The following is a 107,685-nucleotide window of genomic DNA, read 5'->3' on the forward strand; positions in this document are numbered from 1 at the left end:
CCCCACGAGGTTCCTGTGAAGCGCCCTCGCCTGCGCAACAGGCGCCGGAACCCGTCGAGCGCTCTCGACCGGTCTGGAAAAAACTGGAGCCCCTCGAAGCACGTCACGAGATCGAACATCGCGTCGCGGTAGGGGAGTCGGCAGGCATCGGCGCATAGCCATTCGATCGGTGAGGCGCCGGGCTCCGAAGGCGCACGCCGTGCCACTTCCAGCATGGCTTCGTTGTTGTCGACGCCGACGACGGACCCGCTGGCACCGACATGCCGAGCGGCGGTTCGCGCGGCAATGCCGGTACCACACGCGACGTCGAGGACATGCTGCCCGGCCCTGAGACCGAGCGGTTCGATGACGGCCTCGGCCCAGGGGCGGAACACATTGGGCACCAGATCCCGTTCATATGCCTCTGCCATCGCAGTGTCCGACATGCCTGGCCTCCCCGCCTGTCGCTCGCCTTGGATCGGTCGCGAGCCGCCTGCTTCACCTCACGATCGCGTCCAGCATCGCCTCGAACAGCGGAGTCACCTCCTTGGCTGCCTTCTCGAGATTCGGGTCGGGATAGAGCGCGTGCATGAAGTTGGGATGCAACATGGAGATGCGCGTCGCATCGCCCTCCCGGTAGATCGCGATATGTCCGCACGGCATCATCGCGGCGACATGCAGGCCGGCCGCGAAGATGTCCTTGCCGATCGGCGGGTAGCAGATCTTCACGGCATCGATCTCGCCGCCCTTGAGCTTGAACGCCGCGAGATAGAGCCACTTGCGTTCCAGCACGTAGGACCGAACCGCGGCAACGATCTGGTCAGGTGCCTTGGTGCTGGTGCGCATGAGGAACATCTCGTTCGGCTCCCGGGCCGCGGCGGTGCCGGCGAGCAACCCCAGGAATCCGGCCAGGATGAGCGCGTGCATTTTCATCGGTGCCTCCCTTGCACTTTGTCCTCACGTCCTGCGCGCCAGGAACGGATATCCGTAGACCTCGAAGCGCCTGGCGTTTCGCTCCCCCGACGCACCGGCGAAAGTGTCGACCGGCGAGCCGATCACGATCTGCTCGAAGCCCGCTTCCTCCAACATCCGCTGCCAGCCTGCGCACGGCAGGCCTCCGGCGATTCAAGCCGTCCAGAGATCGATGTTCAGGGTCGCCGCTTCGGGCACTGGCTGACCGTTCGCGATGTCGGCGAACTGCAGATGGCCGCCCGGCCGCAGCACGCGCCGGATCTCGGCCAAGACCTGCCGCTTGTCGGCGCAAAGGTTGATCACGCCGTTGCTGACGACGACATCGGCCCAGCCATCCTCGACCGGCAGGCGTTCTGCCAGCCCCTCGCGGAACTCGAGATGCGCCATGTCCATTTGCGCCGCGGTGCGCCGCGACTTCTCCAGCATCTCCTCGGTCATGTCGACGCCGATGACGCGGCCCGAGGGCCCCACCTGTCCCGCGGCGATGAAGCAATCGAAGCCGGCACCCGCGCCGACATCGACCACCTTCTCGCCCGCAGCGAGGGGACGCAGCGAGAAGGGGTTGGCGACACCGGCGAACGACTCGACCGCGGCCTCCGGCAGCGAGTCGACCACGGCAGGGTTGTAGCCCAGCCGGTGGGCGAGAAATCGGCCGGTGTGGAAATGGTAGGTGTCGTGCGGCCGCAACGCGACGTCGCGATACTTGCTGCTCACTTCGGCGCGCAGCCTTACCGCGTCGACGAATGTCTGCGAACTCATTCGTGGTCCTCCTGGCTATTGCGGTCGCGCCGTGCGCGCGCCGCTTGTTCGCCGCGTGTCTTCCCTGACTGCCGGCGACGTCACGGCACACCGGCCTTCCTCAAGCCGTCCAGATAGGTTTCGAGCTGCTCTGTGCGCTTGAGGTAGAACAGGTGCTCCTTGGCGAAGGCGACCGAAAAGCCGGGCTTGATCCGTCGCAGGTCGGCGACAGCGCGTTCGATCTGCGAGCGGTCGCCAAGATGGCCGAGCGCGGCGACCAGGTGCGCCGTCGCCCAGTACTGGGCGTTCGGCACCTGCACCGCCCGGCGCGCCCAGTTCACCGCCGCCTCGTGCTCGCCGCGGAATATGTGGGCAAGCGAGCGGTATGAATAGAAGGCCCAGCGGAACGGGTCGTGCGGGCTCAGCCGGATCGCGACCTCGAAATTGGTGATCGCCTCGTCGAGTCGTCCCTCGTAGGTCAGCGAATCCGCCAGGGCGCAGTACGAGACCGCGAGGCAGGGGTTGAGCCGTAGCGCGTGCTCCAGAGCGGCCAGCGCCTGATCGTATTCCTGTCGCGCCAGGTGAACCCGGCCGAGGAAGCAGAAACCCTGTGCGTCCTGGTCGTCGAGCTCGACGGCCCGCCTGGCCGCGGCCAGGGCCTCGTCCATCGCCGCCGCCTCCGACGGCGCGTCGAAATACACCATGCTGAGGATGATGGCGTAGGCCAGCCGCGCATGCGCCCCGGGGAAGGCGGGGTCGAGCCGGATCGACTCCCGCAACAGCTCCTGGCTGCGGCGATTGGCTTCCGGCGTGAACTTGTAGAACTCGGCGCAGCCGAGCTGGTACAGATCCCACGCGCCGAGATTCTTGCGCGGCTTGCGCTCGGCCTTGCGCTGCTCGCTCAGGCCGAGCTCGGCCTCGAGGCGCGAGGCGACCAGCTCCGAGATCTCGTCCTGCAGGTCGAAGATGTCGGCGGCGCTGCTGTCGAAGCGCTCCGACCAGATGCTGTGCTCCGTCTCCGCATCAACCACCTGGATAGTCGCGCGGTACCGGTCGCCCGCCTTGCGCATGCTGCCGGTCACCACGTAATCGGCCTCGAGCTTCTTGCCGATGGTGCGGATGCTGTCGCCCGAGTTGCGGAAGGCGAACGCCGGGTTGCGGGCGACGACGGTCAGCCATCGGTTCTTGGCGAGCGCCGTAATGATGTCCTCGGTGATGCCATCGGCGAGATAGTCCTCGGACGCGTCGCTGTTGAGATTCGTAAATGGCAGCACGACGACCGAGGGGCGCTGTCGGATCGCGTCCAGCGTCTCTTCAACGCGGCTCTCGGGCTGCGCCGACACCTCGCCGACCGGTGCGCTGCGCACCTCCGGGATGAAGCGGAAGCCGCGGCCGTGAACGGTGGCGATCATGCGCTGCGAGGCGCCGTCGTCGCCCAGCGCGCGCCGCGCCGCCTTGATCTGGCTGCTGAGCGCCGCATCGGAGACGATGCGGTCGCCCCAGATCGCCGCGAATACCTCGTCCTTGGCCACGATCCGGTCGCGATTGCGCGCGAGGAACACGAGCAGGTCGAAAACCTGCGGCTCGACGGCGACCCGCGCTCCAGCCTTGCGCAGCTGGAAGAGCGAAACGTCGAGCTCGAACTCGTCGAAGCGCAGGATGCTCGCCCCGCGCGCGTCGGGCTCGAAGTCGACGCGATAGGCCTCGATGGGGCGGCTGATGTTCTTGACCGCCTGCTCGCCGATCGACACCAGCCGCACGGCCACGTTGGGGCCGATATGGTCGTGCACCTGGCGCGACAGCACGATGCCGCCGGCCGGCGCGATGCGCTCGAGCCTTGCCGCCACGTTGACGCCGTCACCATAGATATCGTCGCCTTCGATGATCACGTCGCCCAGATGCAGGCCCATGCGCAGCTGCAGGCGGTGGTTCTCCGGCACGCCGGCATTGCGCTCGGCGAGCTCTTTCTGGATGTCGACGGCGCATTGCAGGCCGCCGACGACACTGGCGAAGGCGGCCAGCGTGCCGTCGCCCATCAGCTTGATGATGCGCCCGGAGTGCCGCGCGACCGCGGGGTCGACATGACGCGCGCGGATGTCCTTGAGCCGCTCGAGCGTGCCGGTTTCATCGCGCTCCATCAGGCGGCTGTAGCCGACGACATCCATCGCCAGGATGGTTGTGAGCTTCCTCTCCATCGCGCGCCCCTCCCCCGACCAGTGCCGGGGTCCGGCACTGCCATGGTCGCTCCGCTCGAAAAGGCTAGAAGATGCCATTCTACATGTCACTGAACATGAAGGATTGCGCGCGCGAATGGGCGGGCCGCCGGCGCCTATCCGTCGTCGAGATGCGCGAAGAGCGCCGTGGAGATGTAGCGTTCGGCGCTGTCGGGCAGCAGCGTGACGACCGTGCGGCCCTTCAGCTCGGGCCGCGCGGCGACGCGCAGCGCGCAGGCCAGTGCGGCACCCGAGGAGATGCCCGCCGGGATGCCCTCCAGCACGGACAGTCGACGCGCCGTCTCGATCGCTTCTTCGTTGCTGACCTGCAGAACCTCGTCGATGAGACTGGTGTCGAGCACATCGGGGACAAAGCCCGCGCCGATGCCCTGGATCATGTGCGGCGAGTGCGTGCCGCCGGACAGGACCGGGCTCTTGTCCGGCTCGACCGCGATCACGCGCAGCTCGGGATTGCGCGCCTTCAGCACTTCGCCGACGCCTGTCAGAGTGCCACCGGTGCCGACGCCGAGGACCACCGCATCGACCACGCCGTTGGTATCGACCCATATCTCTTCGGCGGTGGTGCGACGGTGGATGTCGGGATTGGCCGGATGGCCGAACTGCCAGGGCATCACCGCCTTCTCGGTGCCGGCGATGATCTCCTTCGCCTTGTCGATGGCCCCGCCGATGCCCTTCTCGCGCGGTGTCAGCGCCAGCTCGGCCCCGAGGAAGCGCATCAGCTTGCGCCGCTCGATGGAGAAGCTGTCGGGCATGGTCAGGATGCAGCGATAGCCCTTGGCCGCGCAGGCGAAAGCGAGCCCGATGCCGGTGTTGCCCGACGTCGGCTCGACGATGACGCTGCCCGGGCCGATGGTGCCGTCGGCCTCCATCGCCTCGAGCATCGAAATGGCGATGCGGTCCTTGACGCTGGCGAGCGGATTGAAGAATTCCAGCTTGGCAAGCACCTCGGCCTGGCAGCCGGCTTCCCGCGCCAGACGACCGATGCGCACCATGGGCGTGTTGCCGATGGTCTCCAGGACGTTGCCGTAGACGCGGCGGCGGCCCGGCTTGTCGAAGGTCAGCCGATTGATGTGCTGGACGTTCAAGAGTGCCTCCTTGGCCGCCCTGTACCGATGCGCGGCGACCCTTGGCCCCGACAATGGGCCCGGTGGCGGATCTCCGCTTGGCGGAGTACTGGAGAAGTTCGGGGGATTTCCTGAGGAGAAGCCGGAAAATCCTGAAGCGGGACAGGGCGGGCTTGCCTGGCGCTGGCGGAACAAGCCGAGGACCGGATTGAACCGTGAGCGGCGCTACCGACTCCGTCTATACTCCCGGCCATGGCGGACGATCCGACCTTCGATGCGCTGGCCAGGCGCTATCTCGATCTCTGGCAGGGCCAGCTTTCGGCGCTGTCGGGCGATCGGCAATTGACCGAGACGCTGGCGCGGCTGCTGGCCTCGGCCAATGCCGGCGTGGCGACCGCTTTCGATTCCGCGCGGAGGGCGCATGAGCAAGCCCGATCAGGCGCCCGTTCCCCGGGTGGGGCCGCGGCCGCTGCCGCTGCATCTGCTGACGGCGCTGCAGAGCTGGAGCGGCTCAGAGCTCGGCTTGACGCTCTGGAGCAGCGCGTCGCCGAGCTCGAGCGGCGTGCCGTTCCCAAGCCCCGCAAGCGCAAGCCCCGATCTGCCGCCGACTGAGGGGCCGCCGACTGACGCGCAGGCGCGCGCCGAGGCCTTCCGCGCCGTCTTCGCGCCGCTGCTGGCCGAGATCGACGCGGCGCGCGCGCAGGCCGGCGTCGCCAATGTCGGGCCGCTCGACGATCCGTTCCGCCAGGCCCTGCGCCGCGAGGTGGCGCGCCGGCTCGACCGGCTGGCGGCCGGCGTGCAGGCCTATCGCGGGCATCCTTCCGGCCGCACGCTCGACGATCCGCCGGTGGTGTGGCGCGAAGGCTCGACGGTGCTGCGCGATGTCGGCGCGGCCGACGGCGTGCGCTGCGCCGCCGACGCGACGCCGGTGCTGGTGGTGCCCTCGCTGGTCAATCGCTGGCAGGTGCTCGACCTCGCGCCCGGCCGCAGCTTCGTGCGCGCGCTGGCGAGCGAGGGCTTGCGCCCCTACGTCGTCGACTGGGGCACGCCGGGCGAGGCGGAGCGCGATCTCGACACCGCGGGCTGCGTCGTGCGGCTGGGCCGGGCGCTCGCCTGGCTCAGGGCGCGCGCCGGCGGGCCGTTGCCGGTGATCGGCTACTGCATGGGTGGCACCCTGGCCGCCGGGCTGGCGGCGCATCGGCCGCGCGATGTCTCGGCGCTGGTGGCGCTGGCCGCACCGTGGGATTTCCACGCCGATCGCGCCGGGCAGGGGCTGCTGGTGGCGACCGGGCCGTGGCTCGCCGAGCTGGCGATGCGCGTGGGCGAGCTGCCCACCGACGCGATCCAGGCGCTGTTCTGGTCGCTCGATCCCTGGCTGGTGGTCAGCAAGTTCCAGCGCTTCGCCGCCATGGACATGAATTCCGACGCGGCGCGTGACTTCGTGCTGCTTGAGGACTGGCTCAACGACGGCGCGCCGCTGCCGGCCCTGGTGGCGCGCGACTGCCTGATCGGCTGGTACGGCGAGAACCAGCCCGGCCGCGGCACGTGGAAGGTGGCGCGCCGGCGGGTGCGGCCGCGCGAGATCGCGACGCGCGCGCTGGTGGTGATCCCGGCCAACGACCGCATCGTGCCGCCGGCCTCCGCCGCCGGGCTGGTCGGGCCCGACGGGCTGGCCAACGCCACGCGGCTCGACCTGCCGCTGGGCCATATCGGCATGATGGTCGGCTCGCGCGCCGTCGAGCGCTGCTGGCGCCCGGTGATCGACTGGCTCAAGGCCGGTGCATGATGCGGGATCGCAGCCCTCCCTTCATTTCCCTCCCTCTCCCCGCCTGCGGGGAGAGGGTCGGGGTGAGGGGCCGGTCGTCACGTGACCGCGGCCGCAGTTCGTCGCACAAACCCCTCACCCTCCCATCGCGCTGCGCGCGACGGGCCCCTCCCTCTCCCCGCAAGCGGGGCGAGGGGGAAATATGGTCCAGGTCGATCGAGCCATGATCCCGCGTCGGCCGGATTGGCGGCTGGTGGCGCTGTGGGCCGCCGCGCTGGGGCTGTCCTTCGTCACCCGGACCTGGACGCTGGTGACGGATGCGGCGCGCGCGCGATTCCCCATGGGCTGGGCCGAGGCGCTGACGCTCGAGGGCACCAGCCACGCCGCGATCTTCGCGCTGCTGCCGGCGATCTACTGGGCGCATCGGCGCTGGCCGCTGATGGCGGGCTGGCGCAATCTCGCGGTGCATGCGCTGGGCAGCGTGGTGTTCTGCGTCGTGCATGTCGCGGCCATGCTGGCGCTCAGGCTGGCGCTCTATCCGCTGATCGTCGGCCGCGCCTATCAGTACGGCGCGCTGCCCGAGCAGCTGCTCTACGAGTACGGCAAGGATGTCGTGACCTACGCCATCCTCAGCGCCGGCACCATCGCCTTCGCCCAGTTCCTGGTGCGGCGCGAGGAGGCCAGGCCGCCCGAGCCGCCGCCACCACCGCCGATCGAGCCGCTCGAGCGCTTCGCGGTGCGCAAGCGCGGCAGGGAGATCCTGCTCGACGCCGGCGACATCGCCTGGATCGAGGCGGCCGGCAACTACGCCGTGCTGCATGTCGGCGGCCAGACCTACGAGGTGCGGTCGTCCCTGACGAAGCTCGAAGGCGAGCTCGATCCGCGCCGCTTCGTGCGTGTGCACAAGAGCTACATGGTCAACATCGCGCGCGTGCGCGAGGTCGAGCCGTGGATGAGCGGCGACTGGCGCATCCGGATGGACGATGGCGCCGAGGTCAGCCTCAGCCGGCGGTATCGCGATCGGTTCGAGGCGGTGGCGCCGGTGAAGGCGTAGCGAGCACTTGCGGCTGTGGTCGGTCGGGTTGCTCATCGTCCTGCGGCGAGGAAGGAATCGACAAGATCGTGCCGCTGTCCGCCGCCGGCGACTGTTCGATGCGAGATATTCGCGCATCGCTACGCCCAGCCCTTCTCGTTCATGCGCCGCAGCATCTCCGCGAAGAAGCTCTCGGCGTTGAAGCGGCCATCGTCGCACAACGGCTGCGTCGCGGCGATGCGCAGCGCGGCGCTGCTGAGCGTCGCGTTGCCGGCCACGTCGCGCCAGGCGTCCATCATCGGATGGCGCCACACCTCGGCGAGCGCGTTGAGCCGCAGCAGGATGCGTCGCGGCAGCGCCGGGTGGGACGGGAAGGCGTTGCCGAGCGCGTTGAGCTTCATCAGGCGCAGGCGCTCGGGATCGGCGTGCGTCATGCCGTATACGGTCGCGTACCCGTCGACGAAATCGCGTTCGGGCACGGCGGCGTGCGGATCGAACGGACGTGGGTGATGGCGGCTCAACGCGCGGCTCCTCTGATAGCCCTCACCACCCCCTTATGGGGGTGGTGAGGGCTGGGGGGATGGAAAGGGGATGGCAGGGAGATCGCCGGGGATGGCAGGTGGGGATGGCAGCGGGATGGAAGGGGATCGCCGGGGATGCCAAGGGATGGCAGAGGGGGATGGCAGAGAGGGATGGCAGGTGGGGACGGCATCGGCGCTCACGCTCCGGCATTTCCGATGCCGCCTTCACCTGCCGAGGTCATGTGCCGACTTCACCCGGCAGGGTCATGTCGTGCGGTCGCACGTAGAGGCGGCGTTTGCTGGGCGAGCCCAGCTCGACCTTCACGATCTTGCCCAGCGCGACCAGGCGCTCCTGCGCGGCGGTCATCGCCTGCCAGCTCCAGCGCCGGCATGACGGGAACGTGCGCAGCCTGATCGCCAGGCCGTTCTTGGCCTGGCTGTCGGCCGGCACCAGCACGCCGTTGCCGACCAGCCTGCGCAGGCCGGCGAGCACGGTGTTGTCGAGCTCGAGGCGGTCGACGAAGGTGCCGCCCGTGCCGCGGGCGCGCTCCTCCAGCACGAAGACATGGTCGCGCCAGACCAGCCTGAGCTTCTCGCCGGCGCGGCCGTAGTTGCTCTTCATCAGCTTCAGCAGGCGTTGGTCGGTCTCCTCGTCGTCCTCGCCCTCCATGGTCTGCGGCTTGGTGAGATAGAGGCGGCCGCGCACGGTGTTGTGCCAGGCCGTGCTGCCGCTCAGCCCCGAGCCGCTGTTGAGCCCGGTGAGCGAGGGATGGGCGTTGAGGATCACGCCGCCGTCGTTGATCTTCGCCAGCCGGCGCAGCGCGCCGACGAACTGGCGCACCTGGGTGCGGATGTTCTCGTTGCCGATGAAGGTGTCGGCCGCGGTGTCGATGATGGTCAGCTCGGCGCCGCTCTCGCGGATCGCGTGCTCGAGCTGGTGATAGAACACCATTTCCTTGCCCTCGTCGGTGCGGCGATCGAAGGCCATCAGCCCGTTCTCCAGCCCGACGCGGCTGAGCATGGTCATCGCCCCCAGGTCGCGCATGTCGCAGCCGTAATGGGCGTTGATCTGTGCCTGGCGGAAATGCAGCTCCTCGGCGTCGTCCTCGCAGAAGATCGACAGCGAGCGCACCGGGTGCGGCTGCGGCTCGATGCCGAGGAATGGCCGCGCCGTCGCCATCGCCGTGGCCAGCTGCTGGACCAGCAGCGACTTGCCGACGCCGCCGTCGCCGTTGAGCATCGTCACCGAGCCGCGGATCAGCAGGCCGGGGATCAGCCAGCGGCGTTGCGGGATCGGCTTGCCCTGCCAGTCCGCCGCGCAGATCGCGTTGAATCTCTGAAGTGGGCCCATATCATCCTCCTGTTGCACATCTCTCTTGTTTATCTAATTTCCGAAATTATCAAGTCCTAATTCTCGTTTTGTTCCCATTAGGGCGCGCGCCGCTCGTCCCGCGCGCCGCGCCGGTCGTCCCACGGGATGCGCCGGTCGTCACAAAATCCAGCCGGATCAAGGGCCTGGCTGGCATCAGGGGGGCATGACCCCGATGACCTCCCCGACCGACCGCCGCGCCGACCTCGACTGGCTGCGCGTGAGCGCCTTCGCGCTCTTGATCCTCTACCACTCCGGCATGGCCTGGTCGGGCTGGAGCTGGCACGTCACCGACCAGCAGAGCGCCGACTGGCTGCGCTGGGCGATGCGCTTCACCAACCGCTGGCGCATGCCGCTGATCTTCCTGGTCTCGGGCGCCGCGGTGATGCTGGCGCTGGGCCGCCGCGCCGGCGGCGAGTTCGTGCTCGACCGGCTGCGGCGCCTGGCCCTGCCGCTGGCCTTCGGCATGCTGGTGATCGTGCCGCCCCAGGTCTACGCCGAGCGGCTGCATCGCGGGCAGTTCGCCGGCTCCTATCTCGACTGGCTGCCGCATGCCTTCGACGGCGGCGCCTATCCCGCCGGCAACATCTCCTGGCACCACCTCTGGTTCGTCGCCTACGTGCTGATCCTGACGCTGGTGCTGCTGCCCTTACTGCTGTGGCTGCGCGGCGCACGGATCGAGGCGGCGTATCGCGTCGTGGCGCGCCGGCACCTGTACTGGCTGGCGATCCTGCCGCTGGTCGCCGCGCATCTGTTCCTGGCGCCGATATCCCGCAATCCCGGCGGCGTGGTCGGTGACTGGTTCGGCCTCTGCTACTACGGCACGCTGCTGCTCTACGGCGCGCTGCTGTACCGCCGCGGCGAGCTGCTCGACGCCGTGATGCGCGCGCGCTGGGTCGCGTTGGCGATCGGCGTCGCAGCCTTCGCGCTGCTCGATCATCTGTTCTTCACCGGTGTGCGCGCGAGCATCGCGACCGACGAGCGGCCGCTCTATGCCCTGCTCTCGGGCGTCAACACCACGGCCTGGCTATTGGCGATCGTCGGCTTCGCGCGGCGTCACCTGACGCGGCGCCCGGCCTTCCTCGCCTATGCCACCGAGGCGGTCTACCCGTTCTACATCCTGCACCAGACGATCACGGTGATCGCCGTCTACTGGCTGGTGCGCACCGGCTTGCCGGTGGGCACGAAGTTCGCGCTCGCCGCCCTCGTCACCTTCGCCGGCTCCTGGCTGCTCTACGAGTTCGTCGTGCGGCGCGTCGGCATGCTGCGGCCGCTGTTCGGCCTGAAGGTTGCGCGCCACCGGCCGCTTGCGCAGACTGTCGCCCATCGATGACGGGAGGGACAGCGATGGCGATGATCGAGTTCGCGCGGCCGGACGGCAGCAAGGCGGGCGGCTGGCTGGCGATGGCCGGGCAGGGCAGGCCGGGCGTGGTGGTGATCCAGGAATGGTGGGGGCTCAACGACCAGATCAAGGGCGTCGCCGACCGCTTCGCGCGCGAGGGCTACAACGCGCTGGCGCCCGACCTCTACAAGGGCCGCGTGACGCAGAAGCCGGACGAGGCCAACCACCTGATGACCGGCCTCGACTTCCCCGGCGCCACGCACCAGGACATCGCCGGCGCGGTCAACCACCTGCGTGGTGTGTCCGGCAAGGTCGCGGTGATGGGCTACTGCATGGGCGGCGCGCTCACCGTGGCTTCCGCGGTGCACGTGCCCAACCTCTCAGCCGCGGTGTGCTTCTACGGCATCCCGCCGGCGGAGTTCGCCGATCCGAAGAACATCAAGATTCCGTTCCAGGCCCACTTCGCCAACAACGACGACTGGTGCACGCCGGCGGCCGCCGACGCGCTGGAGAAGGCGATGCAGGCGGCAGGGCAGAAGCCGCAGATCCACCGCTACGACGCCAACCACGGCTTCTGCAACGAACGCAGCGAGCAGAACTACCACGTCGCCTCCGCCAACACGGCGTGGGAGCGCATGATGGCGTTCCTCGGGAAGATGTAGCTCTTCCTCCCTCTCCCCGCAGGCGGGGAGAGGGAGCTACTCCAGCGTGAACGCCTCGTGCACGGCGCTCTGCACGGCGCCGCCGACGATCGGGCCGCCGCCGGCGACGTAGATCGTGTCGCCGATCGACACCGCGCCCAGGCCGTGGCGCGGCGTCATCATCGGCGCGTAGGACCACCACTTGTCGTTGGCGACGTCGTAGGCCTCGTTCTGGGCGAAGACCTTGCTGGTGCCTTCGCCGCCCATGCAGAAGATCTGGCCGCGCACCACCACCGAGCCGTGGCCCGAGCGCGCGGTGGGCAGCGGGTTGCGGAAGCGCCAGCGGTTCTCCTTCGACTCCCAGGTGTGGTGCAGGTTGGAGTTGGTGTGGAAGGAATCGACGCGCCCGCCGATGACGTGGATGCGATCGCCGACGGCGACGATGCCGGTGTGGTCGCGCGCCGTCGGCAGCTTCGCGGCCTCGCTCCAGGCGTTGGCGGCGGGGTCGTAGACCAGGTGCCAGTCGACCGAGCGGCGGTCCTGGAAGGAATTGCCGACGGCGCCGCCGATGCAATGGATCCTGCCCTCGAAGCCGATGCACGCCATCGCCCCGCAGGCGCGCGGCAGCCTGGCGATCGGCATCCAGCCGATGCCCTCGCCGGGATAGACGAAGCACTGGTCGTGCGGCGTGTGGTTCTGGCCGAGGAAGCCGCCCATGGCGTAGAGCCGGTTGCCGAGCGTGGCGACGCCGACATGGTTGGCGCCCAGCGGCAGCGGCGAGGCTTCGCGCCACTTGTCGTCCGTGGGGTCGTAGACGTGGTGATAGGGCCGGTCGACCTTCTGCTCGCCGTAGCCGCCGACCAGATGCATCCGGCCATTGAGCGCCGTGGCCCAGGCCATCTCGCTGCGCGGCAGCGGCAGCGGCGCGCGCGCCATCCAACTGCCCTGCTTGTCCGCCTTCGGCGCCGGGCTGTCGAAGACGCGCTGCGTGCGGGCGATCTCCGGTTCGCCGACACGGCCGGGCTGGTTGAGCCGCTCGTACAACGGCCCGTGCTGCGCGTGCTGCGCGTGCGCCGCGGTGGCGCCCATGCCTGCCGCCGCGACGCCGGCCAGCACGGTCCGCCGTGACATATCACTCATCGCGACCCTCCACTTCGCCCTTCCTTCCCCCGGAGGGGGAAGGTGCCCGAAGGGCGGATGGGGGATGTCGAAGACGAACTGAGGAGTCCGTCTTCGACATCCCCCATCCGGCGCTCCGCGCCACCTTCCCCCTCCGGGGGAAGGTAGAGCAAGTATAGCGCAGTGCTATGCTCGCCGCCGTCCACATCGTGCGGGAGGATTCGTCATGGCTCAGCCCCGTCCCAAGAGCGCGCGCGAGCGGCTGGGTGCGTTCTCGCCCAAGCTGATCGACCTCACCGAAGGGGTGCTGTTCGGCGACGTCTGGGAACGCCCCGGCCTCAGCAAGCGCGACCGCAGCCTGATCACGGTGGCGACGCTGGTGGCGCTGAACCGCACCGAGCAGCTGCGCGGTCACCTGATCCGCGCCGTCGACAACGGCGTGAAGAAGGACGAGATCGTCGAGCTGATCACCCATCTGGCGTTCTACTCTGGCTGGCCCACCGCGATGTCGGCGGCGACCCTGGCGCAGGACGTGCTGGCGGAGGCCTGACCCCGATGCGGCACGGCACGCTGCTCGCGGCGATCGCGTTCGCCGCCCTGCTCGATCCGGCGATGGCTCGCGCCGACGGCGCGCTGGCTGTCGGATTGCCGGCCAACGTGGAGCGCGACGGCGTCGCCTTCGGCTGGGCGGTGCGCCTGCCGCGCGCCGACGCCGAGCGCGTGGCGCTCGAGCAATGCCGCTCGGCGCCGGGCACGCCCGACGGCGCGCGCTCGCTCTGCCGCGTCTTCGAATCGTTCAGCGAGGCCTGTGTCGCCATCGCGCTCGATCCCGAGGACGGCACGCCGGGCTTCGGCTGGGCGGTCGCGCCGACCAAGTCGGGCGCGGAGGCACAGGCGCTGGGCGACTGCCAGCGCTCGGCGGGCGCGGCGCGCCAGGCGTTCTGCGCGATCTCGGTCAGCGACTGCGACGTCGGGCGTTAGCCATTGGCCTTCCTGTCATCCCGAGCATCGCGAGGGATCCAGGCGACTTTCCTGGATCCCTCGCGATGCTCGGGATGACAGTGGCGTCCAGCCTGTCCGGCTAGGCGTTGGCCGGTGCGGTCCTCGTCCACAGGTGCCCGCGCCAGCGCAGCGCGATCAGCAGGGTGAAAAGCAGGCCGACGCCGCAGAAGATCGCCGCGGTGATCGCGTAGTCGAAGCGCGCCACCAGCGGGCCGGCGACGAGGATGCCCAGCGGCATGCCGTAGACCGCCAGCATGCGCACGCCCATGACGCGGCCGCGAAAGGCCGGTTCGGTGGCGCGCAGCAGCATCACCGCCATCGGCACCATGCAGAAGCTCTGGGCAAAGCCCGCCGCCATCAGCAGGACGCAGCCGGCCACCGGCGAGGTCATGAAGGCGAAGACCGCCAGCAGCGCAAACCACGCCGCGCCGCTCAGCAGCATCATGCGCGCCGGCCGGATGCCGGCGCCGTGCGTGGTGAGCGCGATCGAGCCCACCAGCGCGCCGAAGGCGAAGCTCGCGGCCAGCCAGCCCAGGCCGGTCTGGCCGATGCCGTAGACGTTCTTGGCGACATAGGCCAGCAGCGTGCCGGTGAGCGGGAAGGCGGTGAGGTTGACCAGGAAGGCGAGGTACATCGCCGAGCGCAGATGCGGCTGGTTCCACACATAGGCCAGGCCCTCGCGCATGTCGCGCCACGGCGAGATCGGCAAGGCGCCGGCGATCGTCGGCCGCACGGCGGTATTCGAGACGCCGAAGGTCAGCAGCAGGCTCAGCAGATAGAGCGCCACGACCGCGACATAGGCGTGGCCCATGCCGAGCGCCGCCACCAGCCCGGCGCCGGCCAGCGAGCCCGCGACGCGCGCCGAGTCGGCCGTCGTGCGCGAGATGCCCATGGCGCCCATGAGATGCGGCGGCGGCATGGTCTGGCCCACCAGCAGGTTGCGCATCACCAGGTCGGAGGGCCGCACCAGGCCGCTGACGATGGCGACGGCGAAGGCGAGGATGGGCGTGACCGTGCCGGTGAAGATCAGCAGCACCAGCACGCCGGCCAGCAGGGCGTAGGTGAGCCGCATCAGGCAGAGCAGGTTGCGGTAGCCGACGCGGTCGCCGGCGATGCCGAACATCGGCGCCAGCAACGTGCCGAGGAAGGTGAGCGCGCCGAAGGCGGTGAGCCACAGCACCGAGCCGGTCTCGACCAGCACGTACCAGCCGAGGATGATGGTTTCCATCTCGAACGCCCAGGCGGTCGCGAGATCGGCCGGCCACTGGAACCGGAAGCTGCGCACGCGAAACGGCGCCAGCGCCGTCACGCTCGAAGTCAAACTCACCGCGACTGATCGACGGCGCGTAGTCCCGCCCGTCCCTCTGCGTTCCCTCTTGGCGGCGACTATAGACGGTGGCCCTGGTCGGCCAACCCTCTATCAACGCAGCGCTGGGTTGATGTTACCTTCCCCCGGAGGGGGAAGGTGGCGCGCAGCGCCGGAAGGGGGATGTCGAAGACGAACGCGGGAGTCCGTCTTCGACATCCCCCTTCCGCCCTCCCGCCTTCGCGAAGCCCGCTTCGGCGGGCGAAGCAAGGTCGGGCACCTTCCCCCTCCGGGGGAAGGCAAGGGAGGAGTCATGTCCGCAGATCAACAATTCGACGTCATCGTGGTCGGTCTCGGCAACGCCGCCATCTGCGCGGCGCTGTCGGCGCGCGAGCAGGGGGCGCGGGTGCTGATGCTGGAGAAGGCGTCGGTCGAGGAGCGCGGCGGCAACTCGCTGTTCACCGCCGGCGGCTTCCGCTTCGTGCATGACGGGCTGGACGATCTGCGCCAGGACATCCTCGACGACCTGTCGCCGGCCGAGGCCGAGCAGATCGTGCTGCCGATGCTGAAGGCGGAGACGTACATGCACGACCTGATGCATGTCACCGAGCACAACAGCGAGGAGGCGCTGGCGGAGATCCTGATCGGCCGCTCGCGCGACACCATGCGCTGGATGCGCCGCAACGGCGTGCGCTTCATCCCGATGTTCGGCCGGCAATCCTACAAGCTCAACGGCAAGCACCATTTCTACGGCGGCGTGAACATCGAGGCGGTGGGCGGCGGCTACGGCCTGGTCGACCAGCTCCTGAAGGCGGCCGATCGCCAGGGCATCGAGATCCGCTACGCCACGCGCATGACGCGCCTGCTGCAGGACAAGTCCGGCACGGTCATCGGCGTGACGGTGAAGGGCCCCGAGGGCTTCGCCGAGATCAACGCGAAGTCCGTCGTGCTGGCCTGCGGCGGCTTCGAGGCCAATCCGGAGATGCGCGTGCGCTATCTCGGGCCGGGCTGGGAGCTGTGTCGCGTGCGCGGCACGCGCCACAACACCGGCGACGGCATCAAGGCGGCGCTCGACATCGGCGCGCAGCCCTTCGGCGGCTGGTCGACCTGCCACGCCGTGGCCTGGGACATCAGCGCGCCGCCCTTCGGCGATCGCGTCGTGCTCGACAATTTCCAGAAGCACTCCTATCCGATCGGCATCGTCGTCAACCTCGATGGCGAGCGCTTCGTCGACGAGGGCGCCGATTTCCGCAACCACACCTACGCCAAGTACGGCCGCGAGATCATGAAGCAGCCGCAGCGCACCGCGGTGCAGATCTTCGACCAGCGCACCATCGACATGGTGCGCGACGAGTACCGCATCCGGCAGGTGACCAAGGCCGAGGCCGATACGCTCGAGGAGCTGGCGCAGAAGCTCGACATCGACGCCGAAGGGCTGGTGCGTACGGTGAAGGCGTTCAACGCCGCCTGCCAGCCGGGCGACTACAACCCGGCGATCCTCGACGGCGTGAAGACCAGGGGCATCACGCCGCCGAAATCGAACTGGGCGCTGCCGATCGACAAGCCGCCCTTCACCGGCTTCGTCGTCACCTGCGGCATTACCTTCACCTTCGGGGGCCTGCGCATCAACGAGCAGGGCGAGGTGCAGGACGTCACCGACCAGACCATCCCCGGCCTCTACGCCGCCGGCGAGCTGGTCGGCGGCATCTTCTACGGCAACTACCTCGGCGGCGCCGGCCTGATGTCGGGCGCGGTGTTCGGCCGGCTGTCGGGCCGCAGCGCGGGGCTGCGGGCAAAGTCGCAGTAGCCCTACCTTCCCCCGGAGGGGGAAGGTGGCGCGCAGCGCCGGATGGGGGATGTGGAAGACGGACTCCGGCGTTCGCCTTCGACATCCCCCTTCCGCCCTTCGGGCACCTTCCCCCTCCGGGGGGAAGGGATTCAGACGGCGCCGCGCTTCGCCCACTCCTGGTACATCTGCAGCAGCGCCACGATATCGCGGCCGCGGTAGCCTTCGGACAGCGCCAGCGCGAACAGCTCGCGCACCATCGACGCGCCGGGTGTCGGCATCTTCAGCGCGCGACCGAGATCGATGCTGAGCGCCAGGTCCTTCTCGCCCAGCTCCATCTTGAAGCCGGGATCGAAGTTGTTCTTGAGCGCGTTGGGGAAGCGCTTGGTGAAATGGTGCGAGCGGCCGCCGCTCACCGACAGCACGTCGTACAGCGTATCGGGCTCGACGCCGGCGACGGTGCCCAGCGCGAAGGCCTCGCAGGCGATCAGCACGTTGCCCATCGACATCATGTTGTTCACCAGCTTCACCACCTTCGCGGTGCCGACGCCGCCGGTGTATTTCCAGGTCTCGCCCAGCGCCAGCAGGATCGGCTCGGCGCGGTTGACGGTCTGCCGCTCGCCGCCGGCGATCAGCACCAGCCTGCCCTGGCGCGCCTCGGCCGGGCTGCCGCTCACCGGGCAGTCGACGACATCGAGCCCGCGCAACGCCGCCGCCGCGCCGACCTCGCGCATGGTCTCGGGATCGATGGTGCTGAGCTCGATGCACAGGCTGCCGGGCTCGGCCATGGCCACGAGGCCGTCCTCGCTGAGCCACGCCGTCCGCACCGCCCTGGGATCGGGCAGGCTGGTGAGGATGATCTCGCGGCCGGCGAGCGCCGCCCTGATCGAATCGGCCATCGCCATGCCTGATGCCGCGAGCGCCGCGCGGGTCGCCGGGTTGATGTCGTAGCCGATGACGTCGTGGCCGGAATCGGCCAGCCGCCCGGCCATGCCCGATCCCATCTGCCCCATGCCCAGCACCGCGACCCGCCGTTTCATCATGCGCTCCATGCTCATTCGCGCGCAGGATAGCACTTGATCCGCGCACCGGCGGGGCCATGTCGTGGCCATGACCGAGACCCTGCAGATCGCCTGTCCGCATTGCCACACGCTCAACCGCGCGCCGGCGCAGAAGCTGGTGCCCGGCGCGCGCGGCAAGTGCGGTCAGTGCGGCCAGGCGCTGTTCGAGGGCAAGCCGGTGGCGCTTGATTCAGATCAGTTCGCGCAGCACGCGGAGAAGAGCGACCTGCCGCTGCTGGTCGATTTCTGGGCCGCCTGGTGCGGACCCTGCCGGCAGATGGCGCCGCAATTCGAGGCCGCGGCGGCGAAGCTCGAGCCGAAGGTGCGGTTGGCGAAGGTCGACACCGACGCCGAGCCGTCGCTGGCGCAGCGCTTCGGCATCCAGGGCATCCCGACCATGGTGCTGATCCATCGCGGCCGCGAGGTCGGCCGCAAGTCCGGCGCGATGCCCGCCGCCGCGATCGAGCAGTGGGTTGCGAGCGTCACGCGTTAGCGCGACTTACCTTCCCCCGGAGGGGGAAGGTGGCGCGCAGCGACGGAAGGGGGATGCCGAAGACGAACGCAGGAGTCCGTCTTCGATATCCCCCATCCGCCCTTCGGGCACCTTCCCCCTCCGGGGGAAGGGAATGCTCTAATCGAAGATCGACGGATCGATCAGCGGCTTGCCGCGCGGGCGCGCCGGCTCGGGGCGGTCGCAGCGCTGGAACAGGCCGCGTCCGGCCGAGCCGTTCATGCGACCTTCCTCCATCACCACCTCGCCGCGCGACAGGGTCAGCACCGGATAGCCCGTGAGTTCCTGCCCCTCGTAGGGCGTGTAATCGCAATTGTGGTGGAGGATCGCATTGGTGAGGCTGACCCGCCGCCTGGGATCCCACAGCACGATGTCGGCGTCCGCACCCACGGCAATGGTGCCCTTGCGCGGATGCAGGCCGTAGAGCTTTGCCGCGTTGGTCGACGACAGCGCCACGAATTGCTGCAGGGTGATGCGGCCCTTGTTGACGCCTTCCGAGAACAGGAGCGGCAGGCGCGTCTCGACGCCGGGCACGCCGTTGGGAATCTTGCGGAAGCTCTGCGCCGCGCCGGGCAGCTTCTTGCCGCGCGCATCGTCGTAGCGGAAGGCCGCGTGGTCGGACGACAGCACCTGGAAGGTGTTGGCCGAGAGCCCGGTCCAGATGTGCTCCTGGTTGTCCTTGCCGCGCGGTGGCGGCGAGCAGACGCACTTGCTGCCCTCGTCGCCTGGCTTGTCGAAATCCTCCTCGCTGAGAAAGAGGTACTGCGGGCAGGTCTCGCCGTAGACCCGCAGGCCACGCGCCTGGGCACGCTGGATCTCCTGCATCGCCTCCCTGGCCGAGACGTGGACCAGCAGCATCGGCACATCGAGCAGCTCGGCCAGCGAGATCGCCCGATGCGTCGCCTCGCGCTCGACCACGAAGGGCCGCGAGGTGGCGTGGAACTTCGCCTCGGTCATGCCCTTGAGCTCGAGCCGCTCGGTGAGCCAGCCTATGCAGTCCGAGTTCTCGGCATGGATCATCAGCATGGCCTGCTCGCGGCGCGCCGCCGACAGCGCGTCGAGGATCTGACGATCGGTGAGCTTCACGTCGTCGTAGGTCATGTAGACCTTGAACGAGGTGTAGCCGTCGGCCACGAGCGCCGGGAAGTCCTGGCCCATGGTCTTCTCCGCCGGATCGGAGAGGATGACGTGGAAGGCGTAGTCGATCAGCGACTTGCCGTTGGCGCGGCGGTGATACGTCTCGACGGCGTCGCGCAGCGATTGGCCTCTGTTCTGGTAGGCGAAGGGAATGATGGTGGTCGTGCCGCCCGCCGCGGCGGCGCGGCTGCCGCTTTCGAAATCGTCGCAGAACACCGAGCCGTCGGCGGTGTCCTGGTCGAAATGCACGTGGGCATCGATGCCGCCGGGCACGGCGACCAGGCCCGTCGCGTCGATCTCGCGCCCGCCCCTGTCAAGACGCTCGCCCAGCGCCACGATACGGCCGCCGACGATGCCGATATCGCCCTTCACCACGTCCGCGGCGGTGGCGATGGTGGTGTCGCGGACGACCAGATCGTACTCGGCCATGGCTTCCTCCGTTCACAGGTGGTACCGCAAGGACCGGGCCAAAGCCATCGTCGAGGGAGGAACGGAGCATGGCGACGCTGCAGGACAAGGTGGTGCTGGTGACCGGCGCCGGCGCGGGCATCGGCGAGGCCACCGCGCTGGGCATGGCGGCGGAAGGCGCGACCATGGCGGTCTGCGACATCGACGAGCAGGCGGCGCAACGCACGGCGCGCAAGGCCGAGGAGAAGGGCGCGAGAAGCATCGCCATCCAGGCCGATTGCGGCGATGTGCCCAGCATCGAGGCGATGGTGGCGCGCACGGTGAAGGAACTCGGCCGCATCGACGTCATCGTCAACAATGCCGGCGTGACGCGCTCGGCCTACATCATGGACCTCACCGAGGAAGACTGGGACCGCATCCATCGCGTCAATGCCAAGGGCGTGTTCTTCTGCCTGCAGGCGGCGGCGCGCGAGATGATCAAAGGCGGCAAGGGCGGGCGCATCATCAACATCGCCTCGATCGCCGGCCGCGGCTTCGCCGGCACGTCGAACGCGATCTATGCCGCCAGCAAGGGCGCGGTGATCTCGCTGACCAAGACGGCGGCGCAGCAGCTGGCGCGCCACGACATCAACGTCAACTCGATCTGCCCCGGCGTGACCTTGACCGAGCTGGTCAACCGCATCGTCAAGGAACGCGCCGAGCAGCGCGACAAGGACTTCGAGCAGATGCTGGCGGAATTCCAGAAGCCGATCCCGATCGGCCGCGCCAACGCGCCCGAGGACATCGCGGCGATGGCGGTGTTCCTCGCCTCGCCCGGTGCGCGCAACATCACCGGCCAGTGCTACAACGTCGACGGCGGCCTGGTGACGAGCTGACCCGCTTCTGTCATCCCGAGCGCAGCGAGGGATCCAGGGCAGCCTGGATCCCTCGCTGCGCTCGGGATGACAATCGTGGGGCGGCCTACGCCTTCACGTTCTCCGCCAGATAGTCGATCGCCGCCTGGGCGCCGCCCCTGCCGTGCGGGATGTCGAGCGCGTTGAGCGCCATCTCGACCACGCTCAGGGTGCCCAAGGTCATCGGCGCGTTGACGTGGCCCATATGGGCGATGCGGATCGCCTTGCCGGAGAGCTCGCCGATGCCGTGGCCGAGGATCACGCCGCACTGCTTGTTGCAGTAGGCGCGCAGCGCTTCGGGGTCGTAGCCGTTGTGGAACAGCACGGCGGTGACGGTGTCGCAGCGCTCGTCGGGCTCGATGATGTTGAAGCCGACCGCCTGGCCTTCGCTCCAGGTGCCGACGGCGCGGCGCACCGCCTCGGCCAGCAGCCGGTGCCGGCGGAAGACGTTGTCCAGGCCTTCCTCGAACAGCAGGTCGAGCGCCTGGCGCAGGCCGAACAGCAGATGCTCGGGCGGCGTGCCGGCGTATTTCTGGTAGTGCGCCTCGCCCTCGCGATCGGTCCAGTCCCAGTAGGGCGTGCGCAGCCCGGCCTTCTTGTGCGCCTCGCGCGCGCGCTCGTTGGCGGCGACGAAGCCCAGGCCCGGCGGCGTCATCATGCCCTTCTGCGAGCCCGACATGGCGACGTCGACGCCCCATTTGTCCATCTCGAAGGGCATGCAGCCCAGCGAGGCCACGGCGTCGACCATCAGGAGAGCATCGTGGCCGGCGGCACGCACCGCCTGGCCGATCGCCTCGATGTCGTTGACCACGCCCGAGGCGGTGTCGATCTGCGCCACCAGGATGGCCTTGATGGTGTTGCCCTTGTCGGCCTTCAGGCGCGCTTCGAGCTCGGCCGGCCGCACGGCGCGGCGCATGTCGCCCTTGAGGATCTCGACCTCGACGCCCATGCGCCGGGCACTCTCGCCCCAGCCGATGGCGAAGCGGCCGCTTTCGAGCACCAGGATCTTGTCGCCCTTCGACAGCACGTTGGTCAGCGAGGCTTCCCAGGCGCCATGGCCGTTGGAGATGTAGATATAGGCGCGACCCTTGGTGTGGAAGACGCGCGCGACGTCCTTCAAGAGGCCGTCGGTCAGCGCCAGCAGCGGGCCGGAATAGATGTCGACCGCCGGCCGATGCATCGCCCGCAGCACCTCGTCGGGCACCGTCGTCGGCCCGGGAATCGCCAGGAACTCACGACCCGCACGCACGCTCATCTGCTACCTCTGGGGCTGCGAAAATCCGGGGTGATCTAACAGGATTTGCCCGGACCGGGCTACCCGCCGCATACCAGCAATTGTATCCCTACATACCGGCGGGCCGTGGTGGCGCTATGATGGGGTGGCCCGTTGATCGCGAGGACGACATGGCGAAGCGACCGATGTACCTGCAGCACGTCAACGTCTACGTCCGCAACGTCGAGCGCTCGAAGAAGTGGTACGAGGAGCTGCTCGGCCTGCACGTCTACGAATACCGGCCGGGCTGGGCCGCGTTCCTGTCGGCCGACGAGGAACAGTCGCACGAGGTGGCGCTGATGCAGTTGGGCGACGACGCGCCGCTGCAGCAGAAGGGCCAGGTCGGCCTGAACCACATGGCCTGGCGCCTCGAAAGCCTCGACGACCTCAAGGCGTTCTACCGCAGGATCAAGGCCGAGGGCCAACCGATCGATCGCGTCATCGATCACGGCATCTCGCTCGGCATCTACCTGCGCGACCCCGACGGCAACGGCGTCGAGGTATTCTACGAGATGCCGCGCGCCGAGTGGCCGGTCGACTACAACGTATTCACCCGGGAGAAGACCGGGACCGGCCGCTTCCCCGGCCCATGGGACGCCGAGATCGGGGCCGCCCGCCCGCCGGTCCAGGCGAGCTGAGCCATGCCCCGCGTCGCGCCCGTCGCCGGCAAGGCCGACGTCGCCCCGCAGCATCAGGCCGTCGTCGACGACGTGCTGAAGGTGTTCGGCGCGATCCGTGGCCCGTTCAGCATGATGCTGCACAGCCCGGAGATGACGAAGCGCCTGCTGCCGCTCGTGCCCTTCTTCCGCGACGAAAGCATCGTCGAAGGCAAGCTGCGCTCCGTCGGCATTCTCGCCGCCGTGCGCGAGCGAGAAGCCGCCTATGTGTGGGCGGCGCAGGTGACCGTCGCGCGCCGCAACGGCCTGCGTGAGGAGGCGATCGATCTGCTGCGCGCCGGGGCCGATGCGTCGAGATTCCCGCCCGAGGAAGCCGCGATCGTGGCCTACGTCCGTCAGCTCATCCGCACCAATCGCGCGGACCAGGCGGCGTTCGATGCCCTCCACAGGAAGCACGGCACGCAGTGGCTCGTCGAACTGACCGCTGGCGTGCACTTCTACGCGATGCTGTGCGGCGTCGTGAACGCGTTCGAGGTGGCGGCGCCGCCGGACGGAGACAAGCTGCCGGCGTAGGGCGTCACGGCGAATATGGCGTCCCCGAGAGGAGTCGCACAGCTCACATAGGGCACTGATGTAGCAAGCATCAGGAGTTTGAGCCACTCCCGCCATACCCCCAGTGCTACCCCCAGAGCGCGACGCTCGACGATGACGGCTGGAGCCAGATTCGCCTGTCGGAACTATCCACTGCCGCGTGTTGACGTCTAGACGTCTTTCACGCTACGCCCTCTTTCTGAGGGAGAGGTTCATGCGTGCACCGGGCGTAATTAGAGACGCGATCGTCGAGTTTCTAACTGCACATGGCAAGGCCGCATCCGTGGCCGAGATTGAAAATGCTGTGCAGAGAAAGCTGGGTGCTGTCAGTCCTTCGTCGGTTCGCTCGTATCTTCGTTTGAACGCAACGACGCTCTTCGAGAAGAAGGGTCGCGGACAGTATGCGGTGAAGGATGCCCGTGCGAGCTACGCGCAGCGGACGCAGCCGAAAGTCGTCGCCATAAACGACAGTGCCGAACTGGTACGGGCTGACTGCTTCGACTGGCTCGCTGACCGAGCAGAAAATTCGGTGCATGCGGTTGTCACCGATCCTCCATACGGACTAATCGAGTACACCGAAAAAGAACAAGGCAAGCTCAGAAACGGTAAGGGCGGGGTCTGGCGTATTCCACCGTCGTTTGACGGTCACCAACGAGCCCCGTTGCCTCGGTTCACGGTGCTCGATGAGCACGACCGAAGAGAGCTGTATGCCTTCTTCAAGCGCTTTGCCATGCATATCGCGCGCGTGCTCGTACCGGGCGGGAATGTCGTTATTGCCAGCAACCCATTGCTCTCACACATAGTCGCGACCTCGATGGCGGAAAGCGGTCTCGAACTGCGGGGCTACATCGCGCGACTGACAATGACGATGCGCGGAGGCGATCGGCCAAAGAACGCGCATAACGAATTCTGGGGCGTAAGCGTGATGCCGCGGTCGATGTGGGAGCCGTGGGTCATCCTGCGCAAGCCACCGGAAGGTAGGGTGCAGGACAATCTTCGAAGGTGGAAAACAGGGGGCTTCCGGCGGCCTTCGGATGAACGCCCATTTGGAGACGTACTGCGCTCTGGCCCGACCTCCAAGACGGAACGCGACATCGCTGCCCATCCGTCGCTCAAGCCCCAGGCCTTCATGCGCGAGATCGTGCGGGCCGCACTTCCTCTCGGACAGGGGGTAGTTCTCGATCCGTTCATGGGGGCGGGATCAACGATCGCCGCAGCAATGTCCCTTGGCTACAGCAGCATTGGCGTGGAGTTGGACCCGAGATACTTCGATATCGCAGTGCGGGCTGTCCCAAGGCTTGCGATTCTGCCGGTGAATCGTGCAACCTCCGAGAAAGATCTCGGCGGGGGAGCGGGTGGCGTTACCAAAGGACTTGACCGCGTTTCATATCAAAAAGGCCGTAGACCTCATCGAGAAGGAAGCGGCCGAGTTGGTGGACCTCTACTTTGAGCAGGCCAACGTCTTCAGCGCGATTGTAGGCATTGTGGGTGTGAAGGCGCTCCATGCCGTTAGCCCATACAAGAAGCACAAGCATCCGGACGTAGCGCAACAACGCTTTCCTGACTTGTCGTTGGCTGGGAAGCTAAACCCGCCACCTTCACAGGCTCTTGAATCGAAGGGCAGCACGCGCGCGTGGTCTATCCAATCCCACTACAACCATCCCGGCTGGTACGTCGTGTGGCGGTACTTGGTCGATCCCACGGGCAGCATCAAGAAAGATAAGCCCGTGGTGATCTGGCGAGTCGATGTCGTCTACCTGAAAGAATCTGACTGGAAGTACGAGGGAAGCAAGGCCGGAGAAAGCGGTGGAGGCCGGACTCACACGTTCGGGGTGAAGACGCCCGCCTCTCTGCTGAAGGATTCTGCCGCATATACGTTGGCAGGAATCAAGCTGAAGGGCGGGCGGCCCGTTCTCATGGAGGAGCTTGAACGGGACTCCGCGCCCCCCAACGACATGACCTGAGCGCGGTGTTAGTCCGCGTCAAACGCCTCTACAGCCTCCCGTGCGATACGACGATGGTCTGCGTCCACCAGCGCTGATTTCTCCGGCGGCACGCCGTTGATGTGGACGAGCTTGTATGTGCAGTCGCGGCCGGTGTCGTCTTTCAGGAAGACATAGCCGTGCTTGTCCTCCAAGTCTTGGATGCGAGCTGCGAGCCGCGTGATCGCGGGGAACTGGCGAAGGCACTCGTTGCGCGTCACGTAGCCGTCGCGAGCAAGCTTCGCCTTGATGCGCTCGATCTGGGTGCCTTTGGTCGGGTCGGTGCTCATACGATGTTGCGCGCCTCATCCGCCATAACGCGGAGCTTGGTCGCGATGGCGGCGCTCAGCTTGTCGATCCGGCGTAGCTCCCACTTGAGCTGCGTCTCCCGTTGGCCGTCCGCAGTTGCCTGCCACTCTCGATCCGTCGCCTTGTCGCTGTTCTTCTCCCCTCGGATGTTGAGCCAGATGCCCGGCTTTATCGCGAGGATGCGTTGCATCTCGCCGGCGCGGAGCGAGTAGAGCGCGGCCAGGAAGACGCGGAAGTCGGCGAGGGAGCGAGGGGAGAGGCCTTCTCCCCCCAACTGCTCCTCGATATGCTCGATGGTGAGCTTCATATCCTAGCGGATGACGAGGTAGTCCTCGTAGCTCGTACTTCGGACAGCGGTGTTCACTTCGCGGGGGTGCAGCTTCTTGGTGAGCGCGTACTGCGCACTCTGAAACTCCCTATCGTCCATTGCCGTACGAAGCTCGCCATACTCCTCGGGTGTAAGCGGCTGCGTAGGAGCCTTCGACGCGTGGAAGCCGGCAATGTCTCGATCGAGGTCTTTGCCTACGGAGCAATCCTTCTTGTGCCGCGCGCCAACCGACCCGCAGCAAGGCTTCTCTATGAAGCGGGGCTTGGCACGCTTGCCCTGCCGGGGAGCTGCATCCGCTTTCTTGCGCCGACCGCGCTTGGTGGGCTGGGGCGCATCATCGTCCCCGGCACGCGAGGCGGCCGCCTCTGCGGCACGTCTTGCCTCGGCGAGCTTTGGCCCGATGATCTCCATAGCCTCGTCCGGGGTGAGGTCGAGTTCGACGACGCTCTCGCCGTCGTCGGTGAGGACGGTCAATGTGTAGCTGTACGCCATAAGCTAGAAGGGAATGTCGTCGGGGTTAATGTCGTCCTTCGGGAGATCGGGGTCAGTCGTATCCTGCGCGGCCTCCGGCACAACGTCGGCATTGGCCGCACGCTTGTTGCGCGCCTCGTCGATCTCGACGCACTTCTCGTGCACCTCGCGGAGCTTCTCGATGGCGTACGCCTGGGCCTTCTCCTCCAAGCGCTCGCCGCGCTCGAAGTGAATAGCGAAGTAGGATTTTGCACCCTGTTCGAGCACCGGGCGCAGCACGGTCTTGAACTGGTAGAAGTGCTCCTTCTCGCCGTCAGCACCTTTCCCAAAGGAGCCAAGGTACCTGTAGAAGTCGGTCGTGCTTTCGGCCTTGGCCTCGCTGCCGAGCGATGAGCCGCGCACAATGAGCTTCACCAGCTCGGGCTCGTTCGGCCCCTCACAAAGGAGGGCGTAGACGATCTGCACCGTGCGAAGCTGCGGGTACTGGTCGCGAAGGTCATCCGCGATGCCGGTGATCGGCTTCTCGTTGTCCTGGTAGAGCGTTACCACGTCCTTCTTGTGATTGTACTCGGAAGTTGAGCGGACGATCTTCCCCTTCTCGCCGCGCTCCACGAGCTTGCGGCGCACCTTGAGGAATACGACGGTGGCCGTGGTCCCGATGCGCTCTTCTTCGGGCTTCTCATCCCTCGGCTTGCCGACCAGGATGCGCTTGCGGAAGTAGCCGCCCTTGCGCTCCAGCTTGCCGTTTACTTCGACAGCATCGCCGTCGCCGTTGATCGTTACCTCGTTCAATTCGAGCGCGCGGGTGGCGCCGTAGTGGGCCTCGCCGCTTGCTGCTGCTGGGTCGAATGTTGATGTGTCCATAGTTTTGAGTGATTATCGCTTCTTAGATGCGCGCTTTCGCGGCGCTGGCTCGTCATTGGTGGCGACGCCAATTGCTTCGTTTGCTGCCGCCACGTCCTTCTCGGCCGATGCCGATTCCTTGCTCTTGCCGGGTGAGAGCACGATCGGAAAATCGCGCTTGGTGAAGCCGGGCGTGTTGTCGCCGATCTCGGCCTTCCATATCTGCTGCGCGACCGTGAAGAGCGGGAACGCGTCCTCGATCTCCGTGAACTTGTAGCCTGCCTTGTTGCGCTCGTAGCCGACCTGGAGGATGGCGGTCTTGAGGCCGGAGAGATCGACCAGCTTGCTGGTCTCGGTGCCGTTCTCATTCCGCTCATAGATCGGGTTCTCGCCGTTCTCGAGCGCCTGGCGGTACGCGCTGACCTGTAGCTCATACTCCTTCCAGACGTTCTTCGATGTCTTGAAGTCGATGACGTAGGGCACGCCGTCGATACGGCAGATGAGATCGACCGTCCCGGCGTAGCCGTGGATCTCGGAGAACACGGTGATCTCGTTGGCGATGATCTCCGGCTTCACTTCGTTGCGCCAGTCGATGAACGACTTCACGCACAGAAGCTCCTCGTAGGAAAGCTCGGTGAGCGCGGCAATCTCCTCGGTGCTGCGGCTCTTGTCCTCGACCTTCGTGTCGATGCGGAACTCCTCGCCGCGCAAGATGCGCTCGATGGCGAGGTGGACGCGCGAGCCCTTGTCGCCGGCCGCTTGCTTTGCGGCCTCGGCTTCGTCCCAGCCTTTGTCGGCTAGCCACTTGTAGAAGCCGACGCCTTTGGGCCAGAAGCCCGCGATCCAGGTGACGGATGGGACGGGGGTGTAGACCGGGATGCCGGATGCCGGGTCTTTGCCTGGCTTGGTGTACCACCGCTCGTCCGCGACGGTGATCTGAACAATGCCTCTCTTTTCGTCTGTTTCTCTGATTACCTTTTTCATAGTTGGTTGATGATGATGTCCGCTACTGAAGAGCGGCGCACAGTAAGATGATGACCGCGAAGAACAGCATGAGCAGCACGGCCTCGATTGCCGTCGTTGCCCAGCAGCGCCACGTGTGACGGTGGGAGTAGTCCGCTGCGAGCATCGCGGTGCCTAGGTTGTCGATTTCGTTTCCAATTTTTGGATAGTTCATAGCTGGTTTTGCTAATCCCTCTGTGTCGCTCGCCACCTCTTTCGAGGTCGCATCCCCTTACGAGTGATGCGTTCGCAAGAAACGAGCGACACAAAGGGCGTAAGGGTAATTCGACACGCCCGAGTGCTTGGCTGCGCCATGGCTCGCGTGTCGGTATGGGTTGTGAGCTGGGAGGGGACAAGCCGTGCGCCTCATCCATCGTAGCTCTCGCGTTTCGCGCGATGGGTGCGACCCATTGCAACGCGAGCATTCAGAGTCGGTGTGAAGCCCAACGCACGGGCACTTCACAGCTCCCCCTCCAAACTCACAACGTATGTCAAGGAACCAGAAGAAGCGGGCGACACTGCTTTTATGCGGTTACGGTCGCGAGCGATTATCTGACCGGTGGCTTTCCGAGCCGACGCCGCCGCATTACTCTGACCGCTTCTTCCCTATGATCATTCAAGCATGTGGTGATGATAACGCAACGGCCTGGTGTGGATAACGAAGGGCGCTAAGGAAGGCGGGCGCGGTATAGTCTACTCGATGGCTTTGAGCGCATATCAACGCGTGAAGAGATGGCGACAGAAAAAGGCAAATCAGTCGTACAGTGCGAAGTTCATGCAGCAACGCCGACGACATTTCTTCAAGCTCTACCTCGCCAAGAAGATTGCATACGCCGAAATTCCAAAGTCGTATCGGGTCTTCAAAGAGTTTGATCGGTGATGGCTCCTAAACCTCCACCTTCCACTCGCTGACCACCGTATCGGGGTAGAGCGTAACGGTGCGTCGCACCTGCACGGCGATGTCGATGAGGATGAGGGCGATCAGGATGCCGTAGAACGCGAGGACGATGCGGATGGTTGATTTCATGGCCGCCTACTCCTTGCTCGCCGAGCTGACCAGGGTGTCGGCCACGAAGCACGGCGCGGGGTGGCGGGCGATGCCGTCATAGAGGATGGCGAAGAAGGCGACGCCGTAGAGCACGATAGCGAGATTGCGAACCTGCATGTGAGCCTCCGTTGCGGTGGCCTCACGGTACGCGAGCGGAAAATCTGGTCTACGGCGCGACCTCCTCACACCTCCTCAGATGATAAAATTGTTGCGGCCCGCTCTTTTTTGCGGCGGGCACCCGCGAGCAGTCCAAACAGCGCACGTGGCTCTACTCGCGTTTGTCGCCCGCCCATGCAAACCAGACTGAGCTTTGGTTGGCGTTCCGCCACCAGATGCCAACTATCAATGAACAAGCTCTATATCGGCTTCACCAAGGATGTCCGGCCGCCCAGGAAGCGCGGCTACCTTTTCATAAATGACGAGGTGCGCGAGCTGCACCATCAGACGCGCGTCTTCGACCCGCTCGTCCACTGCTTCAACCCCCTCAAAGGCATCGACTACAAGCGCGCACGCGAGCTGGCGGAGGTGCTCTACACGATCGCCCCACAGGGCGAGAACACGCTCACGGTCCGCAACGGTAAGCGAACGCTGCTTAGGGCTCTCCTGGCGGCCGAGTCCCTCGACCGTGTGGATGGTGATGAGGAGGTAGCCGCTATGATCGGGGATCTTCTCGTGTCGCCCGTCCTCAAGCGCGTGCTCTGTACGCCCGGCGAGCCGTTCTCATTCAAGCCGAGCTCGGCCGTGATCGCCCGGCTCAACCGCGCGGAGCTGGGCGAGTTTGATGCGCTCGTGCTCGGGCTCCTCCTGCTCAATCAATACCGCGGCCAGGTCGTCGTGCCCGACCTGGGCTTCTACGGTCGAAATCAGCACGCGAACCTCGTCCGCGAAAGGCGGCTCATCGGGGGGTGCAATTTCCTCGAGGAGCTGCCCGACAAGCTCCGGCAGGCGTGTCTGTCGATCGAGGACAAGGAGCTGCGGCACGCCAGCTCGGCCGATGCGGAGCTGGTCGCCAAGCTGTCGGGCCTGGTGCGAGGCACAAACGATTTCAACGGGCATGTGAAGCAGTGGACCGAGTGAACGCAAAAGCCGCCTATGCGCGGGCGGCTTTGCGGAGAGCGTCGCTGAGGACGAAATGCCAGGTGAACAACCCCGGCTCCGCCATCCTATCACACCACGTTTGGGGGCATTGGGGGGGAATTGACTCTCCGTGTGCGCCGGGCTGAAATGCACGCAAAAGGGGAGGACTCATGCGGGGACTTATGCTCGCGGCCTTGGTCGCGTTTCCGTCTGTGGCTTTGGCGCAAAACTACGAAGGCTCCTACGTCTGCTCGCAGGGCATGACCAAGCTCACGCTCACGGTGCAGCAGAAGCACGGCAGCACCAGTTTCGTGCTGTTCGCCTTTGGCCCTTCACCGCTGAACCCCAACGTGCCGGAGGGGTCGTTCATGATGCAGGGCACGTTGAGCGATTCCATGATGCAGCTCACTCCGATGAACTGGGTCAAGGAGCCGTACGGCTTCTCGATGATCGGCCTGGTGGGCACGTCCACAGATGGGAAGAGCTATCAGGGGAATGTGGTCGCTTCGATACCGGGGTGCTCGACATTCAGCGTGGTCAAGAAGTGACGCCGTAACGGAAGCCGACTTCGGACGCGTCTCGCCTGTTGGCGAGCGTGTCCGAAAAGGTGTCCGTTACGGCGTCCGATTACCGTCTCTTACGCAGTCGTCCAATGAGGGGATTCGCAGGTCGCTGCTCGTTGCTGTTGGGCCGGTAGCCAGTGCAGTCGCAGCCGGAAACAGTGCAACGCCCACGGATGCGCTTGGGATGCTCTCGATGGCAGGAATGGCCGATCTGGCCTTTCAAGGAACAAAGGGGAGTGCGCCAGTCGTGCATCGCTCCAGAGTGGTCGCAGTACCTGCAAGCGGGCATTCATGCATTGTACCGGCGGCCCTCCGTATTTTTTCGTGTGCGTGTGTGGATTGCGGTTGAGGGCCGGATGAGTGTGATTCGATGAGCGCGATTTGGAGATTGAGAAGTGTCCCCGCACTTGTGAGCGGCGAGCAGGGGCGACGGCCGCGACTTCCTTTCTTTCTTGGAAGTGTCCGTTTGTCTCGGACATCTCTCGGACGCATCCGGCTTCGCCGGTCGTCGAGGACTATCGGACGAGCCGAAGGCTTGTTCGATAGCCCGCAAGGCGACGGCGAAGCCGGTAGCCAGGTGGGCGCAGCGAGCCCCCGGGGGCGAGCTGGAGGTGGTGGGGGTTGGGTACGGGTGCTCCCGGAAGTGAGGCATAACCAAGAAAGAAAGGAAGTCGCGGCCGGAGGCCGTCGCGAACAAGTGCGGGAAATGCGGGGTTTATTGGCCGTTCGTGAAGCAGAGCGGCCTAACAGAACAGCCTAACAGGGAGGCGGAGCGATAGGCGGAGGCACAGGCCCGGTCGAGAGGCCGGGAAAAGGGTACTGGGTGGCGTCTTGTAAGATGGCAGAGCCGCCGCCGTTGATCGGGACTGGTCGGCGCGCAAGCGGCCGTTTATCCACCCAGCTATCCTACCGGAGTAGCCTTCACGCCTTTCCCAAGAAGCGGTGTGATGAATTGGAGCGGTGACTCGTCTCGCGAATAAACGAGCTGGTGAGACTGCTCCGCAACCTGCTTGTTGACGTGGCGGATGAGTGTTGGTGGCGACAGCGATCGCACGTACTTGAACGCACGATCAGTGTTATCGGCCACAAAGAGCGCAGTGGGGGAGAGTGGAACGATTATGTGGCCCTCCGGCTTTGTCAGACCATTCGTCATTATGATCGGTCGGTCCGAGGTAAGGAATGATCGCTTCACTGAGCTTGGAAGCTGGAAGACGCGGTAATGCATGGCAGAGATGTGAAGCGGGCCATCGCCACCCAAGATCAACGCACGGAGTACGTTGAGCGGGGTTAGGTTGCGCGGATTCGCGAGGAAACCTGCTCTAAACTCTTCGAACGTCGCAGGATCAGTCGGCGCTCGGAGAGAATCGTAGAGGTCGCTGTATGAGTCGACCAATCGGGCAGCGTCCTCCGCGTAGCTCGCCCGGATGCGATCCAAGTAATGGGGGCTCCGAAAAATGAGAGCATAGATAAAGCGCGCCCACGCGAAGCGGAGTTCAGCGCTCATGTACGGCTCGGCTGTGTTGGCACTTAGCAAGATCCGATGCGCCTGCGCAGCGGAGCCGTCGGTCATTCCCATCAGGCGTTTCTCAATCTCTTGGGCGTGCTCCGGCGGGACGCCTGGCATCGTGTAGAGGCCCACTTTGTAGCCGGTGGCTTTCGGATGCCGCCACTTCCCGACGACCCTCTTGTAGGGCTTGCTGAACTCATACAGTTCGCCACGCCGCTGAGCCCAAGGCGTGAGATAGAAAACTGGGATGTAGTGATGCCTTTTGGGCTCGGACACTGCCGTTATCCCCACCGGTTCATTCCGGCTTCACAGAGGATGGTACAGTATGGCTATGAGGAAGATTAAGGATAAGGCGCAGAGCGTTTCAGCCTTTGGAACCTTCAGCGCCTTAATCGGCACCTCATCACACTAGCCGCCTTCGGGCGGCTTTTGTGTTGCCGAGATTGCTCTTCGACAGAGGAAAAAGCGCCCTGCACAGGATCAGCGCTATAGAAAAAGGAGCCTGATTAAACGAGATGGTTGGTTGCTGGCGCGCGGGTCACGCACTGCAATAAAGCGCCGTCGATCGAGCGACACGCGGTCGCCGCGCAACAATAGCCAATCATCACAGGCAGCCAGGGGTACAGATGCGAAAGCCCGGAAAAAGACAACGGCCGTCTCCGGGCCTCTGAATCTGTGTCTCTGCCTGTTCCAAGAAGCACTCACGGCCCTTTGGGGAAAGGCTCGGCTTCACCAACCCTCTGTCCACATAAGCTTTCCTGTGCGCCCCGAATCTCTCATTCAGGGGTGGGGCTGTCATTCCTAAGTTCTGGCTTGAATGAGTTCTCTGATCATCTCCGCGATCTTTTGCGCAAGAGATGGGCATGCCGCGAGAACGACTGACCCAGCAATTGCGATCCCTCCTCCGATGAAGAGCATTCTCGCGCTACCTTTTAGTACGACGACAACGGCGAGAACGTGGGTGCAGAACATCGTGCGAGCATCCATTTCGCGGAAGATTAGTTCTCTGAGTATCTGGTACTTTTCCGTTGTGATTTGGCGGTCCGCTTCGCTGCCTAAGCTCAGCACTACACCAACGCGAAGGAACATCCAGAAACTGATCACGATACCCGCGATGCAGACCAAGTCACTAATGTGTTCGTGGGGTGGCATGGGAACCCGGCTAGCCTATCCGCCTAGCGATTCGCCGGAAGAGAAATGCCTCAACACGGCCAAGGGTAAGAACGAGAATATCGAGGAAGCTGAATGCAAGAAGCAAAAGGCTTAGCGTGAAGTAGGCCGGATACCACAGGTACAGGAATACCGCGGCTGCGGGCAAGAAGCCGGTAAACAAGGAGACGACAAAAAGCCAAAGGTCGAGGTGGACGCCACCATTGAGCGAACTGGAAAGCTTATATAGTCGTGAGGGAAGTTTGTCCTGGTCGGTCTCTTGCTGGGGTGGGTAAACAACTGTTGCTGTATAGACGAACTTGGTCTCAAAGTTTTCTGACGGTTCTTCGGGGATTTGCGACACCATTAAGCTCCTTATCGTGCAGGAGAGTGTATTTCGGCTACGCACAACCGCCAAGAGCCTCTTTCGAGGCTCCCGGAGTTGTATAGAGCGACTGGTGGGGAGCTAGGCGCCCACCACAGCGCGCGTGCCGGAGTACAAGCCGCTCGCCATGAGGCCGATAGCTATGCCGCCCAGGACGATCTCGCTGGTAGACGAGGCGACGAAGCACGCCATCCCCACGCCAAACACAATGGACGCGACAGGAGCGAACTGGCTGGGGATGCCAAGGCCTTTCACCACCGCGACCAAGCCGACGGTGAGGGGGACGATTGCCAATAATGCGGGATTGAGGAAATCCATACGTGTGTTGCTAGTTACTAAGGCAGGCTTCTGCCCACCGCCCTCGCTCGTGCCGAACCCCCAAGGTCGAAGGGGCGCGAGGGAAGGCGCTAGGCGGATGGCGTCTTAATCATGCGCATCTTGTCGGTGAGAAGGTCCAAATAGCGAGCGAGCACTTCGACGAGCTGGCGCATGAAGGAAGCCTGGACGGCCGGTTCGTCGAACATGTACGGCGTCGGGTCTGTCGCTCCGAAGAATCCGTTCGCCTGGTACATATTGGAGCCGTCCGGGTTGAGGGGCTTCACTTCGAAATGGAGGTGGTCGCCGGTCGAATAGCCGGTGCTGTCGGCGTAGCCGATGAGCTGGCCGGTCGAGACGGTTTCGCCGAGATGCACGTCGATGGCGGCGAAGTGCCAGTAGCGGGTCTTAAAGCGTCCCTCGGGGCCGAAATCGTGCGTTATGGCGACGCCAAGGCCTCGGCTGGCTTCAGTCTCCACTTCGCTCACCACGCCCTCCCTGGCTGCGTATACGGGCTGCCAGCGGGTTGCCATGAGGTCGAGGGCGTTGTGGCCCTTCATCATCGAGTAGACCGATTTGAAGCCCGGTGGAGGATTGAGGCCGTCGCAGGCAATGATTTTCGTGCCGGTAGCGACATCAATACAGACTTGGTTGGCGCCGAAGCGCTGGGTGACGATCCACGGGTGTACTGGCCGATAGAAAAGTTGCGCCATACCTCACAATTTTATCACGAGGACGATGAGCGCGCCGACGACGGCTGTGAGTATCAGGCCGGTGCAGCCGTACACCAACATGCGCACCGGCCAGAACTCGGCCTGGGTAACGTAGTTGGCCTTGGCGTCCTTGAAGTCTGCACGGAGACCGCGCATCTCGGTGCGCAGCTCAATGAGCAGGTCATGGTCGGTCTGAAACTGATCGACGAGGTCTGTGGAGTTTCCGGCCATATCATTGCGCGATTGCTAATCGGGTGTAAGCTGATTGGATGTTGTGGGCTGCACTGCTTGCGATAGGATTTTTCATATATCTGGTCTGGTCGCGCTAGCGTTTGCCTTGCATCTTCCGGCCGGTCCTGGAAAGCATCTCACCGACCTTTCCGCTTCGAGCGGCCTTTGACGCCCCGACGAGCAATAGCGCTTTCGGATCAAACAGCGCGCTCATAAACCCGATGGTGTCCGTAAGGCTGATGGCGTTGTTTCGCTCCTCGACGGGCAATCGGCGCAGCGCTGCATTTTGGATGGGGATCAGCTCCGAAATCTGACGGTTGATGGCCCGAATTCTGCCATCCGGCGTCGCCACCTCGATCTGCTCCTTCAGGACGTTGTAGAACTCGGTATACACGCGCTCGATTGCGGACGCGTCCGGATCGGGTCGATTGTACGCCCAGGAGCCTTTCTGACCCGCACCACGCTTGATGTTCGTCGCAGTGACAAGGTCCGCATCGGAAACGCCAACGCGCTCGATTTCATCGGCGATCTGATCCAGGACGCGATCGAGCGCAGCGTTATCGCCGAACGTAGCGGCCTTCTCGGCGCCGAGGCGGCGCGTCGTCTCCGACAGGGTTTCCTTGAGGTTGATCTTTACCGGCGAACTCTTCAGCTCCGCCTTCAGCTCTTGGCTGAGCTGGTTCAGTTTCACGTGAGACTTGGCGATGGTCTCCGGAAGAGACCCGCCCACATCGTACTTCGCGACGTTCTCGATATTGAAGCCGTCCTTCACGTCACGGATCGATGGGCGGATCACTGAGCTTTGGATCTTCTGTCCGGTGCTTTCAACCCCTTTCCCAGCAGCGCTGATGAGGCCCTTGCCCGCGTTTGCGGCTGCTGCCTTTGTCGTCGCTGCACCTGTCGTTAGGCCCTTGGCAGGGGTGGGTGCGATCGCACCGGCAATGGTGGTGGCATTCTGCACGCTTTCGAGCACCCGCGCCGTTCTCTCGCCGGCTCGAGACCGAGCGAACTGCTGGACGGCCGGAACGTCGCTGATCTTATCCGCGGCGGCTTCGATCACCGGGCTGATCACCGGAGATACGGCGGCCGACACCGGCGCGAAAGCCGCTTCTATGATGCCGGCACCCGCCTTAAGGCTCCCCTCGATCACCTCCAAAGGGTTCTTTGCAGTCTGGGGAGCTGCAAGCCCTTCCTTGACCTTTTCGATGCCTGCTCGCTGAGCCTGGGCGGTCCGCTCCATATAGGTGGGCGGCCGCTTAGTTTCGGCCGGCACGATTCGGGGCTTCGCTAGCGTCGGCTTGCTTCCAAAAAATTCTGTTGCGCTGACGATTGCCATATCATTGTTGGATTACGGCTATGGACCCGTCCGCGAGCACGCGGCCCTGCACGCCGTCTGCATTGGTAACGATCTGGCCCACGGTGAAGTCCTGACCGCCGATATTGATCTTGCTGTAGCCCACAATCGCCGCCTGGTTCGCCCGTAGCTTGGTGTCGAGTGTGTCGTTGATCTTCGATGCGAAGTTGTCGATGCGGTCCTGGGTATTCACCCCGAGGAAGAAGGCGTTGGACACGCGACCGGGAAGCTGATCGGCATAGAATTTCTCCTCACTGGCGGTGAGCGCGGCACCAGTGCGGGCGCGGGATAGAAGGTCCACAATTTCCGTGCGTAGATCGATGTAGCGCTGCTGATCAGCCGCGCCGAAAACCTTGCCCAAGCCACCCAAAATGAGGCCCTTTGAACGCTCGGTATCGAGCTGCTTCAGGTCCGCCACCTTCTTCGAGATGTCGTACAGCGCGGCCAGGCCGTCGATCCTGGCATCCGAGATGGCCGGTTTGGTCCCGGTGTTGGTGTCGATGATCGAGCCGTCCGGCTTCGGCAGCTCCTTGGCGAGTTGCGCCACAACCCCAAACGTGCCTTTCGGCAGGCCAGTTGGGATAGTGCCCGTCGATGCGTACTGCTGGGCGTAGGCAAGCGCCTGAAGCGGATCAGTTGTGACGCCGCCGCCGCTCGCGTTCCGCTGATCAATGGCGAGTTGAGCCAGGCGGATGCTGTTCTCAAATTCCTGCTGCTGTTTCGCATCCTGGAACTTCGCTCCCAGCACTGCGCCGGCAAGTCTCGTAGCCTCTTCCGGGGAGGACGCTGCCTGGATCTTCGCGAGCGTTGCGTTGTCCGCACCGGCGCCGGCGGCCGCCAGCATGATGTCGAGCGTTTTGGCGCGCTGGTCCCGGTACTCCGTGAGAGCGCTCCTCTGCTGGTCGAGCATCTCGATACGCGCTTCCGCTCGGCGCTTCTCCTCCACATTGAAATTGTCCATGTTGATTTGAAGCAGGAACTTCTTGTGCGCAATCTCAGCCTCGACCGGATCGAACTCGGCTGCGAGCGATTGCGTCACGTAGTCCTGGGCGAGGGCGAGCTTGCCCTGCTTCGCCGTTGCGATAGCAGCGATGCCGGCCTTTTTGGCGGCGGCCTGACGATCGATCGAAGCCTGCTCGCCGACAATGGCGAAGGTGGGCGCAAGTCGGTCTTCCGAAGTCGCCTTCATCTGGACAGACGCGGCGTCGATCTGGTTCGCCTGGTCGTACAGTTCGAGGATGTCTTTGTTGAGCTGAGGGATGCCCTGCGCCGTTTCGAGCTCTAGCTTGCGCGCAGATTTGGTGCCGAGCTTTGTGGTGCCGGAATCGATATCCGTTATGAGGTCGTCCTGCTTCGCCCTAAGCGCATCCTGCTCCGGCGTGTTCTGGATTGGCGGAAGTACGATCGTGGAAGGATTGAAGACCGGCGGGGTGTACGCGGGCGTCTGAATCGGCGGGGTAGCCGTGAGGGTCGAGGCGTCTATGGGCGTGGTGGCGAGCTTCTGGCCGGCAACCTCAGAAATGCGCTTGGCGCCTTCGATGGAGAACGGATTGGGTAGTGGTGTTGCCATAGATCAGGTGAGCGTGGCGTAGCGCCATGCATTGTTAGCGGTGTCGTAGATGTACAGGCGAAGCGTCGCGCCGTTTCGGTAGACGACGATCTGCTCGTAGAGGTTTCTCGGCACGTGAGTCGGCGCGCTGCTTGTTGTCGGAAAAAGCCCCCAGAGCGTCTCCAAGCGCTGCGGCGGCGTGTTTCTGACTGCTTCCGGTTCTGTGTATTTCAGTTCCATAGCTACTGTGTTGCCGGGGTGCCCCAGAGCGCGATGTCGGCAAACGAAGGCGTGCCTGCGGACATTGTAACGCTTAACTTCGCGTGCGTTGTGGTGATCTGCTTGGGGAGGGGGATGCTCAGGAAGTATTGGTTGCCGTAGTAGGCCTGGGTGATGGTGGACAGTGTCGCGGAAGTGCCATCGATCCCCGCAATGGAGATTGCAATGCTGTCGGACGCCCCGATCCCGTTCGGGAGCGTAATCGAAAGGCGCTCGACATGGTATCTGCCGTCGAGGTTCAGAAAGCGCGTGGTGAGCGGCGTAGACGAGGCGCCGGCCGTAGTGAGGTCGTATGAGTAGAGCTTCGATGAGCGTGTACCGACGTACACTTTGTTTTCGAGGAAGTCGGGGATGATGAGCGAGATTTCCCCGGTGAAGCCCTGGAGCGGGTTAAAGACTATGCGCGGATCGCCCGGCAGCATCTTGGAAATTGCTGTGCCCAGCTTGCCAAAAATGATCCCATCGCCCCATGACGCAAGGGAGCCGACGTGACCGTAGTTAAGGGCGTCGAAAGCAATGGCCTCGTCCGAATCAAACAGATAGAGCGGCTTGACGCCGGTGCCGAACGAAACGGTGTACGCGCCTCTCTTACCGAAGACATGAACGATGTCACCGGATCGGCGGATGCCGCGAATGGATGTCTCATTCGGGATCTCCGTTTCCCAATCCCAAGATGATTTGTTGCCGTCCCAGAAGATGAGGCGGACGCGATTGAGTCCATTGTAGGACTCGGTGATTGCGCGCGAGACGCCAGCGATTAGGTAGCGGCCGTCGTCGCCCAATGCAGTAACGGTCTCCTGGCCTTCGAGGTTGAGCGCCTGTGCGGTGTGGACGATGGTGGCGGTACCGTCGTCAGAGAACATGCCGATGTAGTTTTTGTTGCCGTAGTAGACGCGATCGAAGAGCCGGTGCATCGGGCGATGCGGCGTGGATGTGCCGGGATCGTATGCGGTGTCATTCCAACCGGTCGGATAGGTGCCGCTTAAGTCCCACGTGCCGATGCGAGCTTGGCGCGCGAAGAGCATGGTGGCGGCCGACGCCGCGCGCGGCCTGAATATTGCCATACCATTCGCCGGAACGTTGATCGGCGTGCCGGAGCGAAGGTCAGTGACGGCTTCGTTTACGTTGACGCTGTAAAAATGACCAGAGAGGCCAAGGATATAGAGAGTGTATGTGGAGCCTGACTCGATCTTTGCGTATGCCACAGGGATGTCTACGACGACTGATCCCGTCTTGTCCGTCGGAGTCGATCCTAGTGCGACGAGACCACGGTACGTGTCACTTTCGAGGTATGGGTTGAGACCCTGGGCGGCGTCCCAGATGCCGCCCGTGTCATCAAACTGGCTGCGCGTGCGGCCGGTGCGAAGAAGTTTTGAATCGAGCTGGAGAATTTTCTGCATAAATCATTGGCCAACTCCCGTGAGAGCAAGCTGGCGGGCGCTACCTCCAATCGTCGGTGTCCAGGTTCCTGAAGAAGTGAAAGTCCAAATGTCGTTGCCGCCACCTTGCGTGAAGGTGCCACCCGTTGCTGAGGTTATCGTACCCGTGGGGGCGTAGATGATGACGATACCCGAGCCTCCCGCTCCCCCGTCGCCTCCGCGAGCGCCGCCACCGCCACCGCCCGTGTTAGCCGTGCCCGCCGTACCGGCTCCCGCGTTGTTTCCCGCGCCGCCGCCGCCCGAGCCGCCCGAGGATGCCGCAGACGTTCCGCTCGCGCCGCCACCACCTGCCCGAGTGACTGAGCCGGTGCCGGGATCGAAAGCTAAGCCATTGCCTCCGGCACCAGTTCCGCTGTCGCTTCCTGCGCCACCTACTGCACCCGCGCCACCCCCGCCTCCGCCGTTGTAGTTGCTTCCCGTGCCGCCACCCGCGCCACCGTTGCTGCCTTGCCCGGCTGTTCCCGTGCCACCCCCTACGCCGTTTGATCCGCCGCCGCCTGAGCCGCCGTTCGAACCGGCGTAGTTGTTGCCGACGTTATCGTGGCCGCCACCACCGGCACCGCCTATCGCGGTGATCGTATCAAAAACCGAATCTTGGCCGTTGCTGCCGTTTGAGCCCGTTCCTCCAGAAACGACACCACCGGCACCGCCCGCGCCGACGGTGACGGTATACGGCGTACCTGAGGTGACTGTGTAGCCTGAGGCAGTTCGGTAGCCTCCCGCACCACCGCCACCCGCTGCACGGGTGCTTGACCAGTTATCGCGACCACCGCCCCCACCTGCCGCGACAACAAGATAGGTTACTGTCGCCATATGGTGTGGACGGTTACAGAGCCTTGATCAGTTGAGTTGAGGTCGCCGATTGTGGTCCAAGTCATAGCAAGGAATTTAGACTTCGATATACGTCAGGCCTCCGGAGACGGCGCTCGCCGCCGACAGGTTTGCGCGCAACGCTTCGTTGTTCGTGCCAGTCTGGAACCACCCGTGAGGATTGTGCGGTAGGACGAAGCCGCCGTTGGCCGCGAGCTGGATCTTGTTAGTAGAGCCACCGAAGACAGCGCCATCAGTCGCATTGTTGAAGTAGATGTTGTTGGCCGCGGCGGAGATCACCGCGATTGAAAGAACGCGGATCTTCTTCGACGCAACGGCGGCAACAAGCGTGTTTTCGCCTGAGGAGGCAGCGACAATGGCCGCGCGCTTGACCGTGTACGCGGTACCGGCAACGCGGATGGTGTCGGTTTCCTGCTCCGCAACCACGTGCTGCTTGCGGTCGAGCGTCATGCGCGCGGCGCCTACATCGCCCTCATCGACGCTGTCGGTCGCGGTCTCATCAGCCTGAAAGCCCGCGACCATTACGCTCGATGTGCCAGGGGTGAACGCGGCGTCGTCAACGAGCACCGGGTCGTCGATCTTCTGGAGCGCGGTGAGCGCGGAGCCGTCTACCTGGACCGCGAAGGTGCCCGCATTGGTGACTGCGTGAGAGTTCACGGTGAGGGTAGGGGCAGAGACGATGTCCACCTGCATTTCGGAACCGGCGATGGCATTGTCCAAGTTCTCCACAGCGGTCTTGATGCTGTCGAGTTGGGACGTGGCGAGCCGGAGCTTGGCGGAGATGGAGCCGGTCGAGCCCGCGGTCGCGGCGGCATCCGCATTGGCGCCCAACGGATCGGCGGGGAGGGTGGCAACGTCCACGTTGCCGATGTTGTTGTCGCCGGCAGCGATTGACGCGATATCGACGTTCCCGATGTTGTTATCACCTGCCGCGATGCTCGCGATGTCCACGTCGCCAATGTTGTTGGTACCCGCTGGAAGCGCGCCCACCACGTCCACCTGAACTTCGGTGTCGATCGCCGCTGCAAGCTCGGTGAGTGCGGTGTGCGAAACCGGCTGCGTCACCGCGGAACCGTCTACCTTGACAGCCGTAGCGTTCGCGCCGTGGTTCGCGAGCGAGACCTGGAGCGGCGCTGCGGAAGACACGTCCGTTGCCGATCCGTCCGCGCCCTGCGCGATCTTCACGCGCGGATACAGCACACCCCCGATATCGTCTGCTGCCCCAGTCTTGCCGCTGCCTTCCGTGAATGAAAAATTGTCTGCCATACCTATGATTTAGCTACGTTTGTAAGCGATGCGCTCGTTTTGGCCGCATTCGTTAGCGTCGGTCCGGTCGCCGCCGATGTGTGCGTGAAGAGAAAGAGGAAGCCGTAGAAGACTTCGCCTCCGGCGCCGGCCACGTAGCGGTTCTTGGCTATGTTGGTGAGGGTTGCCATGTCAGCGCGTTGAGTGAGACGAGCCTCGGATAATGGACTTGGTTGGATTCTTCTGCCGCACGTAGGCGTCGAGCTTCTCGTCCAAGATCGCGATCTCCCCCTTCACCTCGCCGAGGAGCGTCGCGTTCTCGGGCTTGTTGACCCGAAGCCAATCGAGAGACGATTTCAGCGAAAGCCGGCGGTGGAAGCCCTCCACAAAGCCAGGCTCCTTGGTCGTGTCGCTTGTCGTAAAGTAGGACGGCACCAGGCGATAGAAGAGCTTGCCGGCTGCCGCTTTGGTGTAGTCCGGCAGCACATCGAAGAAAATCATGTTGTTCTTCTCCAGATAGGCGCTCGGGGTGCCGGTGTTGTCAGTATTCGGCGACATGACGAGCATGGCGCGCGGGTCGTCGAGCGTGAGCCTGGTGAGCGGCCGGTATTCACTCGAGGTTTCTGGTTGGATCATGACCCCGGTGATATCCGTGATCGTGTTGCCATCCTCATCGGTCAGAAACTGGTAGTTGTTCACGTTCTCTGTGATCGTGAAGGTCGAGAACTGATGATCGGTGTAGTTCGTGTCCTCGACGCCGTCTCGGCCGGTCGCGAGCTGCAACGTCAGAAGGGTCTCGCCGTAGTGGATGTTCAGGAGGCGCGTGAACACGGCTTTCAGCGTCGCGTCGCCGGTGATCGTGCCGTCACCCAGGTTCGTCCAAAACTCGCAGTCTTGCAGCAAGCCTGTCTTTCCTGATGTGTCGTTGTACGGCATGGCGGCGGGTAGATAGTGCTTATTGGCTTGCGATCATCCACGCGCTGTGGGTGCCGTCTGTAGTCTCGGTGACCTTAACGCGGACGGCCTTGAGCACGACCAGGTCTTCAAGGAATGCGAGGGCAGTCGTATCAGACGACAAGGTCACAGTCGCGACACGGGTGCGCGTCTGCGCGTTCGTGTTGGTAGCGTTGCTCACAATGAGATTGAGTGCGGTCCAGTCTGCTCCGTTAATGGTGCCCTCGACGGTGAAAGCGGAAGATCCGGCGCTGTGATTGGCGCGCTTGAACTGGAAGCCAATGCGACGGAGGCCTTCGACGTTGACCGCTTCAGAGGTGGTTGTTGCCGTGACCGCATTGAGTAGCGCTTTCTCGACTGGCGTTACAGGATTTGACATAGAAGGTGATGGTAAGTGCTAATTTCCGCTCTCATCCCTGTCCCGACGGAGGGGACAGAGTGAGAGCAGAGGTAACTATGCTGCGACCACCTGGGCGCCTGCTTCGACCGGTGCCCACACGCAGTACCAGTCGATCTGGCCTGAGTTGAAGTTGTTGGTCGCGAGCGTTTCGATGATGTCGGCACCATTGGCGATGTAGTGCTTTGCGCCGGAGTGCGCATTCACGTCTACACCAGCCTCAGAGCCCGCATCGGTGATCACGTCGCCGGCGGCGATGGTGCCGGAGCCTGCCGTTGTCTGGGCGATGATCTTCGCCGTGTTGCCGGCAACGCCCACTTCGAGAGTGCCGGTATCGGACGCCGAAACGACAGCCGTATTACACACGCCGAAGAAGTCGGAGATCATAACATCCCCGGTGACCGTGAAGAGCGTGTAGGGGTCAGCGGTACCGTCGTGGTCGCCGTGGCTGTTCGCCGTAGCGCCCGTATAGGCTGAGGCCGCTTTCTTCGCGACGCGCCACGTGACGGCGTTGTCCACATTCGGGACGTGGTTCAGCATGCGGCCGACGACTGCTTCTGCGATTTCGTCTGCAAATTTGCTCATGATGCTTGTGCGAGGGGCTTTAGAAGTGCCGCGGCGCGCACTAACCCCGCAGAGTTGCCGCTGATTCTCTAATTAGCCGAACGCGATCCAGCGAAGCTGCTCGCTGGTAACCACGAGGTCGGTATCGAGACCGATGGTGAAGCCGTCCGCGAGCGGAGTAATGCCGTTGCTGGCGACAAGGGCTATGTCTCCGGCCGTAGCCGTCTTCATACCCTCACCGTCTGCCATGCCGGTGCACCACTCCATCATGCAGTCGCCGTCTTCGTTGATGACCTTGACGTAGCGCGGACGGAAGCCGCACGTAATGTCGAAGGCCGCCACGGTGCCCGTGTCGATGTAGGAGCCGGACGCAAAGCGTGCGATCCCATCGCCATTGTCTTGTGTGCTTGTGATAGCCATGTAAGTGACTTAGCTGTTAAGCGCCGAACGAAACGAGGTTGACCTTGCCGTCCGCCTTGATGCGGTCGGGGTGGTTCTCAATGCTCATCTTGTGCTTGAGCTTGATCTCCAGGACCTCAGCCACAGACTGCGGAACGTTCACGTATTCACCCTTTCGGATGTACATGGGGTACCCGTTCAGAACGACGGATTGCGTCACTCCCTGCTTTTCGCCTGGGGCGAGCGGGATGTAGACGCGGACTTTGGGCTGAGAAGCGAGCTTGTCGCGCATAGCGCGGGCCTTGCTGCCCATCGGAGCGGCTTTGCCCAGAGCGGGACTGAGCGGTGTGACCGTCTCAGGCGCTTGCTCGGCGGGTGCTACTTCCACCGCCACGTCGGCGGTATTGGTGTCGAGCTCGGCCGTCTCAGGCGCTTGCTCGGCGGGTGCTACTTGCTTTCTAGCCATGTTGAATGAACGTTAATGCTAATTAGGACGATACCGCGTGACGGAGCGAGAGACCGAACGCGTCGTTGAGGATCGTCGCCACGAACGTCGCCTTCCAAGCGGAAGTCTGACGCTGGTGGAGCGGATCGGAGTTGCCGCCCGGGCCTTCGACGATGTTCTTCATCGCCTCACCCGAGATGCGGGAGACCGCGTAGAAGTCGGCCGCCATGATGATGGTGCCGTACACGTCGATCGAGCCGGAGCCAGCCGCCGAGTAAACCTTGGCGTTGGTCGTCTCGATGAAGCGAACTTCATCGAGTGCGCCCACTTCGCCCGGCATAGCCGTGCGCTGACCGTACTCCTCTACACGGATGAAGCCCGGAATGTTCTTGAGGTCGTAGGTCGTATTCGGATGCACGATACCGATGAAGCAGGCATCGAGCGGAGACGTGTTGAAGCCGTCCGAGGCCGAAACCATGGACGTGACCTTCTTCGCGTTGTTGACCTTGAGCGTGCGCACGGCCTCCTGAACCTCAGCCTTCGTGATCTTCATCGCGGAGGTGACTTCGTTGTTGGCGGTCGCCGTCGAGGCGTACTGAATCGTGGTCGTCGTCGCCAGCTCGTCGCGCGTGAGCTGGTCGAGCGTGTTGGCGGCGTTCTCACCGAGAATGTCCGCAACTTCCGTCAGGAGCGGGTCCTGGGTCGTGAAGTTGAGCTTGTCAGTGATAAGGACGCCATTGCCGTACTGCTGCACAGTCGCGTCAACGTTGGTCACGCTGAGCGACGCGAGAGACGGGGTAACACCCTCTACGAGAGGGTCGGTTGCTGCCGAAAGCAGCGAGTACCGGCGGAAACGGATGTTATCCGTGTTGTTGCGCGGGATGTCGCGCACTTGCCCCCATTTGGTGTGGACGAGCAACGGCTTCGCCTTGGTGAGCAAGGTTCGGTCGTAGAACGTCGAGACAGCATCGGGGACGGTAGAAGTGGTGTTTATAAGCCATTTCTTACGTTGCTAAGATGGCTATGCCCTTCCCGACATGACGCGCGATCGTTCGCGCTGGAATTCCTCGTCGGTCATGTCCCAAGCGTTCTTCTGCGGTTTGGCGTTGCGGCCTCCCTTGTTCGGGGGCGGCGTGGCTTCCTTCGTTGCCTTCGCTTCGCGCATCTTCTCCAGCTTCGCTGCCACGATCTCATCGGTGGCTGCAGCGCTGGGCTCGATGCCGAGACGCGTGGCGGCAGCGATCACGAAATCCTGTTCGGCCTGGTCTTTGATGCCGAGGCCGGCAAGTTCCGCGCGCACTACGCGCTTGGTGAGGTTAGACAGAGCTTCGCCGCCCTTTTCCGGGTCGGCAGGCTTGGGCTTGCCTTCGAGTTCTCGAACACGCGCCTCAGCCTTTTCGGCCCGTCGCTTCTGATCCTGAAAGGCCTTGGCATCCTTGCGGATCTGCACCAGGTCTTCTTGCGGTTCATCGGCTTCAGGCTCAGGAGCTTCAGGCTCCTCCGGAGTTTCGATCTCAGGGGCTTCCGGCGCCTCTGGTGCCTCTGCGGCGGGCACTACCACGTCTTCATTTGCCATAAGGGGTGTTGTTACGCCGGTCCGATAACCGGCAGGCTTCTAATATGATAACCCACTCACCGCGCCGGATTGGAAGGCACGGGTTGTGGATTACGGAAAGCTATCCGCTCAAGCTCGGAGACGCGCTCTCTCATGAGATCGCGCGCGCCACGCCAGACCTTCACCGCGCGGCCGTACTCCGCGTCGTCCGCAAGTGGCACGCCTGCGCCAAGCTCCTCATCGTCAGGCATCAGGACCGCCAACACCGCCGCGGCCATCGGCTTATTCTCGATGAACGCTCTGATCTGTCGTTGCTGGTCGTCGTTGATCTCCATACGCGTTAAGAGGCAACCGTCTCCGGCAGCGCTTCAGGCGCGGCCGGGGCAACGGGTGTGGGCATGGCCGGCTTGTGGCCCTGGAGGAGCACGGGCGAGATGCCGGCGATTTCGACGATCTGATTGAAGAGGCGGGCCATCACAGGGTCCTGGAGGAGCTGCGGCGCGGTCGCGACGGTCTTGAACACATTGAAGAGGGTTTCAAGCACCACGGCCTTGTTCTTCTGCTCGCCAGTGGTGATCACATCGACGGTACCCGCCCAGTCGCTGAACAGGTCTTGGAAGCCGACAAAAGCCCGGCGCGATTGCCGCATGCTGGATTCGCGTGCGGCGGCGTCGATGCCCTGCAGATCGATCGGATCGGGAATGGCGCCAGATAGAATCTGTTCTTTCGCAAAGTCGTTGACTTCCTTCTTGGCCAAGGCGTCCGAGACCAGCTCCAGCTCATCGGGTTCGAGCGTGGCAACCAGCTCCTTGTCCTTCTTGATCTGCTGAACGAGATACGGGAGCAGCCAGTCGAAGTAGATCTCATGCACAAACAGGCCGGCCTCCTCCCTGCGGTACTCGAACAGCGAACCGGCTTCTTGGTTGAGGATGGCGACCTGCCGAAAGGGCGTGCCGGACGGCATGCTCTCCCCGGTGATCGCGTTGAAGGTCGAGGAGACGCGCTCGGCCTGCGTGTTCCAGTCGTCGATGAGCTTGTCAAACGCCGGTAGCGAGGCGGGGAAGTTGTTGAGCTGGGTGACCGGCTTGTCTGGCGCGTGCTCGAGAATGGAGCCAGTCTCAACGTCCGTGAGCACATTCCTGGCAGCAATGTTCTTGTCGGCCGTTTGGAAGATGATCTTGCCGGCCAGTTCCAGCATGTCCTTCTTGTGCTTCACGCCGTCGTTGGTCCACACCTGCGCTTCGAAGAGGTCTTCGATCACACCCACTCCGAGGCCGCGGCCGTCCACTTCCTCGTAGGGAAGGTATTTGTAGGGGTCATCGTCCTCAAGGCCGGCGAACAACGTGACGCCTTTCACGTTGCTCTTGTCCTTGACAGTCGTCTCGTCGAGCACGACCACGTGCATCTGTCGCTGGTACTCATTCTCGGAGCCATACTCCTCGCCGTACTTGTCGCTAGTGCCTCGGAGGTAGCACGTTGGCAGAACGCCGTGGACCTCGTACACCTCGATGTAGTCTCCCGGTGTCTTGTTCTCCATGCCCGTGGGGTCGGCCGCGTGCGCCGCGCGCGACGTCTTGGCCGTCTCGATGGCCTTTTCGATGTTGGTCCAGTTCTTCGGGGCAAGCGTTTGCAGATCAGCGGGCGAGTGGTAGTGGCGCTCGATCTTCACGCCGTTGCGGATGTCCACCTGATCGGTGATGACATTGAGCCACGGCACGACGTGCAGCTCCAGCTTGTCGTCGTGCTCGGTCTTTTTGATCAGCACACCGCCGTACTTCGCGCGGGTTGCGCCCATCCTGTTGAGAAAGCGCGCGAAGCCTGATGACTTCATCCAGTTGCGATTCTTGAGGTTGAGCAGGAAGGTCTCGACGTAGGATTTATCCGTGATGCGCTCGGACTGGATCTGCACATCCTTCGTGTCGAGGTCCGTAGCACGCGTTGCGACGTTCACCCGGAACTTGCAGATGTTGAAGAACGGCTTTTCGCGGTCGAGAGTGTCCTTGTTGCCGCTGAGAAAGCGGCTGTTGTGGTAGAGCTCGATCGTGCGGAGCGTCTCGTACTGGGAGAACTCGTAGCCTTCCGCGATTTGAACGGTCCGGGTGCGGTAGTCGTCGCGTTGCTCTTTGACGAAGTCAAAGACGGTTTCCATCGCTTCAGTATACCACTAGCATAGAGTACGCCGAGGTGCCGGGGGATAGCCATGAAGCACTTAGTCGTCGTTGGTTGCATTCTCGGGACGGCAATTGGAGCCGCCGAGGTTGGTGCGCAAGGTGGCATGTTTGAGTATCAAGTGTGCATGAACGACAAGTCCCTAGACTGGAACGCTCAGTTGTTTGCCTGTGCAAGGCTGTTAGGTGATGCAAGCTTGCCGGTGGACGTGAAAGCGAAAGCGCACTGGGGATCGTACTTCGCTCTCTGGAAGAAGCGGATGGAACAGGTTACACAGCAGCTTCAGGGCCGGGCTCCCCACTCACCAATAAGACCTACGGACCAAGAGCTCGAACATCTCAATTCGGCGATTAGGTTTGACCCAAACAACATCAGGTACCTCGTGGCGCGTGCTGGTGTTCTTGATGGACGTGGCGACTACAACGGCGCGATTCGAGACCACAGCGAGGTTCTGCGCCTAGGTTCTAGAAGCCCGGCAGCAACTCTGAGCTTGCGCGCGGGCGCATACCTGAAGAAGGGCGATACCTCGCGCGCGATGTCCGATTGCGACGAGATGCTGAGGCTCCAACCCGAAACCCCAGACCCATACACTTGCAGAGGGATCGTCTTGGAACATACGGGCAAACGGGATGAAGCACTTAAAGAGTACAGAAAGGCCTTGGATCAAAAGCCCACTGACAACTATGGACGTAACAGGATAGATTATGCACGTGGTAGGGTCGATCAGCTGACCAAGTAGCTACGGGACGATGCATGAGTGAGATTACCTCGACTGATTCTTCGCCAACCGCCGCCTCGTCACCGACACCTCAATCCGCTCTCGGTCTTTCCGTTGCGGGTCGTACACCGACCCCGCCGGCACAAGCGTCGTAAGGCCGTAGCGTGCCGCCGACATGAGGTGGTTCGGGCACTTCGGATCTTCGATGCCCCGGTTCTCCCCAGTCTTCTTATCGATGAGCCAAGCATAGTTCTCGTACTCCGCTTTGAGGTTCTTCGACCGCTTCGTGTAGCTGATCTTGAAGCTCTGCACGTGCTTGATGCCGTGATCGACGCTGTCCGCTCCCTTCTCACAGGGGATTACATTCAAGCCGTAGGTTTGCATCTCAGCGATCGACTTCGGCTCGGCGCTGTCGGCCGCGATGGGAGCGTTGGGCGTGGGCTTGGTCTTGACGCTATTCGCCAGGTGCTCGTTGAGGAGCTGGGTCTGATACAGCTCTTCATCAAGGATGATGCCGCCGTTGTACCAGTACATGGCGAGCACAGCCGCAGGGTCAGGGTCGAAGCCAAAGTCCAAGCCGCGCCCGATGAGGCGTGCCTCGTGCGGCACCTCATCGATCTCGCGCCAACCGGAGTAGATGCGGCCCAGCACCACTTCGGGCGATAGGCCCTCAATCATCTGCCAGTAGTAGGCAGGCTTGGTCTGCCGGTAGCGCTCGTATCGCTCGGCCGTGGCCGGGTCGATGTTCGGGAGGTTGTCGCGGAAGGTGCCGGGGATGTAGAGCGCTTGGTCCGCATACTCGGGCTTGAGACGTGGTACGAAGAAGCCGGGCACGTTCGGTGGTTCGTCCAAGTCGAAGAAGCGCTTGATGATCCAGTGCGTCTTCGCCGGCGTGTTGAGCGTGAGGACGATTCGAATGGAGCCCTTAGTCGTGCGCAGGGTGTCGTCGAGCGTCATGAACTCCTGCTCGCCGATCTCCTCCGCTTCCTCGGCCCACACGAGATTGTAGTTCGCGAGCGATTTGAGGCGGGCAGTGAGTGAGCCGGCAGACGCTTTGAACCCGTGAGTGCGCAGGCTATTGGAACCGTACTCGACCTCCATGTCCCGGATGCGTAGGCCTTCGGCCTCGGTGACGTTCTGCTCCTCGAGCCGGTCGTTTACCTCGGCCCAGGATGAGGTCTTGATGTCTGAATGGACGGCGCGCATGAGAGCGCCGCGCGTGTACTCCCTACCGAAGAGGCGAGAGACACAGTAGCGAGAGGCGGTGCCGGAGCGACCGTTGCCGCGCCCGCCCATGAGGAAAGCGTAACGCCAATCGGATCGCTCCCAGAGCGGCAAGTGAGATTCGTGAACCTCGAAGCCGACGTGCATACGCTACTTTTTGCGGCGGACCACGATCTCCACTCCCTCCACCTGGATAGGTCCGTCGTTCGGGCCGACGTGAGCGATCTTGTCGCCAAACTTCTTCGGCAGCACTTTGGACAGATACCACTTGCGCGTATCGACGCGGAGGCGAGAGCGCTGCATGTACTCGGTGTTGGGTACGGTGTAGGTGTCGCCGTCGCTCGTGGTTCGCTCAAGCTCGTCGTGCTCGCCGTTATCCGCGATCTCAAGCAACTCCTCGAACATGAGTTCCGCCTGGACGTTCCGGGCCGTTTCGTACTGCTCTAGAAAGTCCTTCTTCGCAGGATCGAGCAGCCAAGTGAACACAGTGGCCGCGCACGGCATGTCATCGTCCTTGACGATGGTGCGGAGGCTCTCGCCTTGGGCGATACGCTTACAGATTGTCTCGGCTAGCTTCTGCGTGAACTTGGTGGGGCGGCCAGTGGCCATACGGCTTCATACTACCACAGCAAGGTAGGGCTCTCAGTGCGCGCAACGATGTTGCGAGTGCTGGAAATGCAGCATTAAACAACGCAAGAACGTGTGCCTTTTTCTCCTTTACACGCGCAAAACGCTGTGGCCCTATAACCCTCAAGGCATAACGCCATCCGGGAGGAAACGATCATCGAATGATGATTCCCGAGGTGTGCCTATGTCTTCTTCTGATCCTTCTCCGCCACACGCCCTCATCATCCAATGGGGCAAGTTCAAAGCTGGTGCCTTTGGGGTGCCGGCTGTGCTGAGCTTGGCGGTCATCATGGCCGTGCTTGCTGTATGGCGTTTGTGGTAACTTTCAGCTTGGCTTGCGCCGCCCGATCAACCGAGGCACGATTCCGCAATACAGGGGGCGATTGTGCTGAACTGCCTTTTGAAGAGCGCCGCCGCGATGCTCGCGGGTGCAGCCATTGTTGGCGCGAGCCTTCCGGCCAACGCCCAATCAGAGGCTCAGATACTCGCAACCATGAGGGCCTCGGCTCCTATGGAAGCAAACTGCCAGCGGGCAGTGAGTTCCAAGATTAGAGCTCGGTGTCAAACTGCCGAGTTCGTGATTGAATGGACAGACCAAGGTTTGACGGGGCGCGTAATTCCAGCAATCCAGTCTCAGGAAGCGGTTATTGCTCTTGCCCAAAAATATTCAGACGCGTTAGCAGAATTCTACACGCTCGAAGGTTTTTCAAAAGATGGGACCCGCAGGTGTATCGCGTGGGCTTTGACGAAGTTCGGGCTCGGCTCCGGTTTGGTGCTAGCCCCTCGCGAACTATTTTGTAAGGCGACTAAAGAAGGATTGGAAACGCTGACTCGTGAAGCCAAAAGCTTTTAGCAAAAGTCTGAGGACATTCCTTCCTTGTAACCACTTGTCTCGTCACCCCCAGCCCGCGCAAGGCGAGGGTATGGAGGCTGCTGCATCGTTGCGAGTTTAATACGTAAATAGGCTTCCTCTTTAAGCCAGTCGCTCTTGGTATAGCGCGTGGGCTTCCAGCTATCGCGCTCCGCTGCCTCCCATAAGGCGACACGCTCCGGCTCGATGAGTTGCTTCACGATGGCGTCGTACTGCGCCTTGCGCATGTTGCTGCCGACTGACTTCCAGCCGTGATGGCCTTTGCAGACACAGACCACCAAGCGGTGATCGGCAAAGGTGGCGCCGTTGGCTCTTGTGATGAGGTGGTCGGCCTGGAGGATCAGCTCGCCCGCTTTGGTATGGCCGTTGCAAGGTGGCTGCCCATGAAGGTAGTCGGGGATGTGGCGCAGGATACAGCCACCATCCCTCTGTATGACGATGGCGCGGAGTAGGGCCTGGATGCTCTCTTTGACGAGCGCGGTTTCAGACTGGCTCTTGGCTTTGAGTGGTGCGCGGCGTTTTAGTGGCTGTCGTCGGAGCATTCCGCCCAGGACAACGGGGTCGATTCGTTGCCAGGCGGTGCAGAACGTCCCCGGTCTATGAGCGTCGCGTGCGCATGACGTAAAAAATGCGACCGGGCGGAATGATTCGACAGCCCTCATTGTATCAAAAGAAACGGCCCGCGCGCGGCGAGCCGTCAGTGTGGATAGCGAGGAGTGTCCTTCGCCCTCTGGCCTGGGCGCGTTACTGCGGGAGCTGGTGAGGCTCGTCCCGCTTGGTGATCTCCCTGCCGAGCTGCCGGGCGATCATGAGGGCGACGGATGTGGCGCTGCTGTAGGGGCCGCGCCATTCGTCGTCCGGGGTGTAGGTCCTTCGGTAGAAGTACCCGCGCGGGCGCACCTCAACGGTGAAGCCCGCGAGCGCGTAGACGCGCTTGGCGTTGCCGATCATGCCGCGCACTCCGCGTCGAGCACGTCATGCAGGGTGCGGGTGAGCTGGGGTTGTTCGGCGACCCGACCCGTCAGGCCGAAGGTGACGCAGTTGAACATGCGCCAAGCGGTCTTCGATCCCCAATCGTGGCTCGGCGTGTCCCATTCGCGCGCGATGTCGGCGATCTTCTGCACGCCGTACACGCCCTGGCGATAGAGGCTCATCATGATGTGATCGGCCTTCTCGTCGGTCACATCCGTTGCCCGGTAGCGATCGATCTTGATGCGTTGGGCTTCACGTTGCGCGGCGAGCGGCTCCACGATGCCAGCGACCAGGCCTGGCAGATCGCGCTTCGATCCAGCCGTATGCTTCCGACGCACGACGTGCGTGCCGTGGAAGCTGAGATTGTCGCACACCATGACGGCCGCGCCGAAGGCGATGCCGATGGGGAAGCGCTTCGAGTTCGAGTTGCGCAGGCCGCACGTATCGACGTAATCGCCGTGGGGCGAGCGCAGCTTCATCAGACCGAAGTACTCCAGCCCGTCCGGCGTCGTGGCGTGCGCCTCCTCGATGATCTCGTGCTTGAAGTACCCGAGGGCATACCGAACCATGTCCACCAGGTGATGGTGTGGGAGCGGGATGTGCGACGCGGTCGCTTCGGGGACGGGGACAGAACACAGATGCTCGTAGGGCACCAGCTCGGCACCCCTGTGAAGGATCAAGGCCATTGCGGACTCCTCTGCTAGTGTCCGCAATAAATCGTACCATGCTAGATATGTGCCCAGTTGCGGCGGTGAACAACCCGCATGATGGTCGTGCGAGAAACACCGTACTCTACGGCCAGAGTTTGCGCCAAACCGTACTGGTAGCGCTCTCGAATGCGATGCACCTGTTGTTCATCGAGTGCAGCATTCCAATGCTTCTCACCAAGGAAACGCGGAGGGAGTCGCATTCGTCCCTGCGCACGAGCATGCTGTAGATTCTCGGCTTGCGTCACCCATTCAAGATTCTCGACACGATTGTTGTGCTTGTCATTGTCTCGGTGGTTGACATACGGCTTGCCAGCGGGATTCGGGATGAACGCATTGGCGACAAGACGATGTACCGTGAGGTTGCGGTGCTTCCTCTTTCGCGAGAGATCAACGATGCAGACTTGGTAGTAGCCCACATTCGTGAGCGTCGTTTTCATCACTACCGTTGTCGGCCCGCAATGCGAACGGACGCGACCCTGATTGCTTACCTCATATCGACCCTCGCACCCCTCAACCCACCTCCACTCCTCTTGATCCATACATATTCGCTGTACTCCGCCCGCCGCTGACGACGAACGGGCAGAACACAGCGCGTCAGCTAGTAAGCCTTCATTCTACCATGCCAAAGGGAAGCCCCGCACGAAGCGGGGCGAGTCCTAGAGCTTGAACAGCGGCGGCTCTTCGTACCGCTGATCTGCATTGGCTTGCATCGGCGGTCGCACGTCGTGCTTGAGCTCGAAGAGTGTCGGGTGCGGCTGCCGTTCGGCCTTCCGCTGCTCGCGCCGGAGCCGGAGCACCTCGCTCCACCTCCACACCTTGCCATCGAGCATGATCGTTTTAGCCATGTGCCGCCTCCTTGCAGACCTGCAACTCCCAATCGCCGTAGAAGGCCATCTCGCCGTCGCAAGCGACCGGAAGCGTCATGAGCATGTCGTCGTGGAACTGAAGCTCGAGCGCGTCGTCGTCGAAGTGCGGCCAGCCCGTTTGTGCGTGGGCCTTCTGGGCCGCGCTCTTGTCCACGAAGTGCAGGACGAATGTGGACTGGTACGTGACGTGCAGAGCCTCGACGCCTTCGATGTCCGGCCCGTTGAAGCCCCAGTCGGACATCTCCTCGTTGGGATCGTGCCGCCCGTGGATGAGCATGAGGCGAAGCATCGCTACATCCCCAGCTTGGGCGGACGGAAGCAGTAGACGTGCCCGTACTGCTCGCTGAAGCAGAGATGGGCTTCGATGTCGTCGGTCTTGTAGGTGACGATCTTCTCGTCGGGAATCTGCACCCACATACGCTGCTTGGCGACGAAGGCCCACCAGCTCCCCCGCTCGAACTTGGCGCGGGTCGTGGCGCAGTCGCCCGTCCACACGCCGTCCACCATCTTGTGGCCGTTGCAGCAAGACGAGTTGGGCTTGCCGGGCTGCCGCCACTTCTCGTAGATGTCTTCCTGGGCGAGCACGCGGTCGCTGACCGCCATCGTGAGCAGCGTGGCGATGGCCGCGAGCACGATGTACCAGGGCGAGCGCACCGTGATCGGATTCACGATCGCGTCCGCCTTCGCGAGGCGATCAATGCCCAGCTCGCGACACGGCTTGCTGCAGTAGAGGATGCCGTTGTGCGGCATCCCCGTACCATGAACTTCGTGACGGCAGTATGCGCAGCGCGTGATGCGCTTCTTGATACGCATCGCAAGTCTCCATGTGAAAGGACGGAATTGTCCTTTCACATTGTCCCATGCGAGCACGGCTACCCTTCTGCGGCGCACCTGTTGATGGGGATTAGTCACGGTTGTGATCGAGGCCGTCGCCGATGCCGTCGCGCTCGCCGGTCTCAAGGACGTACTCCCACTCGCGATCACAGGTGGGGCACTCGATGATGACGGTGTCGGGCCAGCTCCCGAAGAGGCCGGGCGCTTGCAGACCAACGGATGCGAGGCCGCACTGAAAGCCGCTGCCGCAGCACGCGCAGAAGCCCAGCACGCTGTCGTCGTCCTCGGAGATGATGACGCTCGGTTCGTAGCTCATGAGTCCTCCATGAGAATGTCGCGGACGATGTAGAGGGTGAGGGCGCCGGCGGGCTTCTCTTGAAAAACGAATTGGTAGCCCGCAAAGGTGAAGGTGCCGTAGGTCTGCCCCGGCGTGATGCGGCGGGCGAGAAAGTAGAGCGCACGGCCGCGCACGCTCGGCTCCAGTGGCTCCAGGGACACGTCGAAGTAGACGGTGGTGCCGTTGAACCAGTGGAGCTTGCTCTGCGACATGGCGACCATTTTGCTGGCGTCAACAAAATGGTCGAGGCTGTTACTTCCTCACGCCTCCTCGCCTCCAAAAGAATCGCCGCCATGAAGGCGGCGAGTTCACCCCACACTCAGCCTTACAGGGCTGTGGCATCGCGGGTGGCGCGAAGTAGCTATCCACGGTGGTCGAGGATCGCGAGCTGCGTGGCTCGGTCTCTTAATTCAAGCGCGTTGGATTTAGCGCTGTGCCAATTCAAACGCACCGGCGCTAGCTGCTCAGGCTGCGTCAGCCGTTGTTGACGGCCAGCCGGAGAAACTGGCGCACCGCATCGTCGGCCTTCTTGGGCGAGATGCGCTCGTCCAGATTCGGCGGAAACTTGAGCAGCGGGGCCATGTCAGCGTCGGTCGCGATACCGAGGTAGCCGCAGAGCGTGCCGTCCGGGAGCCGCAGGGGGATCGCGAGCCGGCCCCGCATCATGCCCTTCACCGCCACGCCCATGCCGATCGCCTGGCACGCCGTCTCCGAGAGCTGCAACGCCTCGATCACGGGATGCGCGGTCGTCAGATGGTCGAGCGGCTGCAAACCGTCGGTTGGTGGCGCGTCGGACTCGGACGTGATACGGGAAGAGCCCTTCCGCGCCGCGGTAGAGACCCTTCCTTCTAGGAAGTGTTCCGAGAGCTGCTCTGCCGCCTGGCGCTGGCCGCACTCTTGGACATGCGCGACGAAGCTGATTACGTCGCCGCCCTTGCGAGCTGCGTGGCAGTAGAAGCCCTTCGATGGTGTGACGACGAGCGCCCTGTCTCCGCCTTTGCGACACACCGGGCATGGGGATCTGTACTGCTCCCCTTCGCGCTTCATGATGAGCTTGAGGAAGCTGATCGCCTCCTCGAACGAGACACCGGCCTTCACGGCCGCGAAGTCGATAGCCATGGCAGGCCTCCGTGTGAAAGTGCCTGCCCCTCATTGTACCGCGTGCTGCATGGTATCCTGTGCGTAGGCATCGAGTGTGGATGGGGGAGTGCGATTGGAAGCACACGCGGTAAGGCGCCCATGAACCCGCGAAGTGGAGGTTCGAGTCCTCCCCCACCCGCACTCGATCAACGCTGCGGGAGGAGGATATGAATGGCGAAATCCAACCAGCCCGCCGCGAAGTTCCGCGTCGGCTACGTGACGGCAACCGTGTGGCTCAATGATCGCCACTACAACACGGTGCTGACCAAGGCGTACCGCGACGGCGACGAGTGGAAGGACACCGACCAGCTCGGGCACGGCGACATCTGCAACGCCATCAAGTGCCTGGAGAGGGCCGAGGAGTTCATCGCTTCGCAGTAGGCGTAGTGGCGTAGAGTAAAGGGCGGTCGCTTGACCGCCCTCGCGTTTTCACTCTTGGGGTTTTGTCGGGCAAGAGCGCGTCGCATGATCCGCGCTGCCGCAGCGACTACACACACGCGGCTTGCTCTCCTTCTTGCCGCCGCCCACTACCTCACGAATCTCGTCGTCAATCTCCTCCCGCTTGGCGATGAGCGCTTTCAGTTTCTCGATGTCCATTCGCTGCCTCCTTTGCTCCACCTAGATAAAACGGCGCCATTCCGGCACGCTGAAATGGCTCGGTGAATACGTGCCCGGTAGCTGGTGCCTGGCCGCCGTACGTCGTCAGCGTGGGGAAGACTTTGAACAGAAAGAAGCGGCGGAGTGCAGGCTTGTCTTTCGTCTCCTCGGTCAGCAACCGCATCGCTGATTCCATGCGTGAGATCGTCGGGAAGAAGAACGGCACATAGAGCGTGGGAAGACCCCACCGCGCCTGATACACGCTGTTCTCGATCACGTAGCGATAGCCCATGATCTTCTTGCGGATCGAGGAGCGCCTATAGTCCTCGGGATTGAGCGGCTCGGTCGCGCAGTCAGCCTCGTACCCGGGCGCGAAGAAATACCCTTCGGGGGTCTTCAATCCGAACGGCTCGCCATCCGCGGAGAGCATGAGGTCCTGTGTTTTCAGATCCTTCCCGTCGCGTACGGTGAGCCTGTACGGGAGCTGCATCGGCACCGGGCTCTCAAGCGTGCTCTGGGGAAACGGACCGGACGCCATGATCTCGGGCCAGGTGATCAGCTTCACATCTGGGCGCTCCCGCACGCCCAGTTCGATCGAGTGCATGATGCGGTTGACCAGCACCTCGTGCTCGAAATTGGCATGGTGGGTCTTCTCGTACTTCGGCAGGCCTTTGACGCGGAGAAGATCGGCGCCGGCGCGGTCGAGCTCATAGATCATGTGGGTGTAGTTGGCGTCGGCGTTTTGGCGCTGCTGCATCGGCCGGTTGATCAGGCAGTTCGGCTCATCCCACATGTCGTCGAGCAGCTTGCGCACGCTGTCCTTATGCCCGCCCACCCACGCATGGATGTCATTTGAGGGGGCGTAGCGGCGCCGATGGAGGAGCTTCAAAATCTCGAGAAGCCGCGGCGTCTCTCTGAGCTTATGGGCATTGCGCTTTGGGGTGCGCGACCAGCGGGAGTTTTTCTTGGTGGGAGCATCCATGCTCGCAGAGTGCTAATGGCTAATCGCGCCGCAAGGGCTACACCTCCTCATGAGTAGCGCTGCGGCAATACCGTCCAATCATATCACCCCCATTCCTTTGGTAGCTCGCCATCCTCTGGCTGGGGAGTAGCCGCCGGCTTCGGGGCAACGGGCGGAGGTGCAGGCTCCGTGGCCTCTGGCGGTGCGCCGGCTTGGGGAGGCGGAGCGCTCTCACGTTCGGGGGAAATGTCGGGAACGGGCGCTGCCGGCTCCGGCTCCTTCGCTGGCGCAACGGGCGCAGGTATGGCGGGCGCTACCGTGTGCGTGACGCGCGCATGGTTGCGCTGCAAGAGCTGCTGATGTTCCTCGAAAGACATCTGCGGCTCTCGACCGAGCGCGCCAAAGGGGATCGTGAGGCTGATCGCGGTAGGCGTGTGGTTGCGCACGAAAGCCGCAAACTGCCCCCACGCCGGACGATCGCCCGGTGCTTGGGTCTGCGCCTGGATGAACTCTGGTGTCGTTTCCATCTCTCGACCGAGCCAGCGCCGATCTGCGAAGCCGAGACGCGCGGCAAACTTCACCGACGTGCTCGACGCGATAGCTGACTTGAGCTTCTCCGGCGCTTGCTCAAGGTGCTGGAAGGCGATCACCACGCCCAAACGAAATTGGCGAACGCGGGTGAGGAGCGATTCAAAAGTCTGGTCGAAGTAGGGAGCCGCCTCGTCCACAATCAGGTACGACTCGCGGCGCAGATTCGGGGAGATGGTGGAGCGCTCGAACGCCGCGGCGAGAGCGCGGGCGATGATGTAGCGGCCGAAGAGCACGTAGCTGTCCTGGAGCAAGTGCTCGTTCGTGTTTACCAACACGATTGCGCCGCGCTGCATGTCCTCAAACAGGTCAAGGGCGTTGCTGCTCGCGGTGAACATCCGGCGAAAGGCAGGCACGCCCACGACGTTGTGAATACGCCGGGCGATGGAGAGGCGCGTACCGACAAGGTTCTGAGCGAAGAAGTGGTGTGCGAAGAAGTCGATGGTGTCCTCGCCCATCGCCTCGATAGCTGGCTTGAAAGTCGAGTCTTTGTACCCGCCTCGCGGGTTCTCTTCGAGCAAGCGGCGGAGGTCGTTTACCGTCGAACCGGGGATAGAGAGTATCACTCGTACCGCATAGGCAAAGGCCGTGCCCATCTGCGCGGTCAGGTCGTACTCGCTGGAAGCGAAGACGTAGCGGAAGAGAGACACGATCTCGCTTTGAAGGTTCTCACGCTCATCGGCCGTGTAGCGTTCAAAGCGCGGCGTGAACACGTCGAACATGTTGAGCGACGGTGCGTGCGCGGGGTCGATGATGACAATGCGATCACGTAGCCGCTCATTGAAGAGCGCGAGCTTCTGGAGGCGGCCGGTCATCTGTCCCGTCGAATCGAGGATGATCATGCCGGGCGGGTCGTCGCGCTTGAGATCATTCAAGATCATCGCTTCAAGGAGCTGCGTCTTGCCGGCTCCCGAGCCTGCGACGATTGCGGTGTGCTCTAAGCGGCGGTGTACGGGGATCTCGAAAGGCACTTGGGTTTGGTAGAACGAAGCCCAGGGCGTGCCCCCGAGATAGTGTTTGACTAGCTCCATGCCGAATAGCCGCGAGTCGAATGGCTGCTTGAGGCGGCGGATGTCTCTCACGCTGTCGTCTGCGTGAAGTCCGTTGGCGGTTTTGAGATTGCGTTCAAGGTTTTTGTAGGTGTACGGGAAAAGGGGTGTCTCGATGTTGTCATTCACGAGCGTCGTGAAGGTCTCACTGTAGGAAATCTGCGCGAGCGCTCTGCCCGTTGGTAGAGCTTCGATGAGCGGGATGGTGCCGACGCCGGACTCGGGAAGGTTGGCGGCACGAAGAGACTGGAAGAAATCGAGGACGGTCTTAACCGAGAAGCGGATGAAAGCATCGATGCGAGCTTGAGAAAGCTCTTGGTGCATATTGATCTCAGGGTCGTCCACATAGTGCTCGGGGAATATCGGGAGGTGGATGAGGTTTTCCCCGCCAAGCTCTCGGAGGCACTCGTCGAGCGCATCCACCACGTCCACATTCAGGCCATGCGCTCCGAGATGCTCCACGGCCGATTTGATTACCGAGAAATGGAAATTGTCGATCTGCTCCATCGTGCGGAGCGGGTAGTTTTCCCACAAGCGCACAAGGTTGGCGCGGCGAGCACGCGGATCAAAGGCAGGGCCGTACGGGATGAAGTCACGTGGCGGCATTAGAAGATACCGAGAAATTTCTTGCGCGGCTTGGGCATCTTGGATTCAGCGAGCCACTGATTGAGCAAGAGATCGTCAGGGAAGAGTTCGAGCGCGTCGGTGAGGGTTTTCGCGTACGCCTTCTTGTCTCCCAGGTAGTCGTAGGCCATCACAAGCCGTTGGTAGACATGAACATCATTTGGGCGGTAGCGCATCAGCTTGAGCACTGTTTCAAGGTTTGCCTCGGCGTAACCTCGTGACTCCTTCCCGTACTCCTGGCGGAAAATGTAGTTGTAGGTGTGTACCTCAGCTTCGGCTTCGAGGATTTCAGCAAAGAGGTAGTCAGCGGTGACGGTAGTGCCGTCGGGGGCGATGATGCTTGCTGTGGCGTCTGACTGCCGCGCTTCGTTGGCGGTGTTCGCGGCAAGGGAAAGCTGAGTCGTCACGTAATCATCCGGGGTGACGACGATACGCTCTCTCTGGTAGGCCGCGTGAAACTCACGCGCGGTTTTCAAAGCCTCCCATGCGACGCGCAGTTGGTTGGCCGGACTGGTCATAGCCTCCCCCATTTTTCTTGAGGGCAAGAGGCGCCGCCTTGCAAAGCGAGCGCCTCCGCCCTTTTCAGGAAGTCGTTTGTGACGCCTTACGCAGAGACAGAGAGCGAGCGGATGTAGGTGTCGATCTCGTCGCTTCGATAGTAGACCCGGATGCCCTGCTTCACGCGTTGCGGGAAGCCAGGGGTGCCGACCCTCCTATCGATAGTGGCGCGACTGATACCCAGCAGCCAACACGCTTCCTTCTTTGGTACAAGCCTCATCGCCGTGATCCTTCTTGAGAAGGAGTCGCCAGCGACTCGTTGAGGGACAAGCTCAATGAGCACGAAAAGATTGAGGGGATTCGGATTTCTCCGCAATCCCCCCGATTACTCGGACCTACTCATGCCACCTTGCGAGTGGTTCGCAACTGATCCCTGAACTCGTCCAGGAGGTCAGCCCACGCCTGCATCAGCGCCACCCGCTGCGGCCAGTACCGGCCCCGATTGTACGTGCGGCGGATTTCGTTCTGGTCCTGGTGGCCCAGCGCCGCCTCGATCACGTCCGGGTTGAAGCCCCGGTCATTCAGGATGCTGCTCGCCGAGGATCGGAAGCCGTGCGAGGTCATCTCGTCCTTGGTGTAGCCAAGGCGCCGGATGGCCGCGTTCATCGCGTTCTCGGATAGCGGCTTCTGGTTTGACCGGATCGACGGCAAAACCAGGTCGGTGCTGGAGAAATCCCAGATGCCTTGCAGGACGGCGATGGCCTGGCGGGAGAGGGGCACGTCGTGCTCCCGCCGCATCTTCGTCCGCTCGGCCGGGATGCGCCACACGGCCTTCGGGAAGTTCACCTCCGACCGTCGCATCCCCCGGATTTCCCCTGGCCGGGTCATGGTGAGGGCGATGAGCTGCAGGGCAGCCTTGATCGTCGGCCAGCCGTCATAGTCGTCGATGGAGGCGCACAGGGCGCCTAACTCGGCGTCGTCCGTGATCGCCGCCCAGTGCTTCGTCTGCCGCGGCGCCAGCGCCCCTCGGAGGGGCTGGGTAGGGTCGATCTCGGCCCGGAGGGTGACGATGGCGTGCCGGAAGACGGTGCCGATCATTCCCCGGAGCCGCCGTGCAGTCTCCTTCCGGCCGCTTTTCTCCACCTTCTGGATGATCGAAAGGATCTCGGCGGGCTTCGCCTCGGTGACAGGCCGGTCGTGGAGAAGGACCGCCAGATCGAGCAGGAGCCAGCGGTTCTTCTCCATGGTCGGGCCGGCTGCGCCGTTCTCCTCGGCCTTCGCGAGCCACTCCTTGGCGATCGCGCCGAAGGTGTTCTCGCTCGCGACAGCCGCCGCGATCTTGTCGAGTTTCTTCTGAGCGGACGGGTCTGTGCCGGCCGCCAGGAGCTTGCGCGCTTCGGTGCGCTTCTCGCGCGCGTCGGCAATCGACAGCTCCGGGAAGGCGCCAAATGCCAGCGTCTTCTCCTTGCCGTTGAAGCGGTATTTGAGCCGCCAGAGTTTGGAGCCGTTGGGGTTGATGAGCGCATACAGGCCGCCGCCATCGGCGAGCTTGTATGGCTTGGCCTTGGGCTTCGCGTTCGTGAGAACGTATTGAGAAAGCATGGGGGCACGTCCCTTTCATGTGAAAGAACTGTGCCCCCAATCGTACCACCAAGGTTCTGCGGAACCGTGCGCCGTACCTCCTCACGCTGAGCAGCCGGAATCGATTAAGTCGTTGCGGCATAAGCGCTTTTGAGCAGGTCCGAGCAGCGGTGAGCAGAAGGCTTGGCGTCCCCGAGAGGATTCGAACCTCCGACCTCCGGTTTAGGAAACCGCTGCTCTATCCGGCTGAGCTACGGGGACTTAGGGGCTTCTTAGCACGCGTGGCGGTCCAGTCGCCACATAGTCGCTTGTTCCTTGATCCTGATTGTCGCGTTCCTCGCGTACTATGCGCACCCTAGATGGTTCGTTCATGAATCCTTTTCCAGGGTATAGGGGGTCAGTGAACGCAACCGCGCTCCACTCATTCCTCCCCAATACTGGCCATGACAATTTGGACAACACGTAGCCGACTGCGCCTCGGTATCATCGTTTCATCCGGCATTGAGGCATGAGTCCCACGCGCCGGATGCGGCTCGGGTTGTTCGTGCAGACGCCGGGCCATCACGTTGCCGGCTGGCGGCACCCCGAGGCCGAGACCACCGGCTGGCCGAACCTCAAGCTGATGCAGCACATCGCGGCCACCGCCGAGGCGGCGAAGTTCGACATGTTCTTCCTGGGCGACGGGTTCGCCACCGGCTACGACGAGCACCCCTCGACCATCGGCAAGTTCGAGCCGCTGACGCTGTTGTCGGCGCTGGCCATGGGCACGCGGCATCTCGGGCTCGCCGCCACCGGCTCGACCACCTACGCCGATCCCTATCACCTCGCCCGCGGCTTCGCCTCGCTCGATCATCTGTCGGGCGGCCGTGCGGCGTGGAACGTGGTGACGACGGCTTACGCCAAGTCCTCCGCCGTGTTCGGCCGCCAGCATCCGCCGCATGCCGAGCGCTACGCCATGGCCGCGGAGTTCGTCGAGGCCTGCCGGCTGTTGTGGGACAGCTGGGACGACGGTGCCTTCATCGGGGACAAGGCCAACGCGCAATTCGTGCGGCCGGGCAGCCTGCGCATCCCGAACTTCTCGGGCAAATACTTCTCCGTGCAGGGCGGCCTCAACGTGCCTCGGCCGCCACAGGGACATCCGGTGCTGATCCAGGCCGGCTCGTCCGGTCCGGGGCAGGCGCTGGCGGCGCGCATCGCCGACGTGGTGTTCACCGCGCAGAACGATCTCGATGAGGCACGCGCGTTCTACGACGGGCTGCGCGCCCAGGTCGCGCGCTACGGCCGGACGCAGAACGACGTGCTCGTCATGCCGGGCGTGATGCCGGTGGTTGGTCGCACGACGGCGGAGGCGAAGGAGATCTTCGCCGAGCTCAACCGCAACATCGACATGGCCTCGGCCCTGACCGTGCTGTCCGAGCGGCTGGGCACCGACATATCGAAATATCCGATGGACGGGCCGGTGCCCGACGTGCCGGAGACCGAGCATCTCAAGAGCCGGGCGGCGCTGCTCATCCAGATGGCGCGGCGCGACAATCTCACCCTGCGCCAACTCTTCCATCGCGTCGCGGCGGCGCGCGGTCATCTGCTGTTGGTCGGCACGCCGGCCGAGATCGCCGACACGCTTCAGAAGTGGTTCGAGGCGGGTGTGGCCGACGGCTTCAACGTCATGCCGCCCTTCTTCCCCGGCCAGTTCGACGCCTTTGCCCGGGGCGTGGTGCCGATCCTGCAGGAGCGCGGCCTGTTCCGGACGGACTACGAAGGAAATACGCTGCGGGAGAATCTTGGCCTTCGCCGACCAGGCGCGCGCTAAAGCATGATGCGGACAGGCTGTGCTCCTTGTCATCCCGAGCGCAGCGAGGGATCTCGGCTGTCCCCTGGATCCCTCGCTGCGCTCGGGATGACAGCAGCGATTCGGCTCGCCCGCATCATGCTCTAGACGCCGCCTAGCCGCGGTGCAGGATCCGCCACACCTTCTCCGGCGTCACCGGCATGTCGATATGCGTCACACCGTGGCCCGACAGCGCGTCGACGACGGCGTTCATCACCGAGGGCAGGGCGCCGGCGCAGCCGGCCTCGCCGCAGCCCTTCACGCCCAGCCGGTTGGTCTTGCACGGCACGGAATGATTCTCGATCGAGAAATCCGGCGCGTCGCTGGCGCGCGGCATGGCGTAGTCCATGTAGGAGCCGGCGAGCGGCTGGCCCTGCTGGTCGTAGACCGTGCGCTCCATCAGCGCCTGGCCGATGCCCTGGATCACGCCGCCATGCGCCTGGCCCGCCACCAGCATCGGATTGATCACCGTGCCGAAGTCGTTGACCATGAAGTAGCGCACCACCTCGATCTGCCCGGTGTCGCGGTCGATCTCGACCTCGGCGATGTGGCAGCCATTGGGGAACGAGAAGGGCGGGTTGTCCGAGACGTGGCTGATGTCCAGCGAGCTCGGCACGTCCGGCGGCAGGGTGAGGCCCGCGCGGAGCTTGTCGGCCAGCTCGATGATCGAGATGCTGCGGTCGGTGCCGGCGATGGTGAAGCGGCCGTGCGCGAACTCGATGTCGGCCGCCGAGGCCTCCAGCACGTGCGCGGCGATCAGCTTGCCCTTCTCAATCAGCAGGTCGCCGGCCTCGATGAAGGCCTGGCTGGCGACGAGCGCCGATTTCGAGCCGCCGGTGCCGCCGCCGACCTTGAGCTGATCGGAATCGCCCTGCAGCAGGCGGAAGCGCTCGAAGGGGATACCAAGCTTGTCGACCAGCACCTGCGCGAACGGCGTGGCGTGGCCCTGACCGTAGTCGAGCGTGCCGCTCAGCATGGTCACCGTGCCGTCGGCCTCGAAACGGATGCCGCCATACTCCTTGGCCGGCGGGCCGGTGACCTCGAGGTATGAGCCGATGCCGCGCCCGCGCAGCTTGTTGCGCTTCGCACTCTCGGCCTTGCGCGCCTCGAAGCCGTCCCAATCGGAGGCCTTGAGCGCCTTGTCGAGGATGGTGGTGAAGTCGCCGCTGTCGTAGCGCATGTCCGACGGCGCCTTCCACGGGAACTCGTCGTTGCGGATGTGGTTGCGTCGGCGCAGTTCGACCTGGTCGATGCCCATCTCGCGCGCCGCCGTTGTGATCAGCCGCTCCATGAAGTAGTTGGCCTCGGGCCGGCCGGCGCCGCGATAGGCACCGATCGGCGTGGTGTTGGTGAACACCACCTTGGTGTTCACCTCCATCGCCGGCGTGCGATAGACGTCGATCAGGTTCTTCACCGCGTTGGTCGTCGGCTGCAGCGGCGGGTTGATGTAGGCGCCGGCGTTGCCGGTGCCGCTCAGGCGCACGGCGAGAAAATTGCCGTCCTTGTCGAGCGCCAGCTCGGCGACGCGCTGGTGATCGCGGCCGTGATGGTCGCTCAGAAAACTCTCGGAGCGATCGTCGGTCCACTTCACGGGCCGTCCCAGAAGCCTGCTGGCCAGCAGCAGCGGGCCGTACTCGGGATAGGGCTGTGCCTTCATGCCGAAGGATCCCCCGACATTGCCGGTCAGCACGCGCACCTTGTCGGGCGGCACGCCCAGCACGTCGCGCGCCAGGCCGGCGCGCATGCCCATCACACCCTGGCAGCCGACGCGCAAGGTCCAGCGCTCGGTCTTGGGATCGTACTCGCCGATCGCCGAGCGCGGCTCCATGGCGTTCACCACGACGCGGTTGGAGACGATCTCCAGGCGCGTCACATGCGCCGCCTCGGCGAACGCCTTGTTCACCGCCGCGCTGTCGCCGTGATGGAAGTCGAGCACGAGGTTGCCGGGTGCGTCGTCGTGCAGCTGCGGCGCGCCCGGCTTCAGCGCGTCGGCCGGGTTGGTGACGGCGGGCAGCTCCTCGATGTCGAGCTCGACGGCTTCGGCCGCGTCCTTCGCCTGCTCGCGCGTCTGGGCGACGACGCAGGCCGCGGCCTCGCCGACGAAACGCACCTTGCCTTTGGCCAGGGAGGGACGCGGCGGCGTCTTCATCGGCTTGCCGTCGCGATCGGGAATGTTCAGCGCACATTTCAACGGGCCGAAGCCGGCGGCGTCGAGATCGGCGTGGGTCAGCACCGCCAGCACGCCCGGCATGGCGCGCGCCGCCGTTGTATCGATGCCCTTGAGGGTGCCGTGCGCGATGGGGCTGCGCACCATCACCGCCCAGGCCTGGTTGGGCAGGTTGATGTCGTCGGTGTAGCTTCCCTCGCCGCGCAGCAGCTTCGGATCCTCCGTGCGCGGCACCGGCTGGCCGACGCCGAACTTGGTGAAGGCGAGTTCGATGTCGCTGATGCTGTCCATGCCACGCTCCGCCGATCGGTGCTATCCTGTGTGGACGCGACGTTAGTGGAGCATCAGCCGCGATGCCAGCGCGCTTGCGGGGGGAGTGTCATGCGCTAGGCTGCGGCCATCCACGAAGAGGAGGAGCGCAGATGGCCGCGAGCAAGAACTACAAGAAGGGCACCGAGATCCGCAGCAAGCTGATGGGCAAGGCCTACGCCGCCAAGATGGCGAGCACCGTCTACGACGATCCGATGATGAAGAAGTTCGGCGACTACGCGCGCGAGGCGGTGTTCGGCATGCTGTGGGCGCGGCCGGGGCTGGACCTCAAGACCAAGGCGCTGATCTGCGTGATCTCCGACACCGCCCAGGCGCGCTGGCCCGAGCTCGCCATCCACCTGCGCTTCGCGCGCAACACCGGCTGGACCGAGAACGAGCTCTCCGAGGCGCTGATGCATTTGTGCGGTTATATCGGCCTGCCCTCGGTGCGCGAGGCGCTGCTGACGGCCAAGGAGGTCTTCGCCGAGATGAAGCACGAGGCGAAAAAGAAGTAGCGGCCGATGCGAATTTGATCTGGCGCAACGCGGGTCGGGCATCGCCGTCGTATGGGATGGCGATGTCGCGCATCCTGCTCGTGCAAGGCCATCCCGATCCCGCGGGCAAGCATTTCTGCCAGGCGCTCGCGCAGGCCTATGCCGACGGCGCGGCCGAAGGCGGCCACGAGATCCGCAACATCGAGGTCTCGCGGCTCGACTTCCCGTTGCTGCGCAATATGGCGGAGTTCGAGAAGGGCGAGCCGCCGCCGGACATCAGGGCGGCACAGGACTCGGTGATGTGGGCCGAGCATCTGGTGGTGATCTTCCCGCTGTGGCTGGGCGCCATGCCCGCGCTGCTCAAGGGCTTCTTCGAGCAGTGCCTGCGGCCGGGCTTCGCCTACGACTACCGCCCGCGCGGCTTTCCCGTCGAGAAGCTGAAGGGTCGCTCGGCGCGCATCGTCATCACCATGGGCATGCCCGGGCTGATGTATCGCCTGTGGTACGGCGCGCATGGCTTGAAGGCCCTGCGGCGCAACATTCTGGGCTTCGTCGGCATTGCGCCGATCCGCGACACGCTGTTCGGCATGATCGACGCCAAGCGTGCGCCGCGCATGCTGGCCGAGATGCGCGCGCTCGGCCGCCGGGCCGGTTAGCCTCCGCTGTCATTCCGAGCGCAGCGAGGAATCCAGGCATGTCCGCTGGATTCCTCGCTGCGCTCGGAATGACAGGGTGACTTTCTAGGCGGCCTGCACCGCGGCCGGTGTGTGCCGCACGAGAAACGCCTTCACGCGGCGGATCGATTCCTGCAGGTGATCGGGCGCGCGCCAGTCGGTCTGCACCTCGATGTCGGGCGCCAGGGCGGCGATCTCGGCGCTGGTCTGAGCCGGGTGCGGCTTGTCGGTGCCGGGCTGCAGGTAGAGCGGCGTCCTGCACTGACGCACGAAGTCGCGATCGACCGAGAACACGAACTCGCCGCCGAACATGTTGCGCCCGAAGCTCCGGATGATCTCGGGCGTCAGTGTTGGATCCTCGGCCAGCATCTTTTCCTGGAAGCCACTGACCGCGGCCTCCCAGGTGTCGTGGTTCTCGTGCAGGCCGATCGGGTTCTGCAGCACCGCCGAGGCGATCCGATCGGGCGCGATCCTGCAAAGCGTCAGGCAGAAGGTGCCGCCGATGCAGCCGCCCATGACATGGAAGCGCCTGAAGCCGAGATGGTCCATCAGCGCCAGGTGGTCGCCGGCATAGGTGTGCCAGCCATCGCTCGCGCGCACCTTGCCGCGCGAGGCGCCGGCGTTGCGCTGGTCCATGCCGATGACGGTGAACGTGTCGGTCAGCGCCGTCATCGGGTCCATCCAAGCGGCCGGTTTGCTCGGATCGGCCAGGCTCTGGCGCCAGTTGACGAGCTGCGAGCGCAGGCCGCCCGGAGCGAACAGCAGCAGCGGGAAGCCCTTGCCGTGGACCTCGTAATAGATCTCGGCATCGTCGCGCTTGAGCACCGGCATCTTTCCGCTCCCGATCGTCAGTCCGCGGCCCGCAGCCTAACGGCCCCGGGGACGCGAGCAAGAGCCGGGAGCGGCGTTCGCTCTACTGCCATCCGTCGCCGCGCTCGGGATGACGGAGTCGGGACTATGGAATCTCGAAGACCGCCACGTCGTGGGCGATGCCGCGCAAGGAGCGCTGTTGCGACACCGGCTTGTGGCCCTTGGCGGCGAGGATCGCCGCCGTCTCGGGGTGCTCGACCACGGGCGTGGTGGTGAAGATCGCCCGCGAATCGGCCAGGCCCTGCACGCGCGCGGCGATGTTCACGGTCTGGCCGAAATAATCCTGCCGCTCGTTGAGCGTCACGGCCAGGCAGGGGCCCTCGTGGATGCCGATCTTCAGCAGCATGTCCTCGCTGCCGCGCTGCTGGTTGAGATCGCGCATGGCGTCGCGCATGCGCAAGGCCGCGGCCATGGCGCGGTCGGGCGTCGGAAACGTGGCCATGACGGCGTCGCCGATGGTCTTGACCACGGCGCCGGCCTCGGAGGCGACGATCTCGTGCAGCAGGTTGAAGTGGCTGCGCACCAGGTCGAAGGCCACCAGGTCGCCGACGCGCTCGTAGAGCTCGGTCGAGCCCTTCAGGTCGGTGAACAGGAAGGTGAGGCTGGTGATCTTCAGCCGCTGGTCGACGTCGAGCGTGTCGGTGCGATAGATGTCGCGGAAGGTCTGGTTGGTCAGCAGGCGCTTGGCGGTCACGAAGGGCCGCCGCTGCTGCATCATGTGGTGCAGGTCGTGATCGGCGATCCAGATGCCGGGCAGCGCGCGCCGGTTGGTGCGATTGTCGAAGGAGATGCGAACGGGCCCTGGGCGCATCTCGGTGGTGCCGGTGGGTGCGCTGACGTTGTTGTAGACGATCGACAGGGTGCGCCGCTCCGTCGTCGGCTCGCCCTTGACGTCGATGAAATGCGCGGCGTGCGAGACCGGCTCGAAGACGATGATGAAGAGCGGCGGCAGCTGCACGGAGACCAGCGCCTTCTCGCCGGGTGGCAGCTCGATGGTCTCCAGCGTGATCTTCTCCCAGATCGACTCCTCGGGCGGCTCGAGGCCAGAGCTGAAGAAAAGCTGCGTGTTGTAGTCGTGGAACGACAGGTTCTCCGCATCGTGCGCGGCGATGCGCCGGACGCGCGGGCTGACCGTGAAGGTGACCTCGACCATCTCGTCGAGCGTCGGCTCGTAGCCTTCGGCGCAGAGCGCGCAATTGTAGGCTTCCGGCTTCACCGTCTTGAGCGAGGTGTTGGCGCCCAGCACGCCGCCGCAGCCCGGGCACAGCACGTTCCACGACAGCTCGAAGATCCCGGCACGCGCGGCGTGCAGGAAGGCGGCGATGACCCGTTCCTCGTCCAATGCGTTCTGCTGGGCGAAAGCCAGGGCGTTGACGCGGCACAGCGCCCGGTCCGGCGCCTCGCGCACCAGGCGCTCGATCGCGGCGACCGCCTGCTGGTCGGCGGCCTGCCGCAGGATGCCGAACAGTGCGTCTGCCTCGCTCATGGGCCAAGGCTACGCCTGCCCGTGATCGTCGCCAAGGCACGGTCGCTCACGACCCGGTGCGCCCAAGGCCTGCGCCGCCCGCTACCCGGCCTTGTCCGGCCCGGCCTATCGGGCCGGGAAGCGCTCCACTATGGTGGCGGCCGCAACCGAAACGATGACGAGACGATGAGCGAGACCGACAGCAAGGGCGCCCGCACGGCGACCGCCGAGCAGGTATTGAGCGGGGTGGTGCCTAGGCCGGAGGTGGGCAAGGAGCGGCCGGTCGACGCCACCTACGAGGGCAGCAGGATCCCGGCGATGAAGCCGCGCGACGCGGCCACCCTGATCATGGTGCGCAAGCCCAGGAATCCGGACGGCATGCCCGAGGTGCTGATGGGCTGTCGCGGCTCCGGCCACGTCTTCATGCCCAACCGTTACGTCTTCCCCGGCGGCCGGGTGGACCCGGACGACGCCAGGGTGCCGGTGGCGACGTCGCTCAGGCCCGAGATCGACGAGCGGCTGCGCCGGGCGGCCACGGCGCAGCGCGCCCGCGCACTGGCCATCGCCGCCATCCGCGAGACCTTCGAGGAGACCGGCCTGATCATCGGCGAGAAGTTCGACGGCAAGGTGGGCGAGGTGCCCAGGCATTGGGCCGGCTTCCTCGACCAGGGCCTGGCGCCGGCGCTGCACCATCTCGACTATATCGCCCGCGCCGTGACGCCGCCTGGCCGGCCGCGCCGCTTCAATGCCCGCTTCTTCATGATGGACGCCGAGGCGGTGCAGGGCACGATGAAGGACAGCACCGAGATCCACGACATCCGCTGGGTCCGGCTGGACGAGGCACGCCAGCTGCCGCTGCCGACCATCACCGGCCTGATGCTGGGCGAGGTCGCCCTGCTGGTGAAGGAGCCGCCGGCGGTCGGCGCGGAGCGGCGCATCAAGCTGTTCAAGACCATCCACCGCAAGCACATGCTGCTGGAGGAGTAGGTCTTCACCCTCTCCCCGTTTACGGGGAGAGGGTCGGGGTGAGGGGTTGAGGCAGGTGACGCACCGCCGTCGTACGCAACCTGGAACAGCTCCTCACCCTAACCCTCTCCCCGCAAGCGGGGAGAGGGAATGAGATGTGCTATAATATGGTCATGCGCCTGCTCCGCCTCCAGCTGATCGCGTCCCTGCGCTCGTCGTCGAACTGCACGGTGCACGAGAACCGCTGAGCGGCATGGCGCCGTCCGCGAACTCCGTCCTGCTGCTGACCCTGCCGCCCGGCCTTGGCGGGGAGCGTGCCCGGGCGCGCATGGTGCACGACGTGCTGGCGAAGCACGGCCACACGGTCACCGTGGCCTGGCGGGCCTATTACAGCGAGGAGCCCGATCTTTCGGTGCCGATGTGGCAAGCGCTGACGCGCCGTCCCTCGATTCGCGAGGTTCCGGACTGGCCGTGCCGGCGCGTGGCGGTGGGCACCTGGCTGCCCGAGCTCGAATGGGCGCATCATCAGCCCTGGAAGCCGTGGCGCGCGCTGCTCGAGGGCCATCGCGCGCATGTCGTGTCCTCGGGCAACAACCTCACCGGCTGGGGGCCGACGGCGCTCGACCTGGCGTCGCTGCAATGGATCGCCTCACCCTACGAGCCCGACCGCGTCGATCGCATCCGGCACTGGCCGGCGTGGCGGCGCCTGCACGACGCGCTGCTCAACAGCTGGGTCAGCGCGCGGCAGGAGGTGAAGACGCTGGAGCGCGCCGACACGCTGTCGATCAGCAAGTACACGGATGAGGGCCTGAAGCGCGTCACGCCAAGGGCACGTCTCTTCGGTGTCCTGGCGATCCCGGTCGATACCGGGCGCTACTCGCCCGATGGCCGCCCGGCGATCGCCGGGCGCAAGCTGCGCATCGGCTTCAACGGCCGCATCTCCGATCCGCGCAAGAACATGCCGCTGCTGGTCAAGGCCTTCGCGCGCGCCGCCGCGGCGCATCCCGACATCGAGCTGCACATCAGGGGCGATGTCCCGCGCGACGACTTCATCCGACAGTTCGACGCCGCCGCGATCGCCGACAAGCTGGTGGTCGAGCCGCCGGTCGCTTTCGCGCAGTTGCCGGACTGGTACCGTTCGCTCGACATCTTCGCGCTGGCCTCGCACCAGGAAGGCCTGTCAATCGTCGGCACCGAGGCGATGGCCAGCGGCGCGGTGGTCGTCTCGACGCGCTGCGGCGGGCCGCAGGACTATGTGCTCGACAACGAGACCGGGCTGCTGAGCGGCTTCGACGACCGCGAATTCGCCGACAGGCTGATCGCGTTGATCGGCGATGCGGCGCTGCGTGCGCGGCTGAGCGAAGCCGGCATCGCCTTCATCCGCGCCCGCCACGCCCAGGCCGAGTTCGAGCGCGGCTTCATGGAGGCCTTCTCGCGCCTGTACGGCTGAACGCTCCTGTCATCCCGAGCGTGCAAGGGATCCAGGGAAGCTGCCTGGATCCCTCACTGCGCTCGGGATGACCGTTACGTTTGATTGGCCGCACGTGGCCCTGGGCAGGAGCTATGGCAGCTTGTAGCGCGCGCCGATCGTCGGCGGGCCGTCGGCCAGCACGCGGCCCTCGGCGACGAACTGGACGAGATGCGCCAGCATCGAGCGGCCGGCGGCGGGGTGCAGGTGCTTCGGCACGGCGGCATAGACCTTGGCCACCATGTCGGGGATGCTCTCCAGCCCGTCGCGCAGGCAGCCGAGGATCTGCTGCTCGCGCTCCAGGCGGTGATCGATATAGGCCTGCACGAAGGGCCTGGGGTTCCTGATCTCCGCGCCGTGCGTCGGGATGAACACGGCCTCGTCGCGTGCCATCACCTTGCGCAGCGCCGCGAAGTAGTCGCGCATGTTGCCGTCGGGTGGCGAGATTACCGCCGTCGACCAGCCCATCACGTGATCGCCGGTCAGCAGCGCGTTGTTCTCGCGCACGGCGAAGCAGAGATGGTTCGAGATGTGGCCCGGCGTGTGCACGGCCTCGGCGGTCCAGCCGGCGCCGGACACGACCTCGCCGTCGCGCAGGGTGACGTCGGGCGTGAAGTCGTGGTCGCCGCCCTGCTCGGTGGTGACACCGGGCGGCGGCTTGGGATGGCCGCCGAAAGCGTAGATCGGCGCGCCGGTCGCCTTGGCCATGGCGCGCGAGGCGGGCGAGTGGTCGGTGTGGGTATGGGTGACGAGGATATGTGTCACCGTCTCGCCGCGCACGGCGTTGAGCACGGCGTCGACGTGGTCGGCCATGTCGGGGCCGGGGTCGACGATCGCCACCTTGCCGTTGCCGATCACGTAGGTGCCGGTGCCCATGAAGGTGAAGGCGCTGGGGTTCTTCGCCACCACGCGTCGGATCAGCGGCGTCACGCGCTGCGGCGCGCCGTAGGTGGGGTCGAACTCCTTGATGAATGGGATGGCCATACGGGGCTCCTCTGGGCGCCTGTCATTCCGGGCGTAGCGAGGAACCTGGAGATTCCTCGCTACGCCCGGAATGACATTGCGTGGTCTTAGCGCACCGGGATCAGCTTGTAGATCGCGTTGCGGATATCGGAGCTGACATAGACCGTGCCCGACCTGCCGACCGCCACACCGGTGGTGACGAAGGCCGGCGGGCCGTCCTTGTAGGTCGGCAGGCCGATGTCGAGGTTGGTGGCGACGATGGTGCGCTCGCCGTTCGCGGGATCGATGGCGACCACGCGGCGATGGCCGACCTCGGCGACGTAGAGCCGGCCGTCGGGCCCGAGGTCGATGCCCTCGGGCGCCACGAGGCCTTCGCTCACGGTCTTGCGCGCGCCCGAGGCGACGTCGATCTGCACCACGCGGCCGCCGGCGGTCTCGGTGACGTAGACGACGTCGCCCGGCCCTTCGACCATCGCCGTCGGCGCCGCCAGCTCCTTGGCGATGGCGACCTGGTCCTTGCTGTCGGCGCCGGTGACGCGCAGCAGGCTGCCGCTGCCCAGCTCGAGCACCAGCAGCTCGCCCTTGGCGGTCTCGATGGCGTCGACCGGCGCCTTGAAGCCGTGCAGCATGTCGAGGCTCTTGCCGGTCCTGCGGTCGACACGCTGCACACTGCCGGAGAACCAGCTGGTCAGCAGCACGTGGCGGGCGTTGGCCGAGATGCCGAACGGATACTCCAGCGTGTCGCCCTGCATGCGCAGCACCGTGTCGACCGCGCCCGTGGTGCCGTCAACGGTGCGATAGGAGAAGACATCGGCGACATGCAGCGTCTCGCGCTCGCCCTCGCTGATCACGGCGATGTCGGAGGGGGTCGCCAGCCTGCCCTCGACGATGGTGCGCGCCGCGCCGGTGCGCGTGTCGATCTGGTAGACGCCGTTGTCGACCATGCTGGTGACGAAGACGCGGTCGCGCCCGTCGATCGCCAGATTGTCGAGGCCGGGCTTGAGCGTGGCGATCAGCGTCTTCTCGCGAGTGGCTGGCGTCACGCGGACAAGCTGGCCCAGCGCCGTGTCGACGACATAGAGATTGCCCTTCTTGTCGAAGTTCACTGCCGCCGGCACCTTGAAGCCGTCGGCCACCATCGTCATCGCGCCACCCTTGTCGACGTCGATCCTCACGACCTGTCCGCGGAACCACAGCGGGCCGTAGAGCTGGCCGTCGGGGCCGAACTCGAAGCCGTTGAGCCCGCCCATGTCCTTCAGCAGCGGCTGCTTCTTGCTGGCGGGGTCGGCGTAGTTGATCGGCTTGTCGGTCTTGATGTCGATCTCCCACAGCGCGTCACCGAGGAAGACCTGGGTGGCGAACAGCCGTGGCTCCTTGTCCTTCTCGATCTTGAAGGCGAGCGAATTGATGCCCGGCAGGCCGGTGGCGATCAGCTTGGGCGCCTCGTTGCCCTTGCGGATATAGATGTTGCCGGTGAGGAAGCCGGTCCATGCCATCGTGCCGTCCGGCGCGAAGGCGATGTCGTCGGCCATGCCGCCCTTGTCCGGATCGACCACGACGTCGACCTCGCCGCTGTCGACATTGACGCGATAGATCGACTGGCCGACGACGCTGCCGACGAAGAGCTGGTCGTCCTTGTCGAAGGCCAGGCCGTGCACGCCGTGGAAGTGCGAGCCCGGCACCAGGATCTGGGTGATGAAGGATTTCGGCGGCGCGAGCGGTCCGGCTTGCTGCGCCGTCGGCGAGGCGGGCGGCTGTGCCGCGGGCGCGGCGGCCGGTGGAGTCGCGGGCGCGGGCTGGGGCTTGGCGGCGGGCGGCGCGGCCGGCTTCGTCGGCGGCTGCTGCGCCGTCGCGGGGATGAGCGCGGCGCCGAGCAGCAGGGTGAGCGCGACGGATGCTCGGCGGACGACTTGGCCTGGCGACATGCGGATACCGGTGGAGACCTCGATGGGATGGCGCCGGACTGTAGACCGTCACACCGGCGCATTGGAAGTGGCGCGGCGTCGCTGGCCGCGATGCGAATTGCGGCGGCAGCAAGGCTTCCCCGGCCCGGCGGATCGGCTACCATCCGTGCACGAAGCACAGGAGGAACAGCATGTCCGGACCGCTCACCGGCTATCGCATCATCGAGCTCGCGGGCATCGGCCCGGCGCCGATGGCCGCCATGATGATGGGCGACATGGGCGCCGACATCGTGCGCATCGACCGCACCAAGACGCACGTCATGGATCGCTTCGCCGATCCCAAGTTCAACGTGCATGGCCGCAGCCGCCGCTCGGTCTCGGTCGACCTGCAGAAGCCGGAGGGCGCCGAGGTCGTGCTGCGCCTGTGCAAGAGCGCCGACGGCATCATGGAGCCGTTCCGTCCCGGCGTCGCCGAGCGCCTGGGCGTCGGCCCCGATGCCTGCCTGAAGGCCAATCCGAAGATCGTTTACGGCCGCATGACAGGCTGGGGCCAGTCGGGCCCGCTGGCCAAGGCGGCCGGTCACGACCAGAACTACATCGCGCTCACTGGCGCGCTGCACGCCATCGGTCGCAAGGGCCAGAAGCCGGTGCCGCCGCTGAACCTCGTCGGCGATTTCGGCGGCGGCGGCATGCTGATGGCCTACGGCATGGTCTGCGGCCTGCTCGAGGCGCAGAAATCGGGCAAGGGCCAGGTCGTCGACGCCGCCATGGTCGACGGCGCGGCCCTGCTGCTGGGCGCGCTCTACGGCATGGTCGGCGCCGGGCTGTGGAACGACAAGGAGCGCGAGGCCAACATGCTCGACGGCGGCGCGCATTTCTACGACACCTACGAGACCAAGGACGGCAAGTACGTTTCGATCGGCTCGATCGAGCCGCAGTTCTACGCCCTGCTGGTCGAGAAGGCCGGCCTCTCGGGCCAGAACCTGCCGGCGCAGCACGATCGCGCGCAATGGCCGATGATGAAGCAGAAGCTCGAGGATGTGTTCAGGACCAGGACGCGCGACGAGTGGTGCCAGATCATGGAAGGCAGCGACGTGTGCTTCGCGCCGGTGCTGACCATGAGCGAGGCGCCGCATCATCCCGCCGCCAAGGCGCGCAACGCCTACGTCGATGTCGGCGGCTTCGACCAGCCGGCGCCGGCGCCGCGCTTCAGCCGCACGGTGGAGGCGACGCCGAAGCCGGCGCCCAAGCGCGGCAGCAACACCGAGGAGGTGCTGGAGCAGTCCGGCTTCTCGGCCGGGGAAATCGCCGAGCTGAAGAAGAGCGGCATCGTCGGCGCCCAGGCGTAGTCTCCGGCGTCGTCCTGAGCGGAGCGAAGGACCTTGCGGTGATGAAGAAGAACACGATGCCGACGTGCGACCGCGATACCGCAAGGTCCTTCGCTTCGCTCAGGACGACATCGACATGACCGTCGCTGTCATCGGTGCGGGGGTCGTCGGCATGGCCACAGCCCGCGCCATCCAGCGCAGCGGCCGTCAGGTGGTGGTGCTCGACGGCGAGGATCCCGGTCGCAAGACGTCGTTCGGCAATGCCGGCTTCATCGCCATCGACCACGTGCTGCCGCTGGCGCGGCCATCGGTGCTCAAGCGTGTGCCGCGCATGCTGCTGGATCGTGACGGGCCGCTCACGGTGCACCTGCCGAGCCTCTTCTGGCTGATTCCCTGGATGCTGCGCTTCGGCCGCGCCGCCTCGAGTGCGTCGGAGGTGACCAAGGGCGTCGACTCCTTCGGCGCGCTGATGGCCGAGGCCAATGTCGCCTGGAAGGCCGAGATCCAGGCCTCGGGCCTGGGCGAGCTCTTCAAGTCCAAAGGCGCGCTTTATGTCTACGAGACCATGGCCGGCTTCGACGGCGGCGCGCAGGAGCGCGCGCTGCAGGCGGCCAAGGGCACGGTGATGGAGATCATCGACGGTGATGGTGCGCGCGAGCTGGCGCCGGGCCTGGCGCCGCACATCGTCAAGGGTGTCTACTACCCGCACGGCCTGCACACGGTGAGCCCGTATCACGTCGTGACCGCGCTGGCCGAGCGTTTCGTCGCCGAGGGCGGACGCATCGAGAAGGCCAATGTCGAGGGCTTCGACGTGTCGGGCGATCGGGTCACCGCGGTGCGCGCGGGCGGCAGGCCGATTGCCGTCGACGCGGTGGCGATCTGTGCCGGTCGTGCCTCCGGCGATCTCACGCGCCATCTCGGCTTCAAGGCGCCGCTGGTAGCCGAGCGCGGCTATCACGTGATGCTCGAGCCGGACAACGTGCGGTTCGATCTGCCGGTGTCGCCGGCGGAACGCGGCTTCTTCATCACGCCGATGCGCGAGGGGCTGCGCGTCGCCGGCACGGTCGAGCTGGGTGCGCCCGACCGACCCGAATCGTGGCATCGCGCCGATCTGCTGATAAAGCATCTGCAGGCGATCTTTCCCGGCGTCGGCGGCCGGGAGAAGAGCCGCTGGATGGGCGAGCGTCCCTCGCTGCCCGACTTCCGGCCGGCGATCGGCCGCGCGCCGCGGCACGTCAACGTCTATTGCGGATATGGCCATCAGCATGTCGGCCTGACGCTCGCGACTGCCACCGGTCGCCTGATCGCCAGGCTGCTGGATGGCGAGGCGCTGCCGCCGGCCTTGGCACATTGCGATCCCGGACGCTTCGGCTAAGAGTCGGGCAGGGGAGAGACGCCATGGCCGACACCGATTTCGAGGTCCTCGATCGCGCGTTCCTGCGCTGCGTGCGCACCAGCGCGCGCCTGGATAAGCTGTACGAAGGCTGCCGCTGGGCCGAAGGCCCGGCCTATTTCCCGGCCTCGCGCTCGCTGGTGTGGAGCGACATCCCCAATGACCGCATGCTGCGCTGGGACGAGACGACGGGCGCTACCGGCGTCTTCCGCCAGCCTGCCGGCAACAGCAACGGCAACACCGTCGATCGTCAGGGCCGCCTGGTGAGCTGCGAGCACGGCAATCGCCGCGTGTCGCGCACCGAGCACGATGGCTCGATCACGGCCATCGCCGATCGCCATGACGGCAAGCGACTGAACAGTCCCAACGACGTCGTGGTGCAGTCGGACGGCTCGATCTGGTTCACCGATCCGGCCTACGGCATAGACAGCGACTACGAGGGCAACAAGGCCGAGAGCGAGATCGGCGCCTGCCATGTGTATCGCGTCGATCCGGCGACCGCGACATGTGCCATCGCCGCCGACGATTTCGTGCGGCCCAACGGGCTCGCCTTCTCGCCCGACGAGAAGCTGCTCTACATCGTCGACAGCGGTGCCACGCATGCCACCGACGGTCCGCGCCATATCCGGGTGTTCGAGGTCGGCGAGGGCGGCAAGCTGGCCAAGGGCCGCGTCTTCGCGACCTGCAACGCGGGCATCTTCGATGGTCTGCGGCTCGACACCGACGGCCGCGTCTGGACCAGCGCCGCGGACGGCGTGCACTGTTTCCAGCCCGACGGCACCTTGATCGGCAAGATCAAGGTGCCCGAGCGCGTCGCCAACCTCGAGTTCGGCGGCGCCAGGCGCAACCACCTCTACATCACGGCGACGACCTCGCTCTATTCGCTGAAGGTGCCGGTCAATGGCGCGAAGCGGTTCTGACGCCGCTCAGTTGTCAGGCCGGCGCATGCCCCAGACGTCGGTGACTGTCGTGTACTCGCTGTAGCCCAGGCGGGCGACCGGCTGGAAGGCGGCGACATCGACCCGGCCGTCCTTGAGGATCGCATCGTCGATGTGCACGCCGACGACCCGGCCGATCACCATGGAGCCGGGATTCGCCTCGCGGCCCGGCTCGATCGGCAGCTCGATGGTCTTCCAGTGCTTGCATTCCAGGGCCATCGGCGATTCGGCGACGCGCGGCGCCTTGACGTAGCGGCACGGTGCCGGCGTCAGGCCGGCCTCGCGCATCTCGTCGACGCCATAGGCGAACATCGCCGTGGTGACGTTCATCTTCTCCTTCAGCCTGGCGCTGACCATGTTGACGACGAACTCGCCGGTGAGCTCGGCGTTCATGCGCGAATGCTTGGTGGGCGAGTCGCCGTAGGTGCCGGTGATGGCGAAGTAGACCATCGGCGGGAACTCGCTGATCGCGTTGTAGAAGCTGTAGGGCGCGAGGTTGACCTTGCCCTCGGGATCCACCGTCGAGATCCAGCCGATCGGACGCGGCACGATCAGCGACTTGAGCGGATCGACCTTGAAGCCGTGGTCGCGCTTCAGCGCGTCATAGAACATCAGCCCACTCCCCGGTGCCTCGGCGCGGGCGCAGCCTATACAAAAAAGTATCGGCGTTCACGGGGGTGAACGCCGACGAAGTCTGGGGAATGATGATGAGGAAGAAAAAATCAGAAACTAGCAGACACTAGATACGGGCGGGTTTGGTTGGGGGAAACCCGCCGGGGAAGCAAAAGATGACTCGATGACCTCCAGATGCTCGATGATGAACGGGTACGCGCTGATGATCTCGGTTTCGTCCCTCAGTGAGGCGCCATGGGCCGCGCTGCGCCGCTGCGCATCGCCAGGCTCGCCTGGGTTTCGGTCATGTCCACGTCGGAGCACCCGATGCCGGCAACCACCGCCTTGGTGACGGGGGTATAGGGGAAGGGGCCACCAACAGCGCTGGCTGCCGGCTTCGAGCTCTCTTCGTGGGAGGTAGGAAGCGTCGCACTGGAAACCCGGCCGACGTTGTCGCTGACGAACATGACTTTGACCAAGGGATGAAATATGAACTTCAAGAACATGTATGTTCTAACGCAGGTACCGTATCAGGCGTAGCTAATAGATCGGGAAAAAACCGTCAAAGAGAGCTGTAAGACCCTGATCTAAGAGCATTTTTAGAAGCGCCAAGTATCTGCATGCATCTTAGGAAGTTGTCTTAGATTGTTGATTCGACATGACATATCCACAATGAACACAAGCGCTTGAGTGAGCCCTCCCCGCACCTTGCCAAGGCGGCGCCGGAGCGCCAAGGTCGCGGCCCATGTCGCGATCCGTGAAGCTTGTTCTGAGTGCCTGGGTGCTGGCGATCGTCGCCGGGATCGCCTGGGTCGTGGTCGATATCGGCGGCAGCGCGCCGGCCATCGGCGGCCCCTTCACCCTGACTGACCACACCGGAAAACGTGTGACAGATCAGGACTTTCGCGGCAAGCCGACGATCATCTATTTCGGCTTCGCCTATTGCCCCGATGTCTGCCCGACCTCGTTGCTCCTGATGCAGACCGGGGTCGACCAGCTCGGACCGCAGGCGGCGTCCAAGGTCAATCTGCTGTTCATCACGGTCGATCCCGAACGCGACCCGCCGGCAGCCCTGAAAGAATATGTCGCCCAGTTCGGTCCGACGATGGTCGGGCTGACCGGCACGCCGGAGCAAATTGCCGCCGTCGCCAAGGCGTTTCGCGTGTATTATCAAAAGGTTCCGGGCAAGGATGGGGCGCCGTACCTGGTCGATCACTCCTCGATCTTCTATGTGATGGACCGCAACTTCCGCTTCGTGAAGCACTTTACCCATCAGGCCAAGGCCGAGGACATTGCTGCGGCGCTGAAGCCGCTGCTGTAGTCAAAAGGCGACGGATCGCTCATATTGCGGTGCAGTAAACCGGAAAGGTCCCGGACCCTCGGGGACAGCGCACAGGCATGCTTTACCAATTGTATCACCTGAACCGGCAGCTCTCGCAGCCGGTGCGGATGGCCGCCGACTGGATCGAGGAGATCTACAGCAGCCCGTACAATCCGTGGTCGGAGACGCGTTTCGGCAAGTCGATGGCGGCTGGCGCCGAGATCGTCTCGAGGCTGACGCGCGACTACGGCGAGCCGGATTTCGCGCTGACCAGCACCGTGATCGACGGCCACGAGGTCGCGGTCAACGAGGAGATCCTGGTCCGCAAGCCGTTCTGCAATCTCGTGCGCTTCCGCCGCGACCTGGCGGGCTTGCCGGCGCGCCAGGATCCCAAGGTGCTGGTGGTCGCGCCGATGTCGGGCCACTTCGCCACCCTGCTGCGCGGCACGGTGCAGGCCCTGCTGCCGGAGCACGACGTGCACATCACCGACTGGATCGATGCGCGCGAGGTGCCGCTGTCGCTGGGCAATTTCGATCTCGACGACTACGTCGACTATGTCCAGGAGTTCGTGCGCTACATCGGCCCGCCGGCCCATGTCATCGCGGTCTGCCAGCCTTCGGTGCCGGTGATGGGCGCGGCCTCGCTGATGGCCGCCGCCGACGATCCGCTTCAGCCGCGCAGCGTTACGCTGATGGGTGGGCCGATCGATACGCGCCTCAGCCCGACCGTGCCCAACGATCTGGCGACGCGAAACTCGATGATGTGGTTCCGCCAGGCCGTGATCTCGAACGTGCCGCTGGGCTTCCCCGGGGTCATGCGCCGCGTCTATCCGGGCTTCCTGCAGCTCTCCAGCTTCATCACCATGAACCTGGACCGTCACATCAACGCCCATCTGCGCCAGTTCGAGCATCTGGTGCGCGGTGACGGCGATTCGGCGGAGGGCCACCGCGCCTTCTACGACGAATATCTCGCGGTGATGGACCTGACCGCCGAGTTCTATCTGCAGACCATCCAGGTGGTCTTCAAGGAACACCAGTTGCCGCGCGGCGTGTGGGTGTCACGCGGACGGCCGATCGATCCGTCACAGATCACCGTGCCGGCGCTGATGACGGTCGAGGGCGAGCTCGACGACATCTCCGGTGTCGGCCAGACCAGGGCGGCGCATGCGCTGACGCCCAACATCGCGCCCGAGCGCCACGTGCACTACGAGCAGCCGGGCGTCGGACACTACGGCATCTTCAATGGCCGCAAGTGGCGGGAGCAGATCATGCCGCGTGTGCGCAACTTCATTCGCGCGAATGACCGCTGATTTCCCTATCGTGGCCACGGCTTTCGACTTATAAACAGAACATACTGAAAACGTGACGCGGATCTGCGCGAACACGTTCGCTGAACCATAGTCGCCGCATTCCCCTCGTGATGGTGACGATATGAGTGATACCGCAGCGGGCGCCGCGCCGGCGCCGCTGGTCGCCGGCCATGATGGCGCTCCCGTCGAAAGCATCTGGCCTTTCGACCATGGCGTGACCCTGGACGATTCGGCCGAAGCCAACCTCTTCGCCCTGCACGACGAAGGCCTGCCCATCGACATGCTGATGGCGGCCTCGGACCTCGTGCGGGTCGAGCGCCCGCACGACGAGCCGTTCTTCAGCGACGACGAGATCGGCGACTGGAGCGGCACCGTCCACGACGCATCGCGCCTGTCGACGCTGGGCGGCCAGGCCTACGACCTGGTGATTGGCGGCAGCTATGCCGAGAATGTTCACCTGCTGCCCGATCACCCGGCCTTCGCCGGCTGGGGCGAGGCGGCGTCTGTCGTGGCTGTGGCTCACGACCCGCTGGTCGACCTTGGTCATTCGGCGCTGAGTGGCGGTCCGACCGGGCTGGCACCGTTCGGCGGCGCGATCGCCACGCACGCGCACTCGGGCCTCTGGGGCAGCGCCATCGTGGCCGACCTGCAGGCGCCGGAGCTGTCGTGGCTCGCCGGCGTCGACCTGCCGGGCGGCCATTTCGGCGAAGCCTGGGCGTGGGACACCGACAAGAGCGCCTACGTCTTTCATCACTTCGTCTAGCTGCCTTGCTGGCCGCTGCCCGACCTGATAGGGCAGCGCCATGCAGCAGCGCACGCGCATCGCGCCCTCGATCCTGTCCGCCGACTTCGCCGCGCTGGGCCGCGAGGTCGAGGCGATCACCGCCGCGGGCGCGGACTTCGTGCATGTCGACGTCATGGACGGCCACTTCGTGCCCAACATCACCATCGGGCCGATGGTGGTGAAGGCGCTGCGCAAGCATTCGACGTTGCCGTTCGATGTGCACCTGATGATCTCGCCGGTCGATCCCTACATTCCGGCCTATGTCGAAGCCGGCGCCGACATCGTCTCACTGCATCCCGAGGCCGGCGCGCATCTGCATCGCTCGATCCAGCTGATCAAGTCGCTGGGCAAGAAGGCAGGCGTGGTGCTGAACCCGGCGACACCTGTCGCGGCGGTCGAGCACGTGATCGGCGACATCGATCTGGTGCTTGTCATGAGCGTCAATCCCGGCTTCGGCGGCCAGAGCTTCATCGACGGCCAACTCGGCAAGATCGCCACCTTGCGCCGGATGATCGACGCCACAGGTCGAGCCATCGATCTCGAGGTCGATGGCGGCATCAATCCCGAGACGGCGAAAAAGGCTGTTGCCGCCGGCGCCGACATGCTGGTCGCCGGCACCGCCGTGTTCACCGGCGGTCCGCAACGCTACGCCGCCAACATCAAGGCCCTGCGCGGCGACGGCGGATGAGCGAGCGTCGGGCGAGCCGACCAAGGGCTCGCCGTGCCATTGCCGGGAGTGCCAGAGGCGAACCGGCAGCACCTATGGCATCGCCGCCTTCTTGCGTCGCGCCGCGGCCCAGCCGGCAGGTGAGGCATCGCCATCGCAGTCGGTCTACGAGGAGCAGCGCCACACCTAGGTCCGGCTGCCGGGCTAGAGCGGCGTGCCGGCCATCGGACCCGTCCGTCATCCCGAGCGCAGCGCGGGATCTAACGCCGGCCTGGATCCCGCGCTGCGCTTGGGATGACAGGTGCCTCAAATCTTCCGGTCGATACTCTCGGTGTTGTGTGATCGCCGGCGGCGGCCGTAGAAGGCGCGCGCTTTGGCCTTGTTGCCGCACGCGGCCATGTCGCACCACAGCCGCGAGCCATTGCGCGAGGTGTCGACGAAGAACCAGCCGCAGCGGTGATCGGCGCAGTGGCCGACGCGCGCCAGCTGCTTCGATGCGAGGAACTCGACAATGTCGTGCACCAGCTGCGCCAGCGGCGCGCGCAACGCATCGACGTCGCCCGCGGCCACGGCGCGCAAGCCGCCTTCGGCCGGCTCGACTCGGTAGCTGAAACGTGTCGCCGACAGCGCCTCATTGAGTGTCGCCAGGGCAGCCCTGCCGCCGCCCGCCAGCACCGCCGCCAACGCCTCGCGCAAGGCGATCGCGTCGCGCAATACCTTGCGCGCGGCCGCCGGCTGACGCGCGGCGTCTGACAGCAGCCGCCTGTGCGCCGCCGCGTCGATCAGGCCGGCCGCCTGCGCCCAGATGAGGAACTCGTCATAGCTGGTGAGCCGCTCCCCGCGCGCCGCAGGGTCGCCGCGCCACTCCACGGTGTTGGCGAAGTCGACGGCACGTGCCCCGCCCACCAGCCTGGGCGGCACCTGACGATAGGAAGGTTGTGGGGTCATAAGAGAATCTAACCTGTTAAATGGCCTTTTGCCAGTTATATATCCTGCATGACGCATACCGCCGCGCCATTGACCTTCACGCTGAACGGCCTTCGCCAGGGCGCCCTCGCGGTTGGCGTGCTGCTGCCCGGCACGGTGATGTTCGCCATGGCCTTCGGCGTCGTGGCCAGGGCCACCGGTCTGGGCCTGGGTGAGGCGACGCTGCTCAGCGCCTGGGTCTATGCCGGCGGCGCGCAGATGGCGACCCTGCAGGTCTGGGCCGATCCGGTGCCGCTGCTTGCCGTGGTGCTGACGACCCTGGCGATGAATTCGCGCTATCTGCTGCTGGGCGCGGCGATGCGGCCGTGGTTCGGCGGCCTTCCGGCCGGCCAGTCCTATCCTTCGCTGTTCGTGCTGGGCGACGCCAACGCCGCCATGGCGTTGCGCCGTCACGCCGAGGGCGACGCCGACGCGGCCTTCGTGCTGGGCAGCGGCGCCGCGATGTGGCTGGCCTGGGTCGCCGGCACGGCGGCAGGACATGGCTTCGGCCAGGCGCTGGGCGATCCGCGCCGTCTGGGGATCGACTTCATGCTCGGCGCCTTCTTCGCCACCATGGCGGCGGGCTGGCTCGAGAGTCGCGGCAACCTGGTGCCGTTCGTCGTCGGCGTCGTCTGCGCCACCGTCGTCGATCGTCTGCTGGGCGCGCCCTGGTCGGTCCTGGCGGGTGCCGTCGCCGGCGCATTGACCGCGGGGCTGCGCCGATGATGGTAGGATGCCGCGCCAACCACCATGAGGTCACCGATGCGTCTTCCGTTTGCCGTGGCTCTGCTCGTGTTCAGTCCGGCCCTGGCTTTGGCTCAGATGCAGCCCGGCAAGTGGGAAATCCAGCTCGCGGTCACGTCGGCCGATATCCCGAATGCGCCGCCGCAGGTGACCGAGTCGCTCAAGAAGCCGAGGGTGCTGAGCCGTTGCATCACGCCGGCCGAGGCTTCGGCGGGGCCGCTGGCGATGATGAAGCGCGGCGCGCTGTGCACCTTCGATCGCGAATCGCTGAGCGGCGGGACGTTCGACGTGGTCATCACCTGCCCGCAGGACGACGGCAGGACGACGGCGCGGATCACCGGCAGCTTCGGCGCCACCGAGCTCGAGATGAAGGCCACGATCGACCAGACCGGCTCGCAGGCGATGAAGATGACGACGGTGACGACGGCCAGGCGGATCGGCGACTGCCCGTAGCGCCCGTGCGCGCGATTGCGATGGTCGGGCCTTCCTGAGGAAGGGTGCGGGACATGGATTTCAGACCGGACGTCATGCTGGCGATCCTGCTGCTGGGCTTGGCCTCCTATGCCTGCCGCGCCGGCGGCTTCTTCCTGATGCGTTATGTCGCCGTCACGCCACGCCTCGAGGCCTGCCTGCGTGCGATTCCCGTGGCGCTGGTCGGCGCCATCCTCGGTCCCGTCGCGGCGCGCGGCGGCCCGCCGGAATGGGCCGGGCTGGCGGTGGCGCTGTTGGGCATGCGCATGACCGGCAACGAGCTCGTGAGCGCGATCGCCGCCGTTGCCGTCGTCGCCGGCGGCCGCGCGCTCGGCCTGGGCTCATAGGCTAGACTGCGGTCTCCCAGGAGGCCCGCCATGCCGCTCGCTCTCGGACCCATCGGCCAGATTGCCCGCGCCGTCGCCGACGTCGATCGTGCCGAAGCCTTCTATGGCGGCGTGCTGGGCTTGCGGAAGCTGTTCCGCTTCGGCGACCTGACCTTCTTCGATTGCGCAGGCGTGCGGCTGATGATCGAGAAGACGCCCGCGGCGAAGACTCCCGGCGAGAGCGTGCTGTACTTCCGCGTCGCCGATATCGCGCTCGCCTGCAAGGAGCTCGCGGCGCGCGGCGTGCGCTTCGACGACAAGCCGCATCTCATCGCGAAGATGGAAGATCACGATCTGTGGATGACGTTCTTCCGCGATCCCGACGGCCACGTTCTGGCGCTGATGCAGGAAGCGCCCAAGGGCTATCAGCCACTCGCATCGGCTTAGACTCTCCACTGAACATCGCGCGGGGGTTTAGTGCTTGGCGCGATCGTTACGCCCCCTGTAGAAGGCGGTTGCACGTGTCCACGCGGCATTGGGGGGGAAATGATGCCTATCTCGAAGCGACTTGCCGCCGAATGTCTCGGCACGTTCTGGCTGGTGCTGGGCGGCTGCGGCAGCGCCGTGCTGGCGGCGGCGTTTCCCCACTTCGGCATCGGCCTGACCGGCGTATCAATCGCCTTCGGCCTGACCGTGCTGACCATGGCATATGCCATCGGCCACATCTCGGGCTGCCATCTCAATCCGGCGGTCACCGTCGGCCTCGTCGTCGCGCGGCGCTTCCCGGCGGGCGAGATGCTGCACTACATCGTGGCGCAGGTCGTCGGCGCCGTCGCCGGCGCTGGCGTGCTCTACCTGATCGCCAGCGGCAAGGCGGGTTTCGATCTCTCCGGTGGCCTGGCCTCGAACGGCTATGCCGAGCATTCACCGGGCCAGTATTCGCTCGTGGCCGGGCTGGTTGCCGAGATCGTCATGACCTTCATGTTCCTGGTGATCATCCTGGGCGCCACAGACAAGCGCGCGCCGGCCGGCTTCGCGCCGATCGCCATCGGGCTGGGGCTGACCCTGATCCACCTGATCAGCATCCCGGTCACCAACACCTCGGTGAACCCGGCGCGCAGCACCGGCCCGGCGATCTTCGTGCAGGGCTGGGCATTGCAGCAGCTGTGGCTCTTCTGGGTGGCGCCGGTGATCGGCGCGGCGCTGGCCGGCTTCGTCTATCCCTGGATCGCCGGCGCGCCCGACAAGCAGTCGGCGGAGGGATCAGTGCCGGCCGCGGCGGATTGATCGGCAGGCGGTTGGCCGCTAGCGAGCGGCGACCACCATGATCTCGACCTTCATGTCGGGATCATTGAGCCTGGCCTGCACCGTCGCGCGCGCCGGCGTCTTGCCCGGCACGACCCAGGCGTCCCACACCGCGTTCATGGCGGCGAAGTCGGCGATGTCCTCCAGCCAGATCACCGCCGACAGGATCTTCGTCTTGTCGGTGCCGGCGCGCTCGAGCAGGGCGTCGATCTCGGTCAGTGCCTGCTTCACCTGCCCGGTGATGTCGAGCGAGGTATCCTCCGGGATCATGCCCGAGAGATAGACGCGATCGTCGTGAATCACCGCCTCGGCCAGGCGCGGGCCGGGATCGATGCGCACGATGCTCATCAGTGCCGCTCCCGCGTCTCGGCGAAGCGCACGGCGGGGAAGCGCTCGCGGATGGTGTTGAGCTCCCAGGCGTTGCGCGCGAGGTAGACCGGTGCGCCATCGCGATCCTCGGCCATGGCGGCGCGCTGCGCCTCCATGAAGCGGTCGAGGTCGGCCTTGCTGTCGGCCGAGATCCAGCGCGCGGTCTCGAACGGCGCCTGCTCCAGCGCGATCTTCACCTGGTACTCGGTCTCGACGCGGGTCTGCAGCACGTCGAGCTGCAGGGCGCCGACCACGCCCACGATCCAGTCGCCGCCGATGACGCGGCGGAAGACCTGGGTGACGCCTTCTTCCGACAGGTCCTCCAGCGCACGACGGAGCTGCTTGGACTTCATCGGGTCCTCCAGCCGCACGCGGCGCAGCATCTCGGGCGCGAAGTTCGGGATGCCGGTGATGCGCAGCTCCTCGCCCTCGGTCAGCGTGTCGCCGACGCGCAACGTGCCATGGTTGGGCACGCCGATGATGTCGCCGGGCCATGCCTCGTCGACGATCTCGCGGTCGCGGGCAAAGAAAAGGATCGGGCTGCCGATGGTGATGCTCTTGCCGGTGCCGACCTGCTTGAGCTTCATGCCGCGCTGGAAGCGCCCGGCGCACAGCCGCATGAACGCCACCCGGTCGCGGTGGTTGGGGTCCATGTTGGCCTGCACCTTGAACACGAAGCCGGCGACCTTGCCTTCGGTCGGCTCGATCGGCCGCGGCGAGGCCGGCTGCGGCCGCGGCGAGGGCGCGTAGGCGGCCAGCGCGTCGAGGATCTCGCGCACGCCGAAATTGTTGTAGGCACTGCCGAAGAACACCGGGGTGAGATGGCCCTCGAGATAGGCCTGGCGGCTGAATTCGGGGTAGCCGGCGCGCACCAGCTCGACGTCCTCGACCAGCTTGGCATGCTGGTCGGCCGGCAGCGCGTTGGCCAATTCCGGATCGTCGACACCGGTGTACTCGACGGCGTCGGCGACCTTCTCGCGCGCGGCGCTCGAGAACATCAGCATGCGATCGCGCACCACGTCGTAGGTGCCGCGGAAGGACTGGCCCGAGCCGACCGGCCAGCTCATCGGCGTGACGTCGAGCGCGAGCGTCGAGGCGATCTCGTCGAGCAGCTCGAACGGGTCCTTGCTCTCGCGGTCCATCTTGTTGACGAAGGTCAGGATCGGCACGTCGCGCAGGCGGCAGATCTCGAACAGCTTGCGGGTGCGCGCCTCGATGCCCTTGGCGGCGTCGATCACCATCACCGCCGAGTCGACGGCGGTCAGCGTGCGATAGGTGTCCTCGCTGAAATCCTCGTGGCCCGGCGTATCGAGCAGGTTGAAGATCGCGCCGCCGTACTCGAAGGTCATGACGGACGTCGTGACCGAGATGCCGCGCTGCTGCTCGATCTTCATCCAGTCCGAGCGCGCGCGCCTGGCCTCGCCGCGCGCCTTGACGGCGCCGGCGGCATGAATCGCGCCGCCGAACAGCAGCAGCTTCTCGGTCAGCGTGGTCTTGCCGGCGTCGGGGTGCGAGATGATCGCGAAGGTACGGCGGCGGGCGGCAGGGTGGCCGGCCGGCGCGGATTCGGGCTGGGTTTCGGCAAGGGACATGGGGTGCGCGGGGTAGCGCTTGCAGGGCCATCGGTCAAGTTCCCGCCGCCGGAAGCATGATTGCAGGGGCTATTCCGGCGATTGGTCCCGCGCGTCCAGTCGCGCCAGCACTGCCTCGGTGATGCGCTCGCAGCGTCGGCCGAGGAACGGGAAGGCATCGTGGACCGTCGAGGTGATCCTGTCGTTCAGCGCCGAGCGCAGCAGGCGGCGGGCGCGGAACAGCCGCGTCTTCACCGTCTCCTCGGGGATGCCCAGCGACTCAGCGGTCTCGGCCACGCTGCAGTCCTCGATCTCGCGCATCACGAACACGACGCGGAAGCCGTCCGGCAGGCCGTCGATCGCTGATTCGAGCAGATGCCTGATCTGCGTACGCGCCGCATCCTGTTCCGGCGTCATGCTCGTCTCGCCATGGGGAAACATGATTACGTCGGCTCCGCGTCCCTGCGCCGCCTCGATCTGCTCGACGCCGACAAGATTGCGGCGTTTGCGCAGCCGGCCATTGGCCTCGTTTATGACGATGCGGGTGAGCCAGGTCAGCAGGCTCGACTCGCCACGAAACGTCTCGATGCCGACGAAGGCGCGCAGGTAGGACTCCTGAAGGATGTCCTCGGCGTCGGTCTCTTCGCGCGCGATGCTGCGGGCGATACGAAAGAGGCGCTGGTTGTGGCGCTGCATGATGGCGCGGAAGGCCTCGCGCTCGCCGGCGCGCGTTCGGCGCACCAGCTCGGCCTCCTCCATGTCTGTGTAGTCGAGGCGCCTTGCGTCGGGCACGGCCATACCCTCCTTCCCGCAAACCTAACTCCATCTGATGCGCGAGCGACAGGAAGGTTCCCGCATCCTGATCAGGAACTTCCGCGGCGGCGATGCATCGAATAGGGCGGAACCAACGGAGGATCCGCATGAAAGCTCTTCTCCACCGCGCCGTGCCGCGACGTATCCTGTTGACCGATGGCGGCAGAGTCCTGAGCGTTGCCGGGCTTACCGCGCTGGTCGGCGCCGGCGTCGCCGGCCGGTCGATCGCCCAACCCGCACCGGGCCAGGACGTCCAGCTGCTGAACACCGCCATCGCCCTCGAGCACGAGGGCATCGCTGCCTATACGATCGCCGCCGGCAGCGGCCTGCTGAAGCCCGAAATGGTGAAGATCGGCGCCGCCTTCCGTGGCCATCACGAGCGTCACCGTGACGAGCTGGTCAAGGCGGTGCAGGCGCTGGGCGGCAAGCCGATCGAGGCGAAGCCGGACAAGGAGTATGCGATGCAACTCGACGTGGCCAAGCTGAAGAGCGAGGCGGATGTGCTGCGCCTGGCGCTCGGCCTGGAGCGCGGCGCGGCCAATGCCTATCTCGGCCTGATCCCGTCGCTGGGCACCAGCTACCACCAGATCGCCGGGCGCATGGCCGGCGACGAGGCCTTCCACGTCGCAATTCTCGGCCAAGCGCTGGGTGAGCCGATCCCGACGCAGGGCCTGATGTTCGGCGGCTGATGAAACCGATTCTTGCGGCGGCAGGCGCGCTGTTTTTCCTGCTGGGGACCAGCTTGCCCGCCGCCGCCGAGGAGAGTGGCGATGCCGAGCGCGGCGCGACTCTCTACCACCAACGCTGCGTCGGCTGTCACTCGCTCGACGCCAATCGCGTCGGCCCGCAGCATCGCGGCGTATACGGCCGGCAGCCCGCCAGCGTGGCGGACTACCAGTACAGTGCCGCCCTGCGTCGACTGAAGGACCCGTGGATCGACGAAACGCTGGATCGCTGGCTGGCCAATCCCACGGCGATGGCGCCCGGCACGGCGATGGGCTTTCGCGTCCCGCAGGTTCGGGATCGCGCGGACATCATCGCCTATCTGCGCTCGCTGACGGCCAGATGAATGACGAACTCGGTGCTGGCGGCATCTCCCTTGAGCGCGATGTCCCCGCCATAGGCCGCGAGGTTGGCCCGGGCGATCGGCAGGCCCAGGCCGGTGCCGCCGGTCTCGCGAGCGGTGGTAAAGAAGCGGTCGAAGATGCGGTCGCGGTTGCCGGCCGAGATGCCCGGCCCGTCGTCGGCCACGCTCAGGCGGACGCGGCCGCCCGTCACCGTCCAGCCGATGCGCACAGTAGCCTTGAGGCCGACATGCTGGCGCACGTTGTCGAGCAGCAGGGAAACGACCGAGGACAGGGTCTCGCCGTCGATCGCTGCCGTCGCCGGCGGGTCGCTCTCGACCTGGATGGTCATGCCGAGCTCGCGGTGCCGCGCGATCGTGCTCGCCAGCGCCGCGCTGATCTCGCAGCGGGCATCGACGCGCGGCGCCAGCGCATCGGCGTGGGCAAGATCGAGCAGGCGGCGGGTCAGCCGGTCGAGGCGCTCGACATCCTCGACCATGTTGTCGAGGAAGCGCTGGCGGTCCTCGGCCGGCATCGCCTCGAGATCCTCGCGCAGCAATTCGAGCGCGCCCTTCATCGAGGCCAGCGGCGTCTTGAACTCGTGGCCAACTTCGACGGTGAAGTCCCTGATGTAGTCGGCGCGGCGCTCCAGCGTGTCGGCCATGGTCTGCAGCGAGGCCGAGAGCTCGGCGACTTCGCGCGTGAAGCGATGCGGCAGCGGCGTCACCGCACCGCGCTCGCCGGACGCGACGCGGCGTGCCTGGGCGACCACGCGCGTCACCGGGCCGCTGACTGTGAACGCCATGAACGCCGCCATGCCGATGCCGGCAACCAGCATCAGCGCCAGCAGCGCCACAAGCTCGTAGCGCTTGCCGTGCAGCGCCTGGTCCAGGGTGCGCGGCGTGCGCAGCAGCAGGATCGCACCCAGCACGCGGCCGTCCTCGATCACGGGCACGGAGGCGAAGACCCGCACATTGGCGCCGCGGCTGATCGACAGCGGCGAGAGGAATTCCGGCTGCACCGGCGGGCGGCGGCGCATCACGGCGGTGGCGCGGCCCTCCAGCGCGCGCGCCACCTCGATCATGGCATCGAGGGCGCGACCCTCGTCCTCGCCGGTACTGCCGACCACGACGCCGCGATGGTCGAGGATCCGGATGCCGGCCAGGGTCTGGCGTTGCGCCTGCAGCAGCACCGGCTTGATGTCGCCGGCGACCCGGCGCGCCACCTCGTGCGGTGTGGCCTTGGGCATGTCGACGGTGACGACCTCCGGCAGGATAGGATCGTCGGCGAGATCGAGATTGGCCTGAATCGGCTGCCACGGCCCGTCGGGCGGCGGCGCCTTGCTGTGCGGCATCGTCGAGAACGCGCCGTCCGGCGCGGCGCGCAGCCATTCGACGCGGTACATCGCGGCGATCAGCGCGGCCTGGCCCATCAGTTCCGACTCGGTCTGGCGGATCAGTGCGCTTTCGTAGAGCCGCAGCAGCCACACGCCGGTCAGGGGCAGGGCGAGGAGAACGAAGTTGGCGACCAGCAGCAGCGTGCGCAGCCGCGGCCGCCATTTCATCGCGCGATCACCAGCTTGTAGCCGACGCCGTGCACGGTCTCGATCGGTGCGCCGCCGGCGACGGCCAGCTTGGCGCGGATGCGCCGCACATGGCTGTCGATGGTGCGGTCGCTGACATAGCGCCGGTCATCGTAGGCGAGGTCCATCAGATTGTCGCGCGAGAACACCTTGCCCGGCCGCTCGGCCAGCGCCTTGAGCATGGCGAACTCGGTCGCCGTCAGGGTGAGCGCGGTGCCGTCCCAGCTCGCGACATGGGCGTCGAGATCGAGCGACAGGCCGCCGCGTGTCAGCACGCGATGCGGCGGCGGCTCGCTCTCGGCTGATGGCGCGGCGCCGTTCCCTTCGGCGCGTCGGCGCAGCACCGCCTTCACCCGCGCCACCAGCTCGCGCGGGCTGAACGGCTTGACGACGTAATCGTCGCCGCCGAGCTCGAGCCCGACGATGCGGTCGACCTCGCCGTCCTTCGACGACAGGAAGATCACCGGCACGGTGCTGCTGGCGCGCAGGCGGCGGCAGACCTCGACGCCGTCGAGCTCGGGCATCAGCACGTCGAGCACCACCAGGTCGGGCTTCTCCTTCTCGACACCTTCCAGCGCGGCGTTGCCATCGGCCGCCTCGCAGGTGCTGAAGCCTTCCTTGCGCAGGGCGAAGACCACCACGTCGCGGATGTGCCGGTCGTCGTCGACCACGAGGATGCGTGCCATCTGTGCAGGAAACACGCACATCGCGGCGATGTCGAGGCGTCGAGGGGGGCTGCACCGGATTTGCACGGTCTTTCCGGCCATCGCGCACCACCGTGCCTCGCTCGCCGCCGATCGCGGGCGCAGCGTTTCCTTCTCCCGGCGAAGGCGGGGAGAGGGTGCCCATGGGGCGAATGAGGGGCTTCTCGGTGTTTCGACAACGACGACTGTTGTTGTTGCGCGAAGAAGCCCGTCATCCGCCTCGCTGCGCCCGGCGCCTTCTCCCTGCCTTCGCAGGGAGAATGGAACAGGCAGCAGGAGCAGCGCAGCCATGACCGACAGGACCGCCGGCCCGACGGCCTCCACCGGCGACTTGCCGCGACCACTGCCGCCGCCCCAGGTGCGCACGACGCGCGAGATCATCGCGGCCTGGCCCAGCAGCGTGAAGCTTGGCCTGAAGATGACGCTGCTCGCCGCGCTGGCGCTGTGCTACGGCCTGCCGCTCGGTCTGATCGCCGACACGGTGAATGACCGGTCGCGGCTGCTGGCCTCGGCCCGCGCCGAGATCACCTCGTCCTGGGGTCATGCTCAGACCCTGCTCGGACCGCTGCTGCTCGTGCCCCACGATTCGGTGCGCGGTCGCGACGAGGCGCTGATCCTGCCCGACCAGCTCGGAATCGAGGTGGCATTGCAGCCGCAGATCCGTCACCGCGGCATGTTCGAGGCGGTGGTCTACACATCGGAGGTCAAGCTCAGTGGCCGCTTCCGCTGGCAGGAGCGCGAGGGCGACGGCATCGGCGCCATCACGCGGCTGCGCTTCGGCGGTGCGCGCCTGATGCTGGCGGCGGGCGATCTGCGCGCGCTGCGCATCAGCAGCGCCACCATCGACGGCGTGCCGCTCAGCTTCGAGCCGGCGACGCGCGGACCCGACATGGCCGCCGGCCGACAGCGCAAGGCGGCGATCGACGCGGCCATCGCCGGCCTCGACGCGGCGCGCCTGGCAGACGGCGTGCGTTTCGAGATCGCCTTCACGCTCAACGGCAGCGAGCGCATCGCCTTCGAGCCGGCCGGCAACCTCACGGCGGTGAAGGTGAGCGCGCCGTGGCCCGATCCCGGCTTCTTCGGTCCATTCCGGCCGGTCGAGCAGCGCATCGGCGATGACGGCTTCAATGCGCGCTGGCAGGTCTCGATCCTCGGCCGTGGCTTCGGCAACGCCGGCACCTCGGCCGACGGCTCCTCGACAACGCTGATCAAGCGCCTGGCCGACTCGGCCTTCGGCGTGAACCTGGTGCAGCCGGTGACGCCCTATCGCGGCGTCGACCGCATGCTGAAGTACGGGCTGCTGACGGTGGGCATCGTCTTCGCGCTCTATCTCGCCTTCGAGATCGCCGGCCGCTCGCGGCTGCATCCCGTGCAGTACGCCCTGTCGGGTGCGGCGATGGCGCTGTTTCCGTTGCTGCTGCTGTCGGTCGGCGAGCACACCGGCTTCGTCGCCGCCTACGCGCTCGCTGCCGCCGGCGTCGTGGCACTGACCGCCTGGTACACCTGGCATGCCACGCGCCAAAGGCGCTTCACTGTCCTGTTCGCCTCGGCCAGCGCCGCGCTTTTCGCTTATCTCTACCTGCTGCTGCAGGCCGAGAACTGGTCGTTGCTCGGCGGCTCGCTGGCGCTGTTCGTCGCGCTCACTGGCCTGATGTACGCCACGCGCAACATCGGGCGCAGCTCGACATGATGGCTAACGGGGATTCTCCTCGGGGCTGCGTTCCTTGACGAGATTGCTGCCGCCGCTGCTGACGCCACCGCTGCTGCCGCCGGCGGTGGCGGGACCGCTGGGTGGTGGCGGCGGCGGCGGAGGCGTCGGGGCGATGCGTCCGCCGCCGGCCTGGTCGCGGTTGCGGATCGCCAGATCGCGGTTGCGCGTGGCGACGGGATAGCCCGGGCGCAGGCGGATCGCCTGGTCGTACTCCTGGATGGCCCGGTTGTACTGGCGCATGCCGTTGTAGGAGACGCCGCGGTTGTTGTAGGCCTCGGCCAGCCGCGGGTTCAGGCGGATCGCCTCGTCGAGATCCTGCAGCGCCCGATGGTACTGGCGCATGTTGTTGTAGGTCCAGCCGCGGTTGTTCCACAGCATCGCGCCCCGGGGATTCATGCGGATGGCGATGTCGTGGTCGAGCAAGGCGCGCGCGTAGTCGCCCTTGCGATTGTAGGCGTATGCGCGCGCGCCATAGGCAGAGGCGAGATCGCTGCCCTGCGCCCGGCCCGCGGCGATCACCGCGTCGCAGCCCTGGATCGTCTGGTCGTCGGTCGCGTCGCCATAGCACCAGGCGCTGAGCTGGTCGTAGCTCTGGGCTCGTGCCGCGGCGGCGCCGGCGAAAGCGATCACGACGACTGCCAGAGCTGCGCGGATCATCGCGGCCTCCCTCAGAGAGGCTCTTCCATACGCTCCTTGCCGAGCGCCATCCAGCCCCGCAGCAGGGCGGGATCGGACACGAATTGTTCATCGAGCACGGCGGACGCCGCCACGCGCTCGACGCGGAAATGCCGATAATCCTTGCGCAGCTCGCACCAGGCGCCGATCACCGTGACGTCGACGTAGTAGGCCATGGCAATCGGCCAGACGGTCCGTCGAGTGCGTCTGCCCTTCTCGTCGACGTAGGCGATGCGCATCTTCCTGTTGTCGCGGATTGCGCCGCGCAGCGCGCCGAGGTCGATGCCCTTGGCCGGCCGCGCGTTGCCCCCGGATACGTAGAAGCGCGGTGATGACAACTGGGTGCGCAGCTGCTCGGGCAGCACCACCGTCACCTTGTCGAGCACGCTCTCGGCGGCGCGCTGCAGCTTGGCGTCGCGCAGGCGCGGAATCATGCGCGCGCCCAGCACGATGGCCTCGACCTCCTCGGTGGTGAACATCAGCGGCGGCAGGTCGAAGCCGCGGCGCAGCACGTAGCCGATACCGGCCGCGCCATCGATCGGTACGCGCCTGGCCTGCAACGTGGCGACGTCGCGATAGATCGTGCGCGGCGTCACCTCGAGCTTGCCGGCCAGCGTCGCCGCCGTCACCGGCCGCTTGGCCGTGCGCAGGATCTGGATGATGTCGAACAGTCGGTCGGCGCGTCGCATGCCGGGACTCTACTGACAGCACGGTGTCAGGAGCCAGCCTCCATCGTGCCGGGCATGACGCACGACAGCACCCGTACCTGGCTGGGCATTGCGCTGCTCGCGGCGTCCGCCGCCATCTCCAGCACCGCCGGCTTCTTCAGCCGTGCCGTCGCGGTCGACGCCTTCACCATGGTGTTTTGGCGCTGCCTGTTCGGCGGGCTGCTGATCGCCGGCTACCTCCTCTGGCGCCATAGCGGCGCGACGCTTGCGGCGATCCGCGCCGTCGGCTTCGAGGGCCTGATGGCGGCTTCCTGCTCGGCGATCGCCACCATCTGCTTCATCAACGCGCTCACGCGCACGACGGTGGCCGCCGTGACGGTGATCTTTGCCGCCGCGCCCTTCGTCGCCGCAGCGCTGGCGTGGCTGTGGTATCGCGAGCGGCCGGGCGGGGTGACGCTGGCGGCGAGCACGCTGGCACTGCTTGGCGTCGTGCTCACCGTCGACGCCGCGGTCGCTGCCGGGACGATCATCGGTGACCTGCTGGCGCTGGCCATGACCATTCTGATGGCGACGTACATGGTGATCGTGCGCCGCCGGCGCGACGTGTCGATGCTGCCGGCGTCGTGCCTGTCGGCGTTTCTCGCCATGGCGCTGGTCGCGCCGGTGGCGCGGCCCTTCGCCCCGAGCGGCACCGACCTCGCGGTGCTGGCCGGCTTCGGGGCGCAGTTCGGCCTCACCCTGCTGCTGCTCACCTTGGGCGCGCGGCTGATCGCGGCGCCGCGCGCGGCGCTGCTCGGCTCGCTCGAGATCCCGCTGGCGCCGCTGTGGGTGCTGCTGGCCTTCGCCGAGGTGCCGGGCCTGATGGTCGCGATCGGCGGCGCCTTGGTGCTGGCCGCGGTGATCGCCGACGCGCTCTTCAGTCGCGGTTCAGGCGAGGGCCCGGGTCAGCAGGCGCCCGAGCCGGTCGGCGAAAGCGCGGGCGTCGCCCGGACGGTCGCCGTCGAGGACGCGCGCCTCGTCGAGCAATAGGTGCGCGACGTCCTGCTTGAGCTCGGCCCTGTCGTCGGGCAGTGCCGCCACGGCGGCGATCAGTGCATTGCGCGGATTGATCTCCAGCACGGGCTTCGACGCCGTGGGCAGGCGGCCGGCGCTGGCCAGCATGCGCTCGAGCTGGCGGTCGAGGCCGGAAGCCGGCGCGACCAGGCAGACGGCGCTGTCGGTCAGGCGGTCGGAAACCCTCACATCTGCCACGGCGTCGCCCAGCGTGGTCTTCATGAAGGCGACGAAGCCGTCGATCGCGGGCGACGCTTCCGCCTTGGCCTCGTCCTTGGCGTCGAGCAGCGGGATCGGCGACAGGTCGGCGGCGCCCTGGGTGATCGACTTCAGGGGCTTGCCGTCGAAGGCGGCGCCCGATGTGGCCCAGAAGCTGTCGACCTGGTCGGTCATCAGCAGCACCTCGATGCCGCGCGCACGGAAGCCTTCGAGATGCGGTGAGGCCTCGAGCCGTGCCTGGTCGTCCCCGGCGATGTAGTAGATCGCCGTCTGGTTGGGCTTCAGCGCGCCGACATAGTCCTTCAGCGTGCGCCAGCCCTTGCTGTCTTCGGTGGTGCGGAAGCGCGCCAGGCCCAGCAGCTGGTCGCGACGGCCGAAATCCTCGTAGATGCCCTCCTTGAGCACGGCGCCGAAGGCGTCCCAGATCTTGAGGTATTTCTCCGGCTCCCTCTCCGCCAGCTTCTCCAGCTCGCCCAGCACGCGGCCGGTGACGGCGGTGCGGATCGCGCCCAGCATGGGGCTTTCCTGGATCATCTCGCGCGAGACGTTGAGCGGAATGTCGGCCGAATCGACCAGGCCGCGCACGAAGCGCAGGTAGCGCGGCAGGATCTCGACATCGTCGCTGATGAAGACACGCTTGACGTAGAGCTTGATGCGTCCCTTGCGCTCGGGCTCGAACAGGTCGAAGGGCCGCGTGCCCGGCACGTACAGCAGCACCGTGTACTCGTGCCGGCCCTCGGCGCGGTAGTGCACGGTAAGCGCCGGCTCGTCGAACTGGCCCGCGACGCTACGATAGAAGTCGGTGTGCTCCGCAGCGGTGATCTCGTTGCGTGGCTTTGCCCACAACGCGGCGCCGTCGGCGATCTCGGCCGGCTCGGCGCCGGGCTTCTCGACGATGGCGATCGGCACCGGCACGTGGCCGGACTGCTCGCGCACCACGCGCTCCACGGTATGGCGTTCGAGGTAGGATCTCGCGTCCTCCATCAGATGCAGCACGACGCGCGTGCCGCGAGCCGGCGCTTCGGCGGGCTCGGCCGGGGCGATGGAGAAGGTGCCCCTGCCGTCGGACGACCAGCGCCAGGCCTCCGCGCTGCCGGCGCGGCGCGCGATCACCTCGACGCGCTCGGCGACCATGAAGGCGGAATAGAAGCCGATGCCGAACTGGCCGATCAGCTGGGCGCCGGCATTGGCCTCGCCGCCCTGCAGACGCTCGACGAAGGCGCGCGTGCCGGAGCGCGCGATGGTGCCCAGCGCCTCGACCATCTCGTCGCGGGTCATGCCGATGCCGTTGTCCTCGACGGTCAGGGTCTTGCCGTCGGCATCGATGGCGATGGTGATGCGCGCCTTGGGGTCCTCGCCGAGCAGGGCGGGGCTGGCGATCGCCTCGTAGCGCAGCTTCTCGCAGGCATCGGCTGAGTTGGAGATCAGCTCGCGCAGGAAGATGTCGCGCTCGGAGTAGACCGAATGGACCATCAACTGCAGCAGCCGGGCGACATCCGCCTCGAAGGCACGGTTCTCGGACGGTGGTGCGTCTGCGCTCGACATAGACATCCTCTGCTAGCTGGCCTTGGCGATGTTGGCTTCGTGCCCGTCGAGCATCGCCTTCATCTGGGCGTGCAGGGCGTCGTCGCGGATGCGCGGCAGGGTCTTGCGCAGCGCGCGCACCACCCAGCCCTGACCGCGGTTGATGAACTTGACCCGCTCCGGCAGGTCGGCGATCGCCGCCGCCTTCTCGTAGAAGGCGCCGGTGACGGTCGACGGCTCGCCGTCGAGCGCGCGGATCGCTTTGGTCAGCACGGCGCACCAATGCGCCTCGTCGTCGCGCACTGCGGCCATCAGCCCGGCCAGCGCCTCGTTGCCGGCGTCGCGCGCCTCGTGCGCCGTGCGCTGGCAGATGCGCGCGCCGGCGCGCTCGGCCTCCAGCAGGGTGTTGAGGAAGGTGACCAGCTCGTCGCGGGGGGCGAATCCCATATAGGCGTCGTCCATCTCGTGCGCCGAGCAGGCCGACGAGGCAGGCTCTTTGCTATCCTTTGCCATGGCCGACATGTTGGTCGGCAGGGCCGCGCGCGCAAGCCTCGTCATTTCAGTTCCAGGGACATCTGTTGTTCCGCCGGCGCCTCGGCATCCGGCCGATCCAGGTTGTGCAGGGTCACACCCAGCAGGCGCACCGGCTTGACCAGCGGGAAGGCGCCGCGCACCAGCCCCAGCACGACCTCGGCGGCGTCGCCCTTGCTATGGATTGCCATGGGCGCGCTGCGGCTGCGGGTGTGCTGCTCGAAATCGCGGTAGCGGATCTTGATGGTCAGCGTGCGGCCGGCGATGCCGTTGCGCTCGACGTACTTCCAGACGTCGTCGAGCTGCTCGAGGATGGCGCGCTCGACCTCCTGTGGCGTGGTCAGGTCGTCGAAGTAGGTCGATTCGGATCCCACCGACTTGCGCTCGCGATCCGGGGTGACCTGCCGTTGGTCCTCGCCGCGCGCGATGGCGAAGAAGCGCGGCCCTGCCTTGCCGAAATGCTCGGTGAGGAACGCCAGGCTCTGCCGGCGCAGATCGGCGCCGGTGGAGATGCCCAGCCGCTCCATCTTCGCCGCCGTCGCCGGCCCGACGCCGTGGAACTTGCCGATCTTCAGCCCGGCGACGAACGCCTCGCCCATGTCCGGCGTGATCGTGTACTGGCCGTTGGGCTTGTTATGGTCCGAGGCCTGCTTGGCGAGGAACTTGTTGTAGGAGATGCCGGCCGAGGCATTCAGGCCGGTCTGCTCCCTGATCGCCGCGCGGATAGCACGCGCGGTGGCGGTCGCCGACTCGACGCCCTTGAGGTTCTCGGTGACATCGAGGTAGGCCTCGTCGAGCGACAAGGGCTCCACCAGGGGCGTGTACTCCAAGAAGATCGCGCGGATCTGCTGGGAGACCGCGCGATACACCTCGAAGCGCGGCTTGACGAAGATCAGGTCGGGACACAGCCGCTGCGCCGTGAGCGAGGGCATCGCCGATCGCACGCCGAAGACGCGCGCCTCGTAGCTCGCCGCCGCCACGACGCCGCGCCTGGTCGAGCCGCCCACCGCCACCGGCTTGCCGCGCAGCTCGGGATTGTCGCGCTGCTCCACGGACGCGAAGAAAGCGTCCATGTCGACATGGATGATCTTTCGGATGGCGGCTTGGGCCATGACGTGATGATCTTATCGCAGCCTTCCCGGGATGCCGATCTCCGCTCCTAGGCGTGCGCGTTTGCCATGATTTGCCATGGCTGGCGAGACCTTCAGCACCGTGTTGCTCCAGCCTGTGCCGATCGGGATTTCCAATGCAAAGCCAACAGCTTGCCGCCCTTCTGAGGATCGGTTCGGACGATTGTCCCATGGGTCGACCGCCAGCACTATTTCCACCCCTAGCAGTGTCGACATTGGCAAGGCTGCCTGTCGGGCATCACTGCGATGCTCCCGACGTGTGTTGCGCTGCAACATGGACCGTGCGCAAATATCGCGCGAATCAGCAGCAGCGGTGCCCGCCTGTGGGACGGCGGCGCCGACACAACGGAGGGTCCCCATGACCGACATCGTCATCGCCTCGGCGGCGCGTACCCCGATCGGCTCGTTCAATGGCGCGTTCAACAGCGTGCCGGCGCACGACCTCGGCAAGATCGCGATCAAGGGCGCGCTGGAGCGCGCCAAGGTGAAGCCCGAGGAGGTCGATGAGGTCATCATGGGCCAGATCCTGAGCGCGGCGCAGGGCCAGAACCCGGCGCGCCAGGCGGCGGTCAATGCCGGCATCCCGGTCGAAAAGACGGCGCTGGGCATCAACCAGCTCTGCGGCTCGGGCCTGCGCGCGGTGGCCTTCGGCTGGCAGGCGATCCGCAACGGCGACGCCAGCATCATGGTGGTCGGCGGCCAGGAGAGCATGAGCCAGGCGCCGCACGCCGCGCATATGCGCGACGGCACCAAGATGGGCGAGCTCAGGATGACCGACACCATGCTCAAGGACGGCCTGTGGGACGCGTTCCACGGCTATCACATGGGCAACACGGCGGAGAACGTCGCGCAGCGCTACCAGATCACCCGCGCCGAGCAGGATGCCTTCGCCGCGTCGTCGCAGAACAAGGCCGAGGCGGCGCAGAAAGCCGGCAGGTTCAAGGACGAGATCGTTCCGGTGACGGTGAAGACCCGCAAGGGCGACGTCGTCGTCGACACCGACGAGTTCCCGCGCCACGGCACCACGGTCGAGGCGCTGGCCAAGCTGCGGCCGGCCTTCACCAAGGAGGGCGGCTCGGTCACGGCCGGCAACGCCTCCGGCATCAACGACGGCGCCGCGGCGCTTGTCCTGATGAGTGCCGAGGAAGCCAAGAAGCGCGGCGTGACACCGCTGGCCAAGATCGTGTCGTGGGCGACCACCGGCGTCGATCCGGCTGTCATGGGCATCGGCCCGGTGACGGCCTCACAGGTGGCGCTGAAGAAGGCCGGCTGGACGGTGAAGGATCTCGACCTGGTCGAGGCCAACGAGGCCTTCGCGGCGCAGGCCGTCGCGGTCGGCAAGGAGCTGGGCCTCGATCCCGAGAAGCTCAACGTCAATGGCGGCGCGATCGCGCTCGGCCATCCCATCGGCGCCTCAGGTGCGCGCGTGCTGACCACGCTGCTCTACGAGATGCAGAAGCGCGACGCCAAAAAGGGCCTCGCCACGCTGTGCATCGGCGGTGGCATGGGCATCGCCATGTGCGTGGAGCGGTCGTAGTCGGAGCGCCGGGGCTCCCAGAAGATTAGCGCGCGAGCGACTTCATGCGCTCGCGTGCGCCTTCGATCAGCTTCCGCGTGAACTCGGCGGCTGGGCCGCCTTGGCCCAGCGACGCCGCCTGACCCGACCATAGCGGTGAGAAATCGCCCGAGCCCTTGGCCTCGGCCGCCGCGCGCAGCGGGCCGATGCCCGACGTGGCCAGCGGGAAGGCCGGTGCGTGCGGGCTGATCGGGCCCTGCTCGCGCATCACGCGGTTCAGAAGGCCGCGCGCCGGCCGGCCGGTGAAGACGTTGGTGAGCGCGGTCTGGTCGGCGCGCGCCGACTTCAGCGCCGCGCGGTGGATCGGGCTGATGCCGGCCTCGTCACAGAACAGGTAGGCGGTGCCGATCTGTACCGCGCTCGCACCCAGCGCCAGGGCCGCGACCACGCCGCGCGAATCGGCGATGCCGCCGGCGGCAATCACCGGCACCTTCACCGCGTCGGCGATCTGCGGCACCAGGGCGAAGGTGCCGGGCTGGGCGGCGACGTCCTCGGTGAGGAACATGCCGCGATGGCCGCCGGCCTCGTTGCCCTGGGCGATCACCGCGTCGACGCCGTGATCCTCGAGCCATCGTGCTTCCTCGACCGTGGTCGCCGAGCTCAGCGTGATGCAGCCGGCGCTCTTCACCCGCTCGAACAGGCGCCTTTCCGGCAGGCCGAAATGGAAGCTCACCACCTTCGGCTTGAGCTCGACCATCAGCTCGCAGGCCGCCTCGTCGAACGGTGCACGGCCTGGACCTTCGGCGATCTTCGACGGATCGATGCCGAACTCGGCATAGTAGGCGCCCAGCGATTTGCGCCATCCCGCCTCGCGCGCCGCGTCGGGCACCGGATCCTGGTGGACGAAGAAGTTCACGTTGATCGGCTTGTCGGTGCGCTGGCGCATCACGCCGACGCCGGAGCGGATCTGGTCGACATTCAGCATGGCGCAGGCCAGCGAACCCAGCCCGCCGGCCTCGCTCACGGCGGCGCCCAGCGCCGGCGTACCGGAGCCGGCCATGGGCGCCAGGAGGATCGGATGTTCGATGTCGACGAGGTCGATGAAACGGCGGTCGGACCACATGAGCGCCTCCGCGATGGTTGGCCAAGCCTCAGCCTAGGCCTCCGCGCTCATTGCCGGAAGCGATTTGATGGGATCAATGCTATCGTTGCTGCAGATAGCTTTGGGAGCCCGTGATGGACGCCTCCGATCTGCGTGTGTTCGAGGCGGTGGCCCGCTTGGGCGGCATGAACCGCGCCGCCCAGGCGCTCAATACCGTGCAGTCCAATGTCACCGCGCGGGTGCGGGCGCTGGAGGCCGAGCTCGGCGCGCCGCTGTTCGACCGGCATAGCCGCGGCGTGGCGCTGACCGCGGCCGGCCAGCGCCTGCTGCCCTATGCGACGAAGGTCCAGCACCTGCTCGACGATGCCGCGCGCGCCGCGCGCGACGACGGCTCGCCCTCGGGCCGGCTGACCGTGGGCACGCTCGAGACCACGGCCGCATTGCGGCTGGCAGAGCCGCTGGCGCGCTTCGCCGCCGAATGGCCGGCGGTCGATCTCGTGGTGCGTACCGGCACCACGACGGAGCTGATCGACATGGTGCTGGAGCGCCGCGTCGAGGGCGCCTTCGTCGCCGGCCCGGTCGATCACCCTGAACTGCGCGATGAGCCGGTGTTCCGCGAGGAGCTGGCCATCTTCAGCGGCCGCGATCTCGTTTCGCTCGACGAACTCTCGGGTCGCCGCGAGCTGAAGCTGATCGTGCTGCGCGCGGGCTGCTCCTACCGCCAGCGGCTGGAGCACGTGCTGGCGCGGCGCGGCGTGGTTTCCACGCGCCTGCTGGAGTTCGGCACACTGGAGGCGATCTTCAACTGCGTCGCCGCCGGCATCGGCATCACCCTGCTGCCGCGTCAGCTGGCCGGCGGCGTGTGGAGCGCCAGCCGTGTGGCGGTGCATCAGCTGCCGCCGAACGAGGCGATGGTGCGCACGGTCTTCATCCGCCGTCGTGACGCCTTCATGTCGAGCGCGCTGTCGGCCTTCGTCGCGGCCGCCGGTGTGGAGCCTGAATGCTCATCCGCGACACGAAGGCGCGCAGGCACTGCAGCTATTGTCGCGGTGCGCAATGCCGACTAGCAACACGACCGCTTTCAGGGAACACTGGCTGAGAAATCGATCGGGAGGAACTAGATGGCTCGCGTTGCATTGGTCACCGGCGGTACCCGCGGCATCGGCGCCGCGATCTCCAGGATGCTGAAGCTGCGCGGCTATGTCGTGGCGGCCAACTACGCCGGCAACGACGTCGCGGCGACGCAGTTCAAGGAGGAGACCGGCATCCCGGTCTACAAGTTCGACGTCGGCGATTTCGCCGCCGTGCAGGCCGCCGTGGCGCAGATCGAGAAGGACCTCGGGCCGATTGATGTGGTGGTCAACAACGCCGGCATCACGCGCGACGCCACCATGCGCCGCCTGACGCGCGACAACTGGGACCAGGTGATGAACACCAACCTCGGTTCCTGCTTCAACGTCTGCAAGGCGGTGTGGGACGGCATGAACACGCGCGGCTTCGGCCGCATCGTCAACATCGGCTCGATCAACGGCCAGGGCGGCCAGTACGGCCAGGTCAACTACGCCGCCGCCAAGTCGGGCATCCACGGCTTCACCAAGGCGCTGGCCCAGGAAGGCGCCGCCAAGGGCGTCACCGTCAATGCCATCGCCCCGGGTTACACCGACACCGACATGGTCTCGGCGGTGCCGGCCAACGTGCTCGAGAAGATCGTCGCCAAGATCCCGGTCGGCCGGTTGGGCAAGGCCGACGAGATCGCCCGCGGCGTGCTGTTCCTGGTCGCTGACGACGCCGGCTTCATCACCGGCTCGACGCTCAGCATCAACGGCGGCCAGCATATGTATTGACCGTCGTTTACCTTCCCCCGGAGGGGGAAGGTGGCGCGTAGCGACGGAAGGGGGATGTCTCGACGCGATCGCTGTCCGTCTTCGACATCCCCCTTCCGCCCTTCGGGCACCTTCCCCCTCCGGGGGAAGGCATCGGTTCTGCTACTCCTCATCGTTTCCCGCGCTGCCGCCTTCGGCGACGGCGCCTTCGGCCTTCAGCGCCGCGTAAGCGGCGTCGTCGATCCCCAGCTCCTTGAGCAGCGCGCGGTTGTGCTCGCCGATCTTCGGTGCCGGCGTGCGGATCGAGGCCGGCGTGCCGGCGAGCCGCGGCACGACGTGGTGCATGGGGAACTGGCCGACCTCGGAGTCGGGATAGTCGGCGATCAGCTCGCGCTCGAGGATGTGCGGATCCTCCATGATCTGGCGCACGTCGTAGATCGGGCCGATGGTGACCTCTTCCTTCTCGAAGAAGGCGACGTTCTCCGCCTGGCTGCGAGCGCCGACGAACGCACCGATGATGGCGTCGAGCTCCTCGGCGTGCTTCACGCGCTGGGCGTTGGTCATGTAGCGCGGATCGCGATTGAGATCGTCGCGGCCGATCGAGCGGAACAGGCGCTCGGCCATCTTCTGCGTCGAGGCCGAGAGGCAGACGTAGAGCCCGTCCTTCGTCCTGTAGGCGTTGCGCGGCGCGGCGTTGGTCGAGCGGCTGCCGGTGCGCGGCTTGACCTTGCCGTTGAGCCGGTAGTTCGCGGCCTGCGGACCCAGCACCGCGAGCATCGGATCGAGCAGCGGCAGGTCGATCACCTGGCCCTTGCCACCGTTCATCTCGACCTCGCGCAGTGCGATCATCGCGCCCGAGGCGCCGTAGAGTCCGGCCACCGTGTCGGCGAGATACATCGGCGGCAGCACCGGCTCGCGGTCACCGAAGCCGTTGAACGAGGCGAAGCCGGACATGCCCTCGACCAGCGTGCCGAAGCCGGGACGCCTGGCGTAGGGGCCGTCCTGGCCCCAGCCGGAGATGCGCACGATCACCAGCCTGGGATTGCGCGCCAGCAGCACCTCGGGCCCCAGCCCCATCTTTTCCAGGGTGCCGGGGCGGAAGCTCTCGACGAACATCTGGGCCGAGGGCACGAGGTCGAGCAGCAGCTTGCGCGCGCTGGGCTTGCGCAGCTCCAGCCCGAGGCTCTTTTTGTTGCGCGCGTAGATCTTCCAGTTGGTCTCGACGTCGTTGACCTTCCAGCCGCGCAAGGTGTCGCCGGCCGGCGGCTCGACCTTGATCACCTCGGCGCCGAAATCGCCCAGCACCTGGGTCAGCATGTTGCCGGCCACCAGCCGCGACAGGTCGAGCACGCGCACGCCGGCCAGCGGCGCCTTCGCCCCTGGCGTGTAATCCCGTCGCTTCAGCGAAGCCGTCATCATCCACTCCGTACAGTGCTGCCGGCTGGATGATAGCGCGCGTCGCGGCCAGGAGTCGCTCGGCGCGGAAGCGGATGGTGATGTCGGGCGGCTATCGACGTCCCGCAGGCTTCAGTTTTCGCGCCGCGGTCGGCTGAAGGCCTGCATCATCTCGCGTGCCAGCTCCTCGGGCGCGCGGCCGGCGCTCAGCGACTCGGGGATCTGCCGGTCGATCAGCAGATGGGCGATGCCGTGCACGAAGGCCCAGGCGGCCAGCGCCGTGTCGTTGGCGAGGCGGTC

117 protein-coding genes and 1 tRNA gene (2 of these 118 running past the window's edge) are annotated in these 107,685 nt (G+C 65.5%); 42 read left to right on the forward strand and 76 right to left on the reverse strand.

Annotated elements, in window-relative coordinates:
- From KF889_01365 to cysK, 5 genes are all read right to left on the reverse strand, one after another.
- Nucleotides 1–425 carry the 5' portion of a class I SAM-dependent methyltransferase gene (locus tag KF889_01365; GenBank protein ID MBX3498063.1) on the reverse strand. It extends 370 nt beyond the left edge of the window, so only the first 425 of its 795 coding nucleotides appear in the window; the start codon lies at nt 423–425; its stop codon lies off the left edge, out of view.
- 52 nt (nt 426–477) lie between these two features.
- On the reverse strand, nt 478–912 hold the full coding sequence (locus tag KF889_01370; GenBank protein MBX3498064.1) for a DUF302 domain-containing protein: 435 nt from the start codon (nt 910–912) through the stop codon (nt 478–480).
- Between the two features lie 192 nt (nt 913–1,104).
- Complete coding sequence (locus KF889_01375) at nt 1,105–1,710, reverse strand: methyltransferase domain-containing protein (GenBank protein ID MBX3498065.1); 606 nt, start codon at nt 1,708–1,710, stop codon at nt 1,105–1,107.
- A gap of 80 nt (nt 1,711–1,790) precedes the next feature.
- Nucleotides 1,791–3,884: a winged helix-turn-helix domain-containing protein gene (locus KF889_01380; GenBank protein ID MBX3498066.1), complete on the reverse strand. Its 2,094-nt coding sequence runs from the start codon at nt 3,882–3,884 to the stop codon at nt 1,791–1,793.
- Between the two features lie 134 nt (nt 3,885–4,018).
- Nucleotides 4,019–4,984, reverse strand: a complete 966-nt coding sequence (gene cysK, locus KF889_01385) for a cysteine synthase A (GenBank protein ID MBX3498067.1) — start codon at nt 4,982–4,984, stop codon at nt 4,019–4,021.
- Nucleotides 4,985–5,669: 685 nt separating this feature from the next.
- Between cysK and KF889_01390 the strand changes: the two genes are divergently transcribed.
- Complete coding sequence (locus tag KF889_01390; GenBank protein MBX3498068.1) at nt 5,670–6,773, forward strand: alpha/beta fold hydrolase; 1,104 nt, start codon at nt 5,670–5,672, stop codon at nt 6,771–6,773.
- 181 nt (nt 6,774–6,954) lie between these two features.
- The gene (locus KF889_01395; GenBank protein ID MBX3498069.1) at nt 6,955–7,806 is read left to right on the forward strand and encodes a LytTR family transcriptional regulator; all 852 of its coding nucleotides are present in this window, start codon (nt 6,955–6,957) and stop codon (nt 7,804–7,806) included.
- A 119-nt stretch (nt 7,807–7,925) separates the two neighbouring features.
- Here the strand turns inward: KF889_01395 and KF889_01400 are convergent, their stop codons facing one another.
- Both KF889_01400 and KF889_01405 read right to left on the reverse strand, forming a co-directional pair.
- The gene (locus KF889_01400; GenBank protein MBX3498070.1) at nt 7,926–8,306 is read right to left on the reverse strand and encodes a hypothetical protein; all 381 of its coding nucleotides are present in this window, start codon (nt 8,304–8,306) and stop codon (nt 7,926–7,928) included.
- Between the two features lie 238 nt (nt 8,307–8,544).
- Nucleotides 8,545–9,657 (reverse strand): AAA family ATPase, encoded by a 1,113-nt coding sequence (locus tag KF889_01405; GenBank protein ID MBX3498071.1) that lies wholly within the window; start codon nt 9,655–9,657, stop codon nt 8,545–8,547.
- Nucleotides 9,658–9,850: 193 nt separating this feature from the next.
- Between KF889_01405 and KF889_01410 the strand changes: the two genes are divergently transcribed.
- Together KF889_01410 and KF889_01415 are read left to right on the forward strand one after the other, a co-directional pair.
- Nucleotides 9,851–11,008, forward strand: a complete 1,158-nt coding sequence (locus KF889_01410) for an acyltransferase (GenBank protein MBX3498072.1) — start codon at nt 9,851–9,853, stop codon at nt 11,006–11,008.
- 14 nt (nt 11,009–11,022) lie between these two features.
- Complete coding sequence (locus KF889_01415; GenBank protein MBX3498073.1) at nt 11,023–11,679, forward strand: dienelactone hydrolase family protein; 657 nt, start codon at nt 11,023–11,025, stop codon at nt 11,677–11,679.
- A 36-nt stretch (nt 11,680–11,715) separates the two neighbouring features.
- Here KF889_01415 and KF889_01420 read toward each other — a convergent pair whose 3' ends face one another.
- Nucleotides 11,716–12,789: a galactose oxidase gene (locus KF889_01420; protein MBX3498074.1), complete on the reverse strand. Its 1,074-nt coding sequence runs from the start codon at nt 12,787–12,789 to the stop codon at nt 11,716–11,718.
- A 214-nt stretch (nt 12,790–13,003) separates the two neighbouring features.
- On the opposite strand from KF889_01420, the gene KF889_01425 reads away from it, so the two are divergent.
- Both KF889_01425 and KF889_01430 read left to right on the forward strand, forming a co-directional pair.
- A complete protein-coding gene (locus tag KF889_01425; GenBank protein MBX3498075.1) occupies nt 13,004–13,327 on the forward strand; it encodes a carboxymuconolactone decarboxylase family protein in 324 nt (107 codons plus the stop codon).
- A gap of 5 nt (nt 13,328–13,332) precedes the next feature.
- Nucleotides 13,333–13,758, forward strand: a complete 426-nt coding sequence (locus KF889_01430) for a DUF4189 domain-containing protein (protein MBX3498076.1) — start codon at nt 13,333–13,335, stop codon at nt 13,756–13,758.
- A gap of 100 nt (nt 13,759–13,858) precedes the next feature.
- Here KF889_01430 and KF889_01435 read toward each other — a convergent pair whose 3' ends face one another.
- Nucleotides 13,859–15,106, reverse strand: coding sequence for an MFS transporter (locus tag KF889_01435; protein MBX3498077.1), 1,248 nt, complete (start codon nt 15,104–15,106; stop codon nt 13,859–13,861).
- 292 nt (nt 15,107–15,398) lie between these two features.
- Here KF889_01435 and tcuA point away from each other — a divergent pair, with 292 nt between their 5' ends.
- Entirely contained in the window at nt 15,399–16,892 is a 1,494-nt protein-coding gene (tcuA, locus tag KF889_01440; protein ID MBX3498078.1) for an FAD-dependent tricarballylate dehydrogenase TcuA, read from the forward strand.
- Nucleotides 16,893–17,023: 131 nt separating this feature from the next.
- Here tcuA and KF889_01445 read toward each other — a convergent pair whose 3' ends face one another.
- A complete protein-coding gene (locus tag KF889_01445) occupies nt 17,024–17,911 on the reverse strand; it encodes an NAD(P)-dependent oxidoreductase (protein MBX3498079.1) in 888 nt (295 codons plus the stop codon).
- Between the two features lie 70 nt (nt 17,912–17,981).
- Between KF889_01445 and trxC the strand changes: the two genes are divergently transcribed.
- The gene (gene trxC / locus KF889_01450; protein MBX3498080.1) at nt 17,982–18,425 is read left to right on the forward strand and encodes a thioredoxin TrxC; all 444 of its coding nucleotides are present in this window, start codon (nt 17,982–17,984) and stop codon (nt 18,423–18,425) included.
- Between the two features lie 138 nt (nt 18,426–18,563).
- Here the strand turns inward: trxC and hydA are convergent, their stop codons facing one another.
- Nucleotides 18,564–20,009 (reverse strand): dihydropyrimidinase, encoded by a 1,446-nt coding sequence (gene hydA / locus KF889_01455; GenBank protein MBX3498081.1) that lies wholly within the window; start codon nt 20,007–20,009, stop codon nt 18,564–18,566.
- A gap of 68 nt (nt 20,010–20,077) precedes the next feature.
- On the opposite strand from hydA, the gene KF889_01460 reads away from it, so the two are divergent.
- Nucleotides 20,078–20,863, forward strand: coding sequence for a glucose 1-dehydrogenase (locus tag KF889_01460; protein ID MBX3498082.1), 786 nt, complete (start codon nt 20,078–20,080; stop codon nt 20,861–20,863).
- Between the two features lie 85 nt (nt 20,864–20,948).
- On the opposite strand, the gene KF889_01465 is transcribed toward KF889_01460, so the two are convergent.
- Nucleotides 20,949–22,136 (reverse strand): aminotransferase class V-fold PLP-dependent enzyme, encoded by a 1,188-nt coding sequence (locus KF889_01465; protein MBX3498083.1) that lies wholly within the window; start codon nt 22,134–22,136, stop codon nt 20,949–20,951.
- A 149-nt stretch (nt 22,137–22,285) separates the two neighbouring features.
- Between KF889_01465 and KF889_01470 the strand changes: the two genes are divergently transcribed.
- The 4 genes from KF889_01470 (at nt 22,286) to KF889_01485 (ending at nt 25,326) form a co-directional block, all read left to right on the forward strand.
- On the forward strand, nt 22,286–22,792 hold the full coding sequence (locus KF889_01470) for a VOC family protein (protein ID MBX3498084.1): 507 nt from the start codon (nt 22,286–22,288) through the stop codon (nt 22,790–22,792).
- Nucleotides 22,793–22,795: 3 nt separating this feature from the next.
- Nucleotides 22,796–23,344: a hypothetical protein gene (locus KF889_01475; GenBank protein ID MBX3498085.1), complete on the forward strand. Its 549-nt coding sequence runs from the start codon at nt 22,796–22,798 to the stop codon at nt 23,342–23,344.
- A gap of 232 nt (nt 23,345–23,576) precedes the next feature.
- Nucleotides 23,577–24,812 (forward strand): site-specific DNA-methyltransferase, encoded by a 1,236-nt coding sequence (locus tag KF889_01480; GenBank protein MBX3498086.1) that lies wholly within the window; start codon nt 23,577–23,579, stop codon nt 24,810–24,812.
- Nucleotides 24,796–25,326, forward strand: coding sequence for a hypothetical protein (locus KF889_01485; GenBank protein MBX3498087.1), 531 nt, complete (start codon nt 24,796–24,798; stop codon nt 25,324–25,326). Before KF889_01480 ends, KF889_01485 begins: the two co-directional genes overlap by 17 nt.
- An 8-nt stretch (nt 25,327–25,334) precedes the next feature.
- On the opposite strand, the gene KF889_01490 is transcribed toward KF889_01485, so the two are convergent.
- From KF889_01490 to KF889_01515, 6 genes are all read right to left on the reverse strand, one after another.
- Nucleotides 25,335–25,634 (reverse strand): hypothetical protein, encoded by a 300-nt coding sequence (locus KF889_01490; protein MBX3498088.1) that lies wholly within the window; start codon nt 25,632–25,634, stop codon nt 25,335–25,337.
- Complete coding sequence (locus tag KF889_01495; protein ID MBX3498089.1) at nt 25,631–25,960, reverse strand: hypothetical protein; 330 nt, start codon at nt 25,958–25,960, stop codon at nt 25,631–25,633. The genes KF889_01490 and KF889_01495 overlap by 4 nt, the downstream gene beginning before the upstream one ends.
- A 3-nt stretch (nt 25,961–25,963) precedes the next feature.
- Entirely contained in the window at nt 25,964–26,473 is a 510-nt protein-coding gene (locus KF889_01500; protein ID MBX3498090.1) for a hypothetical protein, read from the reverse strand.
- Between the two features lie 3 nt (nt 26,474–26,476).
- Nucleotides 26,477–27,316 carry a hypothetical protein gene (locus KF889_01505; GenBank protein MBX3498091.1) on the reverse strand — a complete coding sequence of 280 codons (840 nt, stop codon included), beginning with the start codon at nt 27,314–27,316 and terminating at the stop codon, nt 26,477–26,479.
- Between the two features lie 12 nt (nt 27,317–27,328).
- Complete coding sequence (locus KF889_01510; GenBank protein ID MBX3498092.1) at nt 27,329–28,279, reverse strand: PD-(D/E)XK nuclease family protein; 951 nt, start codon at nt 28,277–28,279, stop codon at nt 27,329–27,331.
- Nucleotides 28,280–29,183: 904 nt separating this feature from the next.
- Nucleotides 29,184–29,324 carry a hypothetical protein gene (locus tag KF889_01515; protein MBX3498093.1) on the reverse strand — a complete coding sequence of 47 codons (141 nt, stop codon included), beginning with the start codon at nt 29,322–29,324 and terminating at the stop codon, nt 29,184–29,186.
- 366 nt (nt 29,325–29,690) lie between these two features.
- On the opposite strand from KF889_01515, the gene KF889_01520 reads away from it, so the two are divergent.
- Together KF889_01520 and KF889_01525 are read left to right on the forward strand one after the other, a co-directional pair.
- Nucleotides 29,691–30,422: a hypothetical protein gene (locus KF889_01520; protein MBX3498094.1), complete on the forward strand. Its 732-nt coding sequence runs from the start codon at nt 29,691–29,693 to the stop codon at nt 30,420–30,422.
- Nucleotides 30,423–30,592: 170 nt separating this feature from the next.
- Nucleotides 30,593–30,970 (forward strand): hypothetical protein, encoded by a 378-nt coding sequence (locus KF889_01525; GenBank protein ID MBX3498095.1) that lies wholly within the window; start codon nt 30,593–30,595, stop codon nt 30,968–30,970.
- 916 nt (nt 30,971–31,886) lie between these two features.
- Here the strand turns inward: KF889_01525 and KF889_01530 are convergent.
- The 19 genes from KF889_01530 to KF889_01620 form a co-directional block, all read right to left on the reverse strand.
- Nucleotides 31,887–32,768 carry a DUF4238 domain-containing protein gene (locus KF889_01530; protein ID MBX3498096.1) on the reverse strand — a complete coding sequence of 294 codons (882 nt, stop codon included), beginning with the start codon at nt 32,766–32,768 and terminating at the stop codon, nt 31,887–31,889.
- A gap of 886 nt (nt 32,769–33,654) precedes the next feature.
- A complete protein-coding gene (locus KF889_01535) occupies nt 33,655–34,008 on the reverse strand; it encodes a hypothetical protein (protein MBX3498097.1) in 354 nt (117 codons plus the stop codon).
- A 99-nt stretch (nt 34,009–34,107) separates the two neighbouring features.
- Nucleotides 34,108–34,344 carry a hypothetical protein gene (locus KF889_01540; GenBank protein ID MBX3498098.1) on the reverse strand — a complete coding sequence of 79 codons (237 nt, stop codon included), beginning with the start codon at nt 34,342–34,344 and terminating at the stop codon, nt 34,108–34,110.
- An 89-nt stretch (nt 34,345–34,433) separates the two neighbouring features.
- On the reverse strand, nt 34,434–35,054 hold the full coding sequence (locus KF889_01545; protein ID MBX3498099.1) for a M23 family metallopeptidase: 621 nt from the start codon (nt 35,052–35,054) through the stop codon (nt 34,434–34,436).
- A 3-nt stretch (nt 35,055–35,057) separates the two neighbouring features.
- Nucleotides 35,058–35,285 carry a hypothetical protein gene (locus KF889_01550; protein MBX3498100.1) on the reverse strand — a complete coding sequence of 76 codons (228 nt, stop codon included), beginning with the start codon at nt 35,283–35,285 and terminating at the stop codon, nt 35,058–35,060.
- Nucleotides 35,286–35,379: 94 nt separating this feature from the next.
- A complete protein-coding gene (locus KF889_01555; GenBank protein MBX3498101.1) occupies nt 35,380–36,621 on the reverse strand; it encodes a hypothetical protein in 1,242 nt (413 codons plus the stop codon).
- Between the two features lies 1 nt (nt 36,622).
- Entirely contained in the window at nt 36,623–38,209 is a 1,587-nt protein-coding gene (locus KF889_01560; GenBank protein MBX3498102.1) for a hypothetical protein, read from the reverse strand.
- 3 nt (nt 38,210–38,212) lie between these two features.
- Complete coding sequence (locus tag KF889_01565; GenBank protein MBX3498103.1) at nt 38,213–38,428, reverse strand: hypothetical protein; 216 nt, start codon at nt 38,426–38,428, stop codon at nt 38,213–38,215.
- Between the two features lie 2 nt (nt 38,429–38,430).
- Nucleotides 38,431–39,867, reverse strand: a complete 1,437-nt coding sequence (locus KF889_01570; protein MBX3498104.1) for a hypothetical protein — start codon at nt 39,865–39,867, stop codon at nt 38,431–38,433.
- A 927-nt stretch (nt 39,868–40,794) separates the two neighbouring features.
- Complete coding sequence (locus KF889_01575) at nt 40,795–42,003, reverse strand: hypothetical protein (protein ID MBX3498105.1); 1,209 nt, start codon at nt 42,001–42,003, stop codon at nt 40,795–40,797.
- Between the two features lie 171 nt (nt 42,004–42,174).
- Nucleotides 42,175–42,885, reverse strand: coding sequence for a hypothetical protein (locus KF889_01580; protein ID MBX3498106.1), 711 nt, complete (start codon nt 42,883–42,885; stop codon nt 42,175–42,177).
- Between the two features lie 52 nt (nt 42,886–42,937).
- Nucleotides 42,938–43,315, reverse strand: a complete 378-nt coding sequence (locus KF889_01585) for a hypothetical protein (GenBank protein ID MBX3498107.1) — start codon at nt 43,313–43,315, stop codon at nt 42,938–42,940.
- Nucleotides 43,316–43,390: 75 nt separating this feature from the next.
- Nucleotides 43,391–43,918 (reverse strand): hypothetical protein, encoded by a 528-nt coding sequence (locus tag KF889_01590; GenBank protein MBX3498108.1) that lies wholly within the window; start codon nt 43,916–43,918, stop codon nt 43,391–43,393.
- Between the two features lie 72 nt (nt 43,919–43,990).
- Nucleotides 43,991–44,317 carry a hypothetical protein gene (locus KF889_01595; protein MBX3498109.1) on the reverse strand — a complete coding sequence of 109 codons (327 nt, stop codon included), beginning with the start codon at nt 44,315–44,317 and terminating at the stop codon, nt 43,991–43,993.
- Between the two features lie 16 nt (nt 44,318–44,333).
- Nucleotides 44,334–44,762: a hypothetical protein gene (locus tag KF889_01600; protein ID MBX3498110.1), complete on the reverse strand. Its 429-nt coding sequence runs from the start codon at nt 44,760–44,762 to the stop codon at nt 44,334–44,336.
- 22 nt (nt 44,763–44,784) lie between these two features.
- Nucleotides 44,785–45,735: a N4-gp56 family major capsid protein gene (locus tag KF889_01605; GenBank protein MBX3498111.1), complete on the reverse strand. Its 951-nt coding sequence runs from the start codon at nt 45,733–45,735 to the stop codon at nt 44,785–44,787.
- A gap of 27 nt (nt 45,736–45,762) precedes the next feature.
- Complete coding sequence (locus KF889_01610; protein ID MBX3498112.1) at nt 45,763–46,317, reverse strand: hypothetical protein; 555 nt, start codon at nt 46,315–46,317, stop codon at nt 45,763–45,765.
- A gap of 56 nt (nt 46,318–46,373) precedes the next feature.
- Nucleotides 46,374–46,631 carry a hypothetical protein gene (locus KF889_01615; protein ID MBX3498113.1) on the reverse strand — a complete coding sequence of 86 codons (258 nt, stop codon included), beginning with the start codon at nt 46,629–46,631 and terminating at the stop codon, nt 46,374–46,376.
- Between the two features lie 5 nt (nt 46,632–46,636).
- Complete coding sequence (locus tag KF889_01620) at nt 46,637–48,445, reverse strand: hypothetical protein (GenBank protein ID MBX3498114.1); 1,809 nt, start codon at nt 48,443–48,445, stop codon at nt 46,637–46,639.
- Between the two features lie 51 nt (nt 48,446–48,496).
- Between KF889_01620 and KF889_01625 the strand changes: the two genes are divergently transcribed.
- Entirely contained in the window at nt 48,497–49,204 is a 708-nt protein-coding gene (locus KF889_01625) for a tetratricopeptide repeat protein (protein ID MBX3498115.1), read from the forward strand.
- Nucleotides 49,205–49,228: 24 nt separating this feature from the next.
- Here the strand turns inward: KF889_01625 and KF889_01630 are convergent, their stop codons facing one another.
- The 12 genes from KF889_01630 to KF889_01685 form a co-directional block, all read right to left on the reverse strand.
- Nucleotides 49,229–50,554: a phage terminase large subunit gene (locus tag KF889_01630; GenBank protein MBX3498116.1), complete on the reverse strand. Its 1,326-nt coding sequence runs from the start codon at nt 50,552–50,554 to the stop codon at nt 49,229–49,231.
- 3 nt (nt 50,555–50,557) lie between these two features.
- Complete coding sequence (locus KF889_01635; protein MBX3498117.1) at nt 50,558–51,016, reverse strand: terminase small subunit protein; 459 nt, start codon at nt 51,014–51,016, stop codon at nt 50,558–50,560.
- A gap of 867 nt (nt 51,017–51,883) precedes the next feature.
- A complete protein-coding gene (locus tag KF889_01640; protein ID MBX3498118.1) occupies nt 51,884–52,447 on the reverse strand; it encodes a hypothetical protein in 564 nt (187 codons plus the stop codon).
- A 202-nt stretch (nt 52,448–52,649) separates the two neighbouring features.
- On the reverse strand, nt 52,650–52,856 hold the full coding sequence (locus KF889_01645) for a hypothetical protein (protein ID MBX3498119.1): 207 nt from the start codon (nt 52,854–52,856) through the stop codon (nt 52,650–52,652).
- Nucleotides 52,853–53,563 (reverse strand): DUF932 domain-containing protein, encoded by a 711-nt coding sequence (locus KF889_01650; GenBank protein ID MBX3498120.1) that lies wholly within the window; start codon nt 53,561–53,563, stop codon nt 52,853–52,855. The genes KF889_01645 and KF889_01650 overlap by 4 nt, the downstream gene beginning before the upstream one ends.
- A 41-nt stretch (nt 53,564–53,604) precedes the next feature.
- Nucleotides 53,605–54,126 (reverse strand): HNH endonuclease, encoded by a 522-nt coding sequence (locus tag KF889_01655; GenBank protein ID MBX3498121.1) that lies wholly within the window; start codon nt 54,124–54,126, stop codon nt 53,605–53,607.
- 117 nt (nt 54,127–54,243) lie between these two features.
- Nucleotides 54,244–54,432 carry a hypothetical protein gene (locus KF889_01660; protein ID MBX3498122.1) on the reverse strand — a complete coding sequence of 63 codons (189 nt, stop codon included), beginning with the start codon at nt 54,430–54,432 and terminating at the stop codon, nt 54,244–54,246.
- Nucleotides 54,425–54,742: a hypothetical protein gene (locus tag KF889_01665; GenBank protein MBX3498123.1), complete on the reverse strand. Its 318-nt coding sequence runs from the start codon at nt 54,740–54,742 to the stop codon at nt 54,425–54,427. The genes KF889_01660 and KF889_01665 overlap by 8 nt, the downstream gene beginning before the upstream one ends.
- Before the next feature lie 2 nt (nt 54,743–54,744).
- Nucleotides 54,745–55,266, reverse strand: a complete 522-nt coding sequence (locus tag KF889_01670; protein ID MBX3498124.1) for a hypothetical protein — start codon at nt 55,264–55,266, stop codon at nt 54,745–54,747.
- Between the two features lie 91 nt (nt 55,267–55,357).
- Complete coding sequence (locus KF889_01675) at nt 55,358–55,603, reverse strand: hypothetical protein (GenBank protein ID MBX3498125.1); 246 nt, start codon at nt 55,601–55,603, stop codon at nt 55,358–55,360.
- The gene (locus KF889_01680) at nt 55,600–55,836 is read right to left on the reverse strand and encodes a hypothetical protein (protein MBX3498126.1); all 237 of its coding nucleotides are present in this window, start codon (nt 55,834–55,836) and stop codon (nt 55,600–55,602) included. The genes KF889_01675 and KF889_01680 overlap by 4 nt, the downstream gene beginning before the upstream one ends.
- 262 nt (nt 55,837–56,098) lie before the next feature.
- Nucleotides 56,099–56,743: a hypothetical protein gene (locus KF889_01685; GenBank protein ID MBX3498127.1), complete on the reverse strand. Its 645-nt coding sequence runs from the start codon at nt 56,741–56,743 to the stop codon at nt 56,099–56,101.
- A gap of 192 nt (nt 56,744–56,935) precedes the next feature.
- Between KF889_01685 and KF889_01690 the strand changes: the two genes are divergently transcribed.
- The gene (locus KF889_01690) at nt 56,936–57,145 is read left to right on the forward strand and encodes a hypothetical protein (GenBank protein MBX3498128.1); all 210 of its coding nucleotides are present in this window, start codon (nt 56,936–56,938) and stop codon (nt 57,143–57,145) included.
- A 166-nt stretch (nt 57,146–57,311) separates the two neighbouring features.
- On the opposite strand, the gene KF889_01695 is transcribed toward KF889_01690, so the two are convergent.
- The 6 genes from KF889_01695 to KF889_01720 all read right to left on the reverse strand — a co-directional run bounded on the left by KF889_01695 (nt 57,312) and on the right by KF889_01720 (nt 62,923).
- Nucleotides 57,312–58,343 (reverse strand): replication-relaxation family protein, encoded by a 1,032-nt coding sequence (locus KF889_01695; GenBank protein ID MBX3498129.1) that lies wholly within the window; start codon nt 58,341–58,343, stop codon nt 57,312–57,314.
- A gap of 83 nt (nt 58,344–58,426) precedes the next feature.
- Entirely contained in the window at nt 58,427–60,565 is a 2,139-nt protein-coding gene (locus tag KF889_01700; GenBank protein ID MBX3498130.1) for a type IV secretion system DNA-binding domain-containing protein, read from the reverse strand.
- Nucleotides 60,565–61,101: a hypothetical protein gene (locus KF889_01705; GenBank protein MBX3498131.1), complete on the reverse strand. Its 537-nt coding sequence runs from the start codon at nt 61,099–61,101 to the stop codon at nt 60,565–60,567. Before KF889_01705 ends, KF889_01700 begins: the two co-directional genes overlap by 1 nt.
- 86 nt (nt 61,102–61,187) lie before the next feature.
- Nucleotides 61,188–61,361 carry an AlpA family phage regulatory protein gene (locus KF889_01710; protein ID MBX3498132.1) on the reverse strand — a complete coding sequence of 58 codons (174 nt, stop codon included), beginning with the start codon at nt 61,359–61,361 and terminating at the stop codon, nt 61,188–61,190.
- 119 nt (nt 61,362–61,480) lie between these two features.
- Entirely contained in the window at nt 61,481–62,683 is a 1,203-nt protein-coding gene (locus KF889_01715) for a tyrosine-type recombinase/integrase (GenBank protein ID MBX3498133.1), read from the reverse strand.
- A 163-nt stretch (nt 62,684–62,846) separates the two neighbouring features.
- A tRNA-Arg gene (locus tag KF889_01720) sits at nt 62,847–62,923 on the reverse strand.
- A gap of 247 nt (nt 62,924–63,170) precedes the next feature.
- Here KF889_01720 and KF889_01725 point away from each other — a divergent pair.
- The gene (locus KF889_01725; GenBank protein ID MBX3498134.1) at nt 63,171–64,472 is read left to right on the forward strand and encodes an LLM class flavin-dependent oxidoreductase; all 1,302 of its coding nucleotides are present in this window, start codon (nt 63,171–63,173) and stop codon (nt 64,470–64,472) included.
- A 133-nt stretch (nt 64,473–64,605) separates the two neighbouring features.
- Here the strand turns inward: KF889_01725 and KF889_01730 are convergent, their stop codons facing one another.
- Nucleotides 64,606–66,948 carry a xanthine dehydrogenase family protein molybdopterin-binding subunit gene (locus KF889_01730; protein MBX3498135.1) on the reverse strand — a complete coding sequence of 781 codons (2,343 nt, stop codon included), beginning with the start codon at nt 66,946–66,948 and terminating at the stop codon, nt 64,606–64,608.
- A gap of 131 nt (nt 66,949–67,079) precedes the next feature.
- On the opposite strand from KF889_01730, the gene KF889_01735 reads away from it, so the two are divergent.
- Both KF889_01735 and KF889_01740 read left to right on the forward strand, forming a co-directional pair.
- Complete coding sequence (locus KF889_01735) at nt 67,080–67,481, forward strand: carboxymuconolactone decarboxylase family protein (protein ID MBX3498136.1); 402 nt, start codon at nt 67,080–67,082, stop codon at nt 67,479–67,481.
- 62 nt (nt 67,482–67,543) lie between these two features.
- Nucleotides 67,544–68,116 carry an NAD(P)H-dependent oxidoreductase gene (locus KF889_01740; protein ID MBX3498137.1) on the forward strand — a complete coding sequence of 191 codons (573 nt, stop codon included), beginning with the start codon at nt 67,544–67,546 and terminating at the stop codon, nt 68,114–68,116.
- A gap of 84 nt (nt 68,117–68,200) precedes the next feature.
- Here the strand turns inward: KF889_01740 and KF889_01745 are convergent, their stop codons facing one another.
- Together KF889_01745 and KF889_01750 are read right to left on the reverse strand one after the other, a co-directional pair.
- Complete coding sequence (locus tag KF889_01745; protein ID MBX3498138.1) at nt 68,201–68,965, reverse strand: alpha/beta fold hydrolase; 765 nt, start codon at nt 68,963–68,965, stop codon at nt 68,201–68,203.
- 124 nt (nt 68,966–69,089) lie between these two features.
- The gene (locus tag KF889_01750; GenBank protein MBX3498139.1) at nt 69,090–70,490 is read right to left on the reverse strand and encodes an adenylate/guanylate cyclase domain-containing protein; all 1,401 of its coding nucleotides are present in this window, start codon (nt 70,488–70,490) and stop codon (nt 69,090–69,092) included.
- Nucleotides 70,491–70,655: 165 nt separating this feature from the next.
- Between KF889_01750 and KF889_01755 the strand changes: the two genes are divergently transcribed.
- Together KF889_01755 and KF889_01760 are read left to right on the forward strand one after the other, a co-directional pair.
- Nucleotides 70,656–71,456 carry an NUDIX domain-containing protein gene (locus KF889_01755; protein ID MBX3498140.1) on the forward strand — a complete coding sequence of 267 codons (801 nt, stop codon included), beginning with the start codon at nt 70,656–70,658 and terminating at the stop codon, nt 71,454–71,456.
- A 232-nt stretch (nt 71,457–71,688) separates the two neighbouring features.
- The gene (locus KF889_01760) at nt 71,689–72,885 is read left to right on the forward strand and encodes a glycosyltransferase family 4 protein (GenBank protein MBX3498141.1); all 1,197 of its coding nucleotides are present in this window, start codon (nt 71,689–71,691) and stop codon (nt 72,883–72,885) included.
- Between the two features lie 111 nt (nt 72,886–72,996).
- Here the strand turns inward: KF889_01760 and KF889_01765 are convergent, their stop codons facing one another.
- Both KF889_01765 and KF889_01770 read right to left on the reverse strand, forming a co-directional pair.
- On the reverse strand, nt 72,997–73,887 hold the full coding sequence (locus KF889_01765; GenBank protein MBX3498142.1) for an MBL fold metallo-hydrolase: 891 nt from the start codon (nt 73,885–73,887) through the stop codon (nt 72,997–72,999).
- A gap of 86 nt (nt 73,888–73,973) precedes the next feature.
- Nucleotides 73,974–75,791 (reverse strand): hypothetical protein, encoded by a 1,818-nt coding sequence (locus KF889_01770; GenBank protein ID MBX3498143.1) that lies wholly within the window; start codon nt 75,789–75,791, stop codon nt 73,974–73,976.
- 170 nt (nt 75,792–75,961) lie between these two features.
- Here KF889_01770 and KF889_01775 point away from each other — a divergent pair, with 170 nt between their 5' ends.
- The 3 genes from KF889_01775 (at nt 75,962) to KF889_01785 (ending at nt 79,411) form a co-directional block, all read left to right on the forward strand.
- Entirely contained in the window at nt 75,962–77,119 is a 1,158-nt protein-coding gene (locus KF889_01775) for a CoA transferase (GenBank protein ID MBX3498144.1), read from the forward strand.
- A 115-nt stretch (nt 77,120–77,234) separates the two neighbouring features.
- On the forward strand, nt 77,235–78,473 hold the full coding sequence (locus KF889_01780) for an FAD-dependent oxidoreductase (GenBank protein ID MBX3498145.1): 1,239 nt from the start codon (nt 77,235–77,237) through the stop codon (nt 78,471–78,473).
- 23 nt (nt 78,474–78,496) lie between these two features.
- Complete coding sequence (locus KF889_01785) at nt 78,497–79,411, forward strand: SMP-30/gluconolactonase/LRE family protein (GenBank protein MBX3498146.1); 915 nt, start codon at nt 78,497–78,499, stop codon at nt 79,409–79,411.
- A gap of 6 nt (nt 79,412–79,417) precedes the next feature.
- Here the strand turns inward: KF889_01785 and KF889_01790 are convergent, their stop codons facing one another.
- Nucleotides 79,418–80,041, reverse strand: coding sequence for a flavin reductase family protein (locus KF889_01790; GenBank protein MBX3498147.1), 624 nt, complete (start codon nt 80,039–80,041; stop codon nt 79,418–79,420).
- Nucleotides 80,042–80,283: 242 nt separating this feature from the next.
- Entirely contained in the window at nt 80,284–80,547 is a 264-nt protein-coding gene (locus tag KF889_01795) for a hypothetical protein (GenBank protein MBX3498148.1), read from the reverse strand.
- A 239-nt stretch (nt 80,548–80,786) separates the two neighbouring features.
- On the opposite strand from KF889_01795, the gene KF889_01800 reads away from it, so the two are divergent.
- The 5 genes from KF889_01800 to KF889_01820 all read left to right on the forward strand — a co-directional run bounded on the left by KF889_01800 (nt 80,787) and on the right by KF889_01820 (nt 84,313).
- A complete protein-coding gene (locus KF889_01800; GenBank protein ID MBX3498149.1) occupies nt 80,787–81,362 on the forward strand; it encodes an SCO family protein in 576 nt (191 codons plus the stop codon).
- A gap of 77 nt (nt 81,363–81,439) precedes the next feature.
- Nucleotides 81,440–82,672 (forward strand): polyhydroxyalkanoate depolymerase, encoded by a 1,233-nt coding sequence (locus KF889_01805; protein MBX3498150.1) that lies wholly within the window; start codon nt 81,440–81,442, stop codon nt 82,670–82,672.
- 121 nt (nt 82,673–82,793) lie between these two features.
- Nucleotides 82,794–83,435, forward strand: a complete 642-nt coding sequence (locus KF889_01810; protein ID MBX3498151.1) for a hypothetical protein — start codon at nt 82,794–82,796, stop codon at nt 83,433–83,435.
- Nucleotides 83,436–83,475: 40 nt separating this feature from the next.
- The gene (locus KF889_01815; protein MBX3498152.1) at nt 83,476–84,144 is read left to right on the forward strand and encodes a ribulose-phosphate 3-epimerase; all 669 of its coding nucleotides are present in this window, start codon (nt 83,476–83,478) and stop codon (nt 84,142–84,144) included.
- A complete protein-coding gene (locus KF889_01820) occupies nt 84,041–84,313 on the forward strand; it encodes a GFA family protein (protein MBX3498153.1) in 273 nt (90 codons plus the stop codon). Before KF889_01815 ends, KF889_01820 begins: the two co-directional genes overlap by 104 nt.
- Nucleotides 84,314–84,429: 116 nt before the next feature.
- On the opposite strand, the gene KF889_01825 is transcribed toward KF889_01820, so the two are convergent.
- Nucleotides 84,430–85,071, reverse strand: a complete 642-nt coding sequence (locus KF889_01825) for a CGNR zinc finger domain-containing protein (GenBank protein ID MBX3498154.1) — start codon at nt 85,069–85,071, stop codon at nt 84,430–84,432.
- A gap of 48 nt (nt 85,072–85,119) precedes the next feature.
- On the opposite strand from KF889_01825, the gene KF889_01830 reads away from it, so the two are divergent.
- The 5 genes from KF889_01830 (at nt 85,120) to aqpZ (ending at nt 87,917) form a co-directional block, all read left to right on the forward strand.
- Nucleotides 85,120–85,815: an AzlC family ABC transporter permease gene (locus KF889_01830; protein ID MBX3498155.1), complete on the forward strand. Its 696-nt coding sequence runs from the start codon at nt 85,120–85,122 to the stop codon at nt 85,813–85,815.
- Between the two features lie 36 nt (nt 85,816–85,851).
- Nucleotides 85,852–86,286, forward strand: a complete 435-nt coding sequence (locus KF889_01835; GenBank protein MBX3498156.1) for a DUF3617 domain-containing protein — start codon at nt 85,852–85,854, stop codon at nt 86,284–86,286.
- A gap of 53 nt (nt 86,287–86,339) precedes the next feature.
- Nucleotides 86,340–86,651, forward strand: a complete 312-nt coding sequence (locus tag KF889_01840) for an AzlD domain-containing protein (protein ID MBX3498157.1) — start codon at nt 86,340–86,342, stop codon at nt 86,649–86,651.
- Nucleotides 86,652–86,681: 30 nt separating this feature from the next.
- Nucleotides 86,682–87,077, forward strand: coding sequence for a VOC family protein (locus tag KF889_01845; GenBank protein ID MBX3498158.1), 396 nt, complete (start codon nt 86,682–86,684; stop codon nt 87,075–87,077).
- 102 nt (nt 87,078–87,179) lie between these two features.
- Nucleotides 87,180–87,917 (forward strand): aquaporin Z, encoded by a 738-nt coding sequence (gene aqpZ, locus KF889_01850; protein ID MBX3498159.1) that lies wholly within the window; start codon nt 87,180–87,182, stop codon nt 87,915–87,917.
- Between the two features lie 18 nt (nt 87,918–87,935).
- Here aqpZ and KF889_01855 read toward each other — a convergent pair whose 3' ends face one another.
- The 3 genes from KF889_01855 to KF889_01865 all read right to left on the reverse strand — a co-directional run bounded on the left by KF889_01855 (nt 87,936) and on the right by KF889_01865 (nt 90,673).
- The gene (locus KF889_01855; GenBank protein ID MBX3498160.1) at nt 87,936–88,283 is read right to left on the reverse strand and encodes a RidA family protein; all 348 of its coding nucleotides are present in this window, start codon (nt 88,281–88,283) and stop codon (nt 87,936–87,938) included.
- Nucleotides 88,283–89,896 (reverse strand): peptide chain release factor 3, encoded by a 1,614-nt coding sequence (locus KF889_01860; protein ID MBX3498161.1) that lies wholly within the window; start codon nt 89,894–89,896, stop codon nt 88,283–88,285. The genes KF889_01855 and KF889_01860 overlap by 1 nt, the downstream gene beginning before the upstream one ends.
- A 69-nt stretch (nt 89,897–89,965) precedes the next feature.
- Nucleotides 89,966–90,673, reverse strand: a complete 708-nt coding sequence (locus tag KF889_01865; GenBank protein MBX3498162.1) for an RNA polymerase sigma factor — start codon at nt 90,671–90,673, stop codon at nt 89,966–89,968.
- Nucleotides 90,674–90,795: 122 nt separating this feature from the next.
- Here KF889_01865 and KF889_01870 point away from each other — a divergent pair, with 122 nt between their 5' ends.
- Both KF889_01870 and KF889_01875 read left to right on the forward strand, forming a co-directional pair.
- Entirely contained in the window at nt 90,796–91,377 is a 582-nt protein-coding gene (locus KF889_01870) for a ferritin-like domain-containing protein (GenBank protein ID MBX3498163.1), read from the forward strand.
- The gene (locus tag KF889_01875; protein ID MBX3498164.1) at nt 91,377–91,757 is read left to right on the forward strand and encodes a c-type cytochrome; all 381 of its coding nucleotides are present in this window, start codon (nt 91,377–91,379) and stop codon (nt 91,755–91,757) included. The genes KF889_01870 and KF889_01875 overlap by 1 nt, the downstream gene beginning before the upstream one ends.
- Here KF889_01875 and KF889_01880 read toward each other — a convergent pair.
- Together KF889_01880 and KF889_01885 are read right to left on the reverse strand one after the other, a co-directional pair.
- A complete protein-coding gene (locus tag KF889_01880) occupies nt 91,730–93,316 on the reverse strand; it encodes a HAMP domain-containing histidine kinase (GenBank protein ID MBX3498165.1) in 1,587 nt (528 codons plus the stop codon). The two genes, KF889_01875 and KF889_01880, sit on opposite strands and share 28 nt — an antisense overlap.
- Nucleotides 93,313–94,020 (reverse strand): response regulator transcription factor, encoded by a 708-nt coding sequence (locus tag KF889_01885; GenBank protein MBX3498166.1) that lies wholly within the window; start codon nt 94,018–94,020, stop codon nt 93,313–93,315. The genes KF889_01880 and KF889_01885 overlap by 4 nt, the downstream gene beginning before the upstream one ends.
- A gap of 307 nt (nt 94,021–94,327) precedes the next feature.
- Here KF889_01885 and KF889_01890 point away from each other — a divergent pair, with 307 nt between their 5' ends.
- Entirely contained in the window at nt 94,328–95,728 is a 1,401-nt protein-coding gene (locus KF889_01890) for an inner membrane CreD family protein (GenBank protein ID MBX3498167.1), read from the forward strand.
- Nucleotides 95,729–95,731: 3 nt separating this feature from the next.
- Here the strand turns inward: KF889_01890 and KF889_01895 are convergent, their stop codons facing one another.
- Complete coding sequence (locus KF889_01895; GenBank protein ID MBX3498168.1) at nt 95,732–96,406, reverse strand: hypothetical protein; 675 nt, start codon at nt 96,404–96,406, stop codon at nt 95,732–95,734.
- A gap of 11 nt (nt 96,407–96,417) precedes the next feature.
- A complete protein-coding gene (locus KF889_01900) occupies nt 96,418–97,113 on the reverse strand; it encodes a YafY family transcriptional regulator (protein MBX3498169.1) in 696 nt (231 codons plus the stop codon).
- Between the two features lie 45 nt (nt 97,114–97,158).
- Here KF889_01900 and KF889_01905 point away from each other — a divergent pair, with 45 nt between their 5' ends.
- Nucleotides 97,159–98,121: an EamA family transporter gene (locus tag KF889_01905; GenBank protein MBX3498170.1), complete on the forward strand. Its 963-nt coding sequence runs from the start codon at nt 97,159–97,161 to the stop codon at nt 98,119–98,121.
- Here KF889_01905 and htpG read toward each other — a convergent pair.
- From htpG to dinB, 3 genes are read right to left on the reverse strand one after another with little or no spacing between them, the layout of a single operon-like run.
- Nucleotides 98,020–99,909 carry a molecular chaperone HtpG gene (gene htpG / locus KF889_01910; protein ID MBX3498171.1) on the reverse strand — a complete coding sequence of 630 codons (1,890 nt, stop codon included), beginning with the start codon at nt 99,907–99,909 and terminating at the stop codon, nt 98,020–98,022. The two genes, KF889_01905 and htpG, sit on opposite strands and share 102 nt — an antisense overlap.
- A 12-nt stretch (nt 99,910–99,921) precedes the next feature.
- Nucleotides 99,922–100,401: a hypothetical protein gene (locus tag KF889_01915; protein MBX3498172.1), complete on the reverse strand. Its 480-nt coding sequence runs from the start codon at nt 100,399–100,401 to the stop codon at nt 99,922–99,924.
- Between the two features lie 41 nt (nt 100,402–100,442).
- Complete coding sequence (gene dinB, locus KF889_01920) at nt 100,443–101,531, reverse strand: DNA polymerase IV (GenBank protein ID MBX3498173.1); 1,089 nt, start codon at nt 101,529–101,531, stop codon at nt 100,443–100,445.
- 376 nt (nt 101,532–101,907) lie between these two features.
- Between dinB and KF889_01925 the strand changes: the two genes are divergently transcribed.
- The gene (locus KF889_01925) at nt 101,908–103,086 is read left to right on the forward strand and encodes an acetyl-CoA C-acetyltransferase (protein MBX3498174.1); all 1,179 of its coding nucleotides are present in this window, start codon (nt 101,908–101,910) and stop codon (nt 103,084–103,086) included.
- A 25-nt stretch (nt 103,087–103,111) separates the two neighbouring features.
- Here KF889_01925 and KF889_01930 read toward each other — a convergent pair whose 3' ends face one another.
- Nucleotides 103,112–104,188 carry a nitronate monooxygenase gene (locus KF889_01930; GenBank protein ID MBX3498175.1) on the reverse strand — a complete coding sequence of 359 codons (1,077 nt, stop codon included), beginning with the start codon at nt 104,186–104,188 and terminating at the stop codon, nt 103,112–103,114.
- Between the two features lie 113 nt (nt 104,189–104,301).
- Here KF889_01930 and KF889_01935 point away from each other — a divergent pair, with 113 nt between their 5' ends.
- Together KF889_01935 and phbB are read left to right on the forward strand one after the other, a co-directional pair.
- Nucleotides 104,302–105,234 carry a LysR family transcriptional regulator gene (locus tag KF889_01935; protein MBX3498176.1) on the forward strand — a complete coding sequence of 311 codons (933 nt, stop codon included), beginning with the start codon at nt 104,302–104,304 and terminating at the stop codon, nt 105,232–105,234.
- Between the two features lie 54 nt (nt 105,235–105,288).
- Nucleotides 105,289–106,011 carry an acetoacetyl-CoA reductase gene (gene phbB / locus KF889_01940; protein MBX3498177.1) on the forward strand — a complete coding sequence of 241 codons (723 nt, stop codon included), beginning with the start codon at nt 105,289–105,291 and terminating at the stop codon, nt 106,009–106,011.
- Between the two features lie 141 nt (nt 106,012–106,152).
- Here the strand turns inward: phbB and KF889_01945 are convergent, their stop codons facing one another.
- Nucleotides 106,153–107,409, reverse strand: coding sequence for a CoA transferase (locus KF889_01945; protein ID MBX3498178.1), 1,257 nt, complete (start codon nt 107,407–107,409; stop codon nt 106,153–106,155).
- Nucleotides 107,410–107,517: 108 nt separating this feature from the next.
- Nucleotides 107,518–107,685: the 3' portion of a WHG domain-containing protein gene (locus KF889_01950; GenBank protein MBX3498179.1), read on the reverse strand. The gene runs 444 nt beyond the window's last position; only the last 168 of its 612 coding nucleotides appear in the window; its start codon lies off the right edge, out of view; the stop codon is at nt 107,518–107,520.

The sequence above is a fragment of the Alphaproteobacteria bacterium genome (assembly GCA_019635875.1).
Classification (GTDB): domain Bacteria; phylum Pseudomonadota; class Alphaproteobacteria; order Reyranellales; family Reyranellaceae; genus JAFAZJ01.

What these genes read in the sequence shown, in the direction of transcription:
- KF889_01520 (MBX3498094.1), top strand. Translation starts at nt 29,691, where the DNA reads ATGAACAAGCTCTATATCGGCTTCACCAAGGATGTCCGGCCGCCCAGG.
- KF889_01945 (MBX3498178.1), bottom strand. Translation starts at nt 107,409, where the DNA reads ATGATGACGGCTTCGCTGAAGCGACGGGATTACACGCCAGGGGCGAAG.
- KF889_01735 (MBX3498136.1), top strand. Translation starts at nt 67,080, where the DNA reads ATGGCCGCGAGCAAGAACTACAAGAAGGGCACCGAGATCCGCAGCAAG.
- KF889_01815 (MBX3498152.1), top strand. Translation starts at nt 83,476, where the DNA reads ATGCAGCAGCGCACGCGCATCGCGCCCTCGATCCTGTCCGCCGACTTC.
- KF889_01480 (MBX3498086.1), top strand. Translation starts at nt 23,577, where the DNA reads ATGCGTGCACCGGGCGTAATTAGAGACGCGATCGTCGAGTTTCTAACT.
- KF889_01740 (MBX3498137.1), top strand. Translation starts at nt 67,544, where the DNA reads ATGTCGCGCATCCTGCTCGTGCAAGGCCATCCCGATCCCGCGGGCAAG.
- KF889_01800 (MBX3498149.1), top strand. Translation starts at nt 80,787, where the DNA reads ATGTCGCGATCCGTGAAGCTTGTTCTGAGTGCCTGGGTGCTGGCGATC.
- KF889_01610 (MBX3498112.1), bottom strand. Translation starts at nt 46,317, where the DNA reads ATGGCAAATGAAGACGTGGTAGTGCCCGCCGCAGAGGCACCAGAGGCG.
- KF889_01410 (MBX3498072.1), top strand. Translation starts at nt 9,851, where the DNA reads ATGACCTCCCCGACCGACCGCCGCGCCGACCTCGACTGGCTGCGCGTG.
- KF889_01680 (MBX3498126.1), bottom strand. Translation starts at nt 55,836, where the DNA reads ATGTCGCAGAGCAAGCTCCACTGGTTCAACGGCACCACCGTCTACTTC.
- KF889_01900 (MBX3498169.1), bottom strand. Translation starts at nt 97,113, where the DNA reads ATGCGACGCGCCGACCGACTGTTCGACATCATCCAGATCCTGCGCACG.
- KF889_01825 (MBX3498154.1), bottom strand. Translation starts at nt 85,071, where the DNA reads ATGACCCCACAACCTTCCTATCGTCAGGTGCCGCCCAGGCTGGTGGGC.
- KF889_01695 (MBX3498129.1), bottom strand. Translation starts at nt 58,343, where the DNA reads ATGGATGCTCCCACCAAGAAAAACTCCCGCTGGTCGCGCACCCCAAAG.
- KF889_01925 (MBX3498174.1), top strand. Translation starts at nt 101,908, where the DNA reads ATGACCGACATCGTCATCGCCTCGGCGGCGCGTACCCCGATCGGCTCG.
- KF889_01835 (MBX3498156.1), top strand. Translation starts at nt 85,852, where the DNA reads ATGCGTCTTCCGTTTGCCGTGGCTCTGCTCGTGTTCAGTCCGGCCCTG.
- KF889_01795 (MBX3498148.1), bottom strand. Translation starts at nt 80,547, where the DNA reads ATGTTCTTGAAGTTCATATTTCATCCCTTGGTCAAAGTCATGTTCGTC.
- KF889_01805 (MBX3498150.1), top strand. Translation starts at nt 81,440, where the DNA reads ATGCTTTACCAATTGTATCACCTGAACCGGCAGCTCTCGCAGCCGGTG.
- KF889_01415 (MBX3498073.1), top strand. Translation starts at nt 11,023, where the DNA reads ATGGCGATGATCGAGTTCGCGCGGCCGGACGGCAGCAAGGCGGGCGGC.
- KF889_01615 (MBX3498113.1), bottom strand. Translation starts at nt 46,631, where the DNA reads ATGGAGATCAACGACGACCAGCAACGACAGATCAGAGCGTTCATCGAG.
- KF889_01915 (MBX3498172.1), bottom strand. Translation starts at nt 100,401, where the DNA reads ATGGCAAAGGATAGCAAAGAGCCTGCCTCGTCGGCCTGCTCGGCGCAC.
- KF889_01630 (MBX3498116.1), bottom strand. Translation starts at nt 50,554, where the DNA reads ATGCACGTCGGCTTCGAGGTTCACGAATCTCACTTGCCGCTCTGGGAG.
- trxC (MBX3498080.1), top strand. Translation starts at nt 17,982, where the DNA reads ATGACCGAGACCCTGCAGATCGCCTGTCCGCATTGCCACACGCTCAAC.
- KF889_01380 (MBX3498066.1), bottom strand. Translation starts at nt 3,884, where the DNA reads ATGGAGAGGAAGCTCACAACCATCCTGGCGATGGATGTCGTCGGCTAC.
- KF889_01510 (MBX3498092.1), bottom strand. Translation starts at nt 28,279, where the DNA reads ATGAAAAAGGTAATCAGAGAAACAGACGAAAAGAGAGGCATTGTTCAG.
- KF889_01770 (MBX3498143.1), bottom strand. Translation starts at nt 75,791, where the DNA reads ATGTCGCCAGGCCAAGTCGTCCGCCGAGCATCCGTCGCGCTCACCCTG.
- KF889_01535 (MBX3498097.1), bottom strand. Translation starts at nt 34,008, where the DNA reads ATGGTGTCGCAAATCCCCGAAGAACCGTCAGAAAACTTTGAGACCAAG.
- KF889_01685 (MBX3498127.1), bottom strand. Translation starts at nt 56,743, where the DNA reads ATGGCTATCGACTTCGCGGCCGTGAAGGCCGGTGTCTCGTTCGAGGAG.
- aqpZ (MBX3498159.1), top strand. Translation starts at nt 87,180, where the DNA reads ATGCCTATCTCGAAGCGACTTGCCGCCGAATGTCTCGGCACGTTCTGG.
- KF889_01870 (MBX3498163.1), top strand. Translation starts at nt 90,796, where the DNA reads ATGAAAGCTCTTCTCCACCGCGCCGTGCCGCGACGTATCCTGTTGACC.
- KF889_01775 (MBX3498144.1), top strand. Translation starts at nt 75,962, where the DNA reads ATGTCCGGACCGCTCACCGGCTATCGCATCATCGAGCTCGCGGGCATC.
- KF889_01745 (MBX3498138.1), bottom strand. Translation starts at nt 68,965, where the DNA reads ATGCCGGTGCTCAAGCGCGACGATGCCGAGATCTATTACGAGGTCCAC.
- KF889_01930 (MBX3498175.1), bottom strand. Translation starts at nt 104,188, where the DNA reads ATGTGGTCCGACCGCCGTTTCATCGACCTCGTCGACATCGAACATCCG.
- KF889_01595 (MBX3498109.1), bottom strand. Translation starts at nt 44,317, where the DNA reads ATGGCTATCACAAGCACACAAGACAATGGCGATGGGATCGCACGCTTT.
- KF889_01665 (MBX3498123.1), bottom strand. Translation starts at nt 54,742, where the DNA reads ATGCTTCGCCTCATGCTCATCCACGGGCGGCACGATCCCAACGAGGAG.
- KF889_01725 (MBX3498134.1), top strand. Translation starts at nt 63,171, where the DNA reads ATGAGTCCCACGCGCCGGATGCGGCTCGGGTTGTTCGTGCAGACGCCG.
- KF889_01845 (MBX3498158.1), top strand. Translation starts at nt 86,682, where the DNA reads ATGCCGCTCGCTCTCGGACCCATCGGCCAGATTGCCCGCGCCGTCGCC.
- KF889_01525 (MBX3498095.1), top strand. Translation starts at nt 30,593, where the DNA reads ATGCGGGGACTTATGCTCGCGGCCTTGGTCGCGTTTCCGTCTGTGGCT.
- KF889_01810 (MBX3498151.1), top strand. Translation starts at nt 82,794, where the DNA reads ATGAGTGATACCGCAGCGGGCGCCGCGCCGGCGCCGCTGGTCGCCGGC.
- KF889_01690 (MBX3498128.1), top strand. Translation starts at nt 56,936, where the DNA reads ATGGCGAAATCCAACCAGCCCGCCGCGAAGTTCCGCGTCGGCTACGTG.
- KF889_01860 (MBX3498161.1), bottom strand. Translation starts at nt 89,896, where the DNA reads ATGTCCCTTGCCGAAACCCAGCCCGAATCCGCGCCGGCCGGCCACCCT.
- KF889_01760 (MBX3498141.1), top strand. Translation starts at nt 71,689, where the DNA reads ATGGCGCCGTCCGCGAACTCCGTCCTGCTGCTGACCCTGCCGCCCGGC.
- KF889_01785 (MBX3498146.1), top strand. Translation starts at nt 78,497, where the DNA reads ATGGCCGACACCGATTTCGAGGTCCTCGATCGCGCGTTCCTGCGCTGC.
- KF889_01790 (MBX3498147.1), bottom strand. Translation starts at nt 80,041, where the DNA reads ATGTTCTATGACGCGCTGAAGCGCGACCACGGCTTCAAGGTCGATCCG.
- KF889_01420 (MBX3498074.1), bottom strand. Translation starts at nt 12,789, where the DNA reads ATGTCACGGCGGACCGTGCTGGCCGGCGTCGCGGCGGCAGGCATGGGC.
- KF889_01425 (MBX3498075.1), top strand. Translation starts at nt 13,004, where the DNA reads ATGGCTCAGCCCCGTCCCAAGAGCGCGCGCGAGCGGCTGGGTGCGTTC.
- KF889_01730 (MBX3498135.1), bottom strand. Translation starts at nt 66,948, where the DNA reads ATGGACAGCATCAGCGACATCGAACTCGCCTTCACCAAGTTCGGCGTC.
- KF889_01880 (MBX3498165.1), bottom strand. Translation starts at nt 93,316, where the DNA reads ATGAAATGGCGGCCGCGGCTGCGCACGCTGCTGCTGGTCGCCAACTTC.
- KF889_01700 (MBX3498130.1), bottom strand. Translation starts at nt 60,565, where the DNA reads ATGCCGCCACGTGACTTCATCCCGTACGGCCCTGCCTTTGATCCGCGT.
- KF889_01565 (MBX3498103.1), bottom strand. Translation starts at nt 38,428, where the DNA reads ATGGAACTGAAATACACAGAACCGGAAGCAGTCAGAAACACGCCGCCG.
- KF889_01430 (MBX3498076.1), top strand. Translation starts at nt 13,333, where the DNA reads ATGCGGCACGGCACGCTGCTCGCGGCGATCGCGTTCGCCGCCCTGCTC.
- KF889_01890 (MBX3498167.1), top strand. Translation starts at nt 94,328, where the DNA reads ATGACCGACAGGACCGCCGGCCCGACGGCCTCCACCGGCGACTTGCCG.
- KF889_01375 (MBX3498065.1), bottom strand. Translation starts at nt 1,710, where the DNA reads ATGAGTTCGCAGACATTCGTCGACGCGGTAAGGCTGCGCGCCGAAGTG.
- KF889_01500 (MBX3498090.1), bottom strand. Translation starts at nt 26,473, where the DNA reads ATGGCGTACAGCTACACATTGACCGTCCTCACCGACGACGGCGAGAGC.
- KF889_01640 (MBX3498118.1), bottom strand. Translation starts at nt 52,447, where the DNA reads ATGCTCCGACGACAGCCACTAAAACGCCGCGCACCACTCAAAGCCAAG.
- KF889_01590 (MBX3498108.1), bottom strand. Translation starts at nt 43,918, where the DNA reads ATGAGCAAATTTGCAGACGAAATCGCAGAAGCAGTCGTCGGCCGCATG.
- KF889_01560 (MBX3498102.1), bottom strand. Translation starts at nt 38,209, where the DNA reads ATGGCAACACCACTACCCAATCCGTTCTCCATCGAAGGCGCCAAGCGC.
- KF889_01370 (MBX3498064.1), bottom strand. Translation starts at nt 912, where the DNA reads ATGAAAATGCACGCGCTCATCCTGGCCGGATTCCTGGGGTTGCTCGCC.
- KF889_01405 (MBX3498071.1), bottom strand. Translation starts at nt 9,657, where the DNA reads ATGGGCCCACTTCAGAGATTCAACGCGATCTGCGCGGCGGACTGGCAG.
- KF889_01660 (MBX3498122.1), bottom strand. Translation starts at nt 54,432, where the DNA reads ATGGCTAAAACGATCATGCTCGATGGCAAGGTGTGGAGGTGGAGCGAG.
- KF889_01750 (MBX3498139.1), bottom strand. Translation starts at nt 70,490, where the DNA reads ATGAGCGAGGCAGACGCACTGTTCGGCATCCTGCGGCAGGCCGCCGAC.
- KF889_01460 (MBX3498082.1), top strand. Translation starts at nt 20,078, where the DNA reads ATGGCGACGCTGCAGGACAAGGTGGTGCTGGTGACCGGCGCCGGCGCG.
- KF889_01600 (MBX3498110.1), bottom strand. Translation starts at nt 44,762, where the DNA reads ATGGCTAGAAAGCAAGTAGCACCCGCCGAGCAAGCGCCTGAGACGGCC.
- KF889_01495 (MBX3498089.1), bottom strand. Translation starts at nt 25,960, where the DNA reads ATGAAGCTCACCATCGAGCATATCGAGGAGCAGTTGGGGGGAGAAGGC.
- KF889_01705 (MBX3498131.1), bottom strand. Translation starts at nt 61,101, where the DNA reads ATGACCAGTCCGGCCAACCAACTGCGCGTCGCATGGGAGGCTTTGAAA.
- phbB (MBX3498177.1), top strand. Translation starts at nt 105,289, where the DNA reads ATGGCTCGCGTTGCATTGGTCACCGGCGGTACCCGCGGCATCGGCGCC.
- KF889_01935 (MBX3498176.1), top strand. Translation starts at nt 104,302, where the DNA reads ATGGACGCCTCCGATCTGCGTGTGTTCGAGGCGGTGGCCCGCTTGGGC.
- KF889_01550 (MBX3498100.1), bottom strand. Translation starts at nt 35,285, where the DNA reads ATGGCCGGAAACTCCACAGACCTCGTCGATCAGTTTCAGACCGACCAT.
- tcuA (MBX3498078.1), top strand. Translation starts at nt 15,399, where the DNA reads ATGTCCGCAGATCAACAATTCGACGTCATCGTGGTCGGTCTCGGCAAC.
- KF889_01395 (MBX3498069.1), top strand. Translation starts at nt 6,955, where the DNA reads ATGGTCCAGGTCGATCGAGCCATGATCCCGCGTCGGCCGGATTGGCGG.
- htpG (MBX3498171.1), bottom strand. Translation starts at nt 99,909, where the DNA reads ATGTCGAGCGCAGACGCACCACCGTCCGAGAACCGTGCCTTCGAGGCG.
- KF889_01875 (MBX3498164.1), top strand. Translation starts at nt 91,377, where the DNA reads ATGAAACCGATTCTTGCGGCGGCAGGCGCGCTGTTTTTCCTGCTGGGG.
- KF889_01865 (MBX3498162.1), bottom strand. Translation starts at nt 90,673, where the DNA reads ATGGCCGTGCCCGACGCAAGGCGCCTCGACTACACAGACATGGAGGAG.
- KF889_01840 (MBX3498157.1), top strand. Translation starts at nt 86,340, where the DNA reads ATGGATTTCAGACCGGACGTCATGCTGGCGATCCTGCTGCTGGGCTTG.
- KF889_01715 (MBX3498133.1), bottom strand. Translation starts at nt 62,683, where the DNA reads ATGCTTTCTCAATACGTTCTCACGAACGCGAAGCCCAAGGCCAAGCCA.
- hydA (MBX3498081.1), bottom strand. Translation starts at nt 20,009, where the DNA reads ATGGCCGAGTACGATCTGGTCGTCCGCGACACCACCATCGCCACCGCC.
- KF889_01675 (MBX3498125.1), bottom strand. Translation starts at nt 55,603, where the DNA reads ATGAGCTACGAACCGAGCGTCATCATCTCCGAGGACGACGACAGCGTG.
- dinB (MBX3498173.1), bottom strand. Translation starts at nt 101,531, where the DNA reads ATGGCCCAAGCCGCCATCCGAAAGATCATCCATGTCGACATGGACGCT.
- KF889_01465 (MBX3498083.1), bottom strand. Translation starts at nt 22,136, where the DNA reads ATGAGCGTGCGTGCGGGTCGTGAGTTCCTGGCGATTCCCGGGCCGACG.
- KF889_01475 (MBX3498085.1), top strand. Translation starts at nt 22,796, where the DNA reads ATGCCCCGCGTCGCGCCCGTCGCCGGCAAGGCCGACGTCGCCCCGCAG.
- KF889_01470 (MBX3498084.1), top strand. Translation starts at nt 22,286, where the DNA reads ATGGCGAAGCGACCGATGTACCTGCAGCACGTCAACGTCTACGTCCGC.
- KF889_01570 (MBX3498104.1), bottom strand. Translation starts at nt 39,867, where the DNA reads ATGCAGAAAATTCTCCAGCTCGATTCAAAACTTCTTCGCACCGGCCGC.
- KF889_01540 (MBX3498098.1), bottom strand. Translation starts at nt 34,344, where the DNA reads ATGGATTTCCTCAATCCCGCATTATTGGCAATCGTCCCCCTCACCGTC.
- KF889_01545 (MBX3498099.1), bottom strand. Translation starts at nt 35,054, where the DNA reads ATGGCGCAACTTTTCTATCGGCCAGTACACCCGTGGATCGTCACCCAG.
- KF889_01490 (MBX3498088.1), bottom strand. Translation starts at nt 25,634, where the DNA reads ATGAGCACCGACCCGACCAAAGGCACCCAGATCGAGCGCATCAAGGCG.
- KF889_01645 (MBX3498119.1), bottom strand. Translation starts at nt 52,856, where the DNA reads ATGATCGGCAACGCCAAGCGCGTCTACGCGCTCGCGGGCTTCACCGTT.
- KF889_01625 (MBX3498115.1), top strand. Translation starts at nt 48,497, where the DNA reads ATGAAGCACTTAGTCGTCGTTGGTTGCATTCTCGGGACGGCAATTGGA.
- KF889_01780 (MBX3498145.1), top strand. Translation starts at nt 77,235, where the DNA reads ATGACCGTCGCTGTCATCGGTGCGGGGGTCGTCGGCATGGCCACAGCC.
- KF889_01555 (MBX3498101.1), bottom strand. Translation starts at nt 36,621, where the DNA reads ATGGCAATCGTCAGCGCAACAGAATTTTTTGGAAGCAAGCCGACGCTA.
- KF889_01855 (MBX3498160.1), bottom strand. Translation starts at nt 88,283, where the DNA reads ATGAGCATCGTGCGCATCGATCCCGGCCCGCGCCTGGCCGAGGCGGTG.
- KF889_01635 (MBX3498117.1), bottom strand. Translation starts at nt 51,016, where the DNA reads ATGGCCACTGGCCGCCCCACCAAGTTCACGCAGAAGCTAGCCGAGACA.
- KF889_01505 (MBX3498091.1), bottom strand. Translation starts at nt 27,316, where the DNA reads ATGGACACATCAACATTCGACCCAGCAGCAGCAAGCGGCGAGGCCCAC.
- KF889_01710 (MBX3498132.1), bottom strand. Translation starts at nt 61,361, where the DNA reads ATGAGGCTTGTACCAAAGAAGGAAGCGTGTTGGCTGCTGGGTATCAGT.
- KF889_01765 (MBX3498142.1), bottom strand. Translation starts at nt 73,887, where the DNA reads ATGGCCATCCCATTCATCAAGGAGTTCGACCCCACCTACGGCGCGCCG.
- KF889_01755 (MBX3498140.1), top strand. Translation starts at nt 70,656, where the DNA reads ATGAGCGAGACCGACAGCAAGGGCGCCCGCACGGCGACCGCCGAGCAG.
- KF889_01575 (MBX3498105.1), bottom strand. Translation starts at nt 42,003, where the DNA reads ATGGCAGACAATTTTTCATTCACGGAAGGCAGCGGCAAGACTGGGGCA.
- KF889_01830 (MBX3498155.1), top strand. Translation starts at nt 85,120, where the DNA reads ATGACGCATACCGCCGCGCCATTGACCTTCACGCTGAACGGCCTTCGC.
- KF889_01895 (MBX3498168.1), bottom strand. Translation starts at nt 96,406, where the DNA reads ATGATCCGCGCAGCTCTGGCAGTCGTCGTGATCGCTTTCGCCGGCGCC.
- KF889_01515 (MBX3498093.1), bottom strand. Translation starts at nt 29,324, where the DNA reads ATGAAATCAACCATCCGCATCGTCCTCGCGTTCTACGGCATCCTGATC.
- KF889_01670 (MBX3498124.1), bottom strand. Translation starts at nt 55,266, where the DNA reads ATGCGTATCAAGAAGCGCATCACGCGCTGCGCATACTGCCGTCACGAA.
- KF889_01885 (MBX3498166.1), bottom strand. Translation starts at nt 94,020, where the DNA reads ATGGCACGCATCCTCGTGGTCGACGACGACCGGCACATCCGCGACGTG.
- KF889_01620 (MBX3498114.1), bottom strand. Translation starts at nt 48,445, where the DNA reads ATGGAAACCGTCTTTGACTTCGTCAAAGAGCAACGCGACGACTACCGC.
- KF889_01650 (MBX3498120.1), bottom strand. Translation starts at nt 53,563, where the DNA reads ATGGCCTTGATCCTTCACAGGGGTGCCGAGCTGGTGCCCTACGAGCAT.
- KF889_01655 (MBX3498121.1), bottom strand. Translation starts at nt 54,126, where the DNA reads ATGGATCAAGAGGAGTGGAGGTGGGTTGAGGGGTGCGAGGGTCGATAT.
- KF889_01585 (MBX3498107.1), bottom strand. Translation starts at nt 43,315, where the DNA reads ATGTCAAATCCTGTAACGCCAGTCGAGAAAGCGCTACTCAATGCGGTC.
- KF889_01445 (MBX3498079.1), bottom strand. Translation starts at nt 17,911, where the DNA reads ATGAAACGGCGGGTCGCGGTGCTGGGCATGGGGCAGATGGGATCGGGC.